General features: G+C 66.1%; 97 protein-coding genes, 1 tRNA gene and 2 pseudogenes (2 of these 100 running past the window's edge). 46 read left to right on the plus strand and 54 right to left on the minus strand.

Features of this window, described 5'->3' with window-relative positions; all coding sequences use genetic code 11:
- From HUT07_RS13295 to map, 6 genes are all read left to right on the plus strand, one after another.
- On the plus strand, nucleotides 1-364 hold the 3' portion of the coding sequence (locus tag HUT07_RS13295) for an aminotransferase class III-fold pyridoxal phosphate-dependent enzyme (protein ID WP_176021325.1). It extends 1037 nt beyond the left edge of the window; only the last 364 of its 1401 coding nucleotides appear in the window; its start codon lies beyond the left edge, outside the window; it ends in the stop codon at nucleotides 362-364.
- Between the two features lie 32 nt (nucleotides 365-396).
- Complete coding sequence (locus tag HUT07_RS13300; protein WP_176021326.1) at nucleotides 397-1461, plus strand: GNAT family N-acetyltransferase; 1065 nt, start codon at nucleotides 397-399, stop codon at nucleotides 1459-1461.
- Nucleotides 1462-1464: 3 nt separating this feature from the next.
- Entirely contained in the window at nucleotides 1465-2349 is an 885-nt protein-coding gene (locus HUT07_RS13305; protein WP_176021327.1) for an arginase family protein, read from the plus strand.
- 440 nt (nucleotides 2350-2789) lie between these two features.
- Nucleotides 2790-3149 (plus strand): VOC family protein, encoded by a 360-nt coding sequence (locus HUT07_RS13310; RefSeq protein WP_176021328.1) that lies wholly within the window; start codon nucleotides 2790-2792, stop codon nucleotides 3147-3149.
- Between the two features lie 67 nt (nucleotides 3150-3216).
- A complete protein-coding gene (locus tag HUT07_RS13315) occupies nucleotides 3217-3429 on the plus strand; it encodes a ParD-like family protein (protein ID WP_025873788.1) in 213 nt (70 codons plus the stop codon).
- Between the two features lie 10 nt (nucleotides 3430-3439).
- The gene (gene map, locus HUT07_RS13320) at nucleotides 3440-4222 is read left to right on the plus strand and encodes a type I methionyl aminopeptidase (RefSeq protein ID WP_176021329.1); all 783 of its coding nucleotides are present in this window, start codon (nucleotides 3440-3442) and stop codon (nucleotides 4220-4222) included.
- Here the strand turns inward: map and HUT07_RS13325 are convergent.
- Nucleotides 4219-4833: a LysE/ArgO family amino acid transporter gene (locus HUT07_RS13325; protein ID WP_176021330.1), complete on the minus strand. Its 615-nt coding sequence runs from the start codon at nucleotides 4831-4833 to the stop codon at nucleotides 4219-4221. The genes map and HUT07_RS13325 overlap by 4 nt on opposite strands.
- A 104-nt stretch (nucleotides 4834-4937) precedes the next feature.
- On the opposite strand from HUT07_RS13325, the gene HUT07_RS13330 reads away from it, so the two are divergent.
- From HUT07_RS13330 to HUT07_RS13350, 5 genes are all read left to right on the plus strand, one after another.
- On the plus strand, nucleotides 4938-5831 hold the full coding sequence (locus HUT07_RS13330; RefSeq protein WP_176021331.1) for a LysR family transcriptional regulator ArgP: 894 nt from the start codon (nucleotides 4938-4940) through the stop codon (nucleotides 5829-5831).
- A gap of 111 nt (nucleotides 5832-5942) precedes the next feature.
- On the plus strand, nucleotides 5943-7319 hold the full coding sequence (locus HUT07_RS13335; RefSeq protein ID WP_176021332.1) for a TolC family protein: 1377 nt from the start codon (nucleotides 5943-5945) through the stop codon (nucleotides 7317-7319).
- Entirely contained in the window at nucleotides 7312-8325 is a 1014-nt protein-coding gene (locus tag HUT07_RS13340) for an efflux RND transporter periplasmic adaptor subunit (RefSeq protein ID WP_165376625.1), read from the plus strand. Before HUT07_RS13335 ends, HUT07_RS13340 begins: the two co-directional genes overlap by 8 nt.
- Nucleotides 8310-9497: an ABC transporter permease gene (locus tag HUT07_RS13345; RefSeq protein WP_176021333.1), complete on the plus strand. Its 1188-nt coding sequence runs from the start codon at nucleotides 8310-8312 to the stop codon at nucleotides 9495-9497. Before HUT07_RS13340 ends, HUT07_RS13345 begins: the two co-directional genes overlap by 16 nt.
- On the plus strand, nucleotides 9494-10621 hold the full coding sequence (locus HUT07_RS13350; RefSeq protein ID WP_176021334.1) for an ABC transporter permease: 1128 nt from the start codon (nucleotides 9494-9496) through the stop codon (nucleotides 10619-10621). Before HUT07_RS13345 ends, HUT07_RS13350 begins: the two co-directional genes overlap by 4 nt.
- Before the next feature lie 43 nt (nucleotides 10622-10664).
- On the opposite strand, the gene HUT07_RS13355 is transcribed toward HUT07_RS13350, so the two are convergent.
- The 6 genes from HUT07_RS13355 to HUT07_RS13380 form a co-directional block, all read right to left on the minus strand.
- The gene (locus tag HUT07_RS13355; protein WP_176021335.1) at nucleotides 10665-12035 is read right to left on the minus strand and encodes a hypothetical protein; all 1371 of its coding nucleotides are present in this window, start codon (nucleotides 12033-12035) and stop codon (nucleotides 10665-10667) included.
- Between the two features lie 137 nt (nucleotides 12036-12172).
- A complete protein-coding gene (locus HUT07_RS13360; protein ID WP_176021336.1) occupies nucleotides 12173-12541 on the minus strand; it encodes a glycine zipper 2TM domain-containing protein in 369 nt (122 codons plus the stop codon).
- A 154-nt stretch (nucleotides 12542-12695) separates the two neighbouring features.
- The gene (locus tag HUT07_RS13365) at nucleotides 12696-14918 is read right to left on the minus strand and encodes a methyl-accepting chemotaxis protein (protein ID WP_176021337.1); all 2223 of its coding nucleotides are present in this window, start codon (nucleotides 14916-14918) and stop codon (nucleotides 12696-12698) included.
- 548 nt (nucleotides 14919-15466) lie between these two features.
- A complete protein-coding gene (locus HUT07_RS13370) occupies nucleotides 15467-16042 on the minus strand; it encodes a hypothetical protein (protein WP_176021338.1) in 576 nt (191 codons plus the stop codon).
- Between the two features lie 59 nt (nucleotides 16043-16101).
- Nucleotides 16102-27537, minus strand: a complete 11436-nt coding sequence (locus HUT07_RS13375) for a hemagglutinin repeat-containing protein (protein WP_254898867.1) — start codon at nucleotides 27535-27537, stop codon at nucleotides 16102-16104.
- A gap of 21 nt (nucleotides 27538-27558) precedes the next feature.
- Nucleotides 27559-29235: a ShlB/FhaC/HecB family hemolysin secretion/activation protein gene (locus tag HUT07_RS13380; RefSeq protein WP_254898868.1), complete on the minus strand. Its 1677-nt coding sequence runs from the start codon at nucleotides 29233-29235 to the stop codon at nucleotides 27559-27561.
- Nucleotides 29236-29604: 369 nt separating this feature from the next.
- Here HUT07_RS13380 and HUT07_RS13385 point away from each other — a divergent pair, with 369 nt between their 5' ends.
- The 4 genes from HUT07_RS13385 (at nucleotide 29605) to katG (ending at nucleotide 35923) form a co-directional block, all read left to right on the plus strand.
- Complete coding sequence (locus HUT07_RS13385; RefSeq protein WP_176021340.1) at nucleotides 29605-29997, plus strand: barstar family protein; 393 nt, start codon at nucleotides 29605-29607, stop codon at nucleotides 29995-29997.
- A gap of 206 nt (nucleotides 29998-30203) precedes the next feature.
- Nucleotides 30204-32795 (plus strand): DNA mismatch repair protein MutS, encoded by a 2592-nt coding sequence (gene mutS, locus HUT07_RS13390; RefSeq protein WP_176021341.1) that lies wholly within the window; start codon nucleotides 30204-30206, stop codon nucleotides 32793-32795.
- A 128-nt stretch (nucleotides 32796-32923) separates the two neighbouring features.
- Entirely contained in the window at nucleotides 32924-33538 is a 615-nt protein-coding gene (locus HUT07_RS13395; protein ID WP_176021342.1) for a DUF937 domain-containing protein, read from the plus strand.
- A gap of 144 nt (nucleotides 33539-33682) precedes the next feature.
- A complete protein-coding gene (gene katG, locus HUT07_RS13400) occupies nucleotides 33683-35923 on the plus strand; it encodes a catalase/peroxidase HPI (protein WP_176021343.1) in 2241 nt (746 codons plus the stop codon).
- A 138-nt stretch (nucleotides 35924-36061) separates the two neighbouring features.
- Here the strand turns inward: katG and HUT07_RS13405 are convergent, their stop codons facing one another.
- The 3 genes and pseudogenes from HUT07_RS13405 to HUT07_RS13415 all read right to left on the minus strand — a co-directional run bounded on the left by HUT07_RS13405 (nucleotide 36062) and on the right by HUT07_RS13415 (nucleotide 38062).
- The gene (locus HUT07_RS13405; protein WP_176021344.1) at nucleotides 36062-37255 is read right to left on the minus strand and encodes a cellulase family glycosylhydrolase; all 1194 of its coding nucleotides are present in this window, start codon (nucleotides 37253-37255) and stop codon (nucleotides 36062-36064) included.
- Between the two features lie 151 nt (nucleotides 37256-37406).
- Nucleotides 37407-37814 carry an RNA-binding S4 domain-containing protein gene (locus tag HUT07_RS13410; protein WP_176021345.1) on the minus strand — a complete coding sequence of 136 codons (408 nt, stop codon included), beginning with the start codon at nucleotides 37812-37814 and terminating at the stop codon, nucleotides 37407-37409.
- A 9-nt stretch (nucleotides 37815-37823) separates the two neighbouring features.
- Nucleotides 37824-38062, minus strand: a pseudogene (locus HUT07_RS13415) (hypothetical protein).
- Nucleotides 38063-38124: 62 nt separating this feature from the next.
- Here HUT07_RS13415 and HUT07_RS13420 point away from each other — a divergent pair.
- Nucleotides 38125-39597, plus strand: coding sequence for an MATE family efflux transporter (locus HUT07_RS13420; RefSeq protein ID WP_176021346.1), 1473 nt, complete (start codon nucleotides 38125-38127; stop codon nucleotides 39595-39597).
- Between the two features lie 120 nt (nucleotides 39598-39717).
- On the opposite strand, the gene HUT07_RS13425 is transcribed toward HUT07_RS13420, so the two are convergent.
- From HUT07_RS13425 to ffh, 11 genes are all read right to left on the minus strand, one after another.
- Complete coding sequence (locus HUT07_RS13425; protein WP_176021347.1) at nucleotides 39718-40125, minus strand: DUF1801 domain-containing protein; 408 nt, start codon at nucleotides 40123-40125, stop codon at nucleotides 39718-39720.
- Nucleotides 40126-40159: 34 nt separating this feature from the next.
- Nucleotides 40160-40594 (minus strand): DUF1801 domain-containing protein, encoded by a 435-nt coding sequence (locus tag HUT07_RS13430; RefSeq protein WP_176021348.1) that lies wholly within the window; start codon nucleotides 40592-40594, stop codon nucleotides 40160-40162.
- A gap of 77 nt (nucleotides 40595-40671) precedes the next feature.
- A complete protein-coding gene (locus HUT07_RS13435) occupies nucleotides 40672-41046 on the minus strand; it encodes a DUF6404 family protein (RefSeq protein ID WP_176021349.1) in 375 nt (124 codons plus the stop codon).
- An 81-nt stretch (nucleotides 41047-41127) separates the two neighbouring features.
- Nucleotides 41128-41529 carry a 50S ribosomal protein L19 gene (rplS, locus tag HUT07_RS13440; protein WP_089239648.1) on the minus strand — a complete coding sequence of 134 codons (402 nt, stop codon included), beginning with the start codon at nucleotides 41527-41529 and terminating at the stop codon, nucleotides 41128-41130.
- A gap of 152 nt (nucleotides 41530-41681) precedes the next feature.
- Nucleotides 41682-42440, minus strand: a complete 759-nt coding sequence (gene trmD, locus HUT07_RS13445) for a tRNA (guanosine(37)-N1)-methyltransferase TrmD (protein WP_176021350.1) — start codon at nucleotides 42438-42440, stop codon at nucleotides 41682-41684.
- An 8-nt stretch (nucleotides 42441-42448) separates the two neighbouring features.
- Nucleotides 42449-42961 carry a ribosome maturation factor RimM gene (gene rimM, locus HUT07_RS13450; protein WP_176021351.1) on the minus strand — a complete coding sequence of 171 codons (513 nt, stop codon included), beginning with the start codon at nucleotides 42959-42961 and terminating at the stop codon, nucleotides 42449-42451.
- Between the two features lie 45 nt (nucleotides 42962-43006).
- Nucleotides 43007-43267 carry a 30S ribosomal protein S16 gene (gene rpsP / locus HUT07_RS13455; protein ID WP_025873821.1) on the minus strand — a complete coding sequence of 87 codons (261 nt, stop codon included), beginning with the start codon at nucleotides 43265-43267 and terminating at the stop codon, nucleotides 43007-43009.
- A 145-nt stretch (nucleotides 43268-43412) separates the two neighbouring features.
- Entirely contained in the window at nucleotides 43413-44195 is a 783-nt protein-coding gene (locus tag HUT07_RS13460; protein WP_176021352.1) for an aminotransferase class IV family protein, read from the minus strand.
- Entirely contained in the window at nucleotides 44192-45268 is a 1077-nt protein-coding gene (locus HUT07_RS13465; RefSeq protein ID WP_176021353.1) for a nitronate monooxygenase, read from the minus strand. Before HUT07_RS13465 ends, HUT07_RS13460 begins: the two co-directional genes overlap by 4 nt.
- An 88-nt stretch (nucleotides 45269-45356) precedes the next feature.
- Nucleotides 45357-45791, minus strand: coding sequence for a hypothetical protein (locus HUT07_RS13470; RefSeq protein ID WP_176021354.1), 435 nt, complete (start codon nucleotides 45789-45791; stop codon nucleotides 45357-45359).
- Nucleotides 45792-45846: 55 nt separating this feature from the next.
- The gene (gene ffh / locus HUT07_RS13475) at nucleotides 45847-47223 is read right to left on the minus strand and encodes a signal recognition particle protein (RefSeq protein WP_100551878.1); all 1377 of its coding nucleotides are present in this window, start codon (nucleotides 47221-47223) and stop codon (nucleotides 45847-45849) included.
- Nucleotides 47224-47345: 122 nt separating this feature from the next.
- On the opposite strand from ffh, the gene ccsA reads away from it, so the two are divergent.
- The gene (gene ccsA, locus HUT07_RS13480; RefSeq protein WP_176021355.1) at nucleotides 47346-48140 is read left to right on the plus strand and encodes a cytochrome c biogenesis protein CcsA; all 795 of its coding nucleotides are present in this window, start codon (nucleotides 47346-47348) and stop codon (nucleotides 48138-48140) included.
- Nucleotides 48141-48209: 69 nt separating this feature from the next.
- Here the strand turns inward: ccsA and HUT07_RS13485 are convergent, their stop codons facing one another.
- Both HUT07_RS13485 and radA read right to left on the minus strand, forming a co-directional pair.
- On the minus strand, nucleotides 48210-48674 hold the full coding sequence (locus HUT07_RS13485) for a hypothetical protein (protein ID WP_176021356.1): 465 nt from the start codon (nucleotides 48672-48674) through the stop codon (nucleotides 48210-48212).
- Nucleotides 48675-48751: 77 nt separating this feature from the next.
- Nucleotides 48752-50128 (minus strand): DNA repair protein RadA, encoded by a 1377-nt coding sequence (gene radA / locus HUT07_RS13490; protein WP_176021357.1) that lies wholly within the window; start codon nucleotides 50126-50128, stop codon nucleotides 48752-48754.
- A 148-nt stretch (nucleotides 50129-50276) separates the two neighbouring features.
- On the opposite strand from radA, the gene HUT07_RS13495 reads away from it, so the two are divergent.
- Nucleotides 50277-52334 (plus strand): bifunctional diguanylate cyclase/phosphodiesterase, encoded by a 2058-nt coding sequence (locus HUT07_RS13495; RefSeq protein WP_176021358.1) that lies wholly within the window; start codon nucleotides 50277-50279, stop codon nucleotides 52332-52334.
- A 132-nt stretch (nucleotides 52335-52466) separates the two neighbouring features.
- Here the strand turns inward: HUT07_RS13495 and cyoD are convergent, their stop codons facing one another.
- From cyoD to cyoA, 4 genes are read right to left on the minus strand one after another with little or no spacing between them, the layout of a single operon-like run.
- Nucleotides 52467-52808, minus strand: coding sequence for a cytochrome o ubiquinol oxidase subunit IV (cyoD, locus tag HUT07_RS13500; RefSeq protein ID WP_025873831.1), 342 nt, complete (start codon nucleotides 52806-52808; stop codon nucleotides 52467-52469).
- Nucleotides 52808-53446, minus strand: coding sequence for a cytochrome o ubiquinol oxidase subunit III (cyoC, locus tag HUT07_RS13505; RefSeq protein ID WP_176021359.1), 639 nt, complete (start codon nucleotides 53444-53446; stop codon nucleotides 52808-52810). Before cyoC ends, cyoD begins: the two co-directional genes overlap by 1 nt.
- Nucleotides 53443-55440: a cytochrome o ubiquinol oxidase subunit I gene (gene cyoB, locus HUT07_RS13510; RefSeq protein WP_176021360.1), complete on the minus strand. Its 1998-nt coding sequence runs from the start codon at nucleotides 55438-55440 to the stop codon at nucleotides 53443-53445. The genes cyoC and cyoB overlap by 4 nt, the downstream gene beginning before the upstream one ends.
- 2 nt (nucleotides 55441-55442) lie before the next feature.
- The gene (gene cyoA / locus HUT07_RS13515) at nucleotides 55443-56483 is read right to left on the minus strand and encodes a ubiquinol oxidase subunit II (protein ID WP_176021361.1); all 1041 of its coding nucleotides are present in this window, start codon (nucleotides 56481-56483) and stop codon (nucleotides 55443-55445) included.
- Between the two features lie 338 nt (nucleotides 56484-56821).
- On the opposite strand from cyoA, the gene HUT07_RS13520 reads away from it, so the two are divergent.
- Together HUT07_RS13520 and HUT07_RS13525 are read left to right on the plus strand one after the other, a co-directional pair.
- Nucleotides 56822-57250 (plus strand): VOC family protein, encoded by a 429-nt coding sequence (locus HUT07_RS13520; protein ID WP_176021362.1) that lies wholly within the window; start codon nucleotides 56822-56824, stop codon nucleotides 57248-57250.
- The gene (locus tag HUT07_RS13525) at nucleotides 57247-57879 is read left to right on the plus strand and encodes a GyrI-like domain-containing protein (RefSeq protein WP_254898870.1); all 633 of its coding nucleotides are present in this window, start codon (nucleotides 57247-57249) and stop codon (nucleotides 57877-57879) included. The genes HUT07_RS13520 and HUT07_RS13525 overlap by 4 nt, the downstream gene beginning before the upstream one ends.
- 23 nt (nucleotides 57880-57902) lie before the next feature.
- Here HUT07_RS13525 and HUT07_RS13530 read toward each other — a convergent pair whose 3' ends face one another.
- The 7 genes from HUT07_RS13530 to HUT07_RS13560 form a co-directional block, all read right to left on the minus strand.
- On the minus strand, nucleotides 57903-59921 hold the full coding sequence (locus tag HUT07_RS13530) for an energy transducer TonB (RefSeq protein WP_176021363.1): 2019 nt from the start codon (nucleotides 59919-59921) through the stop codon (nucleotides 57903-57905).
- On the minus strand, nucleotides 59918-61303 hold the full coding sequence (locus tag HUT07_RS13535) for a DNA-binding protein (protein ID WP_176021364.1): 1386 nt from the start codon (nucleotides 61301-61303) through the stop codon (nucleotides 59918-59920). Before HUT07_RS13535 ends, HUT07_RS13530 begins: the two co-directional genes overlap by 4 nt.
- A gap of 4 nt (nucleotides 61304-61307) precedes the next feature.
- Nucleotides 61308-62063, minus strand: coding sequence for a PP2C family serine/threonine-protein phosphatase (locus HUT07_RS13540; RefSeq protein ID WP_176021365.1), 756 nt, complete (start codon nucleotides 62061-62063; stop codon nucleotides 61308-61310).
- Nucleotides 62064-62065: 2 nt separating this feature from the next.
- Complete coding sequence (locus HUT07_RS13545) at nucleotides 62066-62746, minus strand: VWA domain-containing protein (RefSeq protein ID WP_176021366.1); 681 nt, start codon at nucleotides 62744-62746, stop codon at nucleotides 62066-62068.
- 236 nt (nucleotides 62747-62982) lie between these two features.
- Nucleotides 62983-63058: transfer RNA gene (locus HUT07_RS13550), tRNA-Thr, on the minus strand.
- 62 nt (nucleotides 63059-63120) lie between these two features.
- Nucleotides 63121-64125: a 2-hydroxyacid dehydrogenase gene (locus HUT07_RS13555; protein WP_176021367.1), complete on the minus strand. Its 1005-nt coding sequence runs from the start codon at nucleotides 64123-64125 to the stop codon at nucleotides 63121-63123.
- Nucleotides 64126-64222: 97 nt separating this feature from the next.
- Nucleotides 64223-67108: an autotransporter outer membrane beta-barrel domain-containing protein gene (locus HUT07_RS13560; protein ID WP_176021368.1), complete on the minus strand. Its 2886-nt coding sequence runs from the start codon at nucleotides 67106-67108 to the stop codon at nucleotides 64223-64225.
- A gap of 213 nt (nucleotides 67109-67321) precedes the next feature.
- Between HUT07_RS13560 and HUT07_RS13565 the strand changes: the two genes are divergently transcribed.
- Genes HUT07_RS13565 through HUT07_RS13585 form a run of 5 tightly spaced genes read left to right on the plus strand, consistent with a single transcriptional unit; the run spans nucleotide 67322 to nucleotide 73360 of the window.
- Complete coding sequence (locus HUT07_RS13565) at nucleotides 67322-67876, plus strand: RNA polymerase sigma factor (protein WP_254898871.1); 555 nt, start codon at nucleotides 67322-67324, stop codon at nucleotides 67874-67876.
- The gene (locus HUT07_RS13570; RefSeq protein ID WP_176021369.1) at nucleotides 67873-68841 is read left to right on the plus strand and encodes a FecR domain-containing protein; all 969 of its coding nucleotides are present in this window, start codon (nucleotides 67873-67875) and stop codon (nucleotides 68839-68841) included. Before HUT07_RS13565 ends, HUT07_RS13570 begins: the two co-directional genes overlap by 4 nt.
- Nucleotides 68842-68852: 11 nt before the next feature.
- Nucleotides 68853-71645: a TonB-dependent receptor gene (locus HUT07_RS13575; RefSeq protein ID WP_176021370.1), complete on the plus strand. Its 2793-nt coding sequence runs from the start codon at nucleotides 68853-68855 to the stop codon at nucleotides 71643-71645.
- A 45-nt stretch (nucleotides 71646-71690) separates the two neighbouring features.
- A complete protein-coding gene (locus tag HUT07_RS13580) occupies nucleotides 71691-72659 on the plus strand; it encodes a hypothetical protein (RefSeq protein ID WP_176021371.1) in 969 nt (322 codons plus the stop codon).
- On the plus strand, nucleotides 72656-73360 hold the full coding sequence (locus tag HUT07_RS13585; RefSeq protein WP_176021372.1) for a hypothetical protein: 705 nt from the start codon (nucleotides 72656-72658) through the stop codon (nucleotides 73358-73360). Before HUT07_RS13580 ends, HUT07_RS13585 begins: the two co-directional genes overlap by 4 nt.
- A gap of 80 nt (nucleotides 73361-73440) precedes the next feature.
- On the opposite strand, the gene HUT07_RS13590 is transcribed toward HUT07_RS13585, so the two are convergent.
- The 7 genes from HUT07_RS13590 to murJ all read right to left on the minus strand — a co-directional run bounded on the left by HUT07_RS13590 (nucleotide 73441) and on the right by murJ (nucleotide 83305).
- Nucleotides 73441-74106 carry a lysoplasmalogenase gene (locus HUT07_RS13590; protein ID WP_176021373.1) on the minus strand — a complete coding sequence of 222 codons (666 nt, stop codon included), beginning with the start codon at nucleotides 74104-74106 and terminating at the stop codon, nucleotides 73441-73443.
- Complete coding sequence (locus HUT07_RS13595) at nucleotides 74103-75986, minus strand: M61 family metallopeptidase (protein WP_176021374.1); 1884 nt, start codon at nucleotides 75984-75986, stop codon at nucleotides 74103-74105. The genes HUT07_RS13590 and HUT07_RS13595 overlap by 4 nt, the downstream gene beginning before the upstream one ends.
- Before the next feature lie 361 nt (nucleotides 75987-76347).
- Nucleotides 76348-77298: a 4-hydroxy-3-methylbut-2-enyl diphosphate reductase gene (gene ispH / locus HUT07_RS13600; RefSeq protein ID WP_176021375.1), complete on the minus strand. Its 951-nt coding sequence runs from the start codon at nucleotides 77296-77298 to the stop codon at nucleotides 76348-76350.
- 27 nt (nucleotides 77299-77325) lie between these two features.
- Nucleotides 77326-77850, minus strand: coding sequence for a signal peptidase II (gene lspA / locus HUT07_RS13605; protein ID WP_176021376.1), 525 nt, complete (start codon nucleotides 77848-77850; stop codon nucleotides 77326-77328).
- Nucleotides 77850-80681 (minus strand): isoleucine--tRNA ligase, encoded by a 2832-nt coding sequence (ileS, locus tag HUT07_RS13610; RefSeq protein ID WP_176021377.1) that lies wholly within the window; start codon nucleotides 80679-80681, stop codon nucleotides 77850-77852. Before ileS ends, lspA begins: the two co-directional genes overlap by 1 nt.
- Entirely contained in the window at nucleotides 80678-81625 is a 948-nt protein-coding gene (locus HUT07_RS13615; protein WP_176021378.1) for a bifunctional riboflavin kinase/FAD synthetase, read from the minus strand. The genes ileS and HUT07_RS13615 overlap by 4 nt, the downstream gene beginning before the upstream one ends.
- Before the next feature lie 75 nt (nucleotides 81626-81700).
- Entirely contained in the window at nucleotides 81701-83305 is a 1605-nt protein-coding gene (gene murJ / locus HUT07_RS13620) for a murein biosynthesis integral membrane protein MurJ (protein WP_176022554.1), read from the minus strand.
- Nucleotides 83306-83421: 116 nt separating this feature from the next.
- On the opposite strand from murJ, the gene rpsT reads away from it, so the two are divergent.
- Complete coding sequence (gene rpsT, locus HUT07_RS13625) at nucleotides 83422-83691, plus strand: 30S ribosomal protein S20 (RefSeq protein ID WP_135272729.1); 270 nt, start codon at nucleotides 83422-83424, stop codon at nucleotides 83689-83691.
- Between the two features lie 266 nt (nucleotides 83692-83957).
- Here the strand turns inward: rpsT and obgE are convergent, their stop codons facing one another.
- From obgE to rplU, 3 genes are all read right to left on the minus strand, one after another.
- A complete protein-coding gene (obgE, locus tag HUT07_RS13630) occupies nucleotides 83958-85013 on the minus strand; it encodes a GTPase ObgE (protein WP_032975970.1) in 1056 nt (351 codons plus the stop codon).
- Nucleotides 85014-85206: 193 nt separating this feature from the next.
- On the minus strand, nucleotides 85207-85470 hold the full coding sequence (rpmA, locus tag HUT07_RS13635; protein WP_176021379.1) for a 50S ribosomal protein L27: 264 nt from the start codon (nucleotides 85468-85470) through the stop codon (nucleotides 85207-85209).
- An 11-nt stretch (nucleotides 85471-85481) separates the two neighbouring features.
- On the minus strand, nucleotides 85482-85799 hold the full coding sequence (gene rplU, locus HUT07_RS13640) for a 50S ribosomal protein L21 (RefSeq protein WP_004148331.1): 318 nt from the start codon (nucleotides 85797-85799) through the stop codon (nucleotides 85482-85484).
- A gap of 339 nt (nucleotides 85800-86138) precedes the next feature.
- Between rplU and uvrA the strand changes: the two genes are divergently transcribed.
- The 3 genes from uvrA (at nucleotide 86139) to HUT07_RS13655 (ending at nucleotide 90365) form a co-directional block, all read left to right on the plus strand.
- On the plus strand, nucleotides 86139-89135 hold the full coding sequence (gene uvrA, locus HUT07_RS13645) for an excinuclease ABC subunit UvrA (protein WP_176021380.1): 2997 nt from the start codon (nucleotides 86139-86141) through the stop codon (nucleotides 89133-89135).
- Nucleotides 89135-89542: a thioesterase family protein gene (locus HUT07_RS13650; protein ID WP_032127586.1), complete on the plus strand. Its 408-nt coding sequence runs from the start codon at nucleotides 89135-89137 to the stop codon at nucleotides 89540-89542. Before uvrA ends, HUT07_RS13650 begins: the two co-directional genes overlap by 1 nt.
- A gap of 97 nt (nucleotides 89543-89639) precedes the next feature.
- On the plus strand, nucleotides 89640-90365 hold the full coding sequence (locus HUT07_RS13655; protein WP_176021381.1) for an enolase: 726 nt from the start codon (nucleotides 89640-89642) through the stop codon (nucleotides 90363-90365).
- Nucleotides 90366-90471: 106 nt separating this feature from the next.
- On the opposite strand, the gene HUT07_RS13660 is transcribed toward HUT07_RS13655, so the two are convergent.
- The gene (locus tag HUT07_RS13660) at nucleotides 90472-90921 is read right to left on the minus strand and encodes a copper chaperone PCu(A)C (protein ID WP_176022555.1); all 450 of its coding nucleotides are present in this window, start codon (nucleotides 90919-90921) and stop codon (nucleotides 90472-90474) included.
- 34 nt (nucleotides 90922-90955) lie between these two features.
- Here HUT07_RS13660 and HUT07_RS13665 point away from each other — a divergent pair.
- The 4 genes and pseudogenes from HUT07_RS13665 (at nucleotide 90956) to HUT07_RS13680 (ending at nucleotide 94694) form a co-directional block, all read left to right on the plus strand.
- Nucleotides 90956-91731 (plus strand): annotated as a pseudogene (locus HUT07_RS13665) (enoyl-CoA hydratase/isomerase family protein).
- 144 nt (nucleotides 91732-91875) lie between these two features.
- Entirely contained in the window at nucleotides 91876-92784 is a 909-nt protein-coding gene (tesB, locus tag HUT07_RS13670; protein ID WP_089239560.1) for an acyl-CoA thioesterase II, read from the plus strand.
- A gap of 4 nt (nucleotides 92785-92788) precedes the next feature.
- Nucleotides 92789-93298: a pathogenicity-like protein gene (locus HUT07_RS13675; RefSeq protein ID WP_176021382.1), complete on the plus strand. Its 510-nt coding sequence runs from the start codon at nucleotides 92789-92791 to the stop codon at nucleotides 93296-93298.
- A gap of 178 nt (nucleotides 93299-93476) precedes the next feature.
- Nucleotides 93477-94694 (plus strand): RNA polymerase sigma factor, encoded by a 1218-nt coding sequence (locus tag HUT07_RS13680; RefSeq protein WP_176021383.1) that lies wholly within the window; start codon nucleotides 93477-93479, stop codon nucleotides 94692-94694.
- A 52-nt stretch (nucleotides 94695-94746) separates the two neighbouring features.
- On the opposite strand, the gene HUT07_RS13685 is transcribed toward HUT07_RS13680, so the two are convergent.
- Complete coding sequence (locus HUT07_RS13685) at nucleotides 94747-95310, minus strand: EF-hand domain-containing protein (protein ID WP_176021384.1); 564 nt, start codon at nucleotides 95308-95310, stop codon at nucleotides 94747-94749.
- Between the two features lie 156 nt (nucleotides 95311-95466).
- On the opposite strand from HUT07_RS13685, the gene HUT07_RS13690 reads away from it, so the two are divergent.
- Nucleotides 95467-96222 carry an arginyltransferase gene (locus HUT07_RS13690; protein ID WP_176021385.1) on the plus strand — a complete coding sequence of 252 codons (756 nt, stop codon included), beginning with the start codon at nucleotides 95467-95469 and terminating at the stop codon, nucleotides 96220-96222.
- 38 nt (nucleotides 96223-96260) lie between these two features.
- Nucleotides 96261-97469, plus strand: a complete 1209-nt coding sequence (locus HUT07_RS13695; protein WP_176021386.1) for an endonuclease/exonuclease/phosphatase family protein — start codon at nucleotides 96261-96263, stop codon at nucleotides 97467-97469.
- A gap of 182 nt (nucleotides 97470-97651) precedes the next feature.
- On the opposite strand, the gene purT is transcribed toward HUT07_RS13695, so the two are convergent.
- Entirely contained in the window at nucleotides 97652-98839 is a 1188-nt protein-coding gene (gene purT, locus HUT07_RS13700) for a formate-dependent phosphoribosylglycinamide formyltransferase (protein ID WP_176021387.1), read from the minus strand.
- 145 nt (nucleotides 98840-98984) lie between these two features.
- Between purT and HUT07_RS13705 the strand changes: the two genes are divergently transcribed.
- Genes HUT07_RS13705 through HUT07_RS13730 form a run of 6 tightly spaced genes read left to right on the plus strand, consistent with a single transcriptional unit; the run spans nucleotide 98985 to nucleotide 102968 of the window.
- The gene (locus HUT07_RS13705; RefSeq protein WP_025873866.1) at nucleotides 98985-99866 is read left to right on the plus strand and encodes an SPFH domain-containing protein; all 882 of its coding nucleotides are present in this window, start codon (nucleotides 98985-98987) and stop codon (nucleotides 99864-99866) included.
- Between the two features lie 45 nt (nucleotides 99867-99911).
- Entirely contained in the window at nucleotides 99912-100091 is a 180-nt protein-coding gene (locus tag HUT07_RS13710; protein ID WP_005412615.1) for a hypothetical protein, read from the plus strand.
- The gene (locus HUT07_RS13715) at nucleotides 100088-100273 is read left to right on the plus strand and encodes a DUF4177 domain-containing protein (RefSeq protein WP_176021388.1); all 186 of its coding nucleotides are present in this window, start codon (nucleotides 100088-100090) and stop codon (nucleotides 100271-100273) included. Before HUT07_RS13710 ends, HUT07_RS13715 begins: the two co-directional genes overlap by 4 nt.
- On the plus strand, nucleotides 100270-101559 hold the full coding sequence (locus HUT07_RS13720) for an alpha/beta fold hydrolase (protein ID WP_176021389.1): 1290 nt from the start codon (nucleotides 100270-100272) through the stop codon (nucleotides 101557-101559). Before HUT07_RS13715 ends, HUT07_RS13720 begins: the two co-directional genes overlap by 4 nt.
- Nucleotides 101556-102149, plus strand: coding sequence for a PH domain-containing protein (locus HUT07_RS13725; protein WP_176021390.1), 594 nt, complete (start codon nucleotides 101556-101558; stop codon nucleotides 102147-102149). Before HUT07_RS13720 ends, HUT07_RS13725 begins: the two co-directional genes overlap by 4 nt.
- Nucleotides 102150-102158: 9 nt before the next feature.
- Nucleotides 102159-102968 carry a M15 family metallopeptidase gene (locus HUT07_RS13730; RefSeq protein WP_176021391.1) on the plus strand — a complete coding sequence of 270 codons (810 nt, stop codon included), beginning with the start codon at nucleotides 102159-102161 and terminating at the stop codon, nucleotides 102966-102968.
- Nucleotides 102969-103225: 257 nt separating this feature from the next.
- On the opposite strand, the gene HUT07_RS13735 is transcribed toward HUT07_RS13730, so the two are convergent.
- From HUT07_RS13735 to HUT07_RS13750, 4 genes are all read right to left on the minus strand, one after another.
- Nucleotides 103226-103597: a DUF423 domain-containing protein gene (locus tag HUT07_RS13735; protein WP_176021392.1), complete on the minus strand. Its 372-nt coding sequence runs from the start codon at nucleotides 103595-103597 to the stop codon at nucleotides 103226-103228.
- Nucleotides 103598-103701: 104 nt separating this feature from the next.
- The gene (locus HUT07_RS13740) at nucleotides 103702-104775 is read right to left on the minus strand and encodes an SRPBCC family protein (RefSeq protein WP_176021393.1); all 1074 of its coding nucleotides are present in this window, start codon (nucleotides 104773-104775) and stop codon (nucleotides 103702-103704) included.
- A gap of 245 nt (nucleotides 104776-105020) precedes the next feature.
- Nucleotides 105021-105662, minus strand: a complete 642-nt coding sequence (locus tag HUT07_RS13745) for a response regulator transcription factor (RefSeq protein ID WP_025873873.1) — start codon at nucleotides 105660-105662, stop codon at nucleotides 105021-105023.
- The gene (locus tag HUT07_RS13750; RefSeq protein WP_176021394.1) at nucleotides 105662-106867 is read right to left on the minus strand and encodes a sensor histidine kinase; all 1206 of its coding nucleotides are present in this window, start codon (nucleotides 106865-106867) and stop codon (nucleotides 105662-105664) included. Before HUT07_RS13750 ends, HUT07_RS13745 begins: the two co-directional genes overlap by 1 nt.
- Nucleotides 106868-107016: 149 nt before the next feature.
- Here HUT07_RS13750 and HUT07_RS13755 point away from each other — a divergent pair, with 149 nt between their 5' ends.
- The 5 genes from HUT07_RS13755 to HUT07_RS13775 are packed head-to-tail and all read left to right on the plus strand — an operon-like array spanning nucleotide 107017 to nucleotide 110048.
- Nucleotides 107017-107613, plus strand: coding sequence for a GNAT family N-acetyltransferase (locus HUT07_RS13755; protein WP_108265313.1), 597 nt, complete (start codon nucleotides 107017-107019; stop codon nucleotides 107611-107613).
- 8 nt (nucleotides 107614-107621) lie between these two features.
- On the plus strand, nucleotides 107622-108413 hold the full coding sequence (minC, locus tag HUT07_RS13760) for a septum site-determining protein MinC (protein WP_254898872.1): 792 nt from the start codon (nucleotides 107622-107624) through the stop codon (nucleotides 108411-108413).
- A gap of 36 nt (nucleotides 108414-108449) precedes the next feature.
- A complete protein-coding gene (gene minD / locus HUT07_RS13765; protein WP_176021396.1) occupies nucleotides 108450-109259 on the plus strand; it encodes a septum site-determining protein MinD in 810 nt (269 codons plus the stop codon).
- A 2-nt stretch (nucleotides 109260-109261) separates the two neighbouring features.
- Nucleotides 109262-109522: a cell division topological specificity factor MinE gene (gene minE / locus HUT07_RS13770; protein ID WP_005408532.1), complete on the plus strand. Its 261-nt coding sequence runs from the start codon at nucleotides 109262-109264 to the stop codon at nucleotides 109520-109522.
- Nucleotides 109523-109568: 46 nt separating this feature from the next.
- Nucleotides 109569-110048 (plus strand): hypothetical protein, encoded by a 480-nt coding sequence (locus tag HUT07_RS13775; protein WP_176021397.1) that lies wholly within the window; start codon nucleotides 109569-109571, stop codon nucleotides 110046-110048.
- 92 nt (nucleotides 110049-110140) lie between these two features.
- Here the strand turns inward: HUT07_RS13775 and HUT07_RS13780 are convergent, their stop codons facing one another.
- From HUT07_RS13780 to HUT07_RS13790, 3 genes are all read right to left on the minus strand, one after another.
- The gene (locus HUT07_RS13780) at nucleotides 110141-111385 is read right to left on the minus strand and encodes a DUF819 family protein (protein WP_176021398.1); all 1245 of its coding nucleotides are present in this window, start codon (nucleotides 111383-111385) and stop codon (nucleotides 110141-110143) included.
- Nucleotides 111386-111526: 141 nt separating this feature from the next.
- Nucleotides 111527-113605, minus strand: coding sequence for a S9 family peptidase (locus tag HUT07_RS13785; protein WP_176021399.1), 2079 nt, complete (start codon nucleotides 113603-113605; stop codon nucleotides 111527-111529).
- A gap of 207 nt (nucleotides 113606-113812) precedes the next feature.
- Nucleotides 113813-115030 carry the 3' portion of an oligopeptide transporter, OPT family gene (locus HUT07_RS13790; protein WP_176021400.1) on the minus strand. It continues 747 nt past the right edge of the window, so only the last 1218 of its 1965 coding nucleotides appear in the window; its start codon lies beyond the right edge, outside the window; its stop codon occupies nucleotides 113813-113815.

Here is a 115030-nt window from a genome sequence, read left to right on the forward strand (position 1 = left end):
GGGCAAAGAGATGGATTACGAACGCACCGTTCCGGAAAAAGGCGCTTACTTCCTCGACGGCCTGCGCGGCCTGCAGAAGCGCCATCCGGAAATCGGCGATGTCGATGGCCTCGGCCTGGCGCTGCGCGCGGAAATCTGCGCTGCCGATGGCTTCACCCCGAACCGTGAGCTGCTGGACCGCATGGTCGACATCGGCCTGGCCGGCGACCTGCTGCACGACGGCAAGCGCATGGGCCTCGTGCTCGATGTCGGTGGCTGGTACAAGAACGTGATCACCTTCGCGCCCTCGTTGAACATCACCTACGAAGAGATCGATCTGGCGATCACCCTGCTGGACCAGCTGCTGACCAAGGCCAAGGGCTGAGTGGAAATGCGCTGCCGGTTCCCGTGCCCCGCATGGACATGATTCCGCGTGTATCCAGCACCGCGCTGGAACCGGCCGCGCTGCTGGAGGGCTTCCTGGCCCACCCGCCCCTGGGCTTCGATGCCAGCCGCCTGCCCAGCGGCCTGCCCAGCTTCCGGGCGCCGCTGGATCTGACCACGACCCTGGACGATGCAGTGCGCTCGCGCCTGCTGCGGCAGCCGCTGTCGCGCCTGTGGCGGCCGTGGCTGACCTGGCAGACGCGGTTCATCGGCGCCACCAGCACCGAGTACACACCGCTGCCGGCGCACGTGTCGGCGGCGGCCCTGGCCGACGATGTGCTGCGCCACGGCGTCGGTGACAGCCGGCTGCTGGTGGTCAAGGATCTGGCGATCGATTCCCCGTTGCTGGACGACGCCGCCAACGCGCACAGCCAGGCGTTCCTGCAGGCGCTGCTGGAACGCGGCTTCATCCAGCTGGAAGGCATGCCGCTGGCATGGGTGGCGATCGATTTCGATTGCATCGACACCTACCTGGCGCGCCTGTCCACGGCGCGGCGCAAGAACATCCGGCGCAAACTGCGCTCGCGTGCCCACCTGCAGATCGACTGCATCGCTACCGGCGACCCCGCGCTTGCCGAGCCACGGCTGCAGGCCGAACTGCACGCGCTGTACCTGCAGGTGTATGCGCAGAGCGCGGTGCATTTCGATCAGCTCGACCTGCCCTTCTTCCAGCACCTGCTGGCGGACACGCAGGGTCAGGGCCGCATGTTCCTTTACCGCCACAACGGCGAGCTGATCGGTTGGAACCTGTGCTACGTGCACGCCGGCAAACTGGTGGACAAGTACATCGGCCTGTCCTATCCGCAATCGCGCGACCACAACCTGTACTCGGTCAGCTGGATGCACAACCTGGAGTACGCGTTGCAGCACGGCCTCAGCCACTACGTCGCCGGCTGGACCGATTCACGCATCAAGGCCGAACTGGGTGCCCGCTTCACCTCCACCGTGCATGCCGTGCACGCGCGTTCGCCCCTGCTGCGCGCCGCCCTGCGCAGACTGGCACCGCACCTGCAGGGTGAGCCGGATGGAGGGGGCTGACCGATGCAACTGCGCCCCCCGCTGATCCTCGACCTTGATGGTGGCGTACTGCCCTTGCCGCAGGCACGCACGCTCGCGCTGCAGCACTGGCATGATCCGCTGCGCTTCGCCTGCCGCAACGGCACGCTGTCACGCTTCGCAGATGAAGTTCTGTCGCCGCTGCCGGCACAACTCGGCACGGTGATGCTCGGCAGCGGCGACTTCCATCATCTCAGCCTGCCGCTGCTGCAGCGCCTGCACACGCGTGCCCCGTTCCAGCTGGTGGTGCTGGACAACCATCCGGACAACATGCGTTTTCCCTTCGGCATGCACTGCGGTTCCTGGGTGAACGCCGCCGCGGCGTTGCCACAGGTATCGCATGTGCACGTGCTGGGCATCACCTCCCGCGATATCGGCCGGGGCCATGCGTGGGAGAACCACTGGCGGCCCCTGCTGGGACGGCGGCTGACCTACTGGTGCATGGACGTGGATGTGGGCTGGGCCAGCCGCATGGGCATGGCGGGCGCCTTCCGTCGCTTCGAACATCCCGAGGCGCTGGTCGCCGCGTTCGCCGCCGAACAGGCGCAGTCACCCCGTCCCAGCTATCTGTCTATCGACAAGGACGTGTTCGCTGAAGAGGTAGCGCGCAGCAACTGGGACCAGGGCCGCTTCCAGCTTGAGCACGCACTGATGGTGATCGAAGCCCTGCGTACCGGTGGACTGGTGGGCAGCGATATCACCGGCGAGGTGTCACTGGCCAACTATCAGAGCCGTTTCAAGCGCTGGCTGTCGTCGCTGGATGGGCAACCGGATATCAGCGCTGATGATCTTCCTGTATGGCAGACGCGACACCAGCAGGTGAACCGCGAACTGCTGGCGGCGCTGGCCGCAGTCCCGACTGCCTGCTGATCGCTTTTTTGTAGAGCCGAGCCATGCTCGGCTGCTGTTCGCTCTTTTGTAGAGCCGAGCCATGCTCGGCTGCTGTTCGCTTTCTTGTAGAGCCGAGCCATCCTCGGCTGCTGATCGCTTTTTTGTAGAGCCGAGCCATGCTCGGCTGCTGATCGCTTTCTTGTAGAGCCGAGCCATGCTCGGCTGCTGATCGCTTTCTTGTAGAGCCGAGCCATGCTCGGCTGCTGATCGCTTTCTTGTAGAGCCGAGCCATGCTCGGCTGCTGATCGCTTTCTTGTAGAGCCGAGCCATGCTCGGCTGCTGATCGCTTTCTTGTAGAGCCGAGCCATGCTCGGCTGCTGTTCGCGGTCCCCTGAGTAGAGAATGGCTAGACCCTACAGAAGGCGATAGCCGAGCATGGCTCGGCACTACACTGGATTCCCGCCACCGGAGCCACCCTCATGCCCCAGACCGTCATCCCGCAGCTGCGCATGCGCCATGCCGATACCAGCCTGCCGTTCTATGTGCAGGGCCTGGGCTTCATCATCGACTGGGAGCACCGCTTCGAACCCGGCTTCCCGCTGTTCGCCCAGCTCACCCGCGAGGGCCAGACGATCTTCCTGACCGAACACACCGGTGACTGCGAAGTAGGCGGTGCGGTGTATTTCATCGTCGCCGACGTCGATGCCCTGCACCGTGCGTTCAGCGCTGCCGGGGTACCCATCGAGCAGCCGCCACACGATACGGATTGGGGAAGCCGCGAAATGCTGATTGTCGATCCGGACGGCAACCGCCTGCGCTTCGCCACGGACGCTGGCTGAACGGCCCGGGCTTGAGTGGCAATATACGTTTCGTATACGATTCATATATTCCCCGCCGAGAACGCCCATGGGCATCGTCAACATCGATGACACCCTGCACGACCAGCTGCGCCGTGCCTGCACCGTCTCCAACCGCTCGATCAATGCCCAGGCCACGTTCTGGATCCGGGTCGGCATGCTGTGCGAGATGAACCCGACCCTGAGCTTCCAGGACGTCGTCGCCAGCGAACTGCGCGCCGCCGGCGTGCAGCCGCAGCTGCTTGCGCCCGGGCGGGCGTGAGTCGATGGCCATGATCAAGCGCCCCGACGAGATCGACCGCCTGGCCGAGTCCGGACGGCTGCTGGCGCAGGTCTTCGCCATGCTCGACGCACTGCCCCTGCAGGGCCGCAGCACGCTGGAGATCAACGACATCGTCGAACGCATGATCGTCGACGACCTGCAGGCGCGGCCCGCCAGCAAGGGGCAATACGGGTTCGCGTACGTGCTCAACGCCTCCATCGACAACGTCATCTGCCACGGCATGCCGTCGGCCGATGACGTGCTGCGCAACGGCCAGATCGTCAACCTCGACATCACCCTGGAGAAGAACGGCTACATCGCCGATTCCAGCACCACCTACCTGGTGGGCGAGGTCGACTACGCCGCGCGCAAGCTGGTACAGGTGACCTACCAAGCCATGTGGAAAGGCATCGCCGCTGTGCGGCCCGGCGCGCGCCTGGGCGATATCGGCCACGCCATCGCCCGCCATGCCCGCAGCCACGGCTACAGCGTGGTGAAGGAATTCTGCGGCCACGGTATCGGCCAGGAAATGCACGAGGAACCGCAGATCCTGCACTACGGCCATGCCGGCACCGGCATGGAACTGCAGGAAGGCATGGTGTTCACCATCGAGCCGATGCTCAACCAGGGCAAGCCGGCGATCCGCCAGCAGCCCGACGAATGGCCGGTGTACACCCGCGACGGCAAGCTGTCGGCGCAGTTCGAGCACACCGTCGCGGTCACCCGCAGCGGCGTGCGGGTGCTGACCCTGCGCCCCGGCGAAACGCCATTGTGCGCGGTGGATGCTGCCTAGAGCGGGCGCAGCAGCAACAGCAGCGCCAGGCACAGCATGAAGGCGGCCACGCCTGCATCCAGCAACCGCCATGCGGCCGCGTTGCGGAACACCGGCTGCAGCAACCTTGCGCCAAACCCCAGCCCGCAGAACCACAGCACGCTGGCCACGCAGGCGCCCGCCGCGAACGCCCAGCGCAGGTCGCCCGGATAGCGCGTGGACAGGCTGCCCAGCAGCACCATCGTATCCAGGTAGACGTGCGGGTTGAGCAGGGTGAACGCCAGGCAGGCCAGCAGCACCTGCCGCCGGTTGCCACCACTGGCATCGGCCGCGTCCAGCGCGCTGCCACCGCGCCATGCGCGCAACCCGGCCTGCAGGCCATAGCACAGCAGGAAGGCGGCCCCGCCGAAGCGCAGCACCTGCAACAGCAGCGGCCACTGCAGTACCAGCGCGCCCATGCCGCCCACGCCGGCCAGGATCAGCGCGATGTCTGCGCCCATGCAGGCCAGCACCACCATGCCCACGTAGCGACGCTGCAGCCCCTGCCGCAGCACGAAGGCGTTCTGCGCGCCGATGGCGATGATCAGGCCGGCACCCGCGAACAGGCCGGCCAAGCCCGCAGCAATCCACATCCGACGCTCTCCACCGTGAAAGGAGGCGCAGGGTGCGACCAACTGACCCATTAAGGCCAGCTGGATTTTCTTTATCCTATGCAGAAAAACTGAAGAGGTATCGCGTGGACCTGGTACATCCGCAGTTGAGCGCCTTCACTGCGGTGCTCGAAGAAGGCAGCTTCGAGGCCGCCGCACGCCGCTTGTCAATCAGCCCGTCGGCGTTGTCGCAACGGATCAAGGCGCTTGAGGACCGGCTGGGCCAGGTGCTGGTGGTGCGCCAGGCGCCATGCCGGCCTACCGCTGCCGGCGAAGTGCTGCTGCGGCGGGTGCGGCCAATGCAGGCGCTGCAGGCCGAAGCGCTGGCCGAACTGCTGCCGGAACGCGGCAACGATGCCACCCGCACGCCGATCCCGCTGGCCGTCAACGATGATTCGCTGGATACCTGGTTCGTCGCCGCAATCGCCGAGCTGCACCAGCGTCATGCCTATCTGTTCGACCTGCGCATGGACGACCAGGACCACACCCTGGAACTGCTGCGCAACGGCAGCGTGCTGGGCGCGGTCACCGCCGAACGCAAACCCCTGAAGGGCTGCAACGTGCATCCGCTGGGTGCGATGCGTTACCACGCCATCGCCTCACCAGCCTTTGCGAAACGCCACTTCGGCAAGGGCATGCTGGCGGACACATTGGCGTCGGCACCGATGATCGTGTTCAACCGCAAGGATGAACTGCAATGGCGCTTCCTGCGCAGGCTGACCCGTGCACGCCTGCAACCGCCCGTGCACTACCTGCCCTCCTCCACCGGCTTCGTCGATGCTGCCGCGCGCGGACTCGGCTGGTGCCTTGCTCCGGAGGCGCTGGTCACGCCAGCGGTACAGGCCGGGCAGGTAGTGGTGCTGGAACCTCGTCGCTGGCTGGACGTACCCTTGTTCTGGCAGCATGCCGCCGTGCGTTCGAGCACGCTGCAGCACATCACCCAGGCGCTGCGCACCGCCGCTGGCAATACCCTACGTTGAAAAGAACATGATCCCGACCACCGCAGACCCCGGCTTCACGCACGGACCACTACCGTTTGCCCACTTCTTCACTACAGGAACGGCATGCACCTGAGCTGCCCACGGACAAGGATGCACCGCGCGCTCGGCGCTGCCGGCCTGGCCCTGCTGGCAAGCCTGCCGTTGGCCGCAGCGGCACAGACCAGCACGCCTCCCGCACTGGAATGGGAACAGGCGCGGCAGCGGCTGGAACAGGTCTCCGACGCGCTGGCCGCTGCCGATGCCGGCGTGCGCAACAAGGAAGAACTGCAGGAAGCCACCCGCCTGCTGCGCCTGCCGGAGATCACCGGCGAAGTACGCCGCCTGCAGTTCCAGAAGACCCTGACCCTGCCGCTGGGCTCACTGGCACCGGTGGCCGAGGCCTATGGCATCGACTCGCCGCTGTCGTTCACCGAACGCGATTGGCGTACGCGGCCGGTGGTCACCGCGGTGCTGCCGTTGTACACCGGCGGCCTGATTCCCGCTGCGCAGCGTGCTGCCGGCGCGGCCAGCGAACAGGCCAGCGCCGAGCGCGAAGCGCAGCGGCAGTCACTGACCGTGCAATTGGCCCAGGCCTACTTCGGCCAGCGCCTGGCCGAACAGGCGGTGGTCGTGCGCCGCGACGTGCGCGATGGCCTCAACCGCCACCTGTCCGATGCCGAAAAACTGGAACGCGAAGGCTTCGCCACCCGTGCACAGCGCCTGCAGGCTACCGTCGCCCGCGACAAGGCCGAGCGCGAGTACCAGAAGACGCTCAATGACCTGGCCACGCTGAAAGCTGCGCTTGCCACCCTGCTGCGCAGTGGCGGTGACGTGCAGCCGTTGTCGCCGCTGTTCGTGCAGCGCACCCCGCTGGAACCGGTCACCAGCTTCGAGCGCACTGCGCAGGCGCGGCAGCCGCAGATCGCGCGCCTGCGGGCGATCGTCGCGCAGGCCGAACAGGGCGTGCGCGTGCAGCAGGCCAAGCTCAAGCCGACGGTGTTCCTGTTCGGCCAGTACGACTTCCGTCGCCGTGACGAAATGCTGACCGATCCGGACTGGGCGTTCGGCATCGGCCTGAAGTACACCTTCCTGTCGCCGAACTCGCGACCGGCGCAGATCAGCGCTGCGCGCGCGCAGCAGGACCAGGCCGAGGCCGGTCTGCGCGAGGCCGAGAACCAGGTGGCGCTGGGTGTGCGCAAGGCCTGGAACGAGCTGGAAACCGCACGCCAGCAGTTCGTGCTGCTGGACAGCAGCATCGCTCAGGCCGACGAGAACCTGCGCCTGCAGGAGCTGGCCTTCCGCGAAGGACAGGCCACCTCGCTGGACGTGATCGATGCGCGGCTCGGCCTCGGTGGTGCCCGCGTCGAACGTGCGCAGGCGGCCTACCAATACGATATCGCCTTGGCGCAGTTGCTTGAGGTGAGTGGACAGATGGACCGCTTCGAAGACTATCGGCGGCGTGCAGACGAGGTGATCGATCATGAGTGACGTGTTGCACGACGAAGCAACGACGCCCCCGGGCAAACGCCGGTTGGGCCCGATTCTGCTGGTGGTGCTGCTGGTGGCGGTGGTGCTCGGCCTGTGGCTGGCCTGGCGCAGCCCCGCCGACCAGATCCAGGGCATGGCCGACGCCGACACCCTCAACGTCTCGGCCAAGATCACCGCGCGCGTGGCTGAACTGAAAGTGCGCGAGGGTGATCGCGTGCAGGCCGGACAAGTACTGTTCCTGCTCGACAGCCCCGAAGTCGCGGCCAAGGAGCAGCAGGCGCACGGCGCACTGGCCGCCGCACAAGCGGTGGCCGACAAGGCCAACGACGGCGCACGCAGCGAAGACATCCGCGCAGCCGAAGCCAACTGGAAGCGCGCCGAAGCCGGCGCCACCCTCGCCGAAGCCACCTACCGGCGCGTGCAGAACCTGTTCAACGAAGGGGTGATGACCCGGCAGAAGCGCGATGAAGCCGCCGCCCAGGCCACCAGCTCACGTGAACTGGCCCGCGCCGCCCGCGCCCAGTACGACATGGCATTGGCCGGTGCGCGCGAGCAGGACAAGCGTGCCGCGCAGGGCCAGGTACAGCAGGCGCAGGGCGCGGTGGCCGAAGTCAACGCCGCACGCGTTGAAGTGGAAGGCCGCGCACCGGTGGCCGGTGAAATCAACAAGCGCATGGCCGACCCGGGCGAACTGGTACCGGCCGGCTACCCAGTGTTCACCCTGGTCGACATCGACCGTATGTGGGTGTCGATGAACCTGCGCGAATCGCAGATGCAGGGCCTGAAGGTCGGGAGCAAGCTGCGTGGCAGCGTGCCGGCGCTCGGCAAGGACGACGAGTTCGAGGTCTACTTCATCAACCCCGCGGGCGACTACGCCACCTGGCGCACCACGCGCCAGTCATCGGGCTATGACGTGCGCAGCTTCGAAGTGCGGGTGCGCCCGGTACGCCGCATCGAGGGCTTCCGCCCCGGCATGAGCGTACTGTTCGCATGGCCGCAGCACTGAACACCGACCGCGGCGGCTTCGGCGGCTCGTGGCAGCGAGAACTGCGCCGGTTGCGCAGCAGCCGAGCAGACCTGGCGCTGGTCACGGTGCTGCCGCTGTTGATGCTGGTAGTGATGGCCTGGATGTTCTCCGCATCGGTGATGCGCGATGTGCCGATTGCCGTGGTCGACCTTGACCACAGCAGCGACAGCCGCCTGCTGCTGCGCATGCTGGATGCCAGCCCTGGCGTGCGCATCGCCAGCCAACCGGCTGGCATGGCCGAGGCACGCGCGCAGCTGCGCCGGCTGGAGGTGTTCGCGGTGGTGCTGGTGCCGCGCGATGTGACCCGCCAGGCGTTGCGTGGCCAGCAAGGCACGGTGTTCTCTTATTACAACGCCACCTACATGACCACCGGCCAGTCCGCCGCGCGGGATATCGGCGACGCGGTAACGGCGTGGAACGCGCGCCTGCTGCGCGAACGCATCGGCCTGCAGGTCGGGCCGGGCAAGCTGCGTGCCGCGCCCATCGCGGTGCAGTCGGACATCCTGTTCAATCCGGCACGCAGCTACGAGCTGTTCCTGCTGCCGCTGATCTTCCCGGCGGTGTTGTCGCTGGTACTCGCGCTGGCGGTGGCCGGCAGCCTCGGCCGCGAGATCCGCGATGGCACCCTGCCCGCCTGGCTGGGCCACGCGCCGTGGTCGGCCATTGCCGGCAAGGTGCTGCCCTATGTGGTGCTGTTCTCGCTGTATGGCGCGCTGGGGGCGGCCTACCTGGCCTGGCTGCGTGGCGACGGCATCGCCGGCAGCGTGGTGCTGCTGCTGCTCGCGCAGCCGCTGTTCTACCTGGCCACCGCGGCGTACGCACTGTTCTTCGTCGGCGTTACCCGCGACATGGGCACCGCCCTGTCCGCCGTGGGCCTGAGCATCGGCACCGCGCTGGCCTTTTCCAGCGCCACCTTCCCGGTGATCGACGCACCGTTGTTCACCCGCGTCTGGCACCTGCTGCTGCCGCTCAGTGCCTACATCAAGCTGCAGACCCAGCAGCAGTTCATCGGTTCGCCGCTGCTGGTGTCGCTGTGGCCGCTGGCCACGCTGCTGCTGATGATCGTGGTGGCCGGCGGCATCGGCGGCTGGCGCCTGCTGGCGTTCGCGCGCACGCCGCAGGCCGCGCAACCGGCCGGGGCTGGCGCATGAGCAGGATCTGGCACAGCCTGCGGCAGACCCTGCTGGCCGTACTCTGCGACCGCTATGCGATCGTGGTGATGGTCGGCGCGGTGATCCTGTACTCGTTCTTCTACCCGGCCGCCTATCGCCATCAGGTGGCCGGCAATCTGCCCGTGCTGGTGGTCGATGAAGACCACAGCGCGACCAGCCGTGAACTGCTGCGCAAGCTCGATTCGCTGCGCGTGGCCCATGTGGTCGGGCAACCGACCGACCTGCAGCAAGCGCGTGCACAGCTGGAAGCCGGCCACGCCGAAGGCATCGTGCTGATCCCGGCCAACCTGGAACGCGACATCCTGCGTGGCCATCCGGCCAAGCTGGTACTGCTCGGCAACGGCGCCTATCTCGGCCGCGCGAGCTGGGTGCTGGGCAGCGTGGCCGATGCACTGGGCGCGTTCGGCCGCGAAGCGGCAGTCACCCAGGCCGCGTTCATGGGCGCGCCACAGGCACCACCGGTCACTCTCGTGCAACGGCCGTTGTTCAACACGCAGGAAGGCTATGGCAGCGCGATCGTGCCCGGCGTGGCCGAACTGATCGTGCACCAGACGCTGCTGATGGGCATCGGCGTGCTGCTCGGCGGTCGCCGCCTGGTGCTGGGCCGGCGCCTGCAGTTCGACCTGCCCACCCTGACCGGCATGGCCCTCGGCTTCGGCCTGATCGGGCTGTTCGGGCTGTTCTGGTACGCCGGCTTCACCGCCTGGGTGCAGGACTACCCGCGTGGCGGCAACCCATTCGGCCAGCTGCTCGGCGGCACGCTGTTCATCGCTGCCACGGTAGCGTTCGGCCTGTTCGTCGGCAGCTTCTTCCGCACCCGCGAACGCGCCTTCCAGTACATCATCGCCACCTCGATCCCGTTGTTCTTCCTGGCCAGCCTGTCCTGGCCCGCGGTGATGACCCCGCGCCCGCTGGTGTGGCTGGCGCAGCTGCTGCCCACCACGTCCGGCATCAACCTGATGGTGCGCCTGAACCAGATGGACGCCAGCCTGGCCGAGGTCAGCCGCGAACTGATCACTCTGGTCGCCCTGCTGGTGCTGTACAGCGCCCTCGCCCTCTGGCGCCTGCACAGCAGAAAGGGGACGGAGGGGATTAAGTCGTAATCGGCGCGAAGGGGGAAAACGACTGGATCCCCTCCGTCCCCTTTTACGGTTCTGGTGTGTACCAGAACGGGATGCTGTATTCGCGGCGACGGCTGGGGCCACGTTCGCCGCCGTCGGCGTTCCAGACCAGTCGCAGGTCATGCCGGCCCGGTTTCAGGTCCGCCATCGGCAGATAGCCCACCAGTCCACGCATGTCGAGGTCGCGGCGTTCCATCGGCACGAAATCGTGCAGGTCGACCTTGCCGCCATCGAGCTGCACCGTCCACAGCAGTGCCATGCAGTTCACCGCAGCTGTCGCCGCCTGTGGGCCTTGCGCTTCATTGCGGGCGCCACCCGCACAACGCTGCCGCGCCACCGGATTGTCACGCTGCGGACGGTGCGGAATGAACAGCCGCAGCCGCGATGCACTGATGGTATCGGCCGGAATCATCGGATAGGGCAGCAGCTGGTCGTGCGCCGAGCGCAGCGATTCGTAGTGCGCGCCCAGCATGCCGTGGTCCACGGCTTCTTCGGTCAGCACGCTGTAGCGGTTGAACAGCGAGAACTTCATCGAGCCATACACCTGCAGGGCGGCGAGCACCATCGCCAGCATTACCGCCGATATATAGATCACGGTGAACGAGCGACCGCGCAGGTTGCTCTGCAGGGTCCACTGCATGGTCTGCAGCAGGCGCAGCATCGGCACCCGCTGCAGCCCCGCCAGCACCGACTGCAGCCGCTTCTCCTGCCGTGCGGTGTCCAGGCCCCGCGCGTGGCGCCGCGCGATCGACTTCTCCAGCAGCGTCGGCACCATCGCCAGACCGAGCAGGCAGACCATCAGCACCGCAACGATCGCCAGCGTGATGCGATCGACATCGCCGAAGGCGGCACCGATGGCCATCGCCACGCCCAGCGAGACAATCGCCACCACCAGCGTGCCGGCCAGGGTCTGCACGCACAGCAGCGTGCTCGAGAACAGCATCGTGGCAAGACGATCCGCGCGTTCGATGGTGCCGTCGAGCCCGCCGTCGCGCTGCTTCAGCAACGCGCGTGAGAACGGCCCCAGCATCGTCAGTCGATCCCAGTCGATGCCTTTGGGGAAGTGCGATTTCAGGCCGATCAGGCCGATCCAGTAGCCACGTACCGCCAGGTGGATGATCAAGGCCACCGCCAACACGTAGCACATGCCGACGCCGATGCTGAAGGCGAACCACAGCGCCTGGAAATAGACCCCTTCGGTGTGCAGGCTGCTACGTGCCCACGCATCGAACAGGTAGCCCGGCACGGCCAGCAGCGCGAAGGCGAGAAGGCCGGAAATGAACAGCTCAAGCTCGTCGGTGCGGTCGCGCACGCGGGAGTAGCTGGCTGTCGTGCGCGGCACTGCATCGGCAACATCGGACGGTTCCCGACGGTCTACAGCACTCGACTCGTTCACTGGCGATTCATCCCTGGAGGTCGGCGCAGTATAGGCATGCGGCCTACTTCACGGAACGGGACCGGAAACGAAGAACGCCGGCACAGGGCCGGCGTTCGGGGGTACAGCAGTGTGGAAGGGGTTATCGCCTGGAGGGATCAGCGGTAGACGCGCTCACAACGGCGCTCGACCACACGGTCGCCGGTCTTCTGCTGATGGTTGCCCTGGATCTGCCGGCCGGCTGCGCCGCCCGCCACGGCACCGGCGACGGTTGCCAGCTTCTTGCCGTTGCCGCCGCCTACCTGGTTGCCCAGCAGGCCACCGACCACGGCGCCCGTGGCGGTGCCGGTAATGCGGTTGGGATCGCGGGTATTGCGCTGCACTTCCACGTTCTTGCAGACCACGCGGCTGCCGTCGTTGAACTTGCGCCCTTCATCACGCGGGCCGTAATTCTGTGCGCCAGCAACGGACGATGCCGCCAGCAGGGTGCCCAGCGCCATCAATCGGGTCGAGGTCTTCATGGCCATCTCCTGTGCTCCGGTATGGCGCAATTGTCTGCCTGCGGGTGGCTACTGCAGGTGAAATCCACGTCTCCGGGGCCTGAAGGGCCGTCATCGGTTCAGGAAACAAAAATGCGCCCATCGCGACCAGCATCGCGATGGGCGCCGTCTCCCACCCGGCTTAGAACTCTTCCCAACCACCCGTGTTGGCCGCCAGCGACGGCGACACGCGCGGCGGTACAGACGTCGGACGCCGCATTGGCGGCACGCTGGCCGCCACCGCCGCCAACATTGGACGGACCACCGCACTGGCTGCAGCAGCCCCGGTGCGGAACACCGACACCGCCTCGCCCAGCAGATTGGCCTGCTCTTCCATCGACCGCGCAGCCGCACTGGCTTCCTCCACCAGCGCAGCATTCTGCTGGGTGGTTTCATCCATCTGCATCACGGTCTGGTTGACCTGCTCGATGCCGGAACTCTGCTCCTGCGACGCGGCGGAAATCTCGGCCATGATGTCGGTCACCCGCTGCACGGATGCCACGATCTCGCCCATCGTGGTGCCGGCCTGACGCACCAGCGCCGAGCCGTCGGACACCTTGCCCACCGACTCCTCGATAAGGCCCTTGATCTCCTTGGCCGCACCCGCCGAGCGCTGCGCCAGCGTGCGCACCTCGCTGGCCACCACAGCGAAGCCCCTGCCCTGCTCACCCGCGCGCGCCGCTTCCACGGCGGCGTTGAGCGCCAGGATGTTGGTCTGGAAAGCGATGCCATCAATCACGCTGATGATCTCAGCGATCTTCTTCGACGACGCTTCGATGGCGCTCATGGTGGTGACCACCTGGCCGACCACCTCGCCGCCCTGCGAGGCCACCCCATGTGCACCGATCGCCAACTGGTTGGCCTGGCGTGCGTGTTCGGCGTTCTGTTTCACCGTGGAGGTCAGTTCCTCCATCGATGCTGCCGTCTCTTCCAGGTTGGCCGCCTGCTGCTCGGTACGCCGCGACAGATCGGTGTTGCCCGAGGCGATTTCCCCCGCCGCGAGATTGATGCTGGACGCACTGGTCTGGATGCGGCCGACGATCTGGGTCAACTGCTCGACGGTGGCGTTGCAGTCGTCGCGCATGCGGGCGAACACACCGTGGAAATCGCCCTGCATGCGCACGGTCAGATCGCCGCGCGAGATCGCCTGCAGCAGGCTTGATACCTGCACCAGGTTCTCGTCTGTGGTCTGCATCAACCGGTTGAGGCCGGTCACCATCTCGCCGAAATCATGCGCGAAGCGTGTTTCGTCGCCCCGAAGGCTGAAGTCGCCGGCGGCAGCGGCTGTTGCCAGCCGACGGATCTCGCCGTTGATGGCCGACAGGCTGGACTTGGTCTCGTCCATGGCCTGGGTGATCGCCGCCTTCTCGCCCGGCAGTCGATCCATGTCCACCGACAGGTCGCCGCGTGCGTAGTGCTTCATCACCTCGATCAGGCGGTTCTGCACCTGCACGTGCGAGCCCACCAGCGCGTTGGTGTCATGCACCATCCGCCCGTAGTCGCCGGGGAAGGTGCTCTCGTCCATGCGATAGCTCAGGCTGCCGTCATCATGCTGCCGCGCCATCTCGCCCTGCGCCGCCATCACCGCCTGCAACTGCCCCTGCATGCGCTGCATGGATTTCAGCAACTGGGTCACCTCGTCATTGCCCGAGGCATCGATGACGTTGTCCAGGCGACCGTTGGCGATGCCATCGGCCAGCTTCACCGCGCCCGCCAGAGGGCGGGTCAGGCTGCGGGTGATCGCCCACGCAGCCAGTGCACCGAGGATCAGGCTGAGCACACCGAAGGCGATGGACAGGGTTCCCGTCCACGCTTCCGTGGCGCGGTACTCCTCACGACTGCGTTCGGTCAGGGCTTCCTGGTGCCGCAGCAGGCTGGAAATCGCTCCATTCCAGGCCGTGGCCAGACCGTGCTCGGCCAGCAGCTCGGTGGCCGCACCGTCGTAGTCGCCCGCCTTCATCCGCTCGTGCAATTGCTGGGTGGAGACGTCGGTGGCCTTGCGTGCCGCCGCGATCTGCGCCACCAGCGTATCGCCGGTGGCATCACGGGGAATCTTGACGTACTTGTCCCAGATGCCGTCGTAGGTATGGCTCAGTTCCTGTGCCCGCTGGTAATCCTTGTCGAACTCCTCGCCGCGCTTGATCACCATCAGGCGACGATGCATCAGCACTGCGTTGTTGGTATCGAGCATGTCGTTCAACAACCGCATCTTGACCATGTTCACGCCCACCACCTTCTCGAACTGGGCGGACTTCAGATGGTTTCCGTACAACACCAGGCCGACGATGGCCAGGATGAACAGCAACAGCAGACCGAAGCCGGCGGACAGCCGGGATCCTACACGGAGGTTGCGTAAGGCAAGCATCTCAATTCCCTTGATTGTGGCCCTATATCGGTGGCGGCACGACGGGGGGAAACTTTAAGGAAGTTTTACGCTTCGAATCCTCATCAAAGTGAATCCGTTCAAACACTCTTTGATGTATATCGGGCCCGAACGCCTCGCAGGCATGGTAATCCTCAATATTATCCATCCAGGCCAATCACCGCCCGCATCGAGAAGAAGCGCTGCTCCCCTCAACGGTAACGTCAGTCTGTCCGATGCCCTGCAGCAGAACCTCCTGCTGTGCTTCGTCGAGGGTTCACGGCTTCATGACACCTGCATCGACAATGCATCCGCACGGAATCAGGTTCGGTTCGATCATGCAGACAGGGTCACGCGTGCTCGCGGAAGTGGTCGACGTGGGCCTTGCCCAGGACACCGCGGATGCTGACATCGTTCTCGGCCGCGATGTTGGTTGCGGTCAGGCTGATGTTGCCCTACGTGGTCGCCATGCGCACGCGCTGCAGGCGCCTTCACCAGCACACTCCCGGGCAGCGAGCGGCAGCAGAAATGAATGCATGCGCGGCAACCAGTTACTGATTGGAAACCAGAAACTCCGTCTCAGTCAGTGCGCACCGCCCACCCATGCGCCAGAATTCAAAATAAGGACCGAAATCCACATCCAACTCAAACAAGGAGCCACCGATATACCATGCCAAATAATAGTCGGCAGCCAACCCATAAAGCGCCTCAAGCAACGCATACACCTGATCAGACTCGGATATCCTGCTCGCCCTCAGCGAATCACCAATTCCATCGAACAGCCAGTGATGAGGAATATCACGCTGAAGCGCGGAATCCAGGTCATTCTCGGCAGCAAAAACCACCTTCGCGCGCCTGCAGATTCCTTCAATCTCAACATCACCTATCCTTCCGCATATCTCCTCCTGCCCCCTCAGCCACTCACTTCCAAGCCTGACAATCTCTTCGCGTGACGTTGAGAATCGCGGACGCAGGTACAACGAACCGTCCAGGCTACCGGAAGAAATAACCTTGACAGCCTTCGCATGCAAATCCAACGAAGATGGAAAATAACCAAATATCTTCCGAAGCTCGACATCGGTTCCGTGCTCTTTCAACAACCCCAAAAAATGGGACTTATCAAACACAGCCGACCCCTCACAGAACGCACACCAATCGGACAGAAGAGTCCTCACATCTGTATCCCTCAAGATTTTGGGAGCGGCGGAAGCAGGGCGGGATCAATCTTCCAGCGATCCCTCAGAATTATAATACCCGAATTGAATTCTTCGAGCGACTTGCTTTCGTCAATTATCCGGCCCAGCTCGTTGTGGAAAGTACCGGAGCCGTGACCACCATGACCGCCCGGCTTTCCATCAGCAGGATTGGTCCATTTCAGATCTTTCGTCTTGGTTCTGAACCTCTTGATCTCATCCATCGAAACACCCCACCCCTTGAAATCAGGGGCTCGACAGACCATGCACCATTCGTGCAACCCACCGGGTTGACGTATGCGGGCTTCGATCGCGTCTCGGGTCCCCTTGTTCTCCCAAAGCACTTCCAGTTCCTTCGAAGAAAGCTCGTCGAACCAACGGTTGAATTCTCCATTTCGAACACTGGGAACTTTCCCATCGGGAAGCAGCTGGTCCAGTGATCGAGCCGGCACCTCCGACGCCGCCCCACCCCGCTTCAGGACCGTGTCAGCGGTCGCGGTCTCCACTGACTTGAGGATCTCGTTCGATCGGCGCCCAGCCTCTCTCGTGGCAGATCCTGCGATCTCCACGCCCACCTCACCAACGATCTTTGCTCCCGGCATACGTATCGGAATCAAGAACGTTGCGGCGGTAATTGCGGCACCGTTGCCATCACCGCGCGATACGCTGGCAATCAGACTACCGGCAGCCCCAACATCGCCACTGAAGTTTTCCAGCATCATCTGGCCATCGCGACCGCGCACCATCGTAGCGCGCAGGCTGTTCAGACCGAAGTAGGGAAGGTTCAAATCATCTCTGTGGACACCCGAGCCAAGCAGAGAATTGAAGACCTGCCTGTACAGCGAGTCGTTCTTGAGCAACTCCTTCCCGTAGAGACTGAAGTTGTTGTACTCAGCTTCCGTCGCGCCGAACCCGTACTTCCCGCCCATGGTGCTCAGGAACGCGGTGGCTGCGGCATCCACATTCTCGTTGCCCACGATGTTGTTGATTTTTGCATCAACCCGCGCAGCCCCTTCCACTGTGAGCCGGCGAATCGCCTCCGCCTCGCTGATGCCCTCCTGCTTGGCGAACGCTGCCGCGTGCGTGTTGATCCACACCACCTCATCGGGATGCAACTGACGATTGAACCGGTCTCCCAGCAACGCGGTCGTTGCACCATCACTGCCACCTATCACGCCACCCAGGGCAGCGCTGGCGATCTCAATAAGACTGTTGAACTCACCGCTGTCTGGATTCAGTCCCTGCCCAGTCAGGAAGCGAATCATCGCCCCCTTGGCCAGCTCTGATCCGGCCGCTCCGGTGGCCGCATTGCTGAGATCCCCGCCACTGAGCGCCGCTACGGCTGCGCCAGTCAGGCCATGCAGCAGCACCTTGTTGCGCCCACCTTCACCCCATTGGTCGATGCGGCGAAGAGCATCTGCTTCGGACTCGGCATCGCCGTTGGCTCGCGCGATCTCAAGGTCGGCGGAAGCCTGCGCGCGCTTGCGCTCTGCCAGATTGCCGGCAGCCAGGAATCCAATCTGCCCCAACATCTGGGTCAGTTCCTGCCGCTCCTGCACTTTCTTTTCGTCGAAGATCGGTGAGAATCCGTTGGCACCATCCAACCCGGTCACACCACGCTGCACACCCTCCAATGCGGAAAGGTCGCCATTCCGGATCTCAACCGTACCCTCGGCCAGACCGCTACGGGTGGTGGAACTCTTGCTGTCACCGGTTGGCAAGCCTGGGGCAAGCGACGGATCGAAGGACAGGCCATCGGAGGGGTTGCCACCGCCGCTGGTGCCTCCGCTTACCGAAGCAGAAAGAAACTCGGCTCGATTCTTGAGTTCCTCAACAGTCAGACTGCCCGTGGCGAGCAGGTTTTTCGACGGATCACCCGTGCTGGCGATGACAGCACCAGCGAGGTGGGTATTGCCGCCCACCTGCAGCTGGAATCCACCACTACCCGCTGCGATTCCCGTCTGTTCGCGAACACTGCGATAGTCGCTGTCGATCATGCTGGCACTACCGCTGGCACTGCCCTCAAAGCCGTAGCCGATCGTCGCCTCGCCCTTCGCGGCCAACTGCTCTGTCTTGTACCGGTCTGTGTCCTGCTCGCTGCGCAACGTCAAATCGCCGGCCACACGTCCGACGACTTGATCGGCCAGCAGCTGTGCGCCTTGCAAGGTGGTGTTGCCGCCACTGGTGAACGTCAACCTGTCGCCGGCCTGGATGACGCTCTCGTTGTGAAGAGTGCCCTCGCCGTCCGCTTTACCGCGCGCAGCATTCGCGCCTACGTAGACACCGATCGCAGCGCCACCGCCACTGCTGCCGCTGATAGCAACGCCCACCTCCCCGCCCAGTGACTGGTTTCGACTCTCTTGGGAGTAACGATCTTCACTGCTGCGGATGATCAGGTCATTGACTGCAGCCAGATCAACATTGCGGCCGGAGACCTGGCTACCGACGATCGTCAGGTCACCGCCGGTCGCAGCAACAACCACGTCGCCGTCGCTCTTCAGCAGGCTGCCCCGGTGCGTCGTCTGCTCCATCACGCTTTCGGAGCGCGACCGCTGGCTGCCAACCGTCACTCTGACATTCAGGCCGGCACCTCCCTCGCCGTTGCCCGACTGCTGGCCGGCCGCTTCGGCGACGGCTATCGCTCCCTGCGCCGCCTTGTACGCATAGAGGGCTTTCAGACGATCATCTTCGACGTCACCTGCTCTCTTGGCGGTCGCATAGACCGCCCTTGCGCTCTGCACCGTATCAACGCTCGCGCCACCCAACGCAACATTCAAGCCGGATTGGCGGAAGTAGCTGTTGTCTGTATATCTCGTCTGCTGCTCGGCAGCATCGATGAGGACGTCCTTGCCGAGCATCGTCGTCCCCGTTCTGGAGAGAACGTCAGACCCGCCCAGATGAAGCGTTTCACCTGCAGACAAGGTCACACTGCCAAGTGCACTGCCGATGAGGCTGCCCTCGGCGACGGTTTCAGTCAGCGAGGTACTGTTGCCGCTGCTTCGACTGCCAAAGGTCACTCCGACGCTTCCATTCATTCCACTCAACAGCCCGGACTTCTTGCGGTCGCTGCTGTGTTGCTCGGAATGTGTGGACTCCGCCGCGACAATGCTGAGACTTCCTTTGGCCGCCATCACTACATCGCCGGTTGCGGCCACCTTGGCGCCCTCTGCCAGGATGTCGCGACCGGATCCAACGGTGACTTTCTCTGCAGAGAGCGTGGTGCCAACTGCCAGCACATCCTGCGTGGCGTCATGCGTCGCTGTCCGTGTGCTTGATGTCAGCCCACGCTTCTTGCTCTGCGCGTCTCTTTCCCACGCATGCGATTCCTTGGCGCCAAGCAGGTTTACGTCCCGCTCCGCGCCGATGATGATCGTGCCTTTATCGCTCCTGGCACTTGCTGCGATCAGAGTGACGTCGCGCCCTGCACTCAGCGCGATATCTCCCCCCGCCTGCAGCTGGCTCCCGCGCACCGTTTCATCACTCTGGCGTGTCTGCAGCGAGCTGCGTTTGCCGGCGCCGGCGAAATCCCGGCTCTCGCTGTCCACCAGCGCGTGGCTGTTGATGTCACCACCGGCCTGCAACGCCATGTCGCCACCAGCCTTCACCTGGGTCGCAGCCAGGTTGATGTCCTTGCCGGCGACCAGCACTACGTCGCCCGCACCCTCGATGGAGGTCACCGCATGGGTCGTCTGGCTGGTGCGGGTATGGTTGCGGTTGTCAAAGGTGCTGTCGGTGCTTCGGCTCAGGGTCTGCGCACCCAGATCCAGATTGCCACCGGCAGCCAACTGGGTGGAACCATCCTTGCCCGCATTGCGGATCTGCGCGGCCTGCAGGCTGATGTCACCGCCCGCCACCACCGACAACATGCCGTCGCCGCTGGGGTTGGTCACATACAAGCCGGCGACGCGATCAATGCGGTTGGTCTCGTACTGGTAGGTACCACCGCCCCGCTGTGTTTCCACCGTGGAGGCCACCGTGACATTGCCCGCCGCCTGCACCGACAGCGCATCGGTCGCCGTCACGGATGCACCGGCAATGCGGATGTCCTTGTCCGATGACAGCCCGACGTACTGACCGGAAATACTGCCGCCCAGGTGTTCGATGTTGCCGGCATCGATGGTCACCAGCTTGCGGCCAGCGATGTCGCCGGTGTTGACCAGGCCATTGGCCAGTTTGATATCGACATTGGCGCCGGCCAGCAACGCACCATGCCCGTCCAGGTCGCCCGGACGCAGGCGCAGATAGACCTGCGGCACCAGTGCGGTGGTGGTGCTGCCGTCGGCCAGCGTCACGGTCTGCTCGACGAGCCAGACAATGTCGCTGGTCAGCTGGGCCATCTGCGCCTCGGTCAGCGCCACGCCCGGCCGCAGGCCCCATTCGCTGGCCACGGTAGCGCCGGCTTCCAGCAGCGCGCGGTACTGCGCCTCATCGCTGGCATAGCCGTCAAGGAAGCGGCGGCCGGTCAGCTCGCCAATCTGCTCGCGCACCAGCTTCTGTTCGTAGTAGCCGTCACCCAGCCGCTTCTGCACGGCATCGGGCGAGTAGCCCATCTGCCCCAGCAGGTGGTCCGAGCTCAGCCATGTCTTGTGGTCGGTGAAGCGCGGATCGGTTTCAACCAGATAGTTGCCGCCGTTGCGGTTGACGTTGAACAGGCTGGCGGTGGGTGCACGGGTGTCCGGCGCGCCCATCGCGATGCGGTCCGGCGAGCCGCCGGCGGCCGCAACCACGCGCGGCCCGGATGCGGCGCCGTTGCCAGCGACGCCCCCTACCGTGCCGCCCTGCTGCGCGCCAGCCGCATCGGCCGCCTGCGCCAGCGCGCGCTCCGCACCTGTTCCACCTGTATGGCCCGGCCCCTGTGCACCATCGTGGCCAGGGCCGTCCGGCAGCGTCTTCGGCCCCTGCACGTTGAGGTTGGCCATCGCCGCGCCATCCTGCACGTTGGGCGCGTTGCGCCCCTGATTGAGGTTGCTCAGATCGCCGACGTCAATGGTCAGGGTGCCGCCGCTGGTGATGCTGCCGCCGATCTTCCCGGTCACTTCGGAAATCGCCGGGTTGCTCCAGGTGACCAGGTCGCCGGAGAAGGTATGCCCCACGTTGTTGAATGCGTGGGTGCGATACAGCGTCGCCGCCAGGTTTTCAACCTTGGCGGCCCCGCTCAGTCCGACGATATCGAGATTGCCACCGGCGGCAATGCTGCCGTAGTGGTTGCGCAGATCATCGGTGCGCAGGCGCATCGCACCACCGGAACGGATGACCGCATCGGCACCAACGCCCGGGCCCAGAACATCTTCGGTCACCGTCTGCGTGGCGATGCGGTACTGCTCATTGCTGCTGACATTGTTGCCGCCGGAACCGCGCGGATTGGTCAGGTGCTGGTCCGGGGCATAGTCCTTGTAGGTCCACAGCTGCACGCAGTTGGTGGTGCAGGTGCCATAGGCATTGGAATAGGTCAGCTTGTCGTCGACGTAGCGGAAGGGCGGTGCATCCGGATGCAGCCCGCTCAGCTCGGTGAACGGATCATCCGCGCCGCTGGCCACCTGGTCGGGATTGATCTGGTTGTCCTGGCGGCCAACGTAGTACATGACCACGGTGCCGTCCTGCACGTTCAAGCGCGAACGCTCGCCGAGGCCGGCATAGAGCCCGCCGCGCCCGAAGAAGTACGCACTGGTCTGTGCAGTAAGGCGCACCACCGCGCGGTGTACGGTGAAGCCGTCGGGGGTGATGTGCGGCGTATCCTCCAGGATATCGGCGGGATTGAGGTAATAGACCTCGTGCGCGCTGTAGTGGCTGGTACTGCGGATGTTCTCGGTGCCGTTCTTGCCGTTGCGCCACCATGCTGGCCGATCCATGCGCACCGGTGCTTTCACCGTGGTGCTCTGGGTGATGACCACGTTCTCGCGGATGTTGTTGATCACACCCGCATCGATCGTCAGGTTGCCGCTGACATCAATGATCGAACCGATGTTGTCGATCCTGCCGGCAGTGCCCGCAGCAACGCGATCAGCCCCCAGCACCCCACCGATGGCCGCATCGCCGCCGCTGTAGATCAGGCCCTTGCCGGTGTTCTGCAGCTCGCGCACGCCCAGGTCCAGGCGCTCGCGCGCGGCCACGGTGCCGACGCGGGTGGCCCCGTTGGCCTCCTCGGCATGGTTCTTCAGCACGCCGGCGGAGATCGCCACGTGGTCGCCATAGATACGGCCGGTGCCGAGGTTGTCCAGCACGTCGGCTTCAAGGTGGGTCACCTTGCCGTCGATCAAGCCGCGGTTGGTCAGCTGGCCACGTGCATTCAGATGCGTGATGCCCTCGCTGGAGATCTCGCCGTCGGCGGCGTTGTTGATGTTCTGCGCGTTGAGGTCGAGGTTGCCACCGCGCAGCACGCCCTGGTTGTCCAGATCGCCGGACAGATGCAGGGCCAGCGTGCCATTGGCGACCCATTCGCCGCGGTTGCTCAGGCCCTGCTGCAGGGTCAAGCTCAGGTCGCGCTGGGCATGCACCTGGCCGTCCTCACTGAGCGCGCGTGCCACCAGGGTCTGGCTGCCATCGGCCCGCAACAGGCCACCGCTGTTGGCAATGCTGTCGGCACTGCTGTCCAGGTTGCCGCCAGTGGTGATGACACCCCCGTTGTTCTGCAGCTGGCCGTTGACCTGCAACCGCGCGCCGCCGTCGGTGACCATCTGTCCCTGGCTGTTGTCCAGCCACTGCGTTGCAAACTGCAGCTGGCCCGCCTGCAGGCCGCGGGTGCCATCGCCGCCGCGGGTAGTGCGGTTGTCGACGCTGGCAGCGGTGAGGGTCAGCAACTGGCCAGCGGCAATCGCGCCGGCAGTGTTGTCCAGGTGGCCGCTCAGGGTCATGTCGAGATTGCGCCCGGCCTGCACGCGCCCAGCGCCGTTGGCCAGCGTCGCCGCCTGCAGCGACAGGCCCGCCGCGCTGGCAAGCGTACCGCCGGCGCTGTTGTCGGCACTGGCCAGCAGCAGCCGCGCATCGCCCTGTGCGCTCAACGTGCCACCGCGGTTGTCCAGCGCACCAGCGTCCAGCTGCAGTGTGCCCGCCGCCAACAGGCCGCCACTGCTGGCGGTGTTCCGGTTGTCGATGGCCTGCCCTGCGGTATCGATGCGCAGATCGGTGGCCGACTGTATCCGGCCGCCCTGGTTGTCCAGCGCGCCGCTGTGCACGGTCAGTGCCCCCTTCTGCGTACCCAGCGTGCCCACGCGGTTGTCCAGCCGATGGCCGCGGGTATCGACGGTCAACTGGCCGCCCAGCAGCGTGCCGCGCTGGTTGTCGAGGCCGTTGGCCTGCAGTTGCAGCAGCTCGCCGGCCTGCATTGCACCGTCGCTGTTGTCGACGCCTGCAACCGTGGTCAGCAACAGGTCCTTGCCTGCCACCACCGTGCCGTGCCGGTTGTCGAGGCTGGCAGCGTCCAGGGTCATCGCACCGGCGCTGGACAGCAGCCCCTGGCTGCCGTTGTCGAGACGTCCGTCGACGCCCAGCACCAGTTCGCTGCCGCCGGCATGCACGGTACCGCCGCGGTTGTCGACGCTGGCCGCGGTGATCGTGCCGGCGCCAGCCAACAGGATGCGCCCGGTCTGGTTGTCCAGTGCCTGGCCGATGGCCAAGGTGGAACTGCCGCTGCCGGCGCCCTGCAGGGTGCCCTGCGCATTGATCAGCTGCTGTGCGGAAACGTCGAGCACACCATTGCTGGCCAGCGAGCCACCGCGATTGTCCAACAGCCCCTGCACGCGCAGGCGCAGCGTCTCTTCGCCGGTGGCAGTGAGCGCACCGCCAGCCGTGGTCAGGCTATCTGCAGTGATATCGATGCGGCGCGCCGAGGTGGTCGCCTTCGACAGATCGAGGGTCTTGCCCTCCAGTACGAACGTGCCATTGCTGAGTACGCTGCCGCCCGTTCCCAGCAGGGTCTGTGCAAGCACCTGCAGCTGCCCGCTGCCGGCGTGCTGGATCTTGCCAGCGCTGTTGTCCAGCGTCTGCGCCTGCAGCATCAGGTCACCATTGCTGGCCAGCGTACCGCCCGCATTGCCCAGCGTGGTGGCATTGATGCGGCTGGCGCCCTCGCCGCTGGCAATGATGCGGCCACCGGCGTTGTCCAGCGTTTCGGCCTCGAGGTGGAAGCGATCAGCGCCCAGTGTTGCCCCGCGATGGTCCACCTCGTCCGCCTGCAGGGTCAGCATGGCTGCAGACACCAGCGTGCCCTTGCTGCCATCCAGACGGGCGGTGGTGATGTCCAGGCCCTGATTGCCAGCCTGACGGATGACACCGGCAGTGTTGTCGACCCGCGCGGCGGTGAGGGTCAGCCGGTTGGCATTGCTGGCGAGGGTACCTTCATGGTTGTCCAGCGTACCGGTAACCTGCAGCGTGCTGTCAGCCATACCGGCGGCACTGAGCGTGCCCTTGCGGTTGAGCAGTTCACCGGCCTGCACGTCCAGCGCACCGTTGCCGGCGATCGTGCCGCCGCTGTTGTCCACGGTCTGCGCCACGTGCACCTTCAGCACATCGCTGCCGGTGGCGCTGAGGTTGCCGCCGGCGTTGTCCAGGCGTTCGGCATTGATCGCAATGCGCTCGGCCTGCGTTGTGCTGCCGGCGCCCAGCACCAGCTCGCCGCCCTCAAGTGTCAGCGACGACTGGCTGAGAATCCGGCCCGCTGCGCCCTGCAGCGCGTCGGCGCGGATCTGCAGCGTGCCGCTGCCAGCGTGTTCGATTGCACCGCTGCGGTTGTCCAGCCGCGCTGCCTGCAGCAGCACGTCGCCGGTGCCCGCCAGGCGGCCGCCGTTGCTGTTGTCCAACAGTTCGCGGGCCTGTACCTGCAACAGGCCGTTGCCCGCCGCAAGTACCTTGCCGCCCTGGTTGACCAGACTGCCAACCTGAAGCTGCATCTGGCCGTTGCCGGAGACCGTACCGGCGCTGTTGTCCAGATCGTCGCGCACGCTCAGCGTCGTACCCTGGGTACCGGCCGACTGCAGCATGCCCTTCTGGTTGTCGATGCGAACCGCGTCGATGCGCAGGCCTGCATTGCCAAGCACCTGCCCACCCTGGTTGTCGAAGGTTCCGCGAACATCCAGCACCAGCTCGGAATTGCCCAGCGAGACAACCTGGCCACCGGCATTGCGCAGGCCATCGGCCTGGATCTGCACGCTCTGGGCGGAGGTGGTGCCGCCACTCACATCCAGCTGGCCACCGGTCAGCGACAGGTCTCCGTTGCTGAGCAGGCGGCCTTCGCTGCCACGCAGGGTATCGGCATGCACGCGCAGCGCGCCGTTGCCAGCCTGCTGCAGCAGACCCTTGCTGTTGTCCAGCGTGGTCGCTGTCAGTTTCAGATCACCATTGCCGGCCACGCTGCCACCGGCACTGTTGTCCAGCGTGCCGGCGCGCAGCGTGCTGCCCTGGTTGCCCAACGACAGCAGGTTACCGCCGCGGTTGTCCAGCGTACCGGCGACGATCTGGAACTGCGCTGCGGCAAGCGTGCCATTGCGCAGGTCTGCGTTGCCCACCGACCAGTCCAGGCGACCGAGCGTGCTCAAGCGACCACCGGCACCGGTCCAGTCATCGGTGGTCAGCAGCAGGCCGCCGTCACCGGCATGCTCGATGCGGCCACCCGCATTGGAGACCCGACCTGCACCGAGGGTCAGGCGCTCGGCATTGCTGGCCAGCAGGCCACCGTCGTTGTTGAGCGTGCCATGCACCGTCCAGGCCGATGCTGCACTGCCGGCATGGCGCAGCTCGCCTGCGCGATTGTCCAACGACTGTGCCTCCAGCTGCAGCGCACCGGCCACACTCAGCGCACCCTTCTGGTTGGACAGCGCGCCCACCTGCATCGCGGCGTCACCGTGCACCTGCAACGTGCCGCCGTCGTTGTTCAGATCGCCCGCGGCCTGAAGCGAGGCCACACCAAGGCGTCCTCCGCTGTTGTCCAGACCATTGCCGGCAACCAGCGAAACACGACCGCCGCTGCTGACGCTGCCGGCGTCATTGTCGAGAAGGCCGGCGATGTCCAGCACACCCGCGGCCAACGGAGCCACCGGCGTACCGCCCCCCGTGCCGGTACCCGGGGTACCCGTACCGGGCGTGCCGGTTCCGGGCGTTCCAGTACCTGGCGTTCCGCCGCTTCCCGGGGAGGTGCCGCTGCCAGGGGTACCGCCGGTACCTCCTGACGCCACCGCATCCAGCGCACCGATCAGGCCGTCGCTGCGATTGCTCACGCTGCCCGCGTTGACGTTGAAGGCCTGCACGCCGGTCTGCTCGATGGCACCATCACGGTTGCGGAGGGCCTGCGCCTGCAGCTGCAGACGCTGTGCATTGAGCTTGCCGCCACTGTTGTCCAGCGTGCCACCGGAGGTGATTGCAGCCTCGCGCGCGGCGGCTATCGTGCCGCTGTTGGCCAGATCGCCGCTCGCCTGCACGCGCACGTTCTGCAGCGACTGCAGCGCGCCGGTGTTCTCCAGCCGGCCATCCACCGTGACCACCAGTTCGCCGGCCTGTGCACCGATGCTGCCGGCGTTGCGCACGCCGACGCCGTGTTCATTGCCCACCAGCCAGATCTTGTTGGCGAACATGCCACCGAGCGCGCCCACGTCCAGCGCGAAGGTCGGCGCCTCGCCACTGGCGGCCGTGGCGGTCACCTGACTGTGGTCGGCACTGACCACGTTGTTGCCGAGCGATGCCTGCAGCTGGTTGGCCCAGATGCCGGCGTTGACCTTCAACGACCGGGTGATCAGGTCGGTGTAGTCGGCGCGGCTGGTATCCAGGCCATCGCCGTTGACCTCGATCGCTCCGCCACTGACCCGATAACCTTCCAGTGCACCGGCACCGGTGAACATCGGCGTGCCGGTGGTGAGCGTGACACGGCTGGCATTGAGGAAGCCGCCGCCGTTGACCTGGATGCCGGCCGGATTGGCAATGATCACCTCGGCGCGCTGTCCGGCCACTTCCACGTAGCCATTGAGTCGGCTGGCCGGGCCATTGACCTCATTGAGGATGACCCGTGCGCTGCCGGTGGCCAGCCACGGATTGCCCTGCACCCAACCGCCCAGCTGCGTCTGCGCCTGGCCACGCGCGTTGTTGAGGATCACGCCCTCGCGGCCGACATCGAACTGCGAATAGCGGTTGCGTGAGACACCACCAGCCGAAGGCGTGGTGATGTTGACCATCGGCACACCGTTCGGTGCGGTCACCACGGTGGGGCGCTCACGACCCGGCGCATTCGGATCGGACACGATGTGGCCGGCCGACTGTGCCTGCACCAAGGGCACCAGGCTCACCCATCCCAATGCGCACATCAGCGCGAAGCCCAAGGGCGACAACGCGGCGCTCTGCCGGCCAGCGATCTGGCCGACCAGGCCACCGCCGCCCTTCACCAGTTCCGAAGCGACCTGCCACACGCGCAGCGCGCGGTTGAAAACCAGGCGATAGATGCTGTTCATTTCACGAATCCTTGTGCCAGATCAGTAACGCCACGCCAGGCTGAAACCGAAGGTGGTGTAGTCGGTAGGGAAGTTGGCCGGTTTGTGCAGGGCCGAGCCCACGAAGCCATCCCAGGAAAGCTGCTGCCAGCCGCCGCGCAGGCCCAGCGCCATGCCAGCCAGATCGCGTCCGGATTGCCATTGCGCCGATGGCCCGCCGATGCGGCCGTAGTCGGCGGCGACATAGAACTCCTGCCCGCCGCCGATGCCCAGCGACAGGTCGTTGCGCAGCGACCAGCCGCGCTCACCGCTGAGCGAGCTTTCGCCGTCGAAACCGCGCACCGTGTAGCGGCCACCAATCGCAAAGCGATCCTGTGGCGACAATGGCGTGCGGTTCCACTGCGCCCGCCAGGCGGCGGTGTAGCGCAGGCGCTGCTTGCCCATCTGGACTGGCACGCTGAACTGCGCGTCAGCGGTGATCACCTTCATCCGCGACGTGCCTTCCAACGGCAAGGTCGGATCCCACGCCTGCGCCATCTCTTCCGGCGAACGCAGTGCATGGAAGGCACCGGTACCGCGCCGATAGGCCACGGTGGCGTCGAGCGTGGCATTGCCGATGAACTGCTTGTGGGTCAAGCCGAGTTCCCAGCCGGAGGTGCGACGGCGCTGCACTTCAATTTCGGTATCGTCGATGTAGTTCTTCGACGTGCGCTGCCAACCGCGACCGTAGATGCCCAGCTTGGTCCTGGCGTTGCGCAGCAGCAGGCGATCCACCCGTGCCTCGGCGTTGCCGCTGCGGCCGCTGTAGTCATAGCTTTCGTAAGCGCCGACCACGTTCTGGCTGTAGTCGTAGGCACTGGCCGTGGCGCCGAACAGCCAGTAGCCGTAAGGCACGTCGTAGTGCGCGGTCCAGCTGTTGGTGTCCTTGCCTTTGCCATTGAACACGCCGCGCCCGGTGCTGACGTAGAACAACTCGTTCAGGCCCAGCGGGTTGTCCAACGACAGCGTGGCATTGGCCTGCAGTTTGCCGGTGCCCTGGCTGCCGGCATCGTCAAGGGTCACGCTGGCCCGCACCGGCGAGCGCTGCTTCCAGTCGATCTGCAGGTCGCTCTGCCCGGGCGCGGCACCTTCGCCATCGGCGGGTGCGATCTTGATGTCCGCGCTGACGGTGGGCACGCGCTGCAGGTTTTCCAGGCCCTGCTCGATGTCACGCAGGTTCAGCAGTCCACCGCTGCGGACCGGCAGCGCGTTGGCGATGGTCGGATGCCGCGCGTCCGCCTCGGAAAACACCGCCTCGCGGAATCGCCCCGGTACCACCGACAGCGTCAGCGTGCCGGTGTTCAGATCCTGCGGTGCCGACAGCACCCGGGTGGTGACATAGCCGCGCGCGATGATCGCGTTCTGCACGCGCTTCATCACTACGTTGATGCCTTCAGTGCCCAGGCAGCGACCGCTGGCGGGATCTTCGCGCGGATCGGCTGCGGCCAACGCCCACTGGAAGCGCTTGGCGGCCTCGCCCTCCAACACGATGCGATCGATATGCACACAGGGCTGCTCCTGCGTCGGCAGACGCTCAGCCTGTTCACCCTGGCCGCTCTCGAGGCGCACATCGGGCCGGCTTTCCTGCTGTTCGCGCAGTACGCGCTCGCGTTCCTGCTGGCGCAACAGTTCCTGCGCGCCGGGGTCACCCACCTGCTGGGCAGCAACACTGAAGGCCATGCCCAGAAGCACCAACCCTCCACCACCGCGGCGCACACAGCGCGCAGACTTCATCCTTGCTCGCACAATCAATTCCAGGTATTGATGCCACGCGTCAGCGGCCCTGCTCCGGCAAGGGAGAAGGGCCAACCCGATGGCTTGAATCGAGGTTCGCCGGGGACATGTAACGGCATGCCACCGCGCCCGACGCGAAGTGACGCATAGGCTATCGGCTGCCCGGAGGACTTCTTTAGGGAAAACTTCAAATGCCCGGAACTACGGGAAAGCACACCGCAGACTGGGATCCAGAGTATGCGTGGACGCGCGCCACGTCGCAAAGCAACTGCGTTCAGCACAACACCTTCCGACAGGCCACGCTACAGTCGGCGCATGACCGTATTCCTGCAGATCGAAGGCACAACCATCGTTGACGTACCCAGTCTCTATTCGGAGATCAACCGGGTGTTCATGGCCGGCGAAGACTGGCAGCTCGGGCCCAGCCTCGATGCGCTGGATGATCTGCTGTACGGCGCTTACGGCACGTTGGCCGGACACGAAACCGCCACGGTGGTATGGCGCGATATCGAACACAGCCGTGCGGCACTGGGACTGGAGACCACACGTGCGTGGCTGGAAGACAAGCTCCGGCAACCGGATATGTTCAACGTCGAAACCATCGGCCGCCAGTTGGTTGACCTGCAACGCGGCGATGGGCCGACCTATTTCCAGATCGTGATGGATATCTTCGCAAGCCACCCGAACATTGTGCTGGTGCCGGCCTGAGGTCGGCGTGGGCGGCGATGCGCGCAACCTGTCCAGCGCGCCGCCGCCGTGACCAGGTGCCGTGCCTGCCACGGCGCCTGTTCGGATGGGTCGCCCCCCTGACAATCGAGGCACCCCGGGCCCCTACCCGTTACCATGGACAGCCCTGTACCCGCTCCGCCCCGCTGCCCTCCGGCGCGCGCGGACGCCCCTGATCCACGAGTCCCATGTCCAAAGACAAGTCCGCCGAACACACCCCGCTGATGAAGCAGTTCTTCGCAGCCAAGTCCGACTACCCGGACCTGCTGCTGTTCTTCCGCATGGGCGACTTCTACGAGCTGTTCTACGACGACGCGCGCAAGGCCGCGCGCCTGCTCGACATCACCCTGACCCAGCGCGGCAGCTCCGGCGGTGCACCGATCCCGATGGCCGGCGTGCCGGTGCATGCCTACGAGGGCTACCTGGCACGACTGGTTGCGCTTGGCGAATCGGTGGCGATCTGCGAACAGATCGGCGACCCGGCGCTGGCCAAGGGCCTGGTCGAACGCAAGGTGGTGCGCATCGTCACCCCGGGCACCGTTACCGACGAGGCACTGCTGGACGAGCGCCGCGACACCCTGCTGATGGCCCTGTCGCGTAGCAAGAGCGGCTATGGGCTGGCCTGGGCCGATCTGGCTGGCGGCCGCTTCCTGGTCAACGAAGTGGACACCGACGATGCACTGGAAGCCGAACTGGCCCGTCTGGAACCGGCCGAACTGCTGGTGCCGGACGAAGAGAACTGGCCCGACTTCCTGCGCCAGCGCAGCGGCGTGCGTCGCCGCGCGCCGTGGCTGTTCGACGCCGACAGTGGCCGCCGCCAGCTGCTGAACTTCTTCAAGCTGCACGACCTCAGCGGCTTCGGCATCGACGACAGGCCGCGCGCCACTGCTGCGGCCGGCGCCCTGCTCGGCTACGTGGAAGAAACCCAGAAGCAGCGCCTGCCGCACCTGACGTCCATCTCGATGGAGACCGCCAGCGAAGCGATCGCGATGAACGCGGCAACGCGTCGCCATCTGGAGCTGGACACCCGCGTCGACGGCGATACTCGCAATACCCTGCTCGGCGTGCTCGACAGCACGGTGACGCCAATGGGTGGCCGCCTGCTGCGTCGCTGGCTGCACCGCCCGCTGCGCCTGCGCGAGGTGCTGGTGCAGCGCCACCACGCGGTGGAAACATTGATCGACCGCGGCGCGGACGCAGATATCCGCGAACAGTTCCGCCGCCTCGGTGATCTCGAACGCATCCTCACCCGCGTTGCCTTGCGCTCTGCACGGCCGCGCGACTTCTCCACCCTGCGCGATGGCCTCGGCCTGCTGCCGGCCGTACGCGAGGTGCTGGCACCGCTGGATTCACCGCGCCTGCAGACCCTGCACGCGGCGCTCGGCGAGCACGACGAGTGCGCGCACCTGCTGGCCAGCGCCATTGCCGAAATGCCGCCGCTCAAGCTCAGCGATGGTGGCGTGCTGGCCGATGGCTTCGACGCCGAGCTGGATGAACTGCGTCGCCTGTCCACCCACGCCGACCAGTTCCTGGTCGACCTGGAACAGCGCGAACGCGAGAGCAGCGGCATCGCCACCTTGAAGGTCGGCTACAACCGTGTGCACGGCTACTACATTGAAATCAGCAAGGGCCAGTCCGACCGCGCGCCGGTGCACTACACCCGCCGCCAGACGCTGACCAATGCCGAGCGCTACATCACCGAAGAGCTGAAGGCGTTCGAGGACAAGGTGCTGTCCGCCCGCGACCGTTCGCTGTCGCGCGAGAAGTACCTGTACGAGCAGCTGCTGGACACGCTGGGCACGCAGCTGGAGCCACTCAAGCAGTGCGCCGCCGCGCTCAGCGAACTGGATGTGCTGGCGGCCTTCGCCGAGCGTGCGCAGGCGCTGGACTGGGCGCGCCCGGAGCTGCAGGCCGAGCCGTGCCTGAACATCGAGCGCGGTCGCCACCCGGTGGTCGAAGCCGTGCGCGACCAGCCGTTCGAGCCCAACGACCTGGACCTGCACCCGGACCGTCGCATGCTGGTCATCACCGGCCCGAACATGGGCGGTAAGTCGACCTACATGCGACAGAACGCGCTGATCGTGCTGCTGGCCCACATCGGCAGCTTCGTGCCGGCCAGCCGTGCGTTGATCGGCCCGATCGACCGTATCCTGACCCGCATCGGCGCAGGCGACGATCTTGCTCGTGGGCAGTCGACCTTCATGGTCGAGATGGCCGAAACCAGCTACATCCTGCATCACGCCACCGCGCATTCGCTGGTGCTGATGGACGAGATCGGCCGCGGTACCTCCACCTACGACGGCCTGGCCCTGGCCGATGCGGTGGCGCGCCATCTCGCCTACGAGAACCGCTGCTACACGCTGTTCGCCACCCATTATTTCGAACTGACCGCGCTGGCCGACGAACAGCACGAGGGGGGCCGCAGCGGCATCGCCAACGTGCACCTGGATGCCGTCGAGCACGGCGAGGCGCTGGTGTTCATGCATGCGGTGAAGGACGGCCCGGCCAACCGCAGCTTCGGCCTGCAGGTGGCCGCGCTGGCCGGCCTGCCGCGCGCCACCGTGGCGCAGGCGCGCCGGCGCCTGGCCGAGCTGGAGCAGCGCGGCGGCGAAAGCCACGCTGCCGAACTCGCACCGCAGGCATTGGATGCACCGCAGCAGTTCGGCCTGTTCGCCGCACCCTCGAACAAGGCGCAGGAAGCGCTGGCCGCGATCGATCCGGACGAGCTGACCCCGAAGCAGGCGCTGGAAGCCCTGTATCGGCTGAAGACGTTGTTGTAATCCCGGCCGCCGGGCCTGGCCCGGCGCTACCGTCGTAGAGCCGAGCCCACGCTCGGCTGTCTTCGCATTGCTGTCGTGTACACGGCGTTATGCTCGGGCGGTTCGTCCTTCACAGACCGGAGACCGCCATGAACACCGAATCCCTCGCTGCATCCCTCTTCCAGCAGCTGCAGCAGGGCCAGGGCCTGCAGCAGGTGTCGCAGCAGCTCGGCCTGGACAGCAGCCAGGCCACCCAGGCCGTCGGCAGCGCCCTGCCCCTGCTGCTTGGCGCGATGGGCCAGAACGCCAGTGAGCCGCAGGGTGCACAGTCCCTGCTCAATGCCCTGCAGCGCGACCACCTCGGCTCGGCCGGCGGCGGCGGCGGTTTCGACCTCGGCAGCATCCTCGGCGCGGTGATGGGCGGTGGCGGCGGCAACGCCACCAATGGTGCCGGCATCCTCGGTCATGTGTTCGGCGGGCAGACCTCGCAGGCGGCCGAAGCGCTGGGCCAGAAGACCGGCCTGGACAGCGGCAAGTCCAGTCAGCTGCTGGCGATCCTCGCCCCCATCGTCATGTCGTTCCTGGCCCAGCGGTTTGCCCAGAGCGGCAACGCCGGCCAGCTCAGCCAGGCCTTGGGCCAGGAAGCACAGCAATCCGGCGGCGGCATCGGCAGCCTGCTCGGTGGTGCGCTCGACCAGGACGGTGATGGCCAGTTCGGCGCCAGCGATCTGCTCAAGCTCGGCGCGGGCCTGCTCAAGCGCTGATCGCGCACAACGATCCAAGTACTGCCGACCATAGGCAGTCACTATCGCATCGGTTGAATCAATCGAATTTACCCATTGTTAGGCGATGCCTATGGTGGGTAAGCGATCTGATTCCCTCATTCGCCAGTCCACAGGTAGAGACCCATGAAAAGCGAAGCGAAGTGCCCGTTCAACCATGCCGTCGTCGGTGATGCGACGACCAACCGCGACTGGTGGCCGAACCAGCTGCGCGTGGACCTGCTCAACCAGCACTCCACGCGCTCCAACCCTCTTGATGCCGGCTTCGACTACGCCAAGGCCTTCAACGGGCTGGACTACAGCGCCCTGAAGGCTGACCTGAAGGCGTTGATGACCGACTCGCAGGACTGGTGGCCGGCCGACTTCGGCCACTACGGCGGCCTGTTCATCCGCATGGCCTGGCACAGCGCCGGTACCTACCGCATCGGTGATGGCCGTGGTGGTGGCGGTCGCGGCCAGCAGCGCTTCGCGCCGCTCAACAGCTGGCCGGACAACGTCAGCCTGGACAAGGCGCGACGTCTGCTGTGGCCGATCAAGCAGAAGTATGGCCAGGCCATTTCCTGGGCCGACCTGCTGATCCTCACCGGCAACGTCGCGTTGGAATCGATGGGCTTCAAGACGCTCGGCTTTGCCGGCGGCCGCCCCGATACGTGGGAGCCGGACCAGGATGTGTACTGGGGCCGCGAGACCACCTGGCTCGGCGGCGACGTGCGTTACAAGCACGGCTCGGAGGGCGTGGAAGAAAACCACGGCGTGCTGGTGTCCGATGACGATGCAGATGGCGACGTGCATTCGCGCAAACTGGAAAACCCGCTGGCTGCGGTGCAGATGGGCCTGATCTACGTGAACCCGGAAGGCCCGGATGGCAATCCCGATCCGGTGCTGGCCGCGCATGACATCCGCGACACCTTCGGCCGCATGGCGATGGACGACGAAGAAACCGTCGCCCTGATTGCCGGCGGCCACAGCTTCGGCAAGACCCATGGTGCCGGCCCCGCCGACAACGTCGGCAAGGAACCGGAAGCTACGGGCCTGGAAAGCCAGGGCCTGGGCTGGGCCAACAGCTTCGGCAGCGGCAAGGGCGGCGACACCATCACCAGCGGCCTGGAAGTGACCTGGACCCGCACCCCGGCGCAGTGGAGCCACGACTTCTTTGAAATTCTGTTCGGCCACGAATGGGAACTGACCAAGAGCCCGGCCGGTGCCCACCAGTGGGTGGCCAAGAATGCCGACGCGGTCATTCCCGACGCACACGATCCGTCGAAGAAGCATCGCCCGACCATGCTCACCACCGACCTGTCGCTGCGCATGGATCCGGCCTACGAAAAGGTCTCGCGGAAGTTCCTTGCGGATCCGCAGGCTTTCGCCGATGCATTCGCCCGCGCCTGGTTCAAGCTGACCCATCGCGACATGGGTCCGCGTGCGCGCTACCTGGGCCCGGAGATCCCGGCCGAGGAATTCATCTGGCAGGACCCGGTGCCGGAAGCGAAGCACCCGCTGATCGACGCCAAGGACATTGCTGCGCTGAAGCAGAAGATCGCGGCGACAGGGCTGAGCGTGGCGGAGCTGGTGTCGACGGCGTGGGCCTCGGCCTCGACCTTCCGCGGCTCGGACAAGCGCGGTGGTGCCAACGGTGCGCGCGTGCGCCTGGCACCGCAGAAGGATTGGGCGGTGAACCAGCCGCAGCAGTTGGCCAAGGTGTTGGCCGCGCTGGAAAAGGTCCAGGCCGAGTTCAACGGCGCAGGCGGCAAGCAGGTGTCGCTGGCCGACCTGATCGTGCTGGCCGGTGGCGTCGGCATCGAGCAGGCGGCAAAGGCCGGCGGCCACGATCTGAGCGTGCCGTTCACCCCGGGCCGCACCGATGCCAGCCAGGAACAGACCGACGTCGAATCGTTCGCGGTGCTGGAGCCGGCGGCCGATGGTTTCCGCAACTACCTCAAGGGCGCTTACAGCGTGCCGGGCGAGGCGCTGCTGATCGACAAGGCGCAGCTGCTCACCCTTACCGCACCGGAAATGACCGCGCTGGTCGGCGGCCTGCGCGTGCTCGGTGCCAACGTCGATGGCGGCAAGCACGGCGTGTTCACCAACCGACCCGGCACGTTGAGCAACGACTTCTTCGTCAATCTGCTGGACATGGGCACGACCTGGAAGGCGACCGGCCGCGAAAGCTATGAAGGCCGGGGCCGCAACGATGGCGCTGCACGCTGGACCGGCACCCGTGCGGATCTGGTGTTCGGCTCGAACGCCGTGCTGCGCGCCTTGGCTGAGGTGTATGCCAGTGCCGATGGCGAGAAGAAGTTCGTGCAGGACTTCATCGCCGCCTGGACACGGGTGATGGAACTGGACCGCTACGACCTGCACGGCTGACGCGCCCAGGTAGGTGCCGACCTTGGTCGGCACCCGGAACAACGCCCACCAAGGTGGGCGACTACCAGAGCGATCCCACAGCGGCCATGACCCGGTAGATGCCAACCTTGATTGGCATGCAGCGCAGCCGCGGCGGCTTCAATGCGCACCGTCCTTCAATCGCTGCAGGATCGGCGCGAACAGCGGCGCCTGCATCGAACGCGGCGGCTGCACGGCTTCGCCCTTCTCGACAGCCTGCCAGTACGACCACGGCAGCGCCTTGTCGCCCAGCTCATAGTCCATGCCGTCCCAGCCATCTTCGCGGAACGCGTAGAACGCCCAGTGCACCTTCTGCTGCTCGGCCACGGCCAGCACATCACGCAGGTAGGCACCGCAGTCCGGCCAACGACGCATGCAGCCGAACTCACCGATCACCATGCGGTTGGCGCCGATGCCATGTGTCTTCGCCCAGTCCATCGGCTGCTGCAGGTAGCTGCGCACGCGCGCGGCATCCCAGCGCTCGCTGCGGTCGCCGAACGGTACATCGGCGGGATAGCGGTACGGTGTGCTGCGCTTCTGGTTCGGCGCACTGGTAGCCGCGTACGGCTCGTACATATGCACGCTGTACAGCAGCTTCGCGTCGTCCAGCGGCGCAGGCCAGTAGTCGAAGGCATCGGCCGCCGCGTACCAGCCAGCGTCGAGCATCAGCGGCATGTCTGCATCGACCGCACGCACGCTTGCCACCAGTTCCGTGTAGAGCTGGCGCAGGTCGCGCGGCCCACTCTGCACGCCCGCATACCACTTCAGCATGTCCTCGCGGGAGGCATGTTCGGCCAGCGCGGTGCCGTATTCCGGCGCCGGCTCATTGATCAGGTTGTAGCCGGCCAGTGCCGGATGCCCCTTCAGCGCGGCGGCCAGGTCACGCCAGAAGCGCTGCGCAGGTGCGTGGTTGTCGAAAGACCGCCACAGGCGCTGGTCGACCACGTCGCCGTTCTTCTGCTTCCAGCGCAGCAAGGGCAGCGACAGCGGTACCAGCACCACCTTCAGGCCTGCGGCATTGGCGTCATCCAGCGCGCGACGCAGCGTGGCCACGTCGGCCTCGACCAGTCCTTGATAGTGGTCGGCATTGCCCATCAGAAAGTCGCGCCCGCCGGCGCTTTTCCACTTGTCCGGGCTCAGCCGTACCCAGGTCGCGCCGGTGTCACGCAGGGCCTGGAAATAGGCGCGATCGGGCGGCGCTTCGTTGAAACTGTTGCCACCGCGCTGCGGCGTATCCCAGAAGGTGATGTCGGCGGCGAACACCGGGGCGGCGGCGGACAAGGCCAGGCACAACAGGCTGCGGCGCAGGAACATGGGGGCTTCCATGAGGAGGACGATCCACCGTGCGGGGTGCAAACCGAACGGTGGCTGAGCGCAGGCGGTACGACGCCCACCAAGGTGGGCGGCTACCAGAGCGGCGCATGACCCGGTAGCTGCCAACCTTGCTTGGCATTCGCAGATCGGGTCAGAGCGCGTCCAGATCACCCAGTGCGCGGATCAACCGTCGCGCGCGCTTGTCCGGCTTGTGCTCGGGCGCCTGGTAGCCATCACGCGCGGCAATGCGCAGCGCGCGCTGTTCCGCACGGCGCGCTTTGGAGGCCTCGCTCTCGGCATACAACTGATGCGCCACCGGCGCCGGACCACGCTGGTCGCTCAGGCCCAGCACCCGGATCTCGAAATGCTCTTCACCACGATCAACCAGCAGCTGCTCTCCCACGCGCACCGCGCGCGAGGATTTCGGTCGCTGCCCGGCCACGGATACCTTGCCGGTCTCGATCGCCTGTTTGGCCAGGCTGCGGGTCTTGAAGAAGCGGGCCGCCCACAGCCAGATGTCCAGACGGACGCTGGGCGCCAACGGGGAAAGCTCGGACATCGGTGGGGACTACTCCGTTCGCTTGTTCAGGGGGCGCGGATTGTCGGGGTCGGTGCGGCATCCGCTGCCCCCGATCAATGCCGGCGTTCCGGCCGCAGATCCTGGCGCTGGCTGCCGACCAGGCACTCGGGGCGGTCGGTCGGCCGCACCTGGGTATCGCCCAGCCGGTCACCTGACGAACATGCGGCCAGTGCCGCAGCGATCAAGGCCACCACGATGATCCGCGTCATCTGCTGTCGTTGATGCATTGCCACATCCTGCAAACCGGCTTGATGCTAGTGTGCGCCTCCCGGGAATCGATCACCACTCCATGGCCAAAGCGCCGCTTGACCTGACCTCCGGCCCGATCGGCCGCAACCTGCTGCTGTTCGCGCTGCCGATCCTGGCAGGCAACATCGCGCAGTCGCTGAACGGCTCGGTGAATGCGGTATGGGTGGGGCGCTTCCTCGGCGAAGCGGCGCTGACCGCAACCGCGAACGCCAACAACATCATGTTCTTCCTGATCGGTTCGGTGTTCGGCTTCGGCATGGCCTCGACCATCCTGATCGGCCAGGCCATCGGCGCACGCGACATCGCCCAGGCACGGCGCGTGGTGGGCACCAGCGCCACGTTCTTCATCGGCCTGTCGGTGATCATCGCCATCGCCGGCTGGTTCCTGGCCCACTCGCTGCTGGCGGCGATGGGGACGCCAGCCGCCTCGCTGCCCCTGGCCGAGGCCTACCTGCGCATCATCTTCCTGGCGATGCCGACGCTGTACGCCTTCGCCTTTCTCAGTGCAGCGCTGCGTGGTGCTGGCGACTCGCGCACGCCGTTCCGCTTCCTGCTGGTCTCGGTGGTGTTGGACATCGCCCTGAACCCGGTGCTGATCTTCGGCATGGGGCTGTTCCCGGAACTGGGCATCGCCGGCTCGGCCTGGGCCACGCTGGTGTCGCAGACGCTGTCGCTGGCCGGCCTGCTGCTGTACATGCGGCACAAGCGGCACACGCTGTGGCTGGGCCGCGCCGACATGCACCTGTTCAAGCTGGACATGACCATCCTGCGTGCGCTGGTGGTAAAGGGGGTGCCGATGGGCCTGCAGATGGTGCTGATCTCGCTGTCGGTGATCATGCTGATGACGATGGTCAACCAGTACGGCACCGACACCGGCGCGGCCTACGGTGCGTCGCTGCAGCTGTGGAACTACGTGCAGATGCCGGCGATGGCGATCGGCGCGGCGTGTTCGTCGATGGCCGCGCAGAATGTCGGTGCGCAGCGCTGGGACCGCGTGCGCGGTACCGCACGCCAAGGCATCCTGTTCAACTTCCTGCTGACCGGCGCGTTGATCCTGCCGCTGGTGCTGCTGGACCAGTATTCGCTGGCCTTGTTCCTGCCGCAGGGCAGCGAGTCGCTGCAGATCGCGCGGCACCTGAACCACATCGTGATCGGTTCGTTCCTGTTCTTCGGCGTCAGCTTCGTGATCTCCGGCGTGGTGCGCTCCACCGGCGCGGTGCTGCCACCGCTGCTGATCCTGGCGGCGTCGCTGTGGGGTGTGCGTGTGCCGTTCGCCGAATTCCTGCAGCCGTACTGGGGCGCCGATGCGATCTGGTGGAGCTTCCCGGCGGGCTCGCTGGTGTCGATGCTGCTGTCGCTGGCCTATTACCGCTGGGGTGGCTGGCGCAAGGCAAGGATGATCAACAAGCCGGTGCACGCGGAGGAACTGGCCACGCCATCGGAGATTCCGGCCTGTCCGCCTTCGCCGGTGGCCGATCCGGATGCGGCATTGGAAGCTACCCGACCGCACTGAACATGCGCCGGTAGTGCCGGCCGCTGGCCGGCAACCGCACCATACCCGGTAGTGCCGGCCGCTGGCCGGCAACTCCATGGACGTCGCAAACATCGCGCAGTTGCCGGCCAGCGGCCGGCACTACCGTTTCTTCTTTTCCGCGTTGTGCTTGGCGGCGGCGCGCAGCAGCACTTTCAGCGCAGCGGCATTGGGCATTTCACCTTCGCGTATGTCGATCGCTCGTCGCGTGCCGCCTTCCAGGCTGGCATTGAACAGGCGCTTCGGGTCCGGCAACGCGGCGCCATGGGCGAAGGTGAGTTTCACCGCCTGCTTGTAGGTTTCGCCGGTGCACACGATGCCGTTGTGTTCCCACACCGGTGTGCCGCGCCACTTCCAGGTTTCCTCCACGTCCGGCAGCGCCTCGTGGATCAGCGCGCGCACGCGGGCGAGGATCTCGCCACGCCAATCACCCAGCTCGGCAATGCGGGCGTCGATCAGAGCAGCGGCAGGGAGTGCGATGTCGGCGGGCTCGGTCTTCTGCGTGGCCATCACGTGGTCTCGTACGGGGAAAGATCCTGGGGAATTACATGCGTTCGCCGGGCAGCTCGCTGGCCTGCCGCACCCAGTCAAGGAATCGCGCCTCGTCCAGCGCTCCGTCTTCCAGGATGTGCAGGTAGCGTGTGTCGGCGCTCTTCGACGGCTCGGGTGGAACCGGCTGCAACAGCGCACCGCGGAAGAATGCGACCTTGATGTAGCGGGCGAAGCAATGAAAGCTGAGAAACCAGCCTTCACCCGCGGCGACGCCGTACATCGGCGAGTTCCATTTCACCGCCTTGTGCACGCCGGGCACGGCCTGTTCGATCAGTGCGTCCAGACGCGCACCGACAGCCCGCTTCCAGTCCGGCATGGCAGCGATATAGGCCTGCACAGGCGCATCGCCCTCACCCTTGGCGATCTGCGGATTACCGCCGGACAACAGCTTCGGCGCGGCACTGTTGGCGGGTCGCTTGGCGGGCATCGCACGAGTCATGGGGGGGCGAAAGCCCGAGCGTACGCTGGCTCCCGGCAGCGGTCACGGCGCACTGCGCCATGGCCTCAGAGGCTGCGGCGGAACTGCTGCCAGGTGGGTAGTTTGCGGGCACCGCGCAGGAACCACATCAGGGTGGCCATCACCAGGCCGAACATCGCGCCGGCCGCCCCACCTGCAAGCAGCAGCAACTCCAGCGCCGGCGCCCTGCCCTGCCACAGCAGCAGCCATATCAACACCGTCCAGAACACGCCGAACAGCAGGCCCTGCAGCAGCGTATTGGTCAGGAAACCAGCCAGTATCGGCGGCGGCAGCGCGATGCCCAGCCGCCACAGCATGCGGTGCAGCAAGGGCGCCGCTTCCCTCCGCGGTACCCCGGAACCGTCCAGGAAGCGCAATGCCACCTGGATGTCCGCCGGGTATCGATGGTCGGTCTGATCCATCCATTGAAACTAACGAGGCGACGCCACAAACGCAAACGGCCGCCCGAAGGCGGCCGTCGCGGCAACAACCGAAGTTGTTTATCAGCCCTTGGTTGCCAGGCGGGCAGCCTTGGCGGCGGCAGCAGCAGCCAGATCTTCCTTGATGCGGGCAGCCTTGCCTTCCAGGCCACGCAGGTAGTACAGCTTGCCGGCGCGGACCTTACCACGACGCTTCACTTCGACCGAGTCGATGATGGCGCTGTGGGTCTGGAACACGCGCTCGACGCCGTAGCCGTGCGAGATCTTGCGCACGGTGAACGAGGAGTTCAGGCCGCCGTTCTTGGTCGCGATGACAACGCCTTCATAGGCCTGCACGCGCTCGCGGGCACCTTCCTTCACCTTCACGTTGACGACAACGGTGTCGCCCTGGCTGAACTGCGGCAGTTCACGGGTGATCTGGGCGGATTCGAATTCCGCGACGATGGACTTGTTCAGCTTGCTCATGGGTTACACCGATTCATTGTTCGGGTGGGCGTGTCATTCGACAGCGTGGGCTCATGCAGTCACCGGACTGTGCTGCACGTTTGTTTTGGATACTGCGCACCGGCCGAGGCCGGCGGTAATTGGCCATGATAGCCGATAAAGCGGGGCTGGCGCTAGGGCCTGCCCTTTTTTGCCGTGACCTGGCGGGCCTGGGCCAGCAGCGTGCGGTCGGCCTTGCCCAGCGCCTGTTCATCGAGCAGGTCCGGGCGCCGCTGTGCGGTACGGATCAACGACTGCTGCCGGCGCCAGGCGGCGATGGCGGCATGGTTGCCAGAGCGCAGCACGTCCGGCACGTCACCCAGCGGATGCTGGGCCGGCTGGCTGTAATGTGGGCAGTCGAGCAGGCCGAGGTCGCCCTCGAAACTGTCCTGAGCGGCCGATTCGGCGTCATTCAAGGCGCCCTCCTGCAACCTGGCCACCGCGTCGATGATGACCGCAGCCCCCAGCTCGCCGCCGGACAGCACATAGTCGCCGAGGGAGATCTCCTCATCGACATTGGCGGCCAGGAAACGCTCGTCGATGCCCTCATAGCGGCCGCAGAGCAGGACCATGCGCGGCAATGCCGCCAGTTCCCGCACCTTGGCCTGGGTCAGCGGCGCGCCCTGCGGGCTGAGATAGATCACCCGCGCAGGCGTCGGATCGGCCTCGCGGATCGCCTGCAGGCAGGCCTGCAGCGGTTCGATCAGCATCACCATGCCCGGGCCACCGCCGAACGGACGGTCGTCCACCCGGCGGTAGTTGCCCTCGGCGTAGTCACGGGGATTCCAGCCATGCAGGCTGAACAACCCCTTTTCCTGCGCACGACCCACCACGCCCAGCCCAGCGGACTGGGCGAGGAAATCGGGGAACAGAGTGATGACGTCGAAACGCATGCTCACACTCAGAACTCGGGGTCCCAGTCGACCACGAGCAGATTGGCCTCGAAGTCGACGGATTTGACGAACTCCGGCACGACGAACGGAATCATCCGCTCGCGGTCACCGCGTACGACCACCACATCGTTGGCGCCGGTACTGAACAGGTGCGAGACCTGGCCGAGGGCAACGCCTTCGACCGTCTTCACATCCAGTCCTTCCAGATCGACCCAGTAATACTCGTCGGCATTCGGCGGCGGCAGCGCACTGCGGGCCACGAAGACCTCGGTGCCGTGCATTGCCTCGACCGTGTCGCGGTCCTCGATCCCCGGGAAACGGGCCACGAGGTGCTTGCCGGTATCCCGGCCACGGGCGCCTTCAAGCGTCGATTCCTGCCCGTTGGGGCTGCGCAGGATCCACGGCTGGTAACGGAAAATAGCGGAACGCGGCTCGGTCCAGGACTCGAGCTTTATTTCGCCGCGCACACCAAAAGCGCCGACAATCCTGCCAAGCAGGATGCGGCGCTCGTTATCTTTCATCTGCGTTCAATCAGATGGGCCGCACCAGGGCGCGGCCCGTCAGGATCAGGCCGCAGCGGCCTGGGACTTGCTCGCTTCCTTGATCAGGTTGCGAACTTTCTCGGTCGGCTGGGCGCCGTTCTTGACCCAATGGTCAACGCGGGCCAGGTCCAGCTCGATGCGCTTCTCGCCACCCTGTGCAACCGGGTTGTAGAAGCCAACGCGCTCGATGTTGCGGCCGTCGCGGGCGCTGCGGACGTCGGTGACGATGATGTGGTAGAACGGACGCTTCTTGGCGCCGCCGCGGGTCAGTCGAATCTTGACCATGGTGGTTTTTTCCTATTGCCCAGTCGCCAGGATGGCGCGGTAAGCGGGCGATTATAGCGGCAGAGTCCGGCCGAGCCAACCCCGTGGAAAAACGGACCTGTCCGGTAGCGCCGGGCCATGCCCGGCGGCTTTCAAGACTTCCCGTTCAGGAAAGTGCCTGCCAGGGCACCCGGGCCAGCACCGCCCTGCCCTGTTCGGCCAGGGCCTGCGAACCCGGCAGCGCTTGACCATCGATGGCGTCCAGCGCCCACAGCCCGCTGGCGTTGCAGGCGAAGGCGGCCTGGATGCCGGCCAGCGCATCCAGCCGCAGCGGCCGGATCTCCTGCGGACCATCCCAACCCGCCTGCAGCAGCGCTTCCGCGGTTCCCCGCAGCGCAGGCGCCTGCGGCCAGACCAGGCGCTCGCCGTCGTGCACGGCCAGGTTCCAGGTCGTGCCCTCGCTGATCTGCCCATCAGCAGTCACCAACAGCGCATCGTCGAAACCCGCTGCCAGCGCGGCGCGCCGCTGGGCGAACAGGCCGAACGTACCAACGTGCTTGATCTGCGGCAGCTCGCGCTGCCAGGTCACGCTGCGTACGCGCTTGGGCGCGGTCAGCGCGACCGGCGCGGACACGGCAACCAGTACATCCACTGGCACGCTGGCCAGCGGATCGCGGAAGTCGAAACGGCGCGAGAACACGGTGACCCGCATCGATGCATCGATCTGACCGGACTGCTGCAGCGCCTGCGCCATCCATGCCCGCACCTGCACGATATCGAGCCCGCTGCCGAACAACTCGCGCGTTGCCTGCGCCAGCCGCTGCAGATGCAGATCGAGACCCTGCACCGCGCAGCCGCGCACCTGCAGCGAGGTGAAGTGGCCATAGTTGGTCAGCGCCGGCAGCAGGTCTTCGGCCTGCGCCGTGGCGCCGTTGCAGGTGACCGTCATCGCAGCAGTGCCTGCGCCTGTTGCCACATATCACGCAGCACGTCGGCGGCCGGCGCGGCCGGTGCCATCCACGCCGACTGCCCGGCCCAGGCCTGCATCGCAGCAAGCCGGTTTTCCTGCGTGGCCTGCTTGCGCATGGCGGCGGTCAGGCCACGCTGCACCGGATACGGGCGCGGCGAGGGCGCGCCCTCGGCGGCAGCGGCGCGCACGTAGGCGGTCGCCAGGCCACGGCCCAGGCGCCCACTGAACGCACGGGTCGGCCAGGTGTCTTCGGGTTCGCTGCGGGCCAATGCATCGGCCCATGCCGGTGCCAACGCCGCTTCGGGTGTGCGCAGGAAGGCCGTGCCGATCTGCACCGCGCTGGCCCCGAGCATCAGGGCAGCGGCAATGCCGCGACCGTCGCCGATTCCGCCCGCAGCGATCACCGGAATCTTCAGGTTGTCCGCCAGCCGCGGCAGCAGTGCGAACAGGCCGACCAGCTGCTGCTCGGCACGTATCGGATCGAAGGCGCCGCGATGGCCACCGGCTTCGGCACCCTGCGCGACCACCGCGTCAGCACCTGCGTCCTGCGCGGCGCGCGCTTCGGCCAGCGTCGTGGCGCAGGCAATCCAGGCGATGCCGGCATCCTTCAACTGCTGCACATGACGCGGCGACAGCACCCCCATGATGGTCGACGCCACCGACGGCCGTGCCGCCAGCAGCGCACTGAACTGCTCCTCGAAATCGGCAGGCGTGGCATCCGCTGCGCTGGCCGCAACCTCCGGCCCCCACTGGCCCAGAAAAGTGCGTGTGGCGGCCTCGGCGGCTACGTCACGCACCGGCGCGGGATCGGGCAACCACAGGTTTACCTGCGCCGGACCGCTGGACGCGGCCCGGAAGTCCTGCATCCAGCGGCCGATATCAGCCGCGGGCGACAGCACCGCCCCCATCGCGCCCATGCTGCCGGCGTTGGCCAGCGTGGCGGAAAGCGGAACCGGGCAGGCGCCGGCCATCGGTGCCAGCAGGATCGGCAGCTGCAATGAAAAACGCCGACAGAAATCGTCGGCGCGTTCGAGAATCGGCGAAAGGCTCACGCGACGCACCTGTGGGAGGAGTCGCTGCCAGCATACGCCAGACACTATGGACGGGAGCGTCGCGTCGAGCGATCCGCTCCCGCCTGGCTCAGCGTGCAGACACCGCGTAGGTGCGGACCAGCTGGCTGTCCATTTCTTCGTTGAACGTGAACGTCACATAGCGTGCGTCATCCGCGGCGAACTCTTCCTCGGCGCTGGCGCGGCCGATCTCGGTGCCCTCGGCATCCAGCGCACGCGCCACCAGCTTGCCCTTGAAGGCCTTGTCGGCCACCACGTAGACCGCCGCGTCCTTGGAGCCCATGCCACGGCTCTTGCCCAGGGTGACGGTAAGCCCGCGCGCGGCCAGAGCCGGATCGGCCTGCAGCGTCACGTTCATCTTCTTGTCCACGCCCTCGCCCAGCCCGGCGACGAAATCGGCGGCGGTGCCGCTGATGGCGCTACCGGCCTTCTGCGACACGGAGGTGTCGTCCTTGCAGGCAACCAGGCCCAGGGCCAGCGCCATCACCACGATCGACTTGTTCATGCACATTCCTTTGATTGATTCCGCGGGTTGTTCAAGCGTCCAATGCAGCGCGCACTCAACGGAACGGCATGCCGCGGCCGCCCATGGCGCCCATCATGCCCTTCATGCTGCGCATCATGCCCTTCATGCCGCCGCCGGCCATCTTGCTCATCATCTTTTCCATCTGCATGTACTGCTTCATCAGCTTGTTGACGTCGGCCGGGGTCACGCCCGAGCCCTTGGCGATGCGTGCGCGACGCGAGCCATTGAGCAGGTTCGGGTTGCGTCGTTCCTTCTTGGTCATCGAGCCGATGATGGCGATCATGCGCGGCACTTCCTTGCCCTGGCTGACCTGCTGCTTGAGGTGCTCGGGAATCTGGCCCAGGCCCGGCAGCTTGTCCATCAGGCCGCCGATGCCGCCCATATTCTGCATCTGCTCAAGCTGGTCGCGCATGTCGTTCAGATCGAACTTCTTGCCCTTGGCGACCTTCTCGGCCAGCTTCTGCGCCTTGTCCTTGTCGACCTGCTGCTCCACCTGCTCGACCAGCGACAGCACGTCGCCCATGTCGAGGATGCGGCTGGCGATACGGTCCGGGTGGAACACGTCCAGGCCTTCCGGCTTTTCGCTGACACCGACGAACTTGATCGGCTTGCCGGTGATGTAGCGCACGCTCAGCGCGGCGCCGCCACGGGCGTCACCATCGGTCTTGGTCAGGACCACGCCGGTCAGCGGCAACGCATCGCCGAAGGCCTTGGCGGTATTGGCCGCGTCCTGGCCGGTCATGGCGTCGACCACGAACAGGGTTTCAGCCGGGTTGACCGCGGCGTGCAGGGCCTTGATCTCGGCCATCATCGCTTCGTCGATGGCCAGGCGGCCGGCGGTATCGACCAGCAGCACGTCGACGAACGACTTGCGCGCGTCATCGATGGCGGCGCGGACGATGGCTTCCGGCTTCTGGTCGGCGCTGGACGGGAAGAACAGCACGCCCACCTGCTCGGCCAGCGTCTTCAGCTGCTCGATCGCCGCCGGACGGTAGACGTCGGCCGAGACCACCATCACCTTCTTCTTGCGCTTTTCCTTCAGGTGCTTGGCCAGCTTGCCGACCGTGGTGGTCTTGCCGGCGCCCTGCAGGCCCGCCATCAGGATGATGGCCGGCGCGGGAACGTTGAGGTTCAGGTCGCTGGCTTCGGCGCCCATCACTGCGGTCAGCTCGTCGCGCACGACCTTGATCAGGGCCTGGCCCGGGGTCAGCGACTTCAGCACTTCCTGGCCGACCGCACGCACCTTGATGCGCTCGATCAGGGCCTGCACCACCGGCAGCGCGACGTCGGCTTCGAGCAGCGCGATGCGGACCTCGCGGGTCGCCTCGCGGATGTTTTCTTCGGTCAGGCGGCCACGGCCGCGCAGGCGCTCGATGGTGCCGGAAAGGCGCTGGGTCAGGGACTCGAACATGCGGCGCAACCTGTCTGAAAGCGGGGGACAATAAGGCCCACAGTATAACGGGTCCACCGCGCTCCCCGGACTGCGACGCCAGGCCCGTCGCCAGCACCCCGGGGGTATGCGAAACTTCAACGATGACAATCGTTCTCATCGCCGTCCTGCTCTACCTGGCCGCCAGCGCCCTGCTGGTGCGCGCCCTTGGTCGCGACGACGGTGTGACCTCGCCCGTCTGGCTGTGGCCTGCGCTGCCGGCGATGCTGCTGCATGGCAGCTACCACGTGCTGGTGGCGATGCGCACGACCGGCGGACCGGACATGCACTTCTTTGCCGCGCTGTCGCTGGTCGGCCTGGGCATGGCCTGGCTGACCTCGCTGGTGGGCGCGCGCGGGCGCATGTCCACCCTGGGCGTGGTGGTGTTCCCGCTGGCCGCGCTGCTGCTGCTGGTCTACCACAGCTACGGCCACGAACCGAGCAAGCTGCTGGGCTGGCGTCTGGCCAGCCACGCCTGGCTGGCGCTGCTGGCCTACGCGACGTTGAGCATCGCCGCGCTGCTGGCGATCATGCTGTGGCTGCAGGAACGCGCGCTGCGCCGCCGTGAATTCCGCCCTTGGCTGCGTGCGCTGCCGCCGATGGCCGACCTTGAGTCGCTGCTGTTCCGGGTAATCACCGTCGGCTTCGCCCTGCTGACACTGACCCTGGTCACCGGCGTGCTGTTCTTCGACGACCTGTTGGCGCAGAAGCTGGTGCACAAGACGGTGCTGAGCGTGCTGTCGTGGATCGTGTTCGGCGTGCTGCTGATCGGCCGCCGCCGCTATGGCTGGCGCGGCACCAAGGCGGTGCACTGGACGCTGACGGCGATGCTGTTGCTGCTGCTGGCGTTCTTCGGCAGCCAGTTCGTGATCGAACTGGTGTTCGGACATTCGCGCTAGCAGCGTGCCGACCAACGGTCGGCAATCGAAGCACAGTAGATCCACGCCATGCGTGGATGCCCCATCTGCTCAAGGCACCGGCTGGGCCAGGATCCTGCGCACCGAGCGGCCACTGTTGGTGAGGATGTCATCGACCTGCCAGCAGCCCTGCCCTTTGCGCACCATCGGCAGGCGGGTCACGTAGGCCTTGTTCCAGACCGCATAGTGCATCTCGACCTGGCCCGCCGTGGCTGAGGCCTGCTTCCAGCTGTAGCGCACGGCGCCGTCGATGTCCCCGTCCTGTGCGTCCAGCCACGGATCGGAATCGATCGTGCAGATGCCCTCTTCGCGCACCTGGCAGGCGCGCTCGCCGCGCAGCGCCGCCGCGAAGGCAGGACTCACCAACGCAGCAGGCGGCTCGAGCAGATCGCCGTCACCGGTGGTTGCCTCGAAGAAGGCACGCGCAACACCAGCGGCATCCGCGCAGGCCGGTGCAGCGTGCGCGGTCGGTGCCAGCAACACGCCCAACATCATCCACTTCCCTGTGCTGCGCATCGTCCGTCTTCCGTGTGTGAGTACGTCATTGTAGGTCAGCCAGGCGGGGGCACCGGGCTACATCGAGCGCCGCCACATCACGCTGCGTCGATGGCCTCGGACAGGCGTTCGACCGCGATCACTTCCATCCCCTTCACCGAGCCGCCCTTGGGTGCATTGGCCTTGGGCACGATGGCGCGCTTGAAGCCGTGGGTTGCCGCCTCGCGCAGGCGGTCCTCGCCATTGGGCACCGGCCGGATCTCACCGGACAGGCCGACTTCACCGAACGCGATGGTCTTCTCGGCCAACGGACGGTCCTGCAGCGAGGAGAGTACCGCCAGCAGCACCGGCAGGTCGGCGGCGGTCTCCTGCACGCGGATGCCACCGACGACGTTCACGAACACGTCCTGGTCGCCGACCAGCACGCCGCCATGCCGATGCAGCACCGCCAGCAGCATGGCCAGCCGGTTCTGTTCCAGGCCCACTGCCACGCGGCGCGGATTGGACAGCGGCGAGGCGTCGACCAGCGCCTGCACTTCCACCAGCAGCGGCCGGGTGCCCTCACGGGTGACCATCACGCAACTGCCCGGCTGATGCGTGCTGGCACCGGAAAGGAAGATCGCCGACGGATTGGAGACTTCCTTCAGGCCCTTGTCACCCATCGCGAACACGCCCAGTTCGTTGACCGCACCAAAGCGGTTCTTGAAGGCGCGCAGCAGGCGGAAGCGGCTGCCGCTCTCGCCTTCGAAATACAGCACGGCATCGACCATGTGTTCCAGCACGCGCGGGCCGGCGATGCCACCTTCCTTGGTCACATGGCCGACCAGGAACACCGCGGTTCCGGTTTCCTTGGCGAAACGTACCAGCCGCGCAGCGCTCTCGCGGACCTGGCTGACCGAACCGGGCGCGGCAGTCAGCGTCTCGGTCCACAACGTCTGTACCGAATCGGCCACGATCAGCCGCGGACCACTCTTGGTGGCGTGCTGCAGGATGGATTCGACACCGGTCTCGGCCAGCGCGTTGACGCCCTCCAGCGGCAGCTCCAGGCGGTGCGCACGGCCGGCGACCTGGGCCAGGGATTCCTCACCGGTGACATAGAGCACCGGCAGCACCGCGGCCATCTTCGCCACCGCCTGCAGCAACAGGGTGGATTTGCCGATGCCCGGGTCGCCACCGACCAGCACCACCGCGCCCTCGACCAGGCCGCCACCGAGCACCCGGTCGAACTCACCGATGCCGGTGCTGACCCGGTTGTGCTCGGTCTGCGCCACGTCCTTCAGTGCGGTGATCTTCGGCGGGTCGATCTTGCCCGCCCAGCCGGCACGGCGCGAGGCAGGCGCCTTGGCCGCCATCGCGCTCTCAAGGACGATTTCCGACAGCGCGTTCCAGGCGTTGCACTCGGTGCACTGGCCTTGCCACTTGCTGTATTCGGCGCCGCATTCATTGCAGACATACGCGGTGCGGGCTTTGGCCATCGGGAATTTCCTGCAGGGGCAACGAGCGTGGCAGGATAGCCGAGCCGGGTCGCACGCGCTGCGACCACTCAAGTCCCGCCCGCCGGTGCCGATAGCGGTGGCGGGCGTGCGCCTTGCGGGCGCCCCTCCCTTCTCCTCTGGATTCAACATGACTGGTAGTTACAGTCAGAGCCTGGTCGCCATCTCACTGCTGGTGGCAATGCTGGCATCGTATACCGCACTGGACATGGCCGGCCGCCTGGCTACCGCCGAGGGCCGCGTCGCGCGCTGGTGGCTGGCTGGCGGTGCCACCGCGATGGGCCTGGGCATCTGGTCGATGCACTTCATCGCGATGCTGGCCTTCAAGCTGCCGATTCCAGTCGGCTATGACCTGGCGATCACCCTGTACTCGCTGGCCGTGTCGATCGGCGCGTCGGCCTATGCGCTGTGGCTGGTGTCGCGGCCCAGCCTGCCGCTGCAGCGGCTGGCCGCCGGCGCGGTGCTGATGGGCCTGGGGATCGCGGCCATGCACTACCTGGGCATGGCCGCGATGCGGATGCAGCCCGGCATCGATTACCACCCCGGCTGGTTTGCCGCTTCGATCGCGGTGGCCATCGGTGCCGCCGGTGCAGCGCTGTGGATCGCCTTCCGGCTGCGCGTCGAACAACGCAATACCGTGCGCCTGCGGATGCTGGCATCGCTGGTGATGGGCCTGGCCATCGTCGGCATGCACTACACCGGCATGGCCGCCGCACGCTTCCCGGCCGGCAGCGTCTGCGGCGCCGTCGGCAGTGGCGGCATCGATCCCCGCTGGCTGGCCGTGCTGGTGATCGTGACCACCCTGGCCACGCTGGGCATCGCGTTGGTTGCCTCGTTGTTCGACCGCCAGATGCGCGTGCGTACTGGTCTTCTGGCCGACTCGCTGGCGCACGCCAATGACAAGCTGATCCAGGCGGCACTGCACGATCCGCTGACCCAGCTGCCGAACCGCATGCTGCTGCAGGACCGCATCGAGCAGGCCATCGAGAAAGCGCAACGCCGCCAGCAGTCGGTGGCGGTGATGTTCTGCGACCTGGACGGCTTCAAGGCCGTCAACGATGCCTATGGCCACCAGCTGGGCGATCGCCTGCTGGTGGCGGTGGCCCAGCGCGTCGGGGCGCAACTGCGCCCGCAGGATACCCTCGCCCGCCTCGGCGGCGACGAGTTCGTGATCGTGCTGGCCATCGATGCGCCTGACGACGCGGCGGTGGTCGCCGAGCGGGTGATCGCTGCGGCCAGCGAACCGTTCGTGCTGGACGCTGCCGAACTGCAGGTCACCGCCAGCCTGGGCATTGCCCTGTATCCGGACGATGCCAGCGACGAACGCGAGTTGATGGCACACGCCGATGCGGCGATGTACCACACCAAGGAAACCGGCCGGAACGGCTATACCTTCTTCATCCCTTCGATGCAGCTCAGTGCCAACCGCCAGCTGCGGCTGCTGCAGGACCTGCGCAAGGCGATCGCGCGCAGCGAACTGCTGCTGCACTACCAGCCGAAGTTCCCGGCGGCCGATGCTCCCGCCACCGGCGCCGAGGCGCTGCTGCGCTGGCAGCATCCGGAACTGGGGCTGCTGGCACCGGACGTGTTCATTCCCATCGCCGAACGCAGCGGCCTGATCCTGCCGATCGGCGATTGGGTGCTGGACCAGGCCTGCGCGCAGCTGCGGGCCTGGCATGACGGCGGGCATGGCCAGTGGACGATGGCGGTGAACCTGTCGCCGCTGCAGTTCGCCTCGCCTGCCCTGCTGGACAGCGTGCGTTCGGCACTGGAACGGCATCGCATCGAGCCGTCACGGTTGATCCTGGAGATCACCGAAACCACGGCAATGAAGGATGTCGAGGCCAGCCTGGCGATCCTCAACGATCTGACCGCAATGGGCGTGCACATCGCCATCGACGACTTCGGCACCGGCTATTCCAGCCTGCTGTACCTCAAGCGAATGCCCGCCACCGAACTGAAGATCGACCGGGCGTTCGTGCATGACCTTGAACGCAATGACGAGGATGCGGCCATCGTCTCCTCGATCATCGCGCTGGGCCGCACCCTGCAGTTGCAGGTGGTCGCCGAGGGCGTGGAGACCCAGGCACAGCGCGATTACCTGAGTGAGCTGGGCTGCGACCAGTTGCAGGGTTACCACCTTGGACGGCCGATGGACGCCGAGGAGTTCCTGCGCAAGGTTGGTTGAGCGGCAACCGCATCCACGCATGGCGTGGATCTACTGCACCTTCCGGATGCGTGGATGCATTTCCCACGATGCCGCGACAAACAGAAAGGCCGCCCGAGGGCGGCCTTTCTGCGTGGCAACGTCGCGAAGACGTCAGTGCATCATGTGCACGTTCATGTTGTGCATGACCCACAGGGTACCGACCACGATGATGCCGATCACCACCACGGTGAAGGCCGCAGCGTTGACGTTCCAGCGGCTCTCCGAAGAGCGGTCCAGGTGCAGGAAGAACACCAGGTGGACCAGCATCTGCAGCACCGCGGTGATGGCGATCACCACACCGTTCACGGTGCGCGAGAAATCACCCGACATCACCATGTAGAACGGGATGACGGTCAGCACCACCGCCAGCACGAAGCCGATCAGGTACGACTTCACGGTGCCGTGGCTTTCGCCGCCGGCGGCGTGGTCGTGTGCATGGTTGTCATGTGCCATTACAGCGCTCCATTGAGGTAGACGACGGAGAACACGCCGATCCAGATCAGGTCCAGGAAGTGCCAGAACAGGCTCAGGCACGCCATGCGGGTCTTGTTGGTCGGGGTCAGGCCGTACTTCTTCAGCTGCACGAACATCACCAGCAGCCACAGCAGACCGGCACTGACGTGCAGGCCGTGCGTACCGACCAGGGCGAAGAACGCCGACAGGAAGGCACTGCGGTCCGGACCGTAACCCTGATGGATCAGGTGCTGGAACTCATAGACTTCCATGCACATGAAGCCGAAGCCCAGCAGCCAGGTGATGCCCAGCCACAGGAACATCTGACCGACCTGCTTGCGGTGCATGGAGATCATGCCCAGGCCGAAGGTCAGCGACGAGGTCAGCAGCAGCGCGGTTTCCCACGCCACGAACGGCAGCTCGAACAGGTCCTTCGCGCCGGGGCCACCATCGGTGCCGCCAGCCAGCACCACGTAGGTGGCAAACAGCGAGGCGAAGATGAGGCAGTCGCTCATCAGGTACACCCAGAAACCGAAGACGGTGTTGCCGCCGGTGTCGTGGTGCTCGTGGTCGTCATGGCCATGGGCCGCCGCGTGTGCGGCGTGCCCGTGGTTCACGGTGGAGGTATTGGTGCTCATGCCTTCAGCTCCGACTTCACCAGGCCCTGGGCTTCCAGGTGCTTGCGGTGTTCGTTCTCGATGCGTTCCACCTCGGCGGCCGGGACCCAGTAGTCCACGTCCTGGTCAAAGGTGCGGTAGATGAACGTGGCGATCATGCCGACGAAGCCGACGATGGCCAGCCACCAGATGTGCCAGATCATCGCAAAGCCGAACACCAGGCTGAAGGCGCCGATGACAACGCCTGTACCGGTGTTGCGCGGCATGTGGATGTCGGTGTACTTGGCCGGCTTCGGCCAGGCTTCACCACGCTGCTTGCGCTCCCAGAAATCGTCCAGCTCGGTGACTTCCGGCAAGGTGCCGAAGTTGTAGAAGGCCGGCGGCGAAGAGGTTTCCCACTCCAGCGTACGGGCATCCCACGGGTCGCCGGTCAGGTCGGCAGTCTTCTTGCGGTCGCGGATGGACACGGCCACCTGGATGATCTGGCACAGGATGCCGGCACCCACGATGAAGGCGCCAACAGCGGCCACCAGCAGGAACGGCTCGTAGGCCGGGTTGACGGTGCTCTGCAGACGACGGGTCATGCCCATGAAGCCCAGCACGTACATCGGCATGAAGGTCACATAGAAGCCGATGAACCAGCACCAGAACGCGCACTTGCCCCAGAACTCGTTGAGGCGGAAGCCGAACATCTTCGGCCACCAGTAGGTGATGCCGGCGAACATGCCGAACACCACGCCGCCGATGATGACGTTGTGGAAGTGGGCGATCAGGAACAGGCTGTTGTGCAGGACGAAGTCGATGGCCGGGATCGCCAGCATCACGCCGGTCATGCCGCCGATGGTGAAGGTGACCATGAAGCCGATGGTCCACAGCACGGGCGTGGTGAACTGCACGCGACCGCGGAACATGGTGAACAGCCAGTTGAAGATCTTCACGCCGGTGGGGATGGAGATGATCATCGTCGTGATGCCGAAGAAGGCATTGACGTTGGCACCCGAGCCCATGGTGAAGAAGTGGTGCAGCCACACGATGAACGACAGCACGCCGATGCAGGCGGTGGCGTAGACCATGCCCTTGTAGCCGAACAGCGCCTTGCGCGAGAAGGTCGCGATGACCTCGGAGAACACGCCGAAGGCCGGCAGCACCAGGATATAGACTTCCGGGTGGCCCCAGATCCAGATCAGGTTGATGTACAGCATGGCGTTGCCGCCACCGTCATTGGTGAAGAAGTGCGTACCCAGGTAACGGTCCAGGGTCAGCAGCACCAGGGTGATGGTCAGCACCGGGAAGGCGGCGACGATCAGCACGTTGGTCACCAGCGCGGTCCAGGTGAAGACCGGCATCTGCATGAGCTTCATGCTCGGGGTGCGCATCTTGAGGATGGTGATGAAGAAGTTGATACCACTCAACGTGGTACCCAGACCCGCCACCTGTAGTCCCCATATGTAGTAGTCCATACCTACATTGTTGCTGTACTCGATGCCCGACAATGGCGGGAAGGCCAGCCAGCCGGTGGCGGCGAATTCACCGATCCACAGCGACAGCATGATCAGCACCGCACCGGACACGAACAGCCAGAAGCTGAGCGAGTTGACGAACGGGAACGCAACGTCGCGCGCACCGATCTGCAGCGGCACGGCCAGGTTCATCAGGCCGGTGATCAGCGGCATCGCCACGAAGAAGATCATGATCACGCCGTGGGCGGTGAAGATCTGGTCGTAGTGGTGCGGCGGCAGGTAGCCCTCGGACCCGCCGACGGCGATGGCCTGCTGGGTACGCATCATGATCGCGTCGGAGAAACCGCGCAGCAGCATGACGAAGGCGACGATGATGTACATCACGCCGATCTTCTTGTGGTCCACCGAGGTGAACCACTCCTTCCACAGATAGCCCCACAGCTTGAACTTGGTGATCAGGGCGACGACGCCCAGGCCACCAAGGATCGCGCCGACCAGGGTGGTCAGCACGATCGGATCGTGGGGGATCGACTCAAGAGAGAGTTTTCCCAACATGTTCATTCTCCCGAACCCGCGTGGCCGGCATGGCCTGCGTGTTCGTGTTCGGTGGCATCCAGGTTCTCACCGGATTCCTTGGAATCGTGGGCCTCGCTCGGGGCATGGCCCTCGTGCGCTTCATGGCTGGCAGCGTCGGCAGCAGCGGCACCGGCATGCGAATGCTTCATGCCGTAGTGCTTGTTGTCGCCCATGTGCTTGGCCAGAACCCAATCGAACAGGTTCTCTTCAACCTTGCCGAAGTAGGTGACCGGGTACCACTCGGAATTCTTTGCATCGCCCAGCGCCTTGAACGAGGTCTTGTCCAGGGTCTGCTCGCCGGCACGGACCTGGTCCAGCCACTGGCGGTACTGCGCGTCGGTGACCGAGTAGGCAGTGAAATGCATCTTGGCAAAGCCCGCGCCGCTGTAGTGCGAGGACATGCCCGGGAATTCACCCAGTTCGTTGGCGATCAGGTGGAGCTTGGTCTCCATCGCCGCCATCGAATAGATCATGCTGCCCAGGTGCGGGATGAAGAACGCATTCATCACCGTATCGGAGGTGATCTCGAAGTTCAGCGGGGTGTTGACCGGGAACTTGATCTCGTTGACGACCGCGATCTTCTCTTCCGGATAGATGAACAGCCACTTCCAGTCCAGCGAGATCGCCTGGATGGTGACCGGCTTGACGTCCGATTCCAGGGGCTTGTACGGATCCAGCGCGTGCGAGGACCGCCAGGTCAGCACCGCCAGGACCAGCACGATCATGCAGGGGATCGACCACACCACCACCTCGATCGCCGTCGAGTGGGACCACTTCGGCTCGTAACGGGCCTTGGTGTTGGAGGCGCGATACTTCCACGCGAAGGTCAGGGTCATGATGATGACCGGGATGACGACCAGCAGCATGAGCACGGTGGCCGTGATCAGCAGTGTCTTTTCATCCTGGCCGATCTGGCCCTTCGGACTGAGAATGGCCACGGCATCGCAGCCGGTGAGCATCACCAGCAATGCGAGCAGCAAGCCCGGGCGCAACCAGCGCCCAAGGGTTTTCAACGGAATCATCGGTCGATCCAATTGCGAGGGAATGCCGTTCCCCGTCCTGCCCGCACCGGCCAAAGCCGGGCCCACCCGTCCAGAAGACAGGCAGGTGAGGTGGGGTCGAGTCAGCCCTTCAATTTTAGGCCGTCACCCACCATTTAAGAAAGGCATTGACAATGATCAGGCGCAGGAAAGGCCCGGATCTGGCTGCGACACGTTGTCGCACCGCGCCATGGCGGCGGGCAGAACGCGCAGGGGCGGCAGCGTAGCATCGGTCACGGGGACGACGAGGCCCCTCGTTCGGCAAAGTCGAATGAACAGGTTCAGCAAGTTGCAGCTCCCCTTTCTTCGAGGATCCCGGCATGGACAGACCTTTCAGCGTTGAACGCATCGACCACGTGGTACTGCGGGTACGCGAGCTGGCCCGCAGCGAAACCTTCTATGGCCAGGTGCTGGGGTGCGCGGTGGTACGGCGGCGCGATCACCTGGGCCTGGTGCACCTGCGTGCGGGTGCGTCGATGATCGACCTGATCAGCCTGGATGGCACCCTCGGCCGCCATGGCGGCAACGGGCCGGGCAGCGAAGGGCGCAATGTCGACCACCTGTGCCTGCGCATCGAACCCTTCGACGAGGCGGCGCTGCTCGCCCATCTCGCTGCCCACGGCGTGCCGGTGCTGGGGCCGGCCGAGGTCAACTTCGGCGCCGAGGGTGACGGATTGTCGTTGTACTTCAAGGATCCGGACGGCAACACGGTGGAACTGAAGGGTCCTGCGAACGGAGCCGCGGAGTGACCCGGCCCGCCGCCGCACGGGCGAAGCTCGACTTCAAGACCCAGGACAAGGCGCTGTACCGGCCGCCGGCCGGCTCGTTCGTGCGTATCGAGGTGCCCCCGATGTCGTTCGTGATGGTCGATGGCGAGGGTGATCCGAACCAGGCACCGGCCTACCGCGATGCGGTGGAGTGGCTGTACACCGTCAGCTATGCGCTGAAGTTCGCGATGAAGGCCGACGGTCGGGACTACGTGGTGCCGCCGTTGGAGGGGCTCTGGTGGGCCGACGACCCGTCCAGCTTCGTGGCACGGCGCAAGCACGCGTGGCGCTGGACGATGATGATCCGTACGCCCTTGGACATCGGCACTGCGCGATTCAATGAAGCGGTGGCCAAGGCAACCAGGAAGCGCGGTACCGCGCCGCAAAGCCTGCGCATGGCGCTGTACGAAGAAGGCCTGTGCCTGCAGACGCTGCATGTGGGCGCCTACGATGACGAAGGCCCGACGCTGGCCGCGCTGCATGAACAGATCATGCCGGCACAGGGACTGACCTTCGCCGGCCCGCATCATGAGATCTACCTGGGCGACCCGCGCAAGGTCGAGCCTGCGCGCCTGAAAACCGTGCTGCGGCAACCGGTGCGAGCGTTGTGACGGCAACGCGCCGGGACGATCCGTCAACCGCCCTGGAACTGCACCGGGACACGCAGGGTGATCTGCTTGACCGTGGTCACCGGCCGCGTGGGGATGACGTGCCAGTTGAGCGCAGCCTCGCGTGCGGCGCGATCCAGCGCAGGATGTCCACTGCTGCGATCCACGCTCACATCGAGCACGCGCCCTTCTGCTGACAGCGTGATCAGCAGTTCAACCTTGCCTTCCGGCACTGTCTCCCCGTTGCCACGCGGATAACGCGGCGGCTGCCGGCGCGTCATCGCCACCAGCTGCGCGCCCAATGCCTGTTCGGGGTTCAGCTGCGGCGGCGGCGGGCTCATGACCAGCGGTGATGGCGCGTCCACGGTCACCGGCGGTGCCGCGGTCGCGGCAGGCGCCTTGAATACGACGGTCACCTGCCTGCGCTCGCCACCCGCAGGCACCTTCGATGCGCTGAGCCAGGTGCGTGCGCCCCGGCGCGCGGCCTCATCCAGCTGAGCGTTGCCACTGCTGCTTTCAATCGCCACCGCAGTGACCACGCCGCTCTGCCAGACATCAACCTGCAGGGTCACCATGCTGTCGGCCTCCACCGGTGCGCGCAGCGGGATGCCGTGGCGCAGGTCCTTGAACCCGGCGGCGGGCAGGTCGACCAGCACCTGTCCATAGGCTGCAGGAGGCGACGAAGGCGGCAGCAGAGACGACGTACGCAGCGCCAGGCCCTTGCGATCGACCAGCATGCCCGCTGGCGGCATCGCACGTTGCGCCAGCCTGGCGGTGTCCGCTTTCGAGGTTGTCGGTGGTGAAGGCTCCGAGACCACCACGCCCGCAGGCTCCGCCGCCGTCCCGGTGGGGTCCGCCGCATCACCTTTGCTTGCCGTCACCTGCCGATCATCATCGCCCAGCAGCAGCGTCGCGCGCGCTTTCAGGATCTCCATGCGGTCTTCGGAGGCGCTGGCCAGCAGCGTCGAGAGCATGAACACGTCGCTGCCAAGCAGCAGCGTATTCACGTCGAACCGCGCCGGAGCAGCCGAGGCATTCTTGTCATTGCGGTCGATCAGTCCGGCAACCACCAGCGCGCCCAGCGCGAGCTCTTCGTCCGTGTCGACCATTGTCGACGCGTAGGCGTTCCACAGGCGCTCCTCCAGCGGCGCATAGGCAAACAACGCCTCCTGCATGCCGTGGACGCGCCACAGGCGCTCTTCCAGCGCCGCGTCACCCTCACGGTCGAACGGCTTGCGCGGCGACCAGCGTGAGCGGATCGCCAGCTCCTGCAGATCCGTTGCCAGCAAGCGCATCGCAACCGTCGTGCTCGACGGCGAGAGTTTCCACATCTGCTGCAGCAGCTCGACCTGCTTCAGCTCCAGCTCGCGCGCTTCCTCCGCAGTAAGCCTGTCCACCATCGCGCCCGCGTCGCTGGCCAGGCCGCCCGTCTTTTGCGTGCGGCGGCCGGATCGGGCAGCCAGGGTTTCGATCGTCTCGTTGTACGCCGCGCGCAGGCGCTCGTACTCGGTGCGGTCTTCGCGCAGCGCTGGACTATTGTGCGCCCACAGGTCCAGCTCCTGCATCAGCGCCTGCGCCCGCTGCAGATCGCCGCGGGCAGCCGCACGCGCGGTCTCATGCACCTTGTTGAGCATTTCCCGCTCGAAGTGGCCGCGCGAGTACCAGCGCGGAACCGTCGTGCGATCCTGACCGACCACCACCGAGCGCGCGCCTTGCTGCGCGCTCCCTGCGCCCATCTCGCCGTCCGCGGAAATGCCGGTGACAACAAAGACGACGAACGAGAGGAAGCCGAACATCACCGACGCGATCAGATAGTCCACGGCCCGGTCCTGCACCGCTACGCGCAGGAACGACAGCACCGACACCGCACCACCGATCAGCAGTGCAGCACGCAGTGCCGCCCTGCCGTCGCTCAACGCGCCACTCGACAGTAATCGTCCGAGCCAGCCAATCGAGCCGTAGACCAGCACCCCGAGGTCGCCCCAGAACGGCGCCATCCCGAGCAGGGCCAACAGCAGAACGGCCAGTACACCCAGCAACTTCATGGGCGCTTGCTCATGATCAGCATCGGCACGAACAGGATGAACAGCAGGATTGCGATCGCCAGCATGCCCATCTGCACGGCCAGCCCCATGCCATCCCAAATGCCCGGATCCACCAACGCGCTGTAGCGGCGGTAGGCCGGCATGCCCCAGCCCATCACCCAACCCAACAGCAACGTGCCGATCACTGCCATCGTCACCCGCGACATCACCCCGGGAACGCCACTTGCCGCCGACGCCTGTGCGGCGACCGGCTGCGCCTGGGCGACGCGCGCGGCGGTGCGTGCACGCTGCTTGCGGACCCTGGCCGGTTTCTGCCGCGAGCGGGTCTGCGCCGCGCGTGCGCTGCCGGCAAGCAGTTCGGCACGTGCACAGGCGGCACACGGCATGCCGACAAAATGCTGATGGGCCGCATCCTTGCCACACGTCACCAGTTGCCCGGCGTTGCGCCGCGCGTAGTCCAGCAGCAGCGTGGCCCAATCCTGTGCCGAAGGCCGCCGCCGCGCCTGCGTCGAGAACGCACGATCAAACATGTCGCGCAGCGCTGGTGGAAACATTTCATGGCCGCTGACCGGCGAGGGCAACATCCGCGGATGCGGTTTGCCGCGCGCATACGGGTACAGGTTGGCGGCAATGCGCGCCGGCAGGTCGCTGGGCACTGTCGCCCCCTGCGGCCTGCCCGCATACGGATGCAAGCCGGAATTGAGCAGCTGGAACACCATCACCGCCAACGCGAAGCGATCCTGCGCCTCCTCCTGGCCCGGCTTCACCCCCGGCTGCTGGAACTCGGACGCCAGATAATCGGTGGTGACCTGGCCGGCCGGGAAGCGCTCGCCCTTGCCCTGGATGCTGAAGCCATCGCAATCGAGCATCGCGATGAACAAGGTGCTGCGATAGAACCGCACGTTCAGCGGCTTGAGGTCGACCACATAGTGCTGCCGACGGTGCACCGCGGCCAGCATCACCGCCAGGTTGGCGGCCAGCGTCATCTTCGCGCCCAGGCCAGTGGGCAGGCCCTCGGCACGCGCTTGCCGCTCCTGCAGCACATGTTCCAGATCGCTGGTGGCCGACAGATCCAGGATCGGCATGGTGAAGCCGATGAAACGCCCGCTGCGGTCCCGCAGCAGGGTCAGCGGCCAGGCGATCTGCACCTGGTCGGCGCCCTGCCCCTCCATCGGCGGCAGGTCCGGCTGCAGCTCCAGCATCGCCTGCAGCTTGCGCTCGTAGACGCGCGCGTCCTTGTCCGAATGATAGAGCTTGGCTACTTCGCGCGGCCGCTCCTTGAGGGTGAACACACTACCCGCACCGCCACTCTTGAGCAGCCGCTCCAGAGTGAGCGGCCTGCGCTGTGCGTCGTAGACCTTTTCGCCGCTGCGCCCGGGCATCTGCTCAGGCCGGTAGCGCGACCAGCAACGTTTTGTCGTCGCCGGTGATCTGATCGGTGCGCGGGTCGGCCAGCGTCGCGTGCAATGCCTGGCTGCCGTGGGTCTCGTCAACGCCGGCCAGATAGCGGATCACCGGCGCAATGAACGGCTGGAACAGGCTGTCGCCCGCGCGCGACATCGCAAATGGCTGCACACCGTCGGACATCAGCACCAGCGCATCGATCACCCCTTCGAAGCGGGTCAGCCGCAGCTGCTCCCGCCAGTTGCCACCGGTCACGAACCAGGTTTCGTTGGCGTACTCGCCGTTGGCAGGCAGTGACACGGCATCGGGCGACTCATTGCTGAAGGCGCAGGCGGCCACGCCATCGCCGACATGGAAGAACCAGCCGCCCTCCCGTGTAGCGACCGCCCCAACCAGCGTGCAGGCATGGTCGGAGAGCTTCAGGCCCTGGCTCAGCGCAAGCATCGCCAGCTGACCGCGCGCATCGTCGACGGCGGTTTCGATGATGGTGCGCAGCGCATCCACCGGCAGTGCCAGTGGATCGGCGCCGAGCTGCGCAGATCCGGTAACCGACGCCGCAACGCTGCTGGATACATGCCGGGCGCCCACATCGCTGTGCGATGCGGAGCCTGCGCCATCGCAGACCACCGCGACCAATGTCTGCCCCACCTGCAGCGATGCATAGGCGTCCTGACAGGGCTGCCCGCGGTCCAGATGGGACCGTCCCGTGGCCGATGCGGCCATCACGCGCCAGGCCATGGTCAGACCGGCACTTGCGACCAGCTGTCGGTGGCCGGCAATTGCACCTGGCCGCCCGGCGTCGAATTGGAGACCACACGCATGCTGGCGCTCAGCCACAGGAACAGTTCCTTGAACTGCAGGCCCTGCAGGCGCTTCACGCCGCGGTCGCCATTACGGCTGAACTGACCCAGCACGCTCATGTCGGCATTGCCGACGGCGATCGGGAACACCGCCACCTTGTTCTGCTGCTCGGCCTCGCGACACTGCTCGGCCACCGCTTCCCAGGCATCGGTGGGCTGGCCATCGGACATCAGGAACAGCCACGGCCGGGTGTAGGCAACACCGGCCTGGCGGAAGCGCGCCTTCTCGTCTTCGATTTCCTGCAGTGCCAGTTCCACCGCCGCGCCAGTCGGCGTGGTGCCGTTGGCCGACAGCGTGGGCGCAGCGAAATCCATCGCGTCGCACCAGTCACCGCTGATGGCGGCGTTGTCCATGCCGCCGTACTCGACCAGCAGCACGCGCACGCGTTTGGCCGCGATCACATCGGCTTTCAGCTCCTGCTCCAGCAGCTTCAAGCCGGCGTTCAACTGCTCGATGGGGCCACCGCTCATGCTGCCGGAGCAGTCCAGCACCAGGATCAGCGGCGTGCGCTGCTCACTGTTGTCGACCAGGGAAACATCGGGAATTGCAGCAATGGACATGATGGGAAGCCTCCGTGCGGGTGAACCGGTGCAGGTGATCTGCGCGGCCGATTATAGGCGGAGGATGAGGCGGGGGTGAGGACGGCACGGCGTGCATGCTCAGACGGCTGCGGGAAGCCCAGGACTGCCAGCCATGGGCTGGCACTACTGAAGCCGCCGGCCAGCGGCCGGCACTACCAACGGCCGTGCCACCCAAACAAAAAGCCCCGACCAGGGCCGGGGCTTTTTGCTGAAACTGGTGCCGGAAATAGGAATCGAACCTACGACCTACGCATTACGAATGCGCCGCTCTACCAACTGAGCTATTCCGGCGAAGCAGGTGATTTTACGGGTTCCCTGCCCCGGCGGTCAATCCATCCGGCTCACCCCGCCGCTCAGCCCATCTCCACCCGGTTCCCACACACCCGCCCCGCTACGAAATCGGCCAGGTTGCCCAGCGTGATCGCCGAGATCTCCTGCAGCGCCTCCACGGTGAAGAATCCTTGGTGGCCGGTCACCAGCACGTTGGGGAAGGTCATCAGCCGCTGGAAGGCCTCATCGTCGATGATCTCGCCGGACAGGTCCTGGAAGAACAGCGCGCTTTCCTGCTCGTACACGTCGATGGCCAGATGGCCCAGCCGGCGCGACTTCAGCGCGCGGATCACCGCATGGGTATCGACCAGGCCGCCACGCGAGGTGTTGACCAGCATCGCGCCGGGCTTCATCCGCGCCAGCGAGGCGTCGTCGATCAGGTGCTGGGTATCGGGGGTCAGCGGGCAATGCAGCGAGACGATGTCCGAGCGCGACAGCAGTTCGTCCAACGCAACCATCGTGCCGATCTCCGCGAAGGCAGGCGACGGAAACGGATCGTGCCCCAGCACGGTGCAGCCCATGCCGCGGAAGATGCGCGCGGTGGCCAGCCCGATCTTGCCGGTACCGACGATGCCCACGGTCTTGCCATGCAGGGTGCGGCCGAGCAGGCCATCAAGCATGAAGTTGCCCTCGCGCACGCGGTTGTAGGCGCGATGGGTCTGCCGGTTGAGGGTCATCACCAGCGCCAGTGCGTGTTCGGCCACGGCTTCCGGCGAGTAGGCCGGCACGCGGGCAACGAACAGGCCGAGCGCGTTCGCAGCGGCCAGGTCCACATTGTTGAAGCCGGCGCAGCGCAGCAGCACCGCGCGTACGCCCAGCGCATGCAGGGCCTGCAGCACGGGTGCATCGAGCCGGTCATTGACGAACACGCAGACGGCGGCGCAGTCCTGTGCCAGTGCGGCGGTGTGCACATCCAGCGCGGCGTCGAAGTACACGAACTGGAACGCCTGCCCTGCCCCTTCGCGCAGGTTGGCTTCCTCGAGAAAGCGACGGTCGTAGGGACGGGCACTGAAAACGGCGATCTGCATGGCAAGGTCTGCGCGGAAATACGCCACGACCATAGCGCACCCGCACATCGATGGGGATGGCACCGGCGGCGTGACAGCCGCCGGTGCCGGTACTGCCTTAGAACGTATAGCCCAGGCCCAGCATCACGCCGTTCTGCAGCTGGCCGTCGCGACGTTCGCCCACGTAGTCGACCATCACCGACAGGCGGTCACTGGCGCGGCTGGTCACGCCCAGGTTCCAGGCCAGCACCTGCTCGCCCACGGTCTGGCTGCTGGCCCCGAACACCAGGTCCGGCGCTGCGGCGAAGCCGGTGCTGTAACGGGCCTGGGTGTCGCCCAGTTCCTTCTGCCAGACCACGCGCGCGCGCGGGGTGATGCGCTCGCCATTGTTGCCTTCGAAGGTCTTGAACAGCTGCAGGCCCGCGCCGACGCGGATGCTCTCCAGGCTGTCGCCACGCCCGACCAGGGCGCCGGCCCCCTGCCCTTCGTTGAAACGGGTGGCCGAGGTGCGCGCGTAATCAACCACCGGCAGCAACGGCTGGATCACCACGCCTTTGGCGGTGGTGAACGAGAAGCCGTGTTCCAGACGCGCCGAGATCGCATCGTTGTTGTACTTGGCACGCAGCGGGCTTTGCAGGCCGTCGATGCCCTCGATGCTGCGGCGGGTGTCGTGGCGCAGGTCGGTGTAGCGCACCGAGGCAGAGAGGTAGCCACGGGAATAAGTAGCATCCAGGTAGCCGCCCACATCCAGCGCACGCACGTCGCCGGTGAACCCGGAGCCATCGCGGCCCTTGGTCGACATGTCGGCGGCGGCAACGCTGACGCCCAGGGTCACGCGGTCGTCGGCCAGCTGCGTATCGGCACCAAGCACGATGCCACCCACGGTATGGCTCAGGCCGGCCACGCCGCCCTCGCCATCAATGCGGCCATGGCTGCCGAAGCCGCGGCCCCACAGGCCATGGTTGCGTGGCGATTCGCCGCCGAAGCTGGTGCTGCCACCGCCCGCCCCGGCCGGCTCCACCAGGTGCATCGCCAACTGGTTGAACAGGCTGCCATTGGCCATGCCCGGCTGTGCCGAAGCGGCCTGCGCGGCCTGTGCAGCCAAACCGCCGGCGTCACCGCTGCCGCTGCGTCGTGCGGCCTGGTGCTGCTGCACGACGCTGCCGATGCTGCCGACCAGCGCGTTGTCGGCCAGGCGCAGGCTGGCGTGGCCGTCACCGCGCAATGCACTGGCCTGCTGTGCGATCACATCGCGATCCGCGAACTGCAGTGCACCCAGCAATGGCTTCAGGCCGGCATCCTGGCGCTGGCCGGCAGTGGCCAGCGCGCGGCCGAGACCGTCGTTGCCATTGCTGCCGGTGAGCTGCGCAAGCTGGTCGAAACCGGGGTTGGCGGTCAGCGACAGGCCCTCGGCGGTCTGCTTGATATTGAAGCTCAGCAACGAGTTGTGGCGCGGCCGGAACACCTCACCGCCGGTGATGCTGGCGGTATAGCCGGTGTCGCCCAGGCGCACCGCATCGGTGAAGCCCTGGAAGATCGGGCCGCTCACCAGCTCGCGCTGGTAGTTGCCGGCGTAGAAGCCCTGCGCCACGTTCAGTTCAAGGTGGGCACCCGGCGAGATGACCAGCGCGCCTTCGTTGGCGCCGCTGTCGTAGAAGTCGCCCACGCGAAGGCGGCCACTGTTGGCGCCGCCCGCCTCGGTGACGTCGAACAGCACCTTGCCGCCCGGCATGATGTTGACGTAGCCGTGGGTGACCAGGTCACCGCCACGCGGCATCAAGGTGCCGTACACGCGCAGGCGGTTGAAGCCGTCCTCGCGGAACGACGGGCCGGTACCAGCGAACAGCGCATCCGAGTCGTTGGCGACCGAAGCGATGTCACCGTGGCCGACCACCATGCCGGCCGCCAGTACACGCAGCTCCGGGGTGCGCAGGGCGCCGCCTTCCAGAGCGATGGTGCCGTTCTCCACCAGCATGAAATCGGCGCCGGTGGTTTCGGCGGTGCGCCAGGTGCCGCCCTTGGCCACGCGGATCACGCCGGCCGAGTTGCCCAGCGTGGAGGCATCCAGCTGCGACAGGCGCAGGCTCGCCAGCAGGTCGGCCTGGATGCCGGGATCGCTGAGGAAGTCCTGCACCGAGAAGGTGCCGATGCCGTTGGGACCGCGTCCCGCCGCGTTGTAGATGGAGACGGCCTGGTTGATGTACGTGGTGGCGAAGTCGGTATCGTTCCAGCGTGAGAAGTCGTCATCGACGAAGGCCTGCAGCTGGCGCGCGGTGCGCAGGTAGCCCGGATTGATGTCGCCGCTGACATTGCCGGTAACCGTCAGGGTGTCGCCCGGGTCGCGGTAACCGGCGGCGGTGATGATGTTGTTGCTGTAGATGTCCTGCCCGGGGAAGGTCTCCAGCTTGCGGCCGCTGCCATCCGGATCGAAGCTGACCGAAGCGCCGGTGGTCCGGGCCGGATCGCGGAACACCAGCAGGCCGTTGGGCTGCACCACCTCGTACATGGCCTTGTGCAGCAGGCCAGCATCCATGCCGCCGCCGTAGTTGCCGGTGTAGATCTCGGTCATCCGCGGCGAAGGCGTATAGATCACCTTGCCACCGCTGCTGGCGGCGTGGATCTGCACCGAGTCGACCAGCGGCAGGTCACCGGCCAGGTAACGCTCGACGCCACCGGACTGCATGATCGAGCAGGACGAGATGCAGTGGCCGGAGACGATGGTGTTCAGGCCGTTGCTGCGGATCACCCCCTGCAACCACTCACCCGCGATCAGCGCGCCACCATTGGAGGTGCGCAGCACGACTTCGCGGATCGGTCGGCCTTCGGCCTGCGCCTTGGCCAGCAACGCGGGCAGTGCGACCACGTCGGCGACGGTGACACCGCCGCTGAGCACGACGCGATCGCCCTGCACGTGATAATTCATTGCCATGACGTCATCCATCTGGCCCAGGGTCGCGATACCCACCAGGCCTGCCAGGGCGATGCTCAACTTCGAATGCTTCATTGCGTTCTCTCTCTCCGCCCGCACCACGCGGGTCGAAAGCAGAACGCAGCAGCAGGGCGGATGCCCCCAGTCGGCGGCGAGAAAAAACATGAATGCATTCACAATGGAAATGTGGAAGAAACATGGGCTTCCCCATCCGGTCACCGTCGCGTAAAACTCGGTGACGCGTCCGTCATTGTCGTCCGAGGCCCTCCCCTGTCCGTGCCCTCCCCTTTGCTCCGTCCTGCGCCGGACCTGCCCGGGGTTCCGGACATCTTCATCGCATTCGTACGCGAGGAACGTGCGTCGCTATGTGCTTTCCTGCGCGCCCGCGGTGTCGGCCCCGACGATGCCGAGGACATCGCCCAGGACTGCATGGAGCGCCTGATCCGCTACCGCGCACACGACACCGAGGAACTGCGGCTGCTGCTGTACCGCATCGCCCGCAACCGCCTGGCAGACCGCGGGCGCTCGCCACAGTCGCGCAACCACCTGTCGCTGACCGAACGCGACGGCAACGAAGAAGCCGCCAGTGCTTCTCCTGATCCGCTGCGTCAGGCAGAATCCGGGCAGATGCTCGCCCTGCTGCGCCAGGCACTGTTCAAGCTTCCCGAACGTGCCCGCGAGGTGTATCTGCTCAACCGCATCACCGGGATGAGCTATACACAGATCGCCAGGCATTGCGGCATCACCGCCAAGACCGTGGAAAAACACATTGCCCGTGCACTGCAGGGCCTGCGCAAGGAGCTGGGACCCGATCCTCTCCACAATGATGGAGACGCCGAATGATCCGCAACGACAACAGGGATGACACGTTGCTTTTTGAACACGCAAGCGCCTGGGTGGCCCGGCTGGATGCCCCCGACTGCAGCGCAGAAGAACGACAGTCCTTCGAGGACTGGCTGGCCGAGGACCCCGCGCACGTCAGCGCATGGGTGCAGGCCGAGAAGCTGCACCAGCGCAGTGCCGGCCTCGCCGGGGACCCATGGCTGCGCACAGCGGCGGCGCGCACCGCACGCAGACCGCAGCGGCGTTGGCTGCCTGGTGCTGCTGCCGCTGCAGGCGTCTGCCTCGCCGTTGGCCTGGGCTGGATGCTGTACACCGATGGCAATCCCACACCGCTGACCTATGCCAACAGCAGCCAGCTGCCACAGCAGCGCACGCTGGCCGATGGCAGCATCGCCACGCTCGACGCCGGCACCACGCTCACCGCACGCTTCGGCTGGCGCAAGCGCGAACTGGCGCTGGAGCACGGTCGCATCCAGCTGCAGGTCGAACCCTCATCACGTTCGCTGCGGGTGCAGGCCGGTGGCAGTTCAATCCGCGATATCGGCACCACTTTCCAGGTTGAACGCCTGGCGGACGGCCGGGTCGAGGTCGCACTGCTGGAAGGCGTGGTGGAAGTCACCAGTGGCAGCGCGCAGCACACGCTGTCGCCGGGCCAGCAGCTGCAGGTCCTGGCCTCCGGGAAGATCCAACCAGGCCCGCAGCTGTCGTCGACCGCCGCCGCCGAGGCCTGGCCACAGGGCAAGCTCGTGTTCGACGCCACGCCCCTGGCCACCGTGGTCGAACGCATGAACCGCTACGGCAGCACGCCTCTGGTGGTCGCCGACCCGGATATCGCCGACCTCGCCGTCAGCGGCACCTTCCGTGCAGGCGACGCGCACGAACTGCTTTCCGCCCTGGAACTGGGGTGGTCCATTGCTGGCCAGCCGCGCTCGGATGGCGCGCTGGAACTGCGCCGCACCTACTGAGGCGGCGGCCGATGCCGGCGCCGGGGGTGCTTCGCTGGGACACGTTTCGGTGGGGTCTGCTGCAGGCCCTGCTGTGCGTTGTACTGGTGCCCGGCGTAGCCGCCACGACAAGCGCGGCCGAGGCCGTTACCCAGGTCGACTACCGGATCGGTCCCGGCGCCCTGCCACCGGCCTTGCAGCAGTGGGCGCGCCAAAGCGGCATTGCCCTGGTGTACGACACCCGTGAACTGGCCGACCTGCGCACCGGCGGCGTCGCCGGTTCGCTGGCGCCGGCCGCCGCACTGAAGCAGCTCGTCTCCGGCATGCCGGTGAACATCCTGCAGACACCCAGCGGCGGATTCGTGGTGCGCCGGCATGCGGCCCCACCCCCGGTGGTGGCGCAGCCGGTACGGCCGCCGCCGGCGCCACCGAAGCCGGTGCAGGTGGAACTGGCACCGATCCATGTCACCGGCAGCCGGTTGCCGCGCACCTCCGTGCAGACGACGCTGCCGGTGACGGTGATCGACCGCGAAGACATCCTGCGCAGCGGCTACGGCACCTTGTTCGACCTGCTGCGCCACCTGCCCGGCATGAACGGCCACCCGCCATTGAGCACCTCGCGCAGTGGCGATTCGCTGTACCTGCCGGTCGGCGCAGCAGCCACCACCAGCCTGGATGGCATGGGCCCGCGCGCGACCCTGTTCCTGGTCAATGGCCGGCGCCTGCCACGCTATCCGATGGTCTCGCTGGAGGAAGGCGGGCTGACCGACCTGGGTGGCATTCCGCTCAGCTTCGTCGAGCGCATCGAGCTGGTGCGCGGCGGTGCGTCGGCCATCTACGGCGCCGATGCGATGTCCGGCGTGGTCAACATCATCCTGCGTGACCAGGCCGAGGGGCCGGAGGCAACGCTGCAGACGGGGGTCAGCAGCCGTGGCGATGGCGATCAGTACCGGTTGCAGGCGGCAACAGGCGGTGTGCGCGATGGTGGCGACCGCTGGTTCGCCGGCATCGACCTGCATCGCCTGCAGCATGTGGCCGGTGACCAGCGCGACTGGCATGCGGAAACCTCGCTGTACCCGATCGGGCTGATCATGGCCAACGGTGATTACTACCCGGCCACGCAGTGCCATCCGCCGCTGCAGCGCGAAGACGACGGTTGCTGGTTCGACAACGCGCGCCCGCGCTCGCTGCAGCCCGCATCGGAAACACTCTCCGGCTACCTGCGCTATCGCCATGAACGTGGTGACGGCCGCTACGCCTACGTGGAAGCGCGGGCCAGCCACAACCGCCAGCGTTTTGAACTGGGCCCGACCGCCGTCGCCCTCAATTTCAACCGTGGCGCGATCCTCAACGTGGTGCTGCAGGAAGGCGGCGAAGTGCGCCCGCGCGTGCATGCCACCGAAGGCGACCTCACTGTCGGCATGGGCCGCGAGCGCACCGGCAGAAGCTGGGATGCCGGCCTCAGCGCGCAGCGCAGCCAGGTAGATCTGCGCACCGAAGGCACCGTGCGCAGCGAGCGCTTGCTGGAAGCCGCACGAACGCTGGATTTCCTGCCCGGCTTTTCCACCCTGCCGCCGGGGCTGGCAGAGGAGCTGTTCCCGACCATCCATAATCGCGGGCGTACCGAGCAGTGGCAGGGCTGGTGGGGCATGCAGCGCACCCTGATGACACTGCCCGGCGGTGCGGCACAACTTGCCGCCGGTATCGACCTGCGCCGCGAGCGCTGGACCTCGCTGCCAGATCCGCTGATGGGCAAGGGTGAGCTGGCGCTGGGGCTGCCGATGGAGCAGCGCCGGCTGACGCGGCAGAGCAACGCTGCTTACGCCGAAGTAGGCCTGCCGTTGGCGCCGACGCTGCGCCTGGACGTGGCTGCGCGACTGGACCGCGATGGTAGCGACACTGCGTTTTCGCCACGTGCCGGCCTGCGCTGGAGCCCGAGCCCGCACTGGTCGTTCCTGCTGGCCAGCGGCCGTGGCTACCGCGCGCCCAGTATTTTCGAGCGCCGTCGACCACCGGGCTACTTCGGCCTGTATGGCCTGCCCGCCTCGGATTCCCTGCCCCCGTGCGCCCGCCCGCTGCGCGGTGGCGGCTGCGCGGTGGAAGTCGAGGTGGTGGAGAACGATGCGCTGAAAGCGGAGACCTCGCGCAGCCACTCGCTGGCTGCCAGTTGGACACCCAATGATGCGTTCTCGCTGTCGCTGACCCACAACATCGTGGAACTACGCAACGAGATCCTCGCGCTGCAACCCAGCGATGCGTTGTGGAATCCCGGTACCTGGGAACTGGATGAGCAGGGCCGCCTGCGTGATCTCCGCCTGTCGTTCGACAACATCGGCCGCACTACATCGCGCAACTGGGTGCTGCGCGGCGAGTACCGGGTCGATGCCAGCCGCAACGGGCAGTGGCTGTTCTCGCTGGATGCATTGAAACAGCAGGAACTGCGACGTGATCGCAGCCATGGCGAATCGGTGGATCTGCGTGGGCATGCCACGCCAGCGAACGCGGGCATCCTCAACGTGCAGTGGCAGAACCCTTCCTGGGACATCGCCCTGCGTGGCAACCGCGTCGGCCGCACCCGCGCCTGGCTGGCCGGTGAAGCGTGCGCGCAGGAGCAGCATGACCAGGGCCGCTGCATGAACCCCGCACAGCTGCGCTGGAACCTGCATCTGGCGCGCCGACTGAGCCCGCGCGTGATTGCCGCACTGGACGTGCACAACCTGCTTGATACGCAGCCGGTGAACCATCTGATCGGCAGCGGCGGGCAGATGCCCGGGCTGGACGATCCACTGGGGCGCTACTTCCTGCTGACCCTGCAATTCCGCTGAGCGTAGTACCCTACGCCGCTTGTTCCACGGCGTCGAAGGCGAGTCATGAAAGCCTACCTCTGGTTCCTGGGCGCGCTCATGCTGTTCTTCGCGCTGCCCTTCCCCTGCCTGATCTACTTCGGCACCAGCTGGCCGCTGGACGTGGGCGACCGCAGCGCACCGTGGTTGGCCCTTGGGCTGTTGGCAACGTCACTGACGCTGTGGCTGGTGCTGCTGTACGCCTTCCTGCATTACCTGCTGCTGGCGCCTCCGCGCGCACTGCAACGCGTGCGCAGCATCCTGGCCGACGGCGAGCCACGCAGCGCGCGCATTGAACAGGCCGAACAGACCGGCGTGCAGGTGCGCGGCTTCGCGCAGTGGCGGCTGCTGCTGGCCTTCGACAATCTATCCGGTACGCCGATCACCGAAGCGCTGGTCGTGGTCGACAGCAAGCCACAGCTGCAGCGTTTTGCCGTGGGCAGGCAGCTGGATGTGCTGCTCAGCCGCACGCCGGGCACATCGCCCAACCTGATGCTGGAAGGAGCGCAGCCGGAACTGGACCGCGCCAGCCTGTGGCGCCGCGCCATCGGCGGCGTGATCGGTGTCATCGCGGTCGCTGCCGCGTACGTCATGGCCTATCGCCTGCAAAGCGATGGAATGGGTTGGACATTTCTGGGTTTCGGTCATCCTCTGCTGATCTGCCCGCTGGTGCTGTGCAGCTACCTGATCGGCCTGCGCCTGCTGGCGCGCCTGCTGGCCGGCACACTGCAGATCGACGCGCGCGGCGAAGCGCTCAAGTACCGAGGTATCAGTGCCGAAGCGCGGGTGCTCGACGTGCGCCAGACCGGTACCTACGTCAACGAGCAACCGCAGGTGGAGTTCCAGCTGGAATATCTCGACCGCGAGGGCAATGTGCAGCAGGCCTGCGTGCGCCGCTTCGTTGCGCTGCTCGAACTGGCGAACATTCCTCGTGGGCAGGTCGACATCCTGTACGACCCGGATGACCGCCGCAGCGTGCGCATGGAGGACGCATGAAGCGGCCCGTGTCCACACCGCTGGTGTTCGCTGGCGTGGTGCTGGCCCTGGCCGGTGTCGCCACGGCGGGCGGCGCACTGCAGACCGTCACCGCGACCCTGCGTGGCGCTGCATCGACCACGCCTGCGGATGCAGCGCAGCAACACTCATGGGAACAACCGTTGCGCACCACGGCCATCGCCACGCCACGAGCGGCGTCCGAACCGATGCAGGTGCCCAGCCGCACACGGCCGAACCTGCTGCTCGATGCCGAGCGCCTGCAGGCTGCGCGGCAGGCACTGGAAACAATGCCCGGATTGGCCGGCGAACGCTTGGTTGTCTTCCACGACATCCACTTCCATGACGACGGCCGTATCGATATCAACCTGGTCGACCCTCAGCAGCCAGGTCACGTTGATGGCTACCACTACCAACGCGGGCAGTGGCGCAAGGGCGACGCGGTGAACCCGCAGCAGTTCGCCCCGACCATCACCCTGCGCCGCAGCAGCACCGCATTGGCCAACATCGATTTCGATGCCGTACCGCGGGTGGCGCAGGCCCTGCAGGAACAGCGCAATGCACTGATGCGTACGCCCGCGGACGTCGGCCATGTGTATGTGGTCATCCGCAAGGGCGGCAAGCTGGTGTGGTTCCCGGATGAAGTGGCCGGCGATCGCCAGACCGTGCGCCTGCGCTACGACGCCAGGGGCAACCTGCAGTAGAAAAAGGGGACGGAGGGGATTAAGTCACGAGTGGCACGCCAACGGCGAAAGCGACTTAATCCCCTCCGTCCCCTTTTCTGCTATCTGACCGAGCGGGCGATGGCGTACTGCGCGGCGTAATAGGTGGACAGCACCAGCAGGCTGGCCATCGGCAGGCCACCGCCAAAGCGATCCCATGCCAGCAACGAGTCGCTGGCCACGAACAGCAGAGCGCCACCGGCAGCCCAACGCGCACTGCCCGCTTCCAGCGCATCGGCGTGCGGCCGCTTCCAGTAACGGGCCAGTGCCAGCACCGCCATGGCCGCCAGCACCACGACGTAGGCCAACACCGGAATGCGCATCGGCAGCGGCAGATGCGGCCACAAACCGGCCACGTTGATCGATGCGAATGTGGCAAGCAGCACGAAGGCGGCAAGCAACCCGCGGCCCGCGCGCAGGCCGGCACGGAACGCGGCGATGTAGCACAGATGCGCCAGCAGGAAGGCAACCAGCCCCGGCACGAACGCATCTATCGGCAGCATCAGTGCGATATCGCCCACGCAGGACAACAGCATGCCGGCCAGCACCGCGCGTCGGTAGAACGCATCCGCCACCGGCCGCGCCTGCCAGGCGATGGCGGCGATCAGCAGCGTGGTCGCTGGCTTGGCCAACCAGTGCAGCCAGCGCCCGTCGCCGTCCAGGTAGGCGCCGACGATGGCCAGCACGGCCATCACCAGGATCAATCCATCCCGCGTGCGCAGCCTCATCGTGCCTTCCACAGCTCTGCAAGGCGGTCCGGGCGGCCGGCGATGCGTTCCAGCACCGGATACTGCAGGCCGCCGTGATAGTCGATCTTCATCGTGTCGATGCGGTCGAACTGTTTGACCAGCAGTGTGATCGGCGCCTTGTCAGTGGCCGCTGCAGCCACCGCATCCTTCAGGCGCTGGCTGCTGTACTCGCGACCGCCAATGGCGATCACCTTCATGCCCGGTGCAAGACCCGCGTTGAACGCCGGACTGTCCCAGACCACATCGCCGACCACGCCACTGTCGAGCACCGTCGCGCCCAACGAGTAGGCCAGCAGTGCTGCCTTCGCGCGTTTCTCCTGTGCCTTGTAGGCCTCGTTCGGCGCATCGCGGTAGACCAGCTTCCAGCCGGCCAGTTCCAGACCACCGGTCAGCGATCCGTGCCCGTCGAGGCGCTGGCGCAGGAAACCAGCCCAGTCGTACGGCGCAACGCCGTTGAGAGTAGCCACCACATCATCGAAGGTGTACGGGTTGACGTCCCAATCGCCGTTGCCAACGCCGAAGAAGGCACGCGCGAAATCATCCAGGCTGCGGCGGTTGCCGGTCAGCCCGCGCAGCTTGCCCTCCACTTCCAGCCACAGCATCTGCCCGCCGGAGTAGTAGTCCTCGCTCATCTGGTAATTGCGGTACGGCAGCGTGCGGCGCTGGGCGATGGTCGGGTCGTTGGTGGTGTCCTGCAGCGGGCGCCATGCAAGTCCCGGGCGGCCGCGGTCATAGGTTGCCGCCACGTTCGCCAACATGTCGCGCGCCTGCTCGTTCGACCACAGCCCGGAACGCGCGGCCAGCACCTGGCCCCAGAACTGGGTCTGGCCTTCGTACACCCACAGCAGGCTGTCGCCCATCGGCGTATTGAAATTGGGCGTAGCCAGGTCGGCACCGCGACGGTACTTGCCGTTCCACGAGTGGGTGTACTCATGCGGCAGCAGGTCGCGCATCCAGGCATTGCTGTCCCACTCGGTGAAGTAACCCGGATCGGCGCTGTTCTCGCTGGAGCGATGGTGCTCCAGCCCGATGCCGCCGAGGCGATCGGTCAGGGCAAGCAGGAATTCGTAGTGATCGTAGTGACGCGCGCCATAGAGCTTGTCGGCCTGCTGCACCAGCGCGCGATGCAGCTTGATCTGCGCATCGGTCGGCTTCAACGATTTGGCATCGTCGGCGAACACGTTCAGATGCACCGGCACCTTCGCACCCGGATCGAGGTCGATGCGCTGGTGGTGCTCACCAGCAAACAGCGGCGAGTCGACCAGATGGTCATAGGTGATCGGCTTGAACACGACGGTGTCGCCATCGCGGCGCGCGGTCTCCAGCGCGGTGGCATAGGCCCAGCCCTTGGGCAGGGTCACACTCGCCTGCGCCTGCAGGTTGCGCGCGTCCACGCCGGCCGGATACAGCGAGTTGGCATTCCACTGCAGGTTGAGCATTTCCGGGGTCATCACCACCCTGCCCTGGCTGCCGCCCTGCGAGGACAGGAAATCGAAGTGGGCGACGATCTCGCTCACGCCGTCAGGCACGTCCACCTTGAAGGCGTACACGTTGAACTGATCGCGCTGCCAGGCCAACGGCTTGCCGTTGGCGGTCACCCTCAGGCCCGCGAGCTTGTCGATCGGGCCGGTGGGCGAATGGTTGCCGGGAATCCACTGCGAGTACAGCAGGGTCATCGGCCCGGGCTTGGCCGGCACGGTGGCGGTCACCTTGAAGATGCGACGAGCCAGATCGCGCGCGTCGACATCGATGCGCAGCAAGCCCGGGGCGGCGGCATCACCCGGTGGCGGGGTCTGCGCCAACGCGGGCGTGGCCGCCAGCGCGAACAGCACGGACATCACCAGGGCACGGGTTTTCATCGGCAACTTCCAGCAGCGAAGGATTCCCCGATGCTAGGCCTGTGAGGTGCCGGGCCCCATGGCCGAAGGTCATGGTCGGTGTCGCATCGACCAGATGCGGCAAAGCCTCAACGGAGCGTTGGCGAAGACTGACAGCATCCACGCATGGCGTGGATCTACTGGAAAGCTGACGAGTACCGGGTAGATCCACGCCATGCGCGGATAACGAGCATCCCGAAGCCGTGCGAACCAAGGTTCGCACCCACAAGATGCACCATCGCAATAGACCGGGAGCCGCATCGGTAGATCCACGCCATGCGTGGATAACGTGCATCCCGAAGCCGTGCGAACCAAAGTTCGCACCCACCAGAATCAGCCCCTTTCAGTCGACCAGACGCAACCTCAGTTCCTTCGGCAGCGCGAACACCATCGATTCCGGCTCACCATCCAGCTCGCCTACGCCGTTGGCACCCAACTCGGCCAGACGCGCCAGCACGCCATCGACCAGCACCTGCGGCGCCGACGCACCTGCGGTCACGCCGATATGCTGCTTGCCGAGCACCCAGGCCGGGTCGATCTCGTGCGCACCATCGATCAGGTAGCTCTCCACGCCTTCACGGCGTGCCAGCTCACTCAGTCGGTTGGAGTTCGAGCTGTTCGGCGAACCGACCACGAGCACCAGGTCACAGCGCTTGGCCAGGTCGCGCACGGCGTCCTGGCGGTTCTGCGTGGCGTAGCAGATGTCGTCGTTCTTCGGCCCCTGCATCGCCGGAAAGCGCTCGCGCAGCGCTTCGATGATGCCGCGCGTGTCGTCCACCGACAGCGTGGTCTGGGTGGTGTAGGCGAAGTTTTCCGGCTGGTTGATCTGCAGCGTGGCCACCTGCTCCACGTCCTCGACCAGGTAGATCTGGCCGGTGCCCGCTTCGCGGTTCCACTGGCCCATGGTGCCTTCCACTTCCGGATGGCCGGCGTGGCCGATCAGCACCACGTCACGGCCGGCACGGCAGTGGCGGGCAACTTCAAAGTGCACCTTGGTCACCAGCGGGCAGGTCGCGTCGAACACCTTCAGGCCCCGGCGCTCGGCTTCCAGGCGCACGGCCTGGGAAACGCCATGAGCGCTGAAGATGACGGTGTTGTTGTCCGGCACTTCGTCCAGTTCCTCGACGAAGATCGCGCCACGCTGCTTCAGGTCGTCGACCACGAAGCGGTTGTGCACCACTTCATGGCGGACATAGATGGGCGCGCCCAGCGTTTCGATCGCGCGCTTGACGATCTCGATCGCACGATCGACGCCGGCACAGAATCCACGCGGGTTGGCGAGCAGCACATCCATCAGTTCAGTCTCCCGGCAGCGGCCGGCTTACGGTTTCGGGTTGGCATTATCCGCCTTTTTGGCGGACTTGCCGTCGAACAGGCCGAACAGGGCGATGCCGATGGCACCGACCACGATGGCTGAATCGGCGATGTTGAACGACGGCCAGGCATGCTCGCCGACGTACCACTGGATGAAATCGACCACGTGACCATGCACCTGGCGATCGATCACGTTGCCGATCGCACCGCCGATGATCAGCGCGTACGGCACCGCGGCCTTCCAGTTGCCGCGGGCGGTAGCACGCAGCCACCAGGCCATCAGGCCGCTGATGGCGATCGCCAGCACGGTGAAGAAGTGCTTCTGCCAGCCACCGGCATCGCTCAGGAAGCTGAACGCTGCTCCGGTGTTGTAGGTGCGGTACCAGTTCCAGAAGCCGTCGATAACCACCACCGGTTGGAACTCCGGCAGGCTCGACAGCACCCAGGCCTTCGACCACTGGTCCAGGCCGATGATGACGGCCGACAGCAGCAGCCAGATCAGCGCATTGGGATGCGGGCGCGGGGCGGCCATCAGAACCAGCTCCGCACTTCGCCGGCACCGGCGATGTTGGTCACGCAGCGGCCGCACAGTTCCGGATGGTCGGCATTGCTGCCAACGTCGGCACGGTGGTGCCAGCAGCGCACGCACTTGGACTTCTGCGTCGGCTGGGCGCTGACGAACACCTCGTCAGTGGTCGCCGGGCGCACCTGCACGTCGCCACTGATGAACAGGAAGCGCAGTTCATCGGCCAGCGGCTGCCACTTCGCCGCCTGTTCTTCGCTGGCGGCAATGGTGATTTCCGCTTCCAGCGCGGCACCGATCGCGCCGTTGGCACGCATCGGCTCCAGCACCTTGGCCACCTGCTCGCGCACGGCCAGCAACTGCTCGAAGTCAGCGGCATTGAGCTGGGCATCGTCCGGCAGCGGAGCCAGGCCCTCGTACCAGGTGGTGAACAGCACGTGGCCGGCACGATCGCCCGGCAGGTACCCCCACAGCTCATCGGCGGTAAAAGTCAGGATCGGTGCCACCCAGCGGGTGAACGCTTCGGCGATGTGGTACATCGCGCTCTGCGCCGAACGACGGCCGTCCGAATCGGTCGGCATCGTGTACAGGCGGTCCTTGGTCACGTCCAGGTACAGCGAACCCAGGTCCACGCTGCAGAAGTTCAGCAGCAGCTGGACGATCTCGGCCATGTCGTAGTTGTCATACGCCGCCTTGATCTTCTCCTGCAGCTCCCAGGCGCGATGCACGATCCAGCGGTCCAGCGCGACCATCTCGTTGAGCGGACGCAGGTGCTGTGCCGGATCGAAACCGTCCAGATTGCCCAGCAGGAAGCGGGCGGTGTTGCGCAGGCGACGGTAGGCGTCGGCGGTGCGCTTGAGGATTTCCTGCGACAGCGACATCTCGTTGCTGTAGTCGGCCGAGGCGATCCACAGGCGCAGGATGTCCGCGCCCAGCTTGTTCATGATTTCCTGCGGCTCGATGCCGTTGCCCAGCGACTTGGACATCTTGCGGCCGTGCTCGTCCACGGTGAAACCGTGGGTGAGGCACTGCTTGTACGGCGCACGCTTGTCGATGGCCACGCCGGTCAGCAGCGAGGACTGGAACCAGCCGCGATGCTGGTCGGAGCCTTCCAGGTACAGGTCGGCCGGCTTGCCGAAGCCACGCGCAGCCAGCACGGCTTCGTGGGTTACGCCGGAATCGAACCAGACGTCGAGGATATCGGTGACCTTCTCGTAGTCGGCTGCTTCGGCGCCCAGCAGTTCGGCCGCGTCCAGCGAGTACCACACGTCGATGCCTTCAGCTTCCACGCGGTCGGCCACCTGCTGCATCAGCTCCACCGAACGCGGGTGGATCTCGCCGGTCTGGCGGTGGGTGAACAGTGCGATCGGCACGCCCCAGGTGCGCTGGCGCGAGATGGTCCAGTCCGGGCGACCGTCGACCATGCTCTGGATACGTGCCTTGCCCCAGCTCGGGAACCAGCCGACGGTGTCGATGGCGGCCAGCGCATCGTTGCGCAGGTTGGCCTTGTCCATCGAAATGAACCACTGCGGGGTGGCACGGAACACCACCGGCGTCTTGTGACGCCAGCAGTGCGGGTAGCTGTGGCGGATCTCGACGAAGGCCAGCAGTGCGCCGCTGTCACGCAGCACCTGCACGATCGCCTCCTGCGCCTTCCACAGGTGCTGGCCCGCCAGCACCACGTCGCCTGCCGGCGGGGTCGACTCCAGGTACACGCCACGGCCGTCGATCGGGGTGATCTGGCCGGCGTTGTACTTGTCCAGCAGGCCGTACTTCTGGCTGACCACGTAGTCTTCCTGGCCGTGGCCTGGGGCGGTGTGCACCGCACCGGTACCGTCCTCGTCGGACACGTGTTCACCGTTGAGTACGAGGATCCCGCGCTCCGGGTAGAACGGGTGCGACAGCAGCTGGTTTTCCAGCGCCGAACCTTCGGCTTCACCGTGCAGCACCACCGCGTCCACGCCGTAACGCTGCAGCGAGCGCTCGGCCAGCGCCGCGGCCAGCACCAGCCAACGGCGCTTGCCGTTGTGCGCCGGGCCTTCGGCCAGCACGTAGCGGATGTCCGCGCCCAGCGACACCGCCAGCGAGGCCGGCAGCGTCCACGGGGTGGTGGTCCAGATCGGCACGGCCACTTCGACATCGGCCGGCAGGCTGACGCCGAATGCCTGCGCCACCGCCTGCGCATCACGCGCGGCGTAGGCCACGTCGATCGCCGGCGAGGTCTTCTCGTGGTACTCGATCTCGGCTTCAGCCAGCGCCGAACCGCAGTCGAAGCACCAGTACACCGGCTTGGCGCCGCGCAGCAGATGGCCGTTGGCTACGATCTTGGACAGCGCACGGATCTCGTTGGCCTCGAAATCGAAGCTCAGGGTCTTGTACGGGTTGTCCCAGTCGCCGGTAACGCCCAGGCGCTTGAAATCGGCACGCTGGATGTCGATCTGTTCCTCGGCGAACTCGCGGCACTTCTGCCGGAACTCGACGGCATCGAGCTTCACCCCGACCTTGCCCCACTTCTTTTCCACCGCGATTTCGATCGGCAGGCCGTGGCAGTCCCAGCCCGGCACGTAAGGCGCATCGAAGCCGGCCAGGTAGCGCGACTTGACGATGATGTCCTTGAGGATCTTGTTGACCGCATGGCCCAGGTGGATGCGCGCATTGGCGTACGGTGGGCCGTCATGCAGCACGAACAGCGGGCGGCCGGCGGCGTTGTCGCGCAGCTGCTGGTAGAGCCCCTGCTCTTCCCAGCGCGCCAGAATGCCCGGCTCGCGCTTGGGCAGGTCGCCGCGCATCGGGAATTCGGTGGCCGGCAGGTTGAGGGTGGTCTTGTAGTCCTGGCTCACGCAGTGGCTCGCAATCTATGTTCGGAAAGGATGGCACGCGCCTGTTCGGCGTCGCGGTGCATCTGGTCGGTCAGCGCCGCCAGATCGTTGAATTTCTCTTCATCACGCAGCTTGGCGACGAATTCCACTTCGATGTGGCGCCCGTACAGGTCGCCCTGGAAATCGAACAGATGCGCTTCCAACAGCGGCTCCACGCCGTCCACGGTCGGGCGGGTGCCGAAGCTGGACACCGACGGCCAGGGCTGGTCGAACACCCCGTGCACCCAGGTCGCGTAGATGCCCGACAACGCCGGGGTCTTCGGGAACCGCAGGTTGGCGGTGGGGAAGCCCAGCGTACGGCCGAGCTGACGCCCGCGCACCACCCGCCCGCTGATCGAGTAGGGACGACCGAGCAGGTCGCCGACGCGGGCGAAGTCGCCTTCCTGCAGCAGCTGGCGGATACGGGTGCTGGAGATGCGATCACCATGCAGGTCGACCGCTTCGATCTCGCCGGCGCTGAAACCAAGCTCGGCGCCCAGCGCCTGCAGCAGGGCCAGATCGCCACGGCGACGGTTGCCGAAACAGAACTCCGGCCCGATCCAGACCTCACGGGCGTTCAGGCGCTGGGCCAGCAGCTGGCGCACGAAGGTTTCGGCCGGCATTGCCGCCATCGCCTCGTCGAAGCGCAGCAGGCCGATCGCATCCACGCCCAGTTCGCGCAGGATCTCGACCTTGCTGCGGGCCAGGGTCAACCGCGGCGGCGGCGTGCCCTGGGCAAAGAACTCACGCGGCAAGGGCTCGAAGGCCACCGCCACGGCGGCCACACCCAAGGCGCGCGCGCGCGCGACCGCGTGCCGCACCAGCGCACGATGGCCCAGGTGGAGGCCGTCGAATGCACCGATGCAGACCACGCTTCCGTTGGGGAACAGTTCCCCGCCCTCGACGCTTCTGAACAGCCTGCTCATCAACTCTCGTTCCGGCCGGCCGCAGCCCGCCGTTTCAATGGTGTAACCCTGAAGTATAGCCGCCGGGAGCCACGATCAATGCCCACGCAGGTCGCGCGGACGGAAGCCCATCGCGACCATTGCCAGCAGATAGGTCAGCCCGCCACCGCCGACCAGCAGGCCGAGGGCACCGATCCGCTCCCACACGCCCATCGACGAGAAGCCGGGCAGCCAGTACAGCAGGGCCAGCAGCACGCCGACCATCGCCGTGCACGCCACCAGCAGCCGCAGCAGGTAACCGCCCCAGCCCGGACGACGCTGGTAGACATCGGTCTTGCCCAGCCAGTACCAGAGCAGCCCCAGGTTCAGGTAACTGGACAGCGCGCTGGCAATGCCCAGCGCCAGGTGCAGGCCGGGCTGTTTGCCGAGGGCGGCCATCACCCCTTGCGCTTTCAGCTCATCAGGCACCATCACCTGGTACAACACCGCCAGCAGGGCGAAGTTGAACACCATGTTGGCCACCAGCGCGGCGACACCGGCGCGCACCGGGGTTTTGGTGTCCTGCCGCGCGTAGAACGCCGGCAGCACCACCTTCAGCAGCGCGAACGCCGGCAGGCCGAAGCTCAGGCCGTATACCGACAACGCCGTCATGCGGGTGTCGAAGGCGGTGAACTGGCCGTGCTGGAAGATCGTGGAGATGAGCGGCTCGGCCAGCAGCAGCAGTCCGAGCATGGCCGGCACCGAGATCAGCAGGGTCATGCGCAGGCCCCAGTCCAGCGAGCGCGAGAAGCCTTCGCGGTCAGTGCTGACATGGTGCCGTGCCAGTGCCGGCAGGATCACCGTGCCCAGGGCCACCCCGAACACGCCCAACGGCAGCTCCAGGAAGCGATCGGCGAGCGACAGCCAGGACTGCGATCCATCGGTCAGCTTGGCCGCGATGACGGTATCCAGCAGCAGGTTGATCTGCGCCACCGACGAGCCGAACAGGGTCGGCACCATCAGCGTCATCACCTTGCGCACGCCCGGATGGTTCCAGCCCCAGCGTGGCAGGGTCAGCAGGTCGATGCCCTTCAACGACGGCAGCTGGAACAGCAGCTGCAGCAGGCCGGCGGCCAGCACGGCCCAGCCGAGGGCAAGGATCTGCTTTTCTGGCGTGCCACCCAGCCGCGGCGCCAACCACAGCGCGCCGGCGATCATGCACAGATTGAGGATGACCGGGGTCAGCGCCGGCATCGCGAAGCGCTGGAAACTGTTCAGCGCACCGCCGGCCAGGGCGGTCAGCGAGACGAACAGCAGGAACGGGAAGGTCAGGCGGAACAGGTCGACCAGCAGGCCCTGCTTGGCCGGGTCGGTGTCGACGCCGCTTGCGAAGACCGATGCCAGCTGCGGCGCGAAGATCAGCGCCAGCGCGGTGACCAGCATCAGCACGCCGCCCAGGGTGCCGGCGGTGCGGGCCATCAGTTCACGCAGCTCGGCGTGGCTGCGGGTTTCCTTCACCTCGGTGAACACCGGCACGAATGCGGTGGCGAAGGAGCCCTCGGCGAACAGGCGGCGCAGGAAATTGGGTATCCTGAAGGCGACCCAGAAAGCATCGGTGATGGCGTTGGTGCCGAAGGTCGAGGTCACCACCTGGTCCCGGACCAGGCCGAGAACCCGCGAGACCATGGTCATGCTGCTGAACGACAGCAGGCCCCGCAACATCTTGGGTGAACTCACTCAACGTCCCTCTTGACAATCGACTTGACGTACATTTCTTACGCCATCATACTAGCTAGCTTGCTGTTCCCATAACACCGATTTTTCAGGAAACCACCACCGTGGCCAATATCAAGTCCGCCAAGAAGCGCGCCAAGCAGACCGTCGTGCGCAACGCGCGCAACGTGGCTCAGCGCTCGATGCTGCGCACCGCTGTCAAGAAAGTGATCAAGGCGCTGGACGCCAACGATGCCGCCGGCGCCCAAGCCGCCTTCGCCGTTGCCCAGCCGATCCTGGATCGTTTCAGCGCGCGTGGCCTGATCCACAAGAACAAGGCTGCTCGCCACAAGAGCCGCCTGAACGACCGCATCAAGGCCCTCTCGGCCGCTTGATCCGGTTGGTTGCCGGGGCTTCGGCTCCGGCAGCACGCAAAAGCCCGGCCTCGGCCGGGTTTTTTGTTGCCTGGAACCTGATGCCCGACGCTACCGACACCGACGTCGACGCCCGATCAAGCTGCGCCACCCTCCTGTAGAGCCGAGCCCACGCTCGGCTGCTGCCTGCACGGAAAGCCGAGCATGGGCTCGGCTCTACAGAAGCCGGATCGTAGCCAACAAAAACCCGGCCGAAGCCGGGTTTTTCGCGGGAACCACAACAGGCATTACTGCGCGTTGCGTGCCGCCTCGAGCTCGTCTTCCTTCTGCCGATCGAAGAACGCCATGATCCGGCTCATGATCGGGAAGGTGCCTTCACGACCCAGTGCGGACACCAGGAACCACGGCTCCTTCCAGCCCAGCTCGGCCACGATCTTCTCGGCGGCGGCCTTGGCCTCGTCCTCGAACATCAGGTCAGCCTTGTTCAGCACCAGCCAGCGCGGCTTGGCCAGCAGCTCCGGATCGTGCTTTTCCAGTTCGCGCTCGATGGCACGCACCTGCTCGACCGGGGAAACGCCTTCCACGCCACCTTCCATCGGCGAGATGTCGACGAGGTGCAGCAGCAGGCGGGTGCGCTGCAGGTGGCGCAGGAACTGCGCGCCCAGGCCGGCACCGTCGGCGGCACCTTCGATCAGGCCCGGAATATCGGCGATCACGAAGCTGCGGTAGTTCTCCACCTTCACCACACCCAGGTTCGGGTACAGCGTGGTGAACGGGTAATCGGCCACCTTCGGCGTCGCCGCCGAGACGGCGCGGATCAAGGTGCTCTTGCCGGCATTGGGGAAGCCCAGCAGGCCGACGTCGGCCAGCAGCTTCAACTCCAGCTTCAGCGTGCGCTCTTCACCCGGCTCGCCCGGCAGCGCCTGGCGCGGCGAGCGGTTGGTGGAACTCTTGAAATGCATGTTGCCGAGACCGCCGCGGCCGCCCTTGGCCACCAGCAGGCGGTCGCCATGCTGGGTCAGGTCGCCGATGATTTCATCGGTGGCCACGTTGATGATCACGGTGCCGACCGGCACGGTGATGACCAGGTCTTCGCCACCCTTGCCATAGGCCTGGCGGCCCATGCCGTTCTCGCCGCGCTGCGCCTTGAAGATGCGGTCATGGCGGAAGTCGACCAGGGTGTTCAGGTTTTCGTCGGCGCGGATCCACACGCTGCCGCCCGCACCGCCGTCGCCGCCGTCCGGGCCGCCGAGCGGAATGAACTTCTCGCGACGGAAGCCAATGCAGCCGTTGCCGCCGTTGCCGGCGAACACTTCGATTTCTGCTTCGTCTACCAGTTTCATTGTTTCGATGCCTGCGATGGGCGCGGCATGCACGCCGCCACCTTGATGTAGTGCCGGCCGCTGGCCGACAACCGGGCAATGCCCGTTTTACCATTGATTCCAACGAAAAGCCCCGCCGAAGCGGGGCTCTTCATGCAGCGAGCTCTTCATCCAGCACGGCCATGCCGAGGCATGGGCGCCGGACGCAGCCTTATCAGGCTTCGACCGAGACGACGCTGACGGTACGACGCTTCTTCGGGCCCTTCACGGTGAACTCCACCTTGCCGTCCGTCAGGGCGAACAGGGTGTGGTCACGACCGAGGCCGACGCCAGCACCCGGGTGGAACTGGGTGCCACGCTGACGCACGATGATGTTGCCGGCTTCGATGGCCTGGCCACCGAAGATCTTGACGCCGAGGTACTTCGGGTTGGAGTCGCGACCGTTGCGCGAAGAGCCTACGCCTTTTTTATGTGCCATGACCTATCTCCTTACTTGCTGCCACCGGCAATGCCGGTGATCTCGATTTCGGTGTAGTACTGACGGTGACCCTGGCGCTTCATGTGGTGCTTACGGCGACGGAACTTGATGATCCGGACCTTGTCGGCACGACCCTGGGACAGGACGGTGGCGGTGACCGCAGCGCCGCTCAGGGCGTCGCCGATCTTGATGCCATCGCTGTCGCCGAGCAGCAGGATGTTGTCGAACTTGATCTCGCTGCCGACTTCGACTTCGAGCTTTTCAATGCGGAGCTTTTCGCCCTGCGCCACGCGGTATTGCTTACCGCCGGTGACCAGTACTGCGTACATGACCAGACTTCCTCTGTAGTTATTGTGGTCTATGGACTGTCGCCATCGAGGGCGGACAGGAGCGGAATTGTACGCAGCCCACCGGGGGCGGGTCAAGTCAACCCCCTGAACGGCCCGGGCGCCCCCTGCAGGGCCGCGCCATGCTCGGCTGAACGGTTCGGGGGCCACGCCGCCGAGCATGGCTCGGCGCTGCACAAAGCTGTCGGTCGGTCTCACGGGGTGAGACACCGGGCTGGCATTGTCGCCCATTGCCCCCATCTGGTCACCTCGGTAGGCTGACCGATTGCCGCCCTTTCGCTGGCCCGGCGGCCCAGCCACGCCCCCACAACCGGATTCCCCATGGCGATGGATTTCATCCGCATCCGCGGCGCGCGGACGCACAACCTCAAGAACATCGACCTCGACCTGCCTCGCGACAAACTGATCGTGATCACCGGCCTGTCCGGTTCGGGCAAGTCGTCGCTGGCGTTCGACACCATCTATGCCGAGGGCCAGCGGCGTTACGTCGAGTCCCTGTCGGCGTATGCGCGGCAGTTCCTGAGCGTGATGGAAAAGCCGGACCTGGACCACATCGAAGGCCTGTCCCCGGCGATCTCGATCGAGCAGAAGTCGACCTCGCACAACCCGCGCTCGACGGTCGGCACGATCACCGAGATCTACGACTACCTGCGCCTGCTTTACGCACGTGTCGGCACGCCGCGCTGTCCCGACCACGGCTATCCGCTGGAAGCGCAGACGATCAGCCAGATGGTCGACCACATGCTGACGCTGGACCCGGAACAGCGCTACATGCTGCTGGCGCCGGTGATCCGCGACCGCAAGGGCGAGCACGCGCAGGTGTTCGACCAGCTGCGCGCGCAGGGTTTCGTGCGTGTGCGCGTGGATGGCGAGCTGTACGAAATCGATGCGGTGCCGCCGCTGGCGCTGCGCCAGAAGCACACCATCGAAGCGGTGATCGACCGCTTCCGCCCGCGCGAAGACATCAAGCAGCGCCTGGCCGAGAGCTTCGAAACAGCCCTGAAACTCGGTGATGGCATGGCGTCGGTGCAGTCGCTGGACGACGCCGCTGCGACCCCTACCCTGTTCTCGTCGAAATATTCCTGCCCGGTCTGCGACTATTCGCTGCCCGAACTGGAGCCGCGCCTGTTCTCGTTCAACGCACCGATGGGCGCCTGCCCCGGCTGCGATGGACTGGGCATGGCCGAGTTCTTCGATCCCTCGCGCGTGGTGGTGCATCCCGAGCTGTCGCTGGCTGCCGGTGCCGTGCGCGGCTGGGATCGCCGCAACGCCTATTACTTCCAGCTGATCGCCTCGCTGGCCAAGCACTACAAGTTCGACACTGACGCGGCGTGGAACTCGCTGCCGGCCAAGGTGCAGCAGGCCGTGCTGTATGGCAGCGGCGAGGAAGCGATCACCTTCACCTACTTCACCGAGGCCGGTGGCCGCACCCAGCGCAAGCATCGCTTCGAAGGCATCATTCCCAACCTCGAACGCCGCTACAAGGAAACCGAATCGGCGGCGGTGCAGGAAGAGCTGGGCAAGTACATCAGCGAGCATGCCTGTCCCGAGTGCAATGGCGCACGCCTGAACAGGGCCGCGCGCAACGTGTTCGTGGCCGACCGCCCGCTGCCGGAACTGGTGGTGCTGCCGATCGATGAAGCCCTGAAGTTCTTCAGCGAGCTGAGCCTGCCGGGCTGGCGCGGCGAGATTGCCGCGAAGATCGTCAAGGAGATCGGCGAACGCCTCGGCTTCCTGGTCGACGTCGGCCTGGATTACCTGACCCTGGAGCGCAAGGCCGACACCCTCTCTGGTGGCGAAGCACAGCGTATCCGCCTGGCCAGCCAGATCGGTGCCGGCCTGGTGGGCGTGATGTACGTGCTCGATGAGCCGTCCATCGGCCTGCACCAGCGCGACAACGAGCGCCTGTTGGGCACCCTCACCCGCCTGCGTGACCTCGGCAACACGGTGATCGTGGTCGAGCATGACGAAGACGCGATCCGCCTGGCCGATTACGTGCTGGACATCGGTCCGGGCGCAGGCGTGCACGGCGGTGAGATCGTCGGCCAGGGCAGCCTGCAGGACCTCCTCGATGCACCGCGTTCGCTGACCGGCCAATACCTGTCGGGCAAGCGCGCGATCAAGATCCCGGCGCGCCGGCACAAGCCGGACCCGAAGATGACGCTGCATCTGCGTGGCGCCACCGGCAACAACCTGAAAGGCGTGGACCTGGCCATTCCGGCGGGGCTGCTGACCTGCGTGACCGGCGTGTCCGGTTCGGGCAAGTCGACCCTGATCAACGACACGCTGTTCTCGCTGGCTGCCAACGAGATCAACGGCGCCTCGCACCCGATCGCGCCGTACAAGGAGATCGATGGCCTGGACCTGTTCGACAAGGTCGTGGACATCGACCAGTCACCGATCGGCCGTACTCCGCGCTCGAACCCGGCCACCTATACCGGCCTGTTCACCCCCCTGCGCGAACTGTTCGCACAGGTGCCCGAATCGCGTGCGCGCGGCTATTCGCCGGGCCGCTTCAGTTTCAACGTGCGTGGCGGCCGCTGCGAGGCCTGCCAGGGCGATGGCCTGATCAAGGTCGAGATGCACTTCCTGCCGGACGTGTACGTGCCCTGCGACGTCTGCCATGGCAAGCGCTACAACCGCGAAACGCTGGAGATCCTGTACAAGGGCTTCAACATCAACGACGTGCTGGAAATGACCGTCGAAGATGCGTTGAAGCTGTTCGAGCCGGTACCGTCCATCGCCCGCAAGCTGGAAACCCTGGTCGATGTCGGCCTGAGCTACATCAAGCTGGGCCAGAGCGCGACCACGCTGTCCGGTGGTGAAGCACAGCGCGTGAAGCTGTCCAAGGAACTGTCGCGCCGCGATACCGGCCGCACCCTGTACATCCTCGACGAGCCGACCACCGGCCTGCACTTCCACGACATCGAAGCGCTGCTCGGCGTGCTGCACAAGCTGCGCGACGAGGGCAACACGGTGGTGGTGATCGAGCACAACCTGGACGTCATCAAGACCGCGGACTGGATTGTCGACCTGGGTCCGGAAGGCGGTCATCGCGGTGGCACCATCCTGGTGACCGGCACGCCGGAAGACGTGGCTGCATGCCCGGATTCGTATACCGGCCAGTTCCTCGCCCGGATGCTGCCGTCCACCAGCGCGCGACCGGACCAGCCCGCCGCTGTGGCCAACAAGCCCGATGCGCGCCCGCCGCGCAAGGTCAAGCCAGAGAAGCCGGCAAAGAAAGCGGCTGCGGCCAAGAGCACCGGCAAGGCCAGCAAGACCGCCGCGGCCGGCACCAAGAAGAAGAAGGACGCCTGATGAGCAGCGAACACAAGATCCTGGCCCGCATTCCGATCAGCGTGCGCTGGCGCGACATGGACAGCATGGGCCACGTCAACAACGCCAAGTACATCTCCTACCTGGAAGAGGCGCGCGTGCGCTGGATGCTGGGCGTGGACGGCGTGTCGATGACCGACCGCATCGCACCGGTGGTGGCCGCGACCAACGTCAACTACCGGCTGCCGATCGTGTGGCCCAACGACATCCTGGTCGAGTTGTTCGTCGAGCGCCTGGGCAACAGCAGCGTGACCATCGGTCATCGCATCGTCGACCAGCAGGATGAGTCGAAGCTGTATTCGGACGGCAACGTGGTGGTGGTGTGGATGGATACGCAGACCGGCAAGAGTGCGCCGCTGCCTGACGCGATCCGCAGCGCGTCCACCTGAAATACCCTGGTAGTTGCCGACCTTGGTCGGCACGCTTCGGCGGCAATGAGGGTGCCGGCCAGCGGCCGGCACTACCGACACTGTTCAAAGGACTGACATGATCCACCACACCGAACTGCGTGACCTGCTGCCCGGCATGGCCCCCTTCCCCACCGATGTCTTCCCGGCCGACCAGGCGTGGCTCGGCCAGCACCTGCTGCCGCTGTTGAAGATCGATCTGGGTGTGCTGCGGCCGGAACTGGCCGGCCAGATGGCGACCATGCTGTGCCCGATCGAGCCGTATGAAGGCTGCATCGGTGACGACACCGAAGAACACCACAACGAATTTACCGGCAGCAACTGGATCGCTTTCGAGCTGACCGACGGCAACCAGATGCGCTTCCTCGGCAACGAGGGTTATTTCATCGGCGATGCGGTGGAAGACGAAGATGCGCGCGCACACATTGCCGAGATGCGTGACAGCCATGCCAAGGCCCAGGCCTACTTCAAGCAGCACGGAAAGCTGGCCAGCTATTCGCGCTATGGCGATGGCGAACCCGGCGAGCAGGCGTACCTCGATGTGCTGGGCGGGCAGATTTCGACCGGCAACTGGATTGAAACCACGGAGATTCCCGCCGCCTTCGCGCTGGCGTTCACCGAGGCTGCCGACGACCGCCATGCGCCGGACGATGCCGAACGCGCGATCATCACCCGCGATGGCAGGAAATTCTTCGCCGTGGCCGAAGTCGCCGGCTACAACTGGTGTGCCGCCGGCGCCGATGCCATCGTGATGCTGTACGAACCGGAAAGCCGCACGGTGCTGTTCTCGTACGACTGGTCGTAAACCCACCGCGCCGCGCGCTCGCCGGGCATGGCCCGGCGCTACCGGTGTCGATTCGGCCGCGATGCCTGGGTAGCGCCGGGCCATGCCCGGCGGAACGAGCGCCGCGTTACGGCGCGGCCTTGCGCGCGATCAGGGCCGTGCTGACTTCGGTACCGCCTTCCAGCTGCAGCTGCAGCCACATGGGCTGCCCCTCGTGCAGTACGCGCGTACCTTTGCTCAGCATCAGGTGAAGGCCCCCAGGCCTGAGCTCGGCGCTTGCACCCGGCGCCAGTGGCAGGCGCTCGACCGGGCGCATGCGGCTGACCCCATCGACGATCCTGGTCTCGTGGAACGACACATCGTCGAAGAACGACGTCCGCGCACCGGTAATGACCACCTTGGTGTCGCAGCCGTTGCGGATCACCGCGTAACCGGCCGTCATGGGCATCGCCTCTGCATTGGGCGGCAGACGCACCCAGGGCCACGAGACGGTGACGCAGTTGGGCACCGTTCCCGCCGCCGATGCTGCGCCCGCACACATCATCAACAATACGCCAACGAATGGTTTGGTTATCATCGCCTCAGATTCCTGTCCGCAACGAGACCGCAGCATGACGACACTCATCGAGGTGATCAACCATGGCCCCATCCGCGAACTGCGGCTGGCGCGGCCGCCGGTCAACGCACTGGACACCGAACTGTGCCGGCAGTTGATCCATGCCATCGAACTGGCGATGGCCGAGGACGCACACGGCATCGTGCTGTCTGGCAGCGAGCGTATCTTCACCGGCGGCATGGACGTGCCGCACCTGCTCTCGCATGGCGATGACAAGCACAAGCTGCTGGACACCTGGAACGCCTTCTTCGGCGCCGTACGCACGCTGGCCGAGAGCCGCATCCCGGTGGTGGCTGCGCTCACCGGCCATGCACCGGCGGGTGGTTGCGTGCTGCCCTGTGCTGCGACTACCGGGTAATGGCGCGAAGTGCCGATCCTGCACGCCCGTACGCCATCGGCCTGAACGAAGTGCAGGTCGGTCTGATCGCACCGGAAGGCATCCAGCGCCTGCTGCGCCGTGCGGTGGGCGTGCACCGTGCCGGCGTGCTGCTGACCACCGGTTCGCTGGTGCCGGCCGAACAGGCGCTGCAGATCGGCCTGGTCGATGAACTGGCAGAAGGTGATCTGGTGGTGGCACGCGCCATCGCCTGGCTGCAGAACCTGCTCAAGCAGCCACGCCAGCCGATGCTGCTGACCCGCGCCATCGCCCGCGCCGACCTGCACGACGCGCTGCACCCGGACCTGATCCAGCTCGACCGCTTCGTCGACGCCTGGTTTGCCCCGGACGCGCAGAACGCCCTGCAGGCGCTGGCGGCGCGCCTCGGCAAGTAAACGGTAGTGCCGGCCGCTGGCCGGCAGCCTGGCGATCCTTCCGGGACGCCTGCGGATGCCGGCCAACGGCCGGCACTACCGAAGATGGGGCATCCGGCCTTCACCGGTATAATCAGGCCCTCTTTCCCTGTTGTGGCCGCCCCCTTGAACGACACGCCCGAACCCGTCGTCTCCGAGCTGATCGATCTGCTCACCTTGGAGCGGCTGGAGGACAACCTGTTCCGCGGCCAGAGCCGCGACATCGGCACCAAGTACGTGTTCGGCGGGCAGGTGCTGGGCCAGGCCCTGGCGGCCGCCCAGGCGACGGTCGACAACGGTCGCCATGTGCACTCGCTGCATGCGTATTTCCTGCGCGCCGGCAACATCGATCATCCGATCGTCTACGACGTCGACCGCACCCGCGACGGCGGTAGTTTCTCGGTGCGCCGGGTGACCGCGATCCAGCATGGCAAGGTGATCTTCTTCTGCGCCGCCTCGTTCCAGCAGGCCGAATCCGGTGCCGAGCACCAGCACAAGATGCCCGAAGTGCCGCAACCGGAAGACATCGAACCGAACCGCCCGTTGCCGGCAGAGGTGCTTGAACGCCTGCCGATCAAGGTACAGCGCTGGCTTTCGCGCGGTGGTCCGTTCGAATTCCGCCATGTGTATCCGCGCGATGAACTGAACCCACCCAAGCGCCCGCCCTACCACCAGGTCTGGCTGCGCCTGAGTGAGCGTGTAGGCGATGCGCCTGAGTTGCACCAGGCGCTGCTGGCCTACGCGTCGGATTTCCACCTGCTGGGCACGGCGACCTTCCCGCACGGCATCAGCTACTACCATCCGCATGTGCAGATGGCCTCGCTGGACCACGCGATCTGGTTCCACCGCCCGTTCCGTGCCGACGATTGGCTGCTGTACTCGCTGGACAGCCCCAGCGCGCAGGATTCGCGTGGTCTGGCCCGCGGCCAGTTCTTCACCCGTGATGGCGTGCTGGTTGCCAGCACCGCCCAGGAAGGCTTGATCCGCGTGGTTCCGGACCAGGCAGCAGCGGCCGCCGTGCCGGCCAAGGATTGATCCGATGCGTCAGATTTTCAGCAGCCAGCGCGTGGAAACCGTGGAAGGCGTGGCCGAGCTCCTGCGCAGCCACGACATCCAGGTGAAGGTCACCAACGGGCGCTCGTACAAGACCCGCCGCCGGGGCCAGTTCAGTTATACCGACCTGGGCAATGCCGGCGCCTACCCGGCGGTGTGGGTCGTGCGTGCCGACGACCAGCCGCGCGCACGCGAAATCCTGCGCGACGCCCGCCTGCTCGACACCACCCGCCGTGACCACCCGACCGCCGAGTTCGCCTTCCGCGATGATGTGCAGGAAAGTACCGGTGGTCGTGGCTGGGCCTGGCGCATCCGCATCGCCCTGCTGGTGGTGATCGCCGGCGTGGCGCTGGTGATCGGCCTGCGCCATCGCGGTGCCCCTGCCCCCGCCGCACCGGTGCCCGCCCCGCAGGCCCAGCCGCAGCAAGCCCAACCGGCCGCGCCGGCACCGCCGGAAGAAGAGGAAGTGCGGGTCCGCATCCAGCCGGCGAAGTAACCTGGTGGTAGTGCCGGCCGCTGGCCGGCAACCGCAGGTAGCGCCGGGCCATGCCCGGCGAGCGCAGTGGCCTGACAGAAGAGCCGCCGAGCATGGCCCGGCGCTACCGGGTCGCGAACCGGTCACATTGGGCGCGCAGCTCCGTCTTGGGACACAATCCCTGCAGGAGCCCGCCGCCATGACGACCTTCGCCGCAAGCATCGACGACACACTGCACCGCGAACTGCCGGCCGCCAGCGGCGGTTGCCAGCATGCCTATGGCCGCATCGTACTGGCCTGCCAGAACACGGTCACCGCCATCGCCCTGGCCATCACCGGCGACCGCCAGGCCAGCGAGGACATCGCCCAGGAAGCCTTCGTGAAAGGCTGGCAGCAACTGCACCAGCTGCGCAGCGCGACCAGCTTCCTTCCCTGGTTGCGGCAGATCACCCGCAACCTGGCCCGCGACTGGCTGCGGGCACAGCGGGGCCGACCGCTGAGTGGCGAAGCCGCCGAGGTGGCGCTGGGCATGGCGGCCGATCCCACCCCGGGCGCCGCCGATCGTCTGCAGCGCCTGGAAGAAGAAGTCGCTGCCGAGGACATCATTTCTGCGCTGCCTGCCGACAGCCGCGAAGTGCTGCTGCTGTATTACCGCGAGGGCCAGCATTCGCAGCAGGTTGCTGACCTGCTCGGGTTGAGCGACGCGGCGGTACGCAAGCGCCTGTCACGCGCCCGTGCACTGGTACGCGAGGGCCTGTTGCAGCGCTTCGGTGAATTCGCACGCAGCAGCGCACCCAGTGCAGCGTTCGCAACGACGGTGGTGTCGATGGTGATGATCGCCGCACCCGGCACCGCAAGCGCGGCGATCCTGCTGGGTACCGGTGTCGGCATTGGTGGCAGCAAGCTCGGCCTCGGTGGCGCAAGTGCCGCCGGCGGTACCGCGTTGGGCTCGTTGACCGCCGCACTGGGGCAACTGCATGTGATGCCGGCTGAAAGCTGGGGAGCGGTCATCGGCGGCGTGGTTGGTGGCACGGTCGGCAGCTACTTCGGTGGACGCCTCCTGATGTCGTACACCCGGAACGAGGCCGAGCGCGGCGACGTCCGCCGTTTTCTCTATCTCAACATAGGCACCTGCATGCTCTGGTGCCTGACGATCCTGATGGCGGTGTTGCTGCAGGCGCCGCTCTGGGCTGTCCTGCTGGTGCAGGTCGCGGGCCTGGCCGTGGTCAACTACCAGTGCCTGGTACCGTTGCAGCGGCTGATGGCGCCGATGATCGCGCGCGACTCGCTGCAGCGCGGGCTCACCGGGATCAACTGGAAGTACGAGGCCATGTACGGCCGCACCGGCATCATCGCCATGAACCTGATGGTCATTGCGCTCGTGCTGTATTCGCTTGTGCGGAGTGGTCGCCTGTAACGGACAACGCCGGCAGTCCGCCGGCGTTGTCGTCAAATCACTGCGTTGAAATTCAGCGCTGGGGTCTCGGCGCGCTGCCATCACGCGGGCCACCGTGGCGCGGGCCACCGTGCATCGGCCCCTTGGCAGCGTCGAACTCGGCCTTGCTCAGCTGGCCGTCCTTGTTGGTATCGGCTGCGGCGAACCAGGCATCACGGTGCTGCTTCATGCGCAGCTCGCGATCGGCCTTGTCCAGGTAGCCATCCTTGTTGAGGTCGAGCTGGTCGAAACGCTCGGCCAGGCGCGGATCAGCCTTGGCTTCCTCACGGCTGATGCGGCCATCCTTGTTCGCGTCCAGCTTGGCCCAGCGTTCGCCGCTGCGACCGCCGTGGCGGCCCTGCTTCCAGCGCGGCAGCTCATCACGCGAGAGCTTGCCGTCCTTGTTCTTGTCCAGCTCATCGAACTTCGCGGCCAGGCGCGGGTTGGCCGCCGCTTCGCTGCGGTCGACGACGCCATCGCCATTGGTATCCAGCTTGGCCGAACGCTGTGCCGGTGCCGCCGGGGTGTCGGCAGCCAAGGCGATACCGGTCGCGGAGGTGCCGAGCAGCAGGGCCAGCAACAGGGGGGTACGGATCATGGGGTCACTCCTGGGAATGGGATTGGCATCGGGGTGAACACCTCACCCTCGGAGGACAACAACGCCCGAGCGCGACCGTGGTTGACGCAGTCGCCCGATCCATTCATCCGGCGGACAGTCGCCGCCATTGCGACAGGCTGGAGCTATGCTGTGCCCATGGCGATACATGGCGACAGAGACGACGAACTGCGACTGTTCCAGACCGGCGAGCACCCCTGCGGGTACTGGCCGGACCGGGTTGCACGCGACCTGGTGCTGGACCCGCAGGACCGTCGGCTCGGCGGGCTGTATCCGCTGGCCCTGAGCTGGGGCTTCCGCCGCAGCGGGGATCTGGTCTATCGCCCGCACTGTGCGAACTGCCACGCATGCGTCGCCGTGCGCATCCCGGTGGCGCGCTTCGCCCCGGACCGCAGCCAGCGCCGCTGCGCCGCCCGCAATGCCGATCTGGAAGTGCGCATCACTGCGGCGATGCCGCGTGAGGATCTGTTCGAGCTGTACCACCGCTACCTGGTGCATCGTCATGCCAAGGGCGGCATGGACGACCACGGCCCGCACGAGTTCGAGCAGTTCCTGATCGGCAGCTGGTCGCACACGCGCTTCATGGAAATGCGCCTGCCCGGCCACGATGGCCAACCCAGCCAGCTGCTGGGGGTAGCGGTGACCGATGTCACCGAGCATGGGCTGTCGGCGGTCTATACCTTCTTCGATCCTGCCCATGCCGCGCGGGGGCTGGGCACGTTCGCGATCCTGCAGCAGTTGGAATGGGCCCGCCGCGAGGGCCTGCCACACCTGTACCTGGGCTACTGGATACGTGAGCACCAGAAGATGGACTACAAGCGGCGCTACCGCCCGCTGGAGGCCTACGATGGCCGCCGCTGGCATGATTTCGATGACGATCTGGACGGACGCTGACAAACCACTGACACCGGGCCGGGTGCACAATACGGCCCATGAACGCCAAACCCCTGATCCTCGGCCTGGCCCTGCTCTGCGGCGCCACCGCTCCCGCCTTCGCCACGTCCCCCGCGATGACCGAAAAACCGTCTGCAGCGCTGCGCCTGGCCACCTACAACACCTCGCTGTATTCGGACGAAGCCGGCGGCCTGATCGCCGAGCTGGAAGGCGACAGCGAACACGCACGCAAGATCGCCGCGGTACTGCAGCAGGCGCGTCCGGACCTGGTGCTGTTGAACGAATTCGACTTCGACGACGCCCATCGCGCTGCCGACCTGTTCCAGAAGCGTTACCTGGAAGTGGCCCAGCCCGGTGGCGGCAAGCCGCTGCACTTCGCCTACCGCTACCTGGCACCGGTGAACACCGGCGTGCCCAGCGGCCTGGACCTGGACGGCAACGGTGTGGTCGGCGGTGAAGGTCGTGGCCGTGGCAACGACGCCTGGGGCTACGGCCTGCACCCGGGCCAGTACGGCATGCTGGTGCTGTCGCGTTACCCGATCGACGAAGCGAAGGTGCGCAGCTTCCAGCTGCTGAAGTGGAGTGCGATGCCCGGCGCGATCCGCCCGATCGACCCGCGTACTGGCAAGAGCTTCTACAACGACAGCGTGTGGTCGCAGTTGCGGCTGTCGTCGAAGTCGCATTGGGATGTACCGGTGAAGACCCCGGCCGGCGTGGTGCACGCGCTGGTCTCGCACCCGACCCCGCCGGTGTTCGACGGCCCGGAAAAGCGCAATGCGGCGCGCAACCACGACGAACTGCGCCTGTGGCAGGAATACCTGTCCAAGGGTGACAAGCCCTGGCTGTGCGACGACAAGGGCCAGTGCGGTGGCCTCGCGCAGGACGCGCGCTTCGTCATCCTCGGTGACCTCAACAACGATCCGGTCGATGGTGATGGCCGCCACGAGGCCATCGTCGAACTGATCGAGAACGCCCGCGTGCTGCGCTACCCCACACCGCGCAGCGTCGGCGCCGAACAGACCAGCCTGGCCTACGCGGCCAAGGGCATCGCCCGCAAGGGCGCACCGTTCCATGCCACCGGTGATTTCGGGCCGAAGTCCGGCACCATGCGCTTGGACTACGTGCTGCCCTCGACCGGTTTCGAGTACATCGGCAGCGGCGTGTTCTGGCCGGCGAATGAAAGCGCCGAAGCGAAGATCGCCGACGGCAGCGACCACCATCTGGTGTGGGTGGACGTGAAGCCGTAACCCGTGTTGATGGGGTACCGACCAACGGTCGGTACCCACCGGAAATATGTACCGACCAACGATCGGTACCCACCGGAAATCTGTACCGACCAACGATCGGTACCCACCGGAAATCTGTACCGACCAACGGTCGGTACCCACCGAGATTCGGTAGGCGACGACCGTTGGTCGTCGCTTCTTTTTCAAGGGCGCAGTTCGACGCCGATGGCTTCGGCGGCATCACGCGCGATGGCACGCGCTTCGTCAATGGTTTCCGCGCGCGCCAGGGTCACGCCCACGCGGCGTTGGCCATGCACGCTGGGCTTGCCGAACAGGCGCACGGCGGTGTCCGGCACCTGCAGGGCAGCAGCCACGTTATTGAAGTACGGCACGCCCTCGCCGTGTGCCAACAGCGCGCACGAGGCCGACGGGCCGCTCTGGCGGATCACCGGGATCGGCAGGCCAAGAATGGCCCGCGCATGCAGCGCGAATTCGCTCAGTTCCTGTGATACCAGCGTCACCAGGCCGGTGTCGTGCGGACGCGGTGATACTTCGCTGAACCACACTTCGTCGCCCTTCACGAACAGCTCGACACCGAACAGGCCCCAGCCACCGAGGTCGTCCGTGATCACGCGCGAGATCTCTTCCGCACGTGCCAGTGCCGCATTGGACATCGGCTGCGGCTGCCAGCTTTCGCGATAGTCGCCATCCTTCTGCAGGTGACCGATTGGCGCGCAGAACGAGGTGCCACCGGCATGGCGCACGGTCAGCAGGGTGATCTCGTAGTCGAAGTCGATGAAACCCTCGACGATGCAGCGCCCGGCACCTGCACGGCCACCGGTCTGCGCGTAGTCCCATGCCGGGGCGATGTCCGCCTCGCTGCGCAGCGTGCTCTGGCCCTTGCCCGAGGACGACATCACCGGCTTGACCACGCACGGCAGGCCAATCGCTGCCACTGCGTCGCGGTACTCGGCCTCGGTATCGACAAAGCGGTACGGCGAAGTCGGCAGGCCCAACGTCTCGGCAGCCAGGCGACGAATGCCCTCACGATCCATGGTCAGGCGCGCGGCGCGTGCGGTCGGGATCACCCGCAGGCCCTGCTCCTGTTCCAGCTGCACCAGGGTTTCGGTGTGGATCGCTTCGATTTCCGGCACCACCAGGTGCGGCTGCTCCTGCGCGATCAACTGGCGCAGGGCCATCGCGTCCAGCATGTCGATCACATGCGAGCGGTGCGCGACCTGCATCGCCGGGGCATCGGCGTAACGGTCGGCGGCAATCACTTCCACGCCCAGCCGCTGCAGCTCGATGGCCACCTCCTTGCCAAGTTCGCCCGAGCCCAGCAGCAACACGCGGGTGGCGGAGGGAGACAACGGGGTTCCAAGCTTGGCCATGGCGGGGTTCCAGCAGCAATGTGAAGGCGGGTGGGCATTCTATCCGGTCCAGCCGAAGCATCAGGGGACACCCACCCGACGAACGGTAGCCCGAATGTGATATCACTTTGATATCTTCACTTCGAACCCTCAAGGACGTACCGCCATGAAAGAGAAGTCGCTGTCCTCCCTCAACGGCCTCGGCGCGCTCGCCGGGTCCCTGGTCGTGGCCCTCGCCGGCGGCGCCCTGTTCGTGGCCGGGGTCGCGGCGAAGGCCAGCACCGGCTCGCCCAACGTGCTGCTGATCCTTGCCGGCCTGCTGATCGCCGCGCTGGCCCTGGTCGCGCTGGCCGGCCTGTACACCGTGCAGCCCAACCAGGCGGCGGTGGTCAGCCTGTTCGGCAAGTACGTAGGCACCGTCAAGGACAACGGCCTGCGCTGGAACAATCCCTTCTTCAGCAAGCGCCGCGTGAGCCAGCGCGTGCGCAATTTCGAGAGCGGCAAGCTGAAGGTCAACGAGCTGGACGGCAGCCCGATCGAGATCGCCGCGGTGATCGTCTGGCAGGTGGTCGACGCTTCCGAAGCGGTCTACAACGTGGACGACTACGAGAGCTTCGTGCACATCCAGTCCGAATCGGCGTTGCGCGCGATGGCCACCAGCTACCCCTACGACCAGCACGAGGATGGCCAGCTGGCACTGCGCAGCCATGCCAGCGAGATCTCCCAGCACCTGAAGAACGAACTGGCCGAACGCCTCGCCGATGCCGGCGTGCAGGTGATCGATGCGCGCATCAGCCACCTCGCCTACGCCGCTGAAATCGCCCAGGCGATGTTGCAGCGGCAGCAGGCCAATGCGGTGATCGCCGCACGCACGCGCATCGTCGCCGGTGCGGTCGGCATGGTCGAGATGGCGCTGGCCGAACTGCAGAAGAACGGCGTGGTGCAGCTGGATGAGGAGCGCAAGGCGCACATGGTCAGCAACCTGTTGACCGTGTTGTGCTCGGACCGCGGCACGCAGCCGGTCGTCAACACCGGTTCGCTGTACTGAACCACCCTCGCAACGGGGCGCCCCACCGCCCCGCCAGGAGTCTGCATGAGCGAGAAAAAAGCCTATCCGCTGCGCATCAACGCCGAGGTCCTGGCGGCCGCACAGCGCTGGGCGGACGATGAACTGCGCAGCCTCAACGCACAGATCGAATACGTGCTGCGCGACGCACTGCGCAAGGCAGGACGCCTGCCCAAACCCAAGCCATCGCCGGAGGACAAGGAATGAGCAAGCGCTGGAATTACCTGACCGTCGAGGTCAAGACAACGATGATGGGCCTGCAGAAAGCCGACGACATCCAGGCCGAACTCAGCCGCCAGGGTCAGCTGGGCTGGGAGCTGGTCAACATCATCATCCCGGCGCCGATGCGCCCGGCCCTGCTGGTCTTCAAGAAGGAGCTGCAACCATGAGCGCACGCCGTTCGTTGCTTGCTGTTTCCCTTGCCCTGCTGTCCGCCGCTGCCTCGGCGGCAGAACCGCATCAGGTCGCTGCGCGCCTGCTCGATCACCTGCAGGCGGGGCGGATCGCCGATGCCGAAGCCATGCTGACCCCGCAGATGGCCGCAGCCGTGCCTGCCGACAAGCTGCAGGGCCTGTGGCAGTCGCTGGGTGAACTGAAGCAGCGCGGACCCGCGCGCAGCAGCGAGCAGCAGGGCCTGCACCTGGTGGAGGTGCCGCTGCAGTTCGCCGGTGGTGCGGTGATCGCGCAGGTGGCGGTGAACGCGCAGGACAAGGTGGCCGGACTGCTGTTGCGCCCGGCGCCCGCTGCCAAGGCACCGCCACCGCCAGCCGACGCGAACTACAGCGAAGCCGATTTCAGCGTGCCGCAGGCGCGCGGTGCGCTGCCCGGCACGTTGGCCCTGCCCAAGGGCAAAGGCCCGTTCCCGGCCGTAGTGCTGGTACACGGTTCCGGCCCGCAGGATCGCGACGAAACCATCGGCGGCAATCGCCCGTTCCTGGACATCGCCCGCGGCCTGGCCGCGCAGGGAATCGCCGTGCTGCGCTACGACAAGCGCACCCATGCCCGCCCGCAGGATTTCCAGAGCGGCAGCTTCGACGTTGATGACGAGACCACCGACGACGCCGTTGCGGCGTTGAGCGCGCTGGCGGCGGACCCACGCATCGATGGCAAGCGGATCTTCGTGCTCGGCCACAGCCAGGGCGGCATGCTCGCCCCGCGCATCGCCAGCCGCTGGCCACAGGCGCGCGGCGCGATCCTGTGGGCAGCACCTGCGCGCACGCTGCTTGAACTGCTGCCGGAGCAGAATCGCTACCTGTTGTCGCTGGACGGCGCGATCAGTGCCCCGGAACAGGCGTTCCTGGACAAACTGGCCGCGCAGATCGCCGCGGCCCGCAGCGACACGCCTGCAGCCGCCAGCGAACTGCCATTGGGTGTGCCGCAGACGTTCTGGAAGAGCATCGAAGCAGTGAACGCACGCGCCGATGCGCTGGCCCTGCACAAGCCGTTGCTGATGCTGCATGGCGGCCGTGACTTCCAGGTGCCGGATGCCGACTGGACGCTGTGGAAGCAGGCACTGGCCAAGCGCACGGACGTGCAATGGCAGGCCTACCCGGCACTGAACCACATCGGCATCGCCGGCAGCGGCCCCAGCTCGCTGAAGGAATACGCCCAGCCCGGCCACGTCGATGCACAGCTGATTGATGACGTGGCGCGCTGGGTAGGCGCACAGCGATGAGCGGCAGCGACCCGCAACCGTTCGAGCTGGCGGACAGCTCCCCGCTGCGGGTGCTGTGGGTACTGCTGCCGGTACTGGCGGTACTGGGCATCGGCAGCTGGGCGCAGTTGCACGACAACCGCACGCAGGCACCGTGGATCGAGGTCACCCTGTCGCCGCCCTTCTTCCTGATGGGCGGCAGTGCGGCGTGGAGCCTGGCGGTGACCGTGCTGATCGGCATCGGCCTGGGCTGGGCCTTCTTCCGTCGCCGGGTGGTACTGGACGGGCCGGTGCTGGACGTACGCTCAACGCTGTATCGCCGCCGCACGCCGGTGGCCGACCTGCTGCTGGACCAGGCCGAGGTGGTCGACCTGGGCCGTGATCGTCGCTATGGCATCCGCTTCAAGACCAATGGCTACAGCATGCCCGGCTTCTATTCGGGACACTTCCGCCTGCAGGGCGGCGGCAAGGGCTTTGCCCTGGTTACCGACCGCGCACGCACGCTGGTGATTCCGGTGCGCGGCGGCAGCACCCTGCTGCTCAGCCTGGAGCGCCCGCAGGCGCTGCTGAAGGCGCTGCGCAAGGTGGCCGCCACGGCGCCACGGCAGTAAGCTGGATCGATGCACCGCACCGCTCCACTGTTGATCAACACCGAGACCGTCGAACTGTGGCCAGCGCCGCTGCTGCGCGCGCGCAGCAATCTCGACGCCCGCCTGCTGGCACGCGCGTACTGGGTGCTGCGGCGCAAGCAGGATGGCCGCTACCTGGCGGCAGTGCTGGCGCACGGTGTGCACTCGCTGGTGCCGCGGCTGCCACGCGAACCGGGCGTGGAGGACGCGCTGGCGTTGCTGGAAGGCGCGCGGTCACGGCCGTTCGGTGCTGCACTGGAAGACCAGTGGCTGCCGCTGACCGGCCTGCAGCAACGCCTGCAGCAGCTGGGTCTGGATGCGCAGCGCTATGCGCAGGACAGTGGATTGGCGCTGGAGGCCGAGCCCTGCCTGCTGCACTTCGCCGGACGCGATCGCTTCGCACGCCCGTTGTGGCTGCGGCGCGGTGCCGCGCAGGGCTGGCGACGGATGCGCCTGCACGCTGCGCGGGATGGCATTGCACTGGACGCGATCTCCGGCTTCCGCAGCCATGCGTATCAGCTCGGCATTTTCGAACGGAAGTTGGCGCGCGGGCAGAGTGTGGCGCAGATCCTGCAGGTCAATGCTGCGCCAGGATTCAGCGAACACCACAGTGGTCACGCACTGGACATCGGCACGCCGGGGGACGCGCCGGCAGAAGAGACCTTCGAGGCGACGGCCGCGTTTGCGTGGCTGCAGGCCAATGCCGGAGCGCATGGGTTCCATCTGAGCTATCCGCGCGACAACCCGCATGGGATCGTCTACGAACCGTGGCACTGGTGCTGGAAACCGGCCAACGGCTGAGCCCCTCGTGGCGAACGCTTGACTGCGATCCCGGGTTGGCCGGGAGGGTGGGCGGCGCAGGGGCCGCTGCAAGTACGTCCATGTAAGCTCGGGCGCGCCATCCATGGCGCTTACGCCCCTGCGCCGCCCACCCTCCCGGCCACGGACAGTTCCCGCGTGCGTTCGCCACGGAATGGAACAAAAGAGCAAAGGCAGAAGCGGGTCGCTGCGCTTGAAGCCGGGCATGGCCCGGCGCTGGCCATGCGTGGGCGCTGCGGTCAGCGTCTCAACGCGTTGATACCCAACAGTACCCATCCGGCCATCAGCGTGGTGCCGCCTACCGGCGCCAGTCGCGTCGGCCACTGCCACAGTGCGCCGCCCACCAGGCTGCCGGCGAACAGCAGCACGCCCAGCAGCAACACGTACAAGGCCAGATGCGCGATCGCGCCCTGCGCGCGCGGACCGAGCGCTGCCAGTACCGCACCGTGGGCAAACGCGTACAACGCCGCCATGTTCAGATGCTGCTGCGCCAGCGGATCGGACACGCCGTGCGCGGCATAGGCAGACAGACCGATCGAGGCGGCCGCCAGCAGCGCCCCCAGGCAGGCCAGCAACGACGGTTTACGCGCGCGTCGTTCGGAATTGAACATGACAGCTCCTTGCGCAATGCCCGATACCGGGCTCGAGATGAAAAAAAACGCGCCGCAGGAAGCGGCGCGTTTTCGTGTCCAACACTACATGGGTCAGCCGAGGCTTACTTGACGGCCCAGTAGATGTCGTAGGTCGCTTCCGGGGTGAACGACTTGTCCACGCCGTCCTTCCAGGTTTCGTACGGACGGTCGATGACTTCGTTGCCCGAGGTCACGGCCCAGGCACGCAGGGCGCTGCGGGCCACGTCCAGACCTGCCATGTGGCCGGTGTAGGCCGCATGCGCCGAACGATGCGGAGCAACGCGGACGTACTTGACCGGTGCGCCGCCGTCGATCTTGACGGTCAGCTGTTCGGCCGGCACGCCTTCGGCGCCCTTCTTCTTCACCGGCTGGGCGATGTCGAAGGCGTACTTCTCAGCACCGAAATCGGTGGTGATGATACGCAGCGGACCGGCGGCTTCCAGGCCATTGGCCTCGATCACGCGCTTGATCCACTCCTGATTGTCCTTGATGGACTTGGTGATGGATTCCTGGCCGCGGTCGACGTTGCCGGCGGTAACCACCAGCAGGTCTTCGGCCGGGACATCGACGATGCCCAGATCGGTCAGCGGCGCTTCGGCGGTGCGGTAGTCGACGTTCGGCACGGTGGCCAGCATGTTAGCCATGCGCGACAGCCCCATCTTGATGTCATCACCGATCTGGCGGCTGACATACAGGCCTGCGTAGCGGCCGAACAGGTCGAAGCCGTACTTCACCGAGTAGTCCTGGGTGATCTTGACGTTGCGGCCACCCTTGCCGGTCGGCTCCAGGTTGAAGGTGGTGACCTTGTCGTGGCCCCGGGTCGGGTCCTCGATGGCGATCACAACACGCTTGTTCTCTTCGGCTTCGGTCACTTTCCAGGAACCGGTGCCCAGGTCCTTGGAGGTGAAGTCGAGGGTGGCGCCGACGCCGGAGGCCGGGCCGGACAGCTTCAGTTCAACGGCGGGATCGCGCAGGACCAGCGGGTTCCAGTCTTTGAAGCGGCGCAGGCTGCTGACCGTGTCGTACACGATCGTCATCTTGCGGTTGGTCTCGATGCTTTCGGTGATGTGACGCTCGCCCGGCAGACAGACGCCAATGATGACGAACAGGCCAGCCACGATCCCCAAGGCGATCAGGAACTCGATAATACGGGTCATTCAGAGAGTCTCCGGGGCCGATCCCACGGCCGGGTTGATTGAAGCGAAGCGCCAATCCTAGCAGGCTTCGCGGGCATTGGTTATCGGGATTGGCGCACCGGTTTCCGTGCCGGCTGCGCATTTGTATGCACAAAGAATTCGAAGGGTAACGCATCCGCGTACCCGGCAAGTAGGGGGCAAACAGGGAGCAACCCTGAATCCGGGCCCTGACTTCACGCCAAGTCTTTGTCGTTAAACGATTTTCCTCACACCAACTGGAGTTCAAACGCTTTCAGGACCGCACGCGTACGGTCGCGCACGCCCAGCTTGGAGAGGATGTTGGACACATGGTTCTTGATCGTGCCCTCGGCGACCCCCAGCGAATTGGCGATCTCCTTGTTGGAGAAACCGCTGGCCATCAGCCGCAGGATCTCGGTCTCGCGGTCGGTCAGCGGGTCGGGGCGGTCCAGGCTGACGAAATCGTTGCGCATGTGCTCCAGGCCGGACAGCAGGCGCTGGGTCACCGCCGGCTGCACCAGCGAACCGCCATCGGCCACCGTGCGGATCGCCCCGACCAGCTGCGCCAGGGTTACGTCCTTGAGCAGGTAGCCCTTGGCACCGGCCTTCAGCCCGGCCAATACCAGCTGATCATCGTCGAAGGTGGTCAGGATGATGGTCGGCGGCAGCTGTTCCTGCCGTGACAGCACCTGCAGCGCCTCCAGCCCGGACATCACCGGCATGCGCATGTCCATCAGGACCACATCCGGACGGATCTGCGGGATCAACTCGACCGCCTGGCGGCCATCGGCGGCCTCGGCCACCACTTCGATGCCGTCGTCGAGCGCCAGCAGCGAGCGGATCCCCTGCCGCACCAGGGTTTGGTCGTCGACCAGGCAGACGCGAATCATCAACGCACTCCTTCAGGAACCTGGGTAAGGGCCGTCAGCACCGTTGCCGGTACCGTCGCCCGCAGCCGGAAGCCTTCGCCGGGGCGGGTCTCCACCTGCAGCTGGCCTCCACATTGTTGCAGGCGTTCGCGCATGCCGCGCAAACCATTGCCCACATTGACCGTTTCCGCCCCGACGCCGTCGTCGCGGGCCTCCACAACGACCTGGTCCGGGACCTCACGGTACACCCGCAGCCAGAGGTGGCGTGCGCCGGCATGGCGCACCGTGTTGGTGATGATCTCCTGGGTACAGCGCAGCAGCACGTGGGCCCGCTGCGGGTCTTCCACGTTCAGCGGCTCCTCGATTTCCAGCTGGATGTCCAGCGAGGGCACATGCTCGGTCAGCGGACGCAGGGCAGCGGCCAGGTCGATCGCGCCGGTCTCGCGCAGCTGGCTGACCACCTCGCGCACGTTGCCCAGCAGCAGTTTGGCCAGCGCATGTGAGCGCTTCACGTGCTCCAGCGCCTGGCCCTCGGCCAGATGGCCGGCGACTTCCAGGTTCAGGGTCAGCGCGGTCAGCTGATGGCCCAGCAGATCGTGCAGTTCACGCGAAATGCGGGTGCGCTCGTTCACCCGCGCGCTTTCGGCCAGCAGCGCACGGGTGGCGCGCAGCTCGGCATTCAGGCGGCGCTGCTCCTCGCGCGCCTCGGCCTGGCGGCGGGCCACCAGCGCGATCACGAACACGAAGCTGGAGAAGCCCATGTAGCCGACGGCCTGCAGCACGGCGATGACCGGCGGGAAGCCCAGCGGCTGGATGTAGACCGGCAGCACGGCCAGGTTGCTGGCCACCAGCCACACCACCCCGATGCGCGGGCCCAGCAGCCAGGGCAGCAGGCCGGCCACCACCATCAGCAGGATGCTGCCCAGCGCGGTGCCGGAGAAATAGCTCACGCCGATCGCGCAGGCCGTCAGCAGGATCAGTGCGGCATGGTCGAAGAACCCGGGCCGACTCTCGCCCAACGAGCGGGTCAGCACCCAGTACACGAAGCCGAACGCCAGGTAGGCCGAGGCCCAGGGAATGATCCGGAAGCCGGCCTCGCCGTCCAGGCTCTCCAGCGTCAGCGACACCGGGTCGATCAGGTAGATCGCAAGCCAAAGGCCGACGGTGCCCCAGGTGAACAACCCGGAGTAGCGCAGCATTGCATTGTGGTTGAGTCGGGCCAGCATCACCCATCGTAGCCTGTGCGCGGCCGCTCCCAAGCGCCGAAAGTCATGCTTGGGCATATCCCCTGTTCATGCCGCAGCCCACCCCGGGCATGCAATAATCATGCGCAGGGTCTTGTAATGGACCAACCGCGTTACCCCACGGAGTCACAATGTCGATTGTCATCCGCGACGTGCGCGAGCACGAGCTCGATTCCGTCCTGGCTTTGAACAACAATGCTGGCCTGGCCATCCTTCCCCTGGATGCCGAGCGCCTGCGCCTGTTCTACGCAACCGCTGAGTATTTCCGCGTCGCCGAGCGCGACGGCAACCTGGCCGGCTTCCTGATCGGCTTCGGCAGCGACAGCCAGCACGACAGCAGCAATTTCGCCTGGTTCAAGCAACAGCTGAACACCCCCTTCTTCTATATCGACCGCATCGTGGTCGCCAGCCGCCGCCGCGGTGGTGGCGTCGGCCGTGCGTTCTACGCCGATGCGCAGAGCTTCGCCGAGCTGCGCTACCCGCAGATGACCTGCGAAGTGTTCCTCGACCATGGCGCCGATGCCGCCCTGCTCTTCCACGGCAGCTTCGGCTTCCGCGAGCTGGGCCAGAACACCATGCCGCAGGTGGACGTGCGGGCCAGCATGCTGGCCAAGGAACTGTGCAGCTTCCCATGGGTGAACGAAACCTATGGCGGCAAGCTGCCCGATGTAGCGTGGGCGCGCGACCGGCAGCTGCCGGCGCAGGCACAGCGGCCGACGGGGACCTGAGCGTGGCGGTGAATTTCGATTACGAACAGGCCGGTGAACTGAAGATCGGCCAGGTGGGCATCGCCAACCTGCGCATCCGCACCCTTGATGTTGAACGCCTCGTGCAGGAAATGCAGGAACGGGTGAGCCGCGCGCCGAAGCTGTTCGGCCGGGCAGCGGTGATCCTGGACTTCGGCGGCCTCAGCCAGGTGCCCGACGTGGCCACGGCGCAGGCACTGGTCGATGGCCTGCGCAGTGCCGGCGTACTGCCGGTGGCATTGGCCTATGGCACCAGCGCGGTCGACCTGCTCTCGCAGCAGCTCGGCCTCCCGCTGCTGGCCAAGTTCCGTGCCCAGTACGAGCGCGCCGAGGCAGAGACTGCCCCGCCGCCGGCACCGGAACCGCGGCGTGCCGCCCGCGCTGAGCCAAAAGCCGCACCGGCTCCGGCTCCGGCCACGCCAATGGGCAAGGCCAGCGATGCCGCCGCGCCACAGCCAGGCCGCATGCAGCTGGGCAACGTGCGTTCGGGCCAGCAGCTGTATGCGGAAAACTGCGACCTGACCGTGATGGCCACCGTCGGCGCCGGCGCCGAGGTCATCGCCGATGGCAGCATCCATATCTACGGAACCCTGCGCGGCCGCGCGCTGGCAGGGGCCCAGGGCAACACCGCGGCACGCATTTTCTGCCGTGATTTCCATGCGGAACTGGTCGCCATTGCAGGCCATTACAAGGTGCTGGACGATGTCCCGGACAACCTGCGCGGCAAGGCCGTGCAGGTGTGGCTGGAACAGGACCAGATCAAGATCGCTGCGCTGGACTGACGCAGCACCTCAAACAGAATCATCAGGAGAAGTCCTTTGGCTGAAATCATCGTAGTCACCTCCGGCAAAGGCGGCGTCGGCAAGACCACTTCCAGCGCCAGCCTTGCGTGCGGCCTGGCAAAGCGTGGCAAGAAGGTGGCGGTGATCGACTTCGACGTCGGCCTGCGCAACCTCGACCTGATCATGGGCTGCGAACGCCGCGTGGTGTACGACTTCGTCAACGTCGTGCACGGCGAAGCCACCCTCAAGCAGGCCCTGATCAAGGACAAGCGCTTCGACAACCTGTACGTGCTGGCTGCCTCGCAGACCCGCGACAAGGATGCGCTGACCCAGGAAGGCGTGGGCAAGGTCCTGAAGGACCTGGCCGCCGACGGCTTCGACTACATCATCTGCGACTCCCCGGCCGGCATCGAGAAGGGTGCCTTCCTGGCGATGTACTTCGCCGACCGTGCAGTGGTGGTAGTGAACCCGGAAGTATCGTCGGTGCGCGACTCGGACCGCATCATCGGCCTGCTCGATTCGAAGACCCACAAGGCCGAGTCCGGCCAGGATGTGCCAGCCTTCCTGCTGCTGACCCGCTACACCCCGGTGCGCGTGGAAAGTGGCGAGATGCTCAGCATCGCCGACGTCGAGGAAGTCCTTGGCCTGAAGGCGATCGGCGTGATTCCCGAATCGGGCGACGTGCTCAATGCCTCCAACAAGGGCGAGCCGGTCATCCTGGACGGCGAATCCGCTGCCGGCCAGGCCTATGACGACGCCGTCGCGCGCATCCTCGGCGAAGAACGCCCGATGCGCTTCACCAACGTCGAGAAGAAGGGCTTCTTCAGCAAGCTGTTCGGAGGGTAAGCATGGGCCTGTTTGATTTCCTCAAAGCGAAGAAGACCACCGCCGAAACCGCCAAGAACCGCCTGCAGATCATCATCGCGCAGGAGCGCAGCCACCGTGGCGGTCCCGACTATCTGCCGCTGCTGCAGCGCGAGCTGCTGGAAGTGATCAAGAAGTACGTCAACATCGACGTCGATGCAGTGAAGGTGGACCTGGTCAAGGATGGCCAGCACGACGTGCTGGACATTTCCGTGGCGCTGCCTGAAGGCCCGGACAAACCCTGACCCCCTGCCCCGCCCGTGCCTGCATGGGCGGGGCTGCCTGACCCGCATGACTGATACCACGCCCGAACCGAACGTTACCCGCGTCGGCGACATCGCCTTCGCCGATGCGCAGCGCCTGCTTGCCACGCATGAGCTGCGGCTGCACCACGTTGCAGCCGGCGAACCGATCCCGGGCAGTTACTGGGGCGAGCCCGAGGCCGGCATCATCGCCAGCGACGTGTACGTGCGCGATGACACGCCCGTGCACTCGATGCTGCACGAAGCCTGCCACCTGATCGTGCTGCCGCCGGAGCGGCGCGCGCAGGTGCATACCGACGCCACCGATTCAGTGCCCGAAGAAGACGCCACCTGCTACCTGCAGATCGTGCTGGCCGCGCACCTGCCCGGTGTCGGCAGTGAGCGGCTGATGGCCGACATGGATGCGTGGGGGTATACGTATCGATTGGGGTCGACGAAGGCGTGGTTCGAGCAGGATGCGGAAGACGCCAAGGCGTGGTTGATCGAGCGCGGTTTGCCGGTGGCGTAACGCATCGGTAGCGCCGGGCCATGCCCGGCGGCATGAACATCCACCGCCGCGATGCGGCTCGCCGGGCATGGCCCGGCGCTACCGTTGAATGATCATCCCTGCCCGGCCAGCGCACGCAGGGTGATGCCCACCACATACGCCAGATAGGTGCCGGTGGCATATCCCATCGTGCCCAGCAGCACGCCCACCGGCGCCAGCGCCGGATGGAACGCGGCGGCCACCACCGGTGCCGAGGCCGGTCCACCGATGTTCGACTGCGAACCGATGGCGAAGTAGAAGAACGGCACCTTCAGCAGTTTGCCCAGGCACCACAGCAGCACGATGTGCACGCTGATCCAGATGATGCCGAGCAGGAACAGCCACGGGCGATCAAGCAGCGCCAGCAGATCCATCTGCATGCCGATGCAGGCGATCAGGAAATACAGCAGCAGCGACCCCAGTCGTGAGGCGCCCGCGCCTTCCAGGGTGCGTGCGCGGGTGAAGCTGAGGCCAAGGCCGAGCGTGGTCGACAGCACCACTACCCACACGAACGGCGCATCCAGGCTGAACTGCGATGCCCAGCTGACATTGACCTTGAACCAGGCCGCCAGCGGCGCGCCGATGGCGTGGGCAAGACCAACGCCACCGAAGGCCACGGCCACGATCAGCATCAGGTCGGTCAGGCTGGGAATGCGCTCGTGCTCGGCTTGGAAGCGCGCGATGCGCTCCTTCAGTTCGTCGATGGCCGAGGTGTCGGCACCGCTGCGCGCATCGATTTTCGCCGCGCGCCCGGCGAGGAAGATCAGCGCCGCCATCCACACATATCCAACACCCACATCGACCACGGCGAACTGGCCGAAGGTGGTTGCGTTGACGTCGAACACTTCGCGCATCGCCAGCATGTTGGCACCACCGCCGATCCAGCTGCCCGCCAGTGCGGCCATGCCAGCCCAGGTATCACCGGCCACGGTATCGGGATGGATCGCGCGCATCACCAGGAACGCTACCACCGCACCCAGCATGATGCTGGCCGAAGCGCCGAGGTACATCAGCACCAGCTTCGGGCCCAGCCGCAGGATGCCCTTGATGTCCACCGCCAGCGTCAGCAGGATCAGCGCTGCCGGCAGCAGGATGTCACGCGCGACCGGGTTGTACAGCTTGGTGTTCTGCCCGTCGATCAAGCCGATGGTGTTGTAGATGCCAGGCAGCAGATAGCACAGCAGCAGCGCCGGCACGAAGGTGTAGAAGCGCTTCCACAGCCCCTGCTCGCGCGAAGCGGTCCAGAACACGGCACCGAGGGTGGCGGCGATAAGGCCGAAGACGACGATGTCGTTCTGGATCAGGGCAGTCGAGGGCATGCAGGCGCTCTTGTAGAGCCGAGCCGTGCTCGGCTGCTGTTGGCGGAAGCTCAGGGAGGTGTGCCGACCAACGGTCGGCACCCACCGGTGAAGCAGATGGCGAAACAAAAGCGCCGCCCCGAAGGGCGGCACCGGTATCGCTTATTCGCCGATGTGCTGCTTCAGCCAGGCGTTGACGGTGTCATGCCAGAGGATGCTGTTGTTCGGCTTCAGCACCCAGTGGTTTTCATCCGGGAAGTACAGGAACTTCGACTCGATGCCCTGGCGCTGGGCAGCGGTGAACGCGGCCAGGCCCTGCTCGACCGGAATGCGGAAGTCCTGCTGGCCGTGGATCACCAGGATCGGCTTCTTCCAGTCCGCCACGTGGTTGACCGGATTGAACTTCTCGTAGTTGGCCGCCTTCTGGTACGGGGTACCGCCCTGCTCCCACTCGGTGAACCACAGTTCTTCGGTGGCGTAACCCATCATGCGCTGGTCGAACACGCCATCATGGTTGACCAGGCACTTGAACGGGCTGTTCCAGTTGCCGGCGATCCAGTTGACCATGAAGCCGCCGTAGCTGGCGCCCAGTGCACAGGCCTTGTCACCGTTGAGGAAGTCGTACTTCTTCAGTGCCGCGCTCCAGCCCTTCTGCAGGTCTTCCAGCGGACGGTCGCCCCAGTGCTGGCTGATCGCATCGGTGAAGGCCTGGCCGTAACCGGTGGAGCCATGGAAGTCGATCATCACCACGGCGTAGCCCTGACCGGCGTAGGTCTGCGGATTCCAACGGTAGCTCCAGCCATTGCCGAAGCTGCCCTGCGGGCCGCCATGGATCAGGAACGCGACCGGATACGACTTGCCTTCCTGGTAGTTGTGCGGCTTGACCACGTAACCGTGAACGGTGTCGTTGTTCCAGCCCTTGAACTCGAACTGCTCGTAGTCGCCGAAGGACACGTCCTTCAGCACCTCACCAGCGGCCGGAGTCAGCGCGCGCAGCGCGCCGATCGGCTCGCCGGCGGCCGGCAGCAGGCCGACCAGTACCTGGTCGTTGCTCTTCAGGCTGTTGCGGGTGATCGCCACGCTGTTGCCGGCCACGTCGACTGCGGTGACGCTGCCGTCGCCGATCAGCTTGGTGGCCTTGCCGCTGGCCACGTCGATCTGGAACAGCGGGTGTTCGCCGAGGTCATCGGCCGTGGTGTAGATGCTGGCGCCGTCGGCGGACAGGGCGATGCCACCGGCCGAACGATCCCACTGCGGCGCGATCTCGCGGGTCTTGCCGCTGGCCAGGTCCATCGCCATCAGGCCGAAGCGATCGGCTTCGAAGCCCGGGCGCTTCATCGCGCGGTAGAACAGGGTCTTGCCATCGGCGCTGAACACCGGGCCTGCATCCCAGGCCGGATTCGATGCGGTCAGGTTGACCGGCGCCTGCTTGCCGGCGGCATCGAAGCGGTACAGGTCGAAGTTGGTCGACCACGATTCCTGCTTGCCGGCCACGCGGATGCTGGCGACTACGCTGCTGCCATCCGGCGACCACGCGAAATCGTCATTGCCACCAAACGGCTTGGACGGGGCATCGCCATCGATGGTCGCGCTCAGCGCCGAAGCGCCCTTGACCGCGCCGGCCTTGGCCGCCGGCAGCGGCGCCACGAACAGGGTGTTGCGACGGCCGTCGTTCCAGGTATCCCAGTGGCGCACGAACAGCGAATCGAAGACCTTGCCGCTGGCCTTGGCGCCGGCCACGTCCTTCAGCTTCTTTTCGGTGCAGGCCAGGTCCGAGGCACAGGCCTGGAACACGCCGGCGCTGAACAGCACGCGGTCGTCCTGCGGCGACACGTGGTAGCTGTCCACGTCCACCGGGAAATCGGTCAGCTGGCGCGGAGCACCGCCGCTGATCGGCAGCGCGTACAGCTGCTGGCTGCCGTTCTTGGCGCTGAGGAAGTACACGGTCTGGCCATCGGCCGACAGCGATGCGGAGTTGACGTTCCAGCCAGCCGGGGTGATCTGCTTCGGCGGCGCCGCATCGCGGGTGCGCAGGTTGCGCGCGAACAGGGCGGTGCTGGCTTTGAGGTTGGCATCGGTGCTGCGCTTGGCGAACACCACGGTGCCGCCGTCAGCGGTCAGTACCGGCGCGGAGACGCGGTCCATGGCCACCATGTCGCGGACTTCCAGGCCACGGGCAGCGGCGACGCTGGGCAGGGCAGCCAGCAGGCTCAGTGGCAGCAGGGCATGACGCAGTTTCATCGGGGTCTCCGCAGGACGGCAAAAAACCGATGGTAGGCCTGCGCGACCGGGCCTGCCAAGGCCATCGGTCATGGCCGGGAACGAGATGCCGCCAGAAAAAGCAAACCGCGCCGAAGCGCGGTTTGCGGTAGTGCCAGCCGCTGGCCGGCAACCAGGGGTATCACGGGATTCCGGGATTGCCGGCCAACGGCCGGCACAACCCGTCCCTTACGCCTTGGCGTACTTGCCGGTGCGGTAGATCAGCCAGCCCACCAGGAACAGCACGGCCAGGCCGATCCACTGCGCGGCCGGCAGGTGGAACGGTACGGCCAGCACGTCGGCACGGCTGCTGACCACGATCGGCACGGCGATGGCGATACCCATCAGCGCCTCACCGGTGATCAGGCCGGCAGCGAACAGCACGCCCGGCTTGTGCACGCGGTCGCGGCCTTCTTCGTCATCGGCGCGCACCTTGTGGAAGCGCTCGACCAGGTAGGAGATCAGGCCACCGAGGAAGATCGGCACCATCAGTTCCAGCGGCAGGTAGATGCCGATCGCCGCGGCCAGCACCGGCACGCGGAAGCGCGAATTGCGCGACTTCAGCCAGCTGTCGAAGGCGATGATGGCGGCACCGACCACGGCACCGATGCCGATGAAGGTCCACGGCAACTCGCCGCCGAACAGCCCCTTGGCCACCGAGGCCATCAGGTTCGCCTGCGGTGCAGCCAGCGCATTCGGATGCAGCTCCGACTTGACGCCGATGCCGTACGCGGTGGCCAGCAGGTTCAGCACCGGGGCCATGATCAGCGCGCAGGAGAACGCACCGATGCCCAGCATCAGCTGCTGCTTCCACGGGGTGGCACCGACGATGTAGCCGGCCTTGAGGTCCTGCAGGTTGTCACCACCCACGGCGGCGGCACAGCACACCACCGCGCCGATCATGATCGCGGCCACCGCACCCAGCGGCGCACCGAAGGCACCGACCGGCTGCAGGCCGTCCTTGCCCAGCAGCAGTACCAGCACCGCCGAAGCAAACAGGATGGTGGAGATGGTGATGCCCGAGACCGGGTTGTTGGACGAGCCGATCAGGCCCGCCAGGTAGGCCGACACCGACACGAACAGGAAGCCGGCGACGATCATGATGAGGGTCATCGGGATCGACACGTGCCACTGGCCGACGATGGCCTGGTACAGCGCCAGCAGCGGCAGGGTGAACACCACCAGGGCCACCAGCATCCACTTCATCGGCAGGTCGCGCTCGGTGTGCGCCAGTACCGGGCCACCGCTCTTGCGCGCGGCCGCAAAGCCGCTCTTGACGCCGTTGAGCAGCGACTTGCGCAGCGAGATCAGGGTCCAGATGCCGCCGATCAGCATTGCGCCGACACCCAGGTAACGCATCTTCGCGCCCCAGATGGCGAACGCCGCTTCGGTGGACGAGGCGGTGGC

Source organism: Stenotrophomonas sp. NA06056 (assembly GCF_013364355.1).
Classification (GTDB): domain Bacteria; phylum Pseudomonadota; class Gammaproteobacteria; order Xanthomonadales; family Xanthomonadaceae; genus Stenotrophomonas.

What these genes read in the sequence shown, in the direction of transcription:
- HUT07_RS13300 (WP_176021326.1), top strand. Translation starts at nt 397, where the DNA reads ATGGACATGATTCCGCGTGTATCCAGCACCGCGCTGGAACCGGCCGCG.
- HUT07_RS13305 (WP_176021327.1), top strand. Translation starts at nt 1,465, where the DNA reads ATGCAACTGCGCCCCCCGCTGATCCTCGACCTTGATGGTGGCGTACTG.
- HUT07_RS13310 (WP_176021328.1), top strand. Translation starts at nt 2,790, where the DNA reads ATGCCCCAGACCGTCATCCCGCAGCTGCGCATGCGCCATGCCGATACC.
- HUT07_RS13315 (WP_025873788.1), top strand. Translation starts at nt 3,217, where the DNA reads ATGGGCATCGTCAACATCGATGACACCCTGCACGACCAGCTGCGCCGT.
- map (WP_176021329.1), top strand. Translation starts at nt 3,440, where the DNA reads ATGATCAAGCGCCCCGACGAGATCGACCGCCTGGCCGAGTCCGGACGG.
- HUT07_RS13325 (WP_176021330.1), bottom strand. Translation starts at nt 4,833, where the DNA reads ATGTGGATTGCTGCGGGCTTGGCCGGCCTGTTCGCGGGTGCCGGCCTG.
- HUT07_RS13335 (WP_176021332.1), top strand. Translation starts at nt 5,943, where the DNA reads ATGCACCGCGCGCTCGGCGCTGCCGGCCTGGCCCTGCTGGCAAGCCTG.
- HUT07_RS13340 (WP_165376625.1), top strand. Translation starts at nt 7,312, where the DNA reads ATGAGTGACGTGTTGCACGACGAAGCAACGACGCCCCCGGGCAAACGC.
- HUT07_RS13345 (WP_176021333.1), top strand. Translation starts at nt 8,310, where the DNA reads ATGGCCGCAGCACTGAACACCGACCGCGGCGGCTTCGGCGGCTCGTGG.
- HUT07_RS13350 (WP_176021334.1), top strand. Translation starts at nt 9,494, where the DNA reads ATGAGCAGGATCTGGCACAGCCTGCGGCAGACCCTGCTGGCCGTACTC.
- HUT07_RS13360 (WP_176021336.1), bottom strand. Translation starts at nt 12,541, where the DNA reads ATGGCCATGAAGACCTCGACCCGATTGATGGCGCTGGGCACCCTGCTG.
- HUT07_RS13365 (WP_176021337.1), bottom strand. Translation starts at nt 14,918, where the DNA reads ATGCTTGCCTTACGCAACCTCCGTGTAGGATCCCGGCTGTCCGCCGGC.
- HUT07_RS13375 (WP_254898867.1), bottom strand. Translation starts at nt 27,537, where the DNA reads ATGAACAGCATCTATCGCCTGGTTTTCAACCGCGCGCTGCGCGTGTGG.
- HUT07_RS13380 (WP_254898868.1), bottom strand. Translation starts at nt 29,235, where the DNA reads ATGGCCTTCAGTGTTGCTGCCCAGCAGGTGGGTGACCCCGGCGCGCAG.
- HUT07_RS13385 (WP_176021340.1), top strand. Translation starts at nt 29,605, where the DNA reads ATGACCGTATTCCTGCAGATCGAAGGCACAACCATCGTTGACGTACCC.
- mutS (WP_176021341.1), top strand. Translation starts at nt 30,204, where the DNA reads ATGTCCAAAGACAAGTCCGCCGAACACACCCCGCTGATGAAGCAGTTC.
- HUT07_RS13395 (WP_176021342.1), top strand. Translation starts at nt 32,924, where the DNA reads ATGAACACCGAATCCCTCGCTGCATCCCTCTTCCAGCAGCTGCAGCAG.
- katG (WP_176021343.1), top strand. Translation starts at nt 33,683, where the DNA reads ATGAAAAGCGAAGCGAAGTGCCCGTTCAACCATGCCGTCGTCGGTGAT.
- HUT07_RS13405 (WP_176021344.1), bottom strand. Translation starts at nt 37,255, where the DNA reads ATGTTCCTGCGCCGCAGCCTGTTGTGCCTGGCCTTGTCCGCCGCCGCC.
- HUT07_RS13410 (WP_176021345.1), bottom strand. Translation starts at nt 37,814, where the DNA reads ATGTCCGAGCTTTCCCCGTTGGCGCCCAGCGTCCGTCTGGACATCTGG.
- HUT07_RS13420 (WP_176021346.1), top strand. Translation starts at nt 38,125, where the DNA reads ATGGCCAAAGCGCCGCTTGACCTGACCTCCGGCCCGATCGGCCGCAAC.
- HUT07_RS13425 (WP_176021347.1), bottom strand. Translation starts at nt 40,125, where the DNA reads ATGGCCACGCAGAAGACCGAGCCCGCCGACATCGCACTCCCTGCCGCT.
- HUT07_RS13430 (WP_176021348.1), bottom strand. Translation starts at nt 40,594, where the DNA reads ATGCCCGCCAAGCGACCCGCCAACAGTGCCGCGCCGAAGCTGTTGTCC.
- HUT07_RS13435 (WP_176021349.1), bottom strand. Translation starts at nt 41,046, where the DNA reads ATGGATCAGACCGACCATCGATACCCGGCGGACATCCAGGTGGCATTG.
- rplS (WP_089239648.1), bottom strand. Translation starts at nt 41,529, where the DNA reads ATGAGCAAGCTGAACAAGTCCATCGTCGCGGAATTCGAATCCGCCCAG.
- trmD (WP_176021350.1), bottom strand. Translation starts at nt 42,440, where the DNA reads ATGCGTTTCGACGTCATCACTCTGTTCCCCGATTTCCTCGCCCAGTCC.
- rimM (WP_176021351.1), bottom strand. Translation starts at nt 42,961, where the DNA reads ATGAAAGATAACGAGCGCCGCATCCTGCTTGGCAGGATTGTCGGCGCT.
- rpsP (WP_025873821.1), bottom strand. Translation starts at nt 43,267, where the DNA reads ATGGTCAAGATTCGACTGACCCGCGGCGGCGCCAAGAAGCGTCCGTTC.
- HUT07_RS13460 (WP_176021352.1), bottom strand. Translation starts at nt 44,195, where the DNA reads ATGACGGTCACCTGCAACGGCGCCACGGCGCAGGCCGAAGACCTGCTG.
- HUT07_RS13470 (WP_176021354.1), bottom strand. Translation starts at nt 45,791, where the DNA reads ATGAACAAGTCGATCGTGGTGATGGCGCTGGCCCTGGGCCTGGTTGCC.
- ffh (WP_100551878.1), bottom strand. Translation starts at nt 47,223, where the DNA reads ATGTTCGAGTCCCTGACCCAGCGCCTTTCCGGCACCATCGAGCGCCTG.
- ccsA (WP_176021355.1), top strand. Translation starts at nt 47,346, where the DNA reads ATGACAATCGTTCTCATCGCCGTCCTGCTCTACCTGGCCGCCAGCGCC.
- HUT07_RS13485 (WP_176021356.1), bottom strand. Translation starts at nt 48,674, where the DNA reads ATGCGCAGCACAGGGAAGTGGATGATGTTGGGCGTGTTGCTGGCACCG.
- radA (WP_176021357.1), bottom strand. Translation starts at nt 50,128, where the DNA reads ATGGCCAAAGCCCGCACCGCGTATGTCTGCAATGAATGCGGCGCCGAA.
- HUT07_RS13495 (WP_176021358.1), top strand. Translation starts at nt 50,277, where the DNA reads ATGACTGGTAGTTACAGTCAGAGCCTGGTCGCCATCTCACTGCTGGTG.
- cyoD (WP_025873831.1), bottom strand. Translation starts at nt 52,808, where the DNA reads ATGGCACATGACAACCATGCACACGACCACGCCGCCGGCGGCGAAAGC.
- cyoC (WP_176021359.1), bottom strand. Translation starts at nt 53,446, where the DNA reads ATGAGCACCAATACCTCCACCGTGAACCACGGGCACGCCGCACACGCG.
- cyoB (WP_176021360.1), bottom strand. Translation starts at nt 55,440, where the DNA reads ATGTTGGGAAAACTCTCTCTTGAGTCGATCCCCCACGATCCGATCGTG.
- cyoA (WP_176021361.1), bottom strand. Translation starts at nt 56,483, where the DNA reads ATGATTCCGTTGAAAACCCTTGGGCGCTGGTTGCGCCCGGGCTTGCTG.
- HUT07_RS13520 (WP_176021362.1), top strand. Translation starts at nt 56,822, where the DNA reads ATGGACAGACCTTTCAGCGTTGAACGCATCGACCACGTGGTACTGCGG.
- HUT07_RS13530 (WP_176021363.1), bottom strand. Translation starts at nt 59,921, where the DNA reads ATGAAGTTGCTGGGTGTACTGGCCGTTCTGCTGTTGGCCCTGCTCGGG.
- HUT07_RS13535 (WP_176021364.1), bottom strand. Translation starts at nt 61,303, where the DNA reads ATGCCCGGGCGCAGCGGCGAAAAGGTCTACGACGCACAGCGCAGGCCG.
- HUT07_RS13540 (WP_176021365.1), bottom strand. Translation starts at nt 62,063, where the DNA reads ATGGCCTGGCGCGTGATGGCCGCATCGGCCACGGGACGGTCCCATCTG.
- HUT07_RS13545 (WP_176021366.1), bottom strand. Translation starts at nt 62,746, where the DNA reads ATGTCCATTGCTGCAATTCCCGATGTTTCCCTGGTCGACAACAGTGAG.
- HUT07_RS13555 (WP_176021367.1), bottom strand. Translation starts at nt 64,125, where the DNA reads ATGCAGATCGCCGTTTTCAGTGCCCGTCCCTACGACCGTCGCTTTCTC.
- HUT07_RS13560 (WP_176021368.1), bottom strand. Translation starts at nt 67,108, where the DNA reads ATGAAGCATTCGAAGTTGAGCATCGCCCTGGCAGGCCTGGTGGGTATC.
- HUT07_RS13570 (WP_176021369.1), top strand. Translation starts at nt 67,873, where the DNA reads ATGATCCGCAACGACAACAGGGATGACACGTTGCTTTTTGAACACGCA.
- HUT07_RS13575 (WP_176021370.1), top strand. Translation starts at nt 68,853, where the DNA reads ATGCCGGCGCCGGGGGTGCTTCGCTGGGACACGTTTCGGTGGGGTCTG.
- HUT07_RS13580 (WP_176021371.1), top strand. Translation starts at nt 71,691, where the DNA reads ATGAAAGCCTACCTCTGGTTCCTGGGCGCGCTCATGCTGTTCTTCGCG.
- HUT07_RS13585 (WP_176021372.1), top strand. Translation starts at nt 72,656, where the DNA reads ATGAAGCGGCCCGTGTCCACACCGCTGGTGTTCGCTGGCGTGGTGCTG.
- HUT07_RS13590 (WP_176021373.1), bottom strand. Translation starts at nt 74,106, where the DNA reads ATGAGGCTGCGCACGCGGGATGGATTGATCCTGGTGATGGCCGTGCTG.
- HUT07_RS13595 (WP_176021374.1), bottom strand. Translation starts at nt 75,986, where the DNA reads ATGAAAACCCGTGCCCTGGTGATGTCCGTGCTGTTCGCGCTGGCGGCC.
- ispH (WP_176021375.1), bottom strand. Translation starts at nt 77,298, where the DNA reads ATGGATGTGCTGCTCGCCAACCCGCGTGGATTCTGTGCCGGCGTCGAT.
- lspA (WP_176021376.1), bottom strand. Translation starts at nt 77,850, where the DNA reads ATGGCCGCCCCGCGCCCGCATCCCAATGCGCTGATCTGGCTGCTGCTG.
- HUT07_RS13615 (WP_176021378.1), bottom strand. Translation starts at nt 81,625, where the DNA reads ATGAGCAGGCTGTTCAGAAGCGTCGAGGGCGGGGAACTGTTCCCCAAC.
- murJ (WP_176022554.1), bottom strand. Translation starts at nt 83,305, where the DNA reads ATGTTGCGGGGCCTGCTGTCGTTCAGCAGCATGACCATGGTCTCGCGG.
- obgE (WP_032975970.1), bottom strand. Translation starts at nt 85,013, where the DNA reads ATGAAACTGGTAGACGAAGCAGAAATCGAAGTGTTCGCCGGCAACGGC.
- rpmA (WP_176021379.1), bottom strand. Translation starts at nt 85,470, where the DNA reads ATGGCACATAAAAAAGGCGTAGGCTCTTCGCGCAACGGTCGCGACTCC.
- rplU (WP_004148331.1), bottom strand. Translation starts at nt 85,799, where the DNA reads ATGTACGCAGTACTGGTCACCGGCGGTAAGCAATACCGCGTGGCGCAG.
- uvrA (WP_176021380.1), top strand. Translation starts at nt 86,139, where the DNA reads ATGGCGATGGATTTCATCCGCATCCGCGGCGCGCGGACGCACAACCTC.
- HUT07_RS13650 (WP_032127586.1), top strand. Translation starts at nt 89,135, where the DNA reads ATGAGCAGCGAACACAAGATCCTGGCCCGCATTCCGATCAGCGTGCGC.
- HUT07_RS13655 (WP_176021381.1), top strand. Translation starts at nt 89,640, where the DNA reads ATGATCCACCACACCGAACTGCGTGACCTGCTGCCCGGCATGGCCCCC.
- HUT07_RS13660 (WP_176022555.1), bottom strand. Translation starts at nt 90,921, where the DNA reads ATGATAACCAAACCATTCGTTGGCGTATTGTTGATGATGTGTGCGGGC.
- HUT07_RS13675 (WP_176021382.1), top strand. Translation starts at nt 92,789, where the DNA reads ATGCGTCAGATTTTCAGCAGCCAGCGCGTGGAAACCGTGGAAGGCGTG.
- HUT07_RS13680 (WP_176021383.1), top strand. Translation starts at nt 93,477, where the DNA reads ATGACGACCTTCGCCGCAAGCATCGACGACACACTGCACCGCGAACTG.
- HUT07_RS13685 (WP_176021384.1), bottom strand. Translation starts at nt 95,310, where the DNA reads ATGATCCGTACCCCCCTGTTGCTGGCCCTGCTGCTCGGCACCTCCGCG.
- HUT07_RS13690 (WP_176021385.1), top strand. Translation starts at nt 95,467, where the DNA reads ATGGCGATACATGGCGACAGAGACGACGAACTGCGACTGTTCCAGACC.
- HUT07_RS13695 (WP_176021386.1), top strand. Translation starts at nt 96,261, where the DNA reads ATGAACGCCAAACCCCTGATCCTCGGCCTGGCCCTGCTCTGCGGCGCC.
- purT (WP_176021387.1), bottom strand. Translation starts at nt 98,839, where the DNA reads ATGGCCAAGCTTGGAACCCCGTTGTCTCCCTCCGCCACCCGCGTGTTG.
- HUT07_RS13705 (WP_025873866.1), top strand. Translation starts at nt 98,985, where the DNA reads ATGAAAGAGAAGTCGCTGTCCTCCCTCAACGGCCTCGGCGCGCTCGCC.
- HUT07_RS13710 (WP_005412615.1), top strand. Translation starts at nt 99,912, where the DNA reads ATGAGCGAGAAAAAAGCCTATCCGCTGCGCATCAACGCCGAGGTCCTG.
- HUT07_RS13715 (WP_176021388.1), top strand. Translation starts at nt 100,088, where the DNA reads ATGAGCAAGCGCTGGAATTACCTGACCGTCGAGGTCAAGACAACGATG.
- HUT07_RS13720 (WP_176021389.1), top strand. Translation starts at nt 100,270, where the DNA reads ATGAGCGCACGCCGTTCGTTGCTTGCTGTTTCCCTTGCCCTGCTGTCC.
- HUT07_RS13725 (WP_176021390.1), top strand. Translation starts at nt 101,556, where the DNA reads ATGAGCGGCAGCGACCCGCAACCGTTCGAGCTGGCGGACAGCTCCCCG.
- HUT07_RS13730 (WP_176021391.1), top strand. Translation starts at nt 102,159, where the DNA reads ATGCACCGCACCGCTCCACTGTTGATCAACACCGAGACCGTCGAACTG.
- HUT07_RS13735 (WP_176021392.1), bottom strand. Translation starts at nt 103,597, where the DNA reads ATGTTCAATTCCGAACGACGCGCGCGTAAACCGTCGTTGCTGGCCTGC.
- HUT07_RS13740 (WP_176021393.1), bottom strand. Translation starts at nt 104,775, where the DNA reads ATGACCCGTATTATCGAGTTCCTGATCGCCTTGGGGATCGTGGCTGGC.
- HUT07_RS13745 (WP_025873873.1), bottom strand. Translation starts at nt 105,662, where the DNA reads ATGATTCGCGTCTGCCTGGTCGACGACCAAACCCTGGTGCGGCAGGGG.
- HUT07_RS13750 (WP_176021394.1), bottom strand. Translation starts at nt 106,867, where the DNA reads ATGCTGGCCCGACTCAACCACAATGCAATGCTGCGCTACTCCGGGTTG.
- HUT07_RS13755 (WP_108265313.1), top strand. Translation starts at nt 107,017, where the DNA reads ATGTCGATTGTCATCCGCGACGTGCGCGAGCACGAGCTCGATTCCGTC.
- minE (WP_005408532.1), top strand. Translation starts at nt 109,262, where the DNA reads ATGGGCCTGTTTGATTTCCTCAAAGCGAAGAAGACCACCGCCGAAACC.
- HUT07_RS13775 (WP_176021397.1), top strand. Translation starts at nt 109,569, where the DNA reads ATGACTGATACCACGCCCGAACCGAACGTTACCCGCGTCGGCGACATC.
- HUT07_RS13780 (WP_176021398.1), bottom strand. Translation starts at nt 111,385, where the DNA reads ATGCCCTCGACTGCCCTGATCCAGAACGACATCGTCGTCTTCGGCCTT.
- HUT07_RS13785 (WP_176021399.1), bottom strand. Translation starts at nt 113,605, where the DNA reads ATGAAACTGCGTCATGCCCTGCTGCCACTGAGCCTGCTGGCTGCCCTG.